The organism is Celeribacter litoreus, from assembly GCF_020165855.1.
GTDB classification, from domain to species: Bacteria; Pseudomonadota; Alphaproteobacteria; order Rhodobacterales; family Rhodobacteraceae; genus Celeribacter; species Celeribacter litoreus.
The window spans coordinates 169,691-282,965 of the sequence record NZ_JAIUFY010000001.1; the positions used below are offsets into that span (position 1 = coordinate 169,691).

The 113,275-nt window shown below is 57.7% G+C and carries 110 protein-coding genes and 1 pseudogene (2 of these 111 cut by a window edge); 50 read left to right on the plus strand and 61 right to left on the minus strand.

Annotated features, from left to right (window positions below; translation table 11 throughout):
* On the plus strand, positions 1–456 hold the 3' portion of the coding sequence (locus LA304_RS00855) for an RNA pyrophosphohydrolase (RefSeq protein WP_224501226.1). 24 nt of this gene lie to the left of the window's left edge; only the last 456 of its 480 coding nucleotides appear in the window; the start codon falls outside the window, past its left edge; it ends in the stop codon at positions 454–456.
* On the opposite strand, the gene LA304_RS00860 is transcribed toward LA304_RS00855, so the two are convergent.
* The 5 genes from LA304_RS00860 to dapE all read right to left on the minus strand — a co-directional run bounded on the left by LA304_RS00860 (position 457) and on the right by dapE (position 6,270).
* Entirely contained in the window at positions 457–1,716 is a 1,260-nt protein-coding gene (locus LA304_RS00860) for a lytic murein transglycosylase (protein WP_224501227.1), read from the minus strand.
* 87 nt (positions 1,717–1,803) lie between these two features.
* Positions 1,804–4,059, minus strand: coding sequence for a ribonuclease R (gene rnr / locus LA304_RS00865; RefSeq protein WP_224501228.1), 2,256 nt, complete (start codon positions 4,057–4,059; stop codon positions 1,804–1,806).
* Between the two features lie 62 nt (positions 4,060–4,121).
* Complete coding sequence (locus LA304_RS00870) at positions 4,122–4,703, minus strand: TIGR04282 family arsenosugar biosynthesis glycosyltransferase (protein WP_224501229.1); 582 nt, start codon at positions 4,701–4,703, stop codon at positions 4,122–4,124.
* Entirely contained in the window at positions 4,700–5,125 is a 426-nt protein-coding gene (locus LA304_RS00875; protein WP_224501230.1) for a GNAT family N-acetyltransferase, read from the minus strand. Before LA304_RS00875 ends, LA304_RS00870 begins: the two co-directional genes overlap by 4 nt.
* A complete protein-coding gene (gene dapE, locus LA304_RS00880; RefSeq protein ID WP_224501231.1) occupies positions 5,122–6,270 on the minus strand; it encodes a succinyl-diaminopimelate desuccinylase in 1,149 nt (382 codons plus the stop codon). The genes LA304_RS00875 and dapE overlap by 4 nt, the downstream gene beginning before the upstream one ends.
* A 174-nt stretch (positions 6,271–6,444) precedes the next feature.
* Between dapE and LA304_RS00885 the strand changes: the two genes are divergently transcribed.
* Positions 6,445–7,497: a transporter substrate-binding domain-containing protein gene (locus LA304_RS00885; protein ID WP_224501232.1), complete on the plus strand. Its 1,053-nt coding sequence runs from the start codon at positions 6,445–6,447 to the stop codon at positions 7,495–7,497.
* Between the two features lie 17 nt (positions 7,498–7,514).
* On the opposite strand, the gene LA304_RS00890 is transcribed toward LA304_RS00885, so the two are convergent.
* On the minus strand, positions 7,515–7,868 hold the full coding sequence (locus LA304_RS00890; protein ID WP_224501233.1) for a hypothetical protein: 354 nt from the start codon (positions 7,866–7,868) through the stop codon (positions 7,515–7,517).
* An 86-nt stretch (positions 7,869–7,954) separates the two neighbouring features.
* The gene (gene dapD, locus LA304_RS00895) at positions 7,955–8,782 is read right to left on the minus strand and encodes a 2,3,4,5-tetrahydropyridine-2,6-dicarboxylate N-succinyltransferase (RefSeq protein WP_224501234.1); all 828 of its coding nucleotides are present in this window, start codon (positions 8,780–8,782) and stop codon (positions 7,955–7,957) included.
* A 125-nt stretch (positions 8,783–8,907) separates the two neighbouring features.
* Here dapD and LA304_RS00900 point away from each other — a divergent pair, with 125 nt between their 5' ends.
* Positions 8,908–9,762, plus strand: coding sequence for a TIGR00730 family Rossman fold protein (locus LA304_RS00900; RefSeq protein ID WP_396022164.1), 855 nt, complete (start codon positions 8,908–8,910; stop codon positions 9,760–9,762).
* A 3-nt stretch (positions 9,763–9,765) separates the two neighbouring features.
* Here LA304_RS00900 and LA304_RS00905 read toward each other — a convergent pair whose 3' ends face one another.
* The 6 genes from LA304_RS00905 to serB all read right to left on the minus strand — a co-directional run bounded on the left by LA304_RS00905 (position 9,766) and on the right by serB (position 14,125).
* Positions 9,766–9,957, minus strand: coding sequence for a hypothetical protein (locus tag LA304_RS00905; protein WP_224501235.1), 192 nt, complete (start codon positions 9,955–9,957; stop codon positions 9,766–9,768).
* A gap of 31 nt (positions 9,958–9,988) precedes the next feature.
* On the minus strand, positions 9,989–10,339 hold the full coding sequence (locus tag LA304_RS00910) for a hypothetical protein (RefSeq protein WP_224501236.1): 351 nt from the start codon (positions 10,337–10,339) through the stop codon (positions 9,989–9,991).
* A gap of 56 nt (positions 10,340–10,395) precedes the next feature.
* Positions 10,396–11,574: a 23S rRNA (adenine(2503)-C(2))-methyltransferase RlmN gene (rlmN, locus tag LA304_RS00915; RefSeq protein WP_224501237.1), complete on the minus strand. Its 1,179-nt coding sequence runs from the start codon at positions 11,572–11,574 to the stop codon at positions 10,396–10,398.
* Between the two features lie 114 nt (positions 11,575–11,688).
* Entirely contained in the window at positions 11,689–12,192 is a 504-nt protein-coding gene (locus LA304_RS00920) for an invasion associated locus B family protein (protein ID WP_224501238.1), read from the minus strand.
* Between the two features lie 303 nt (positions 12,193–12,495).
* Positions 12,496–13,254, minus strand: a complete 759-nt coding sequence (locus LA304_RS00925) for a TSUP family transporter (RefSeq protein ID WP_224501370.1) — start codon at positions 13,252–13,254, stop codon at positions 12,496–12,498.
* Entirely contained in the window at positions 13,247–14,125 is an 879-nt protein-coding gene (gene serB, locus LA304_RS00930) for a phosphoserine phosphatase SerB (protein WP_224501239.1), read from the minus strand. The genes LA304_RS00925 and serB overlap by 8 nt, the downstream gene beginning before the upstream one ends.
* 255 nt (positions 14,126–14,380) lie before the next feature.
* Here serB and LA304_RS00935 point away from each other — a divergent pair, with 255 nt between their 5' ends.
* The 5 genes from LA304_RS00935 (at position 14,381) to LA304_RS00955 (ending at position 21,614) form a co-directional block, all read left to right on the plus strand.
* Positions 14,381–15,523 (plus strand): phosphoserine transaminase, encoded by a 1,143-nt coding sequence (locus LA304_RS00935; protein WP_224501240.1) that lies wholly within the window; start codon positions 14,381–14,383, stop codon positions 15,521–15,523.
* Positions 15,524–15,649: 126 nt separating this feature from the next.
* Positions 15,650–17,242 (plus strand): phosphoglycerate dehydrogenase, encoded by a 1,593-nt coding sequence (gene serA / locus LA304_RS00940; protein ID WP_224501241.1) that lies wholly within the window; start codon positions 15,650–15,652, stop codon positions 17,240–17,242.
* Between the two features lie 88 nt (positions 17,243–17,330).
* Complete coding sequence (locus LA304_RS00945) at positions 17,331–18,074, plus strand: metallophosphoesterase (protein ID WP_224501242.1); 744 nt, start codon at positions 17,331–17,333, stop codon at positions 18,072–18,074.
* A gap of 68 nt (positions 18,075–18,142) precedes the next feature.
* Positions 18,143–19,318 carry an acetyl-CoA C-acyltransferase family protein gene (locus tag LA304_RS00950; RefSeq protein ID WP_224501243.1) on the plus strand — a complete coding sequence of 392 codons (1,176 nt, stop codon included), beginning with the start codon at positions 18,143–18,145 and terminating at the stop codon, positions 19,316–19,318.
* 103 nt (positions 19,319–19,421) lie between these two features.
* A complete protein-coding gene (locus LA304_RS00955) occupies positions 19,422–21,614 on the plus strand; it encodes an ATP-binding protein (RefSeq protein ID WP_224501244.1) in 2,193 nt (730 codons plus the stop codon).
* Between the two features lie 3 nt (positions 21,615–21,617).
* Here LA304_RS00955 and recQ read toward each other — a convergent pair whose 3' ends face one another.
* Both recQ and LA304_RS00965 read right to left on the minus strand, forming a co-directional pair.
* Positions 21,618–23,657 carry a DNA helicase RecQ gene (recQ, locus tag LA304_RS00960; RefSeq protein ID WP_224501245.1) on the minus strand — a complete coding sequence of 680 codons (2,040 nt, stop codon included), beginning with the start codon at positions 23,655–23,657 and terminating at the stop codon, positions 21,618–21,620.
* Between the two features lie 63 nt (positions 23,658–23,720).
* Positions 23,721–24,008 (minus strand): YggT family protein, encoded by a 288-nt coding sequence (locus LA304_RS00965; protein ID WP_224501246.1) that lies wholly within the window; start codon positions 24,006–24,008, stop codon positions 23,721–23,723.
* Positions 24,009–24,140: 132 nt separating this feature from the next.
* Here LA304_RS00965 and LA304_RS00970 point away from each other — a divergent pair, with 132 nt between their 5' ends.
* The 6 genes from LA304_RS00970 to arfB all read left to right on the plus strand — a co-directional run bounded on the left by LA304_RS00970 (position 24,141) and on the right by arfB (position 29,353).
* The gene (locus LA304_RS00970) at positions 24,141–24,677 is read left to right on the plus strand and encodes an acyl-CoA thioesterase (RefSeq protein WP_224501247.1); all 537 of its coding nucleotides are present in this window, start codon (positions 24,141–24,143) and stop codon (positions 24,675–24,677) included.
* Between the two features lie 62 nt (positions 24,678–24,739).
* Positions 24,740–26,122, plus strand: a complete 1,383-nt coding sequence (locus LA304_RS00975) for an MFS transporter (RefSeq protein WP_224501248.1) — start codon at positions 24,740–24,742, stop codon at positions 26,120–26,122.
* Complete coding sequence (gene mepA, locus LA304_RS00980; protein ID WP_224501249.1) at positions 26,109–27,020, plus strand: penicillin-insensitive murein endopeptidase; 912 nt, start codon at positions 26,109–26,111, stop codon at positions 27,018–27,020. Before LA304_RS00975 ends, mepA begins: the two co-directional genes overlap by 14 nt.
* Positions 26,993–27,874 carry an esterase-like activity of phytase family protein gene (locus tag LA304_RS00985; RefSeq protein ID WP_224501250.1) on the plus strand — a complete coding sequence of 294 codons (882 nt, stop codon included), beginning with the start codon at positions 26,993–26,995 and terminating at the stop codon, positions 27,872–27,874. The genes mepA and LA304_RS00985 overlap by 28 nt, the downstream gene beginning before the upstream one ends.
* Positions 27,875–27,966: 92 nt before the next feature.
* Entirely contained in the window at positions 27,967–28,608 is a 642-nt protein-coding gene (locus LA304_RS00990) for a queuosine precursor transporter (protein ID WP_224501251.1), read from the plus strand.
* A gap of 328 nt (positions 28,609–28,936) precedes the next feature.
* The gene (gene arfB / locus LA304_RS00995) at positions 28,937–29,353 is read left to right on the plus strand and encodes an alternative ribosome rescue aminoacyl-tRNA hydrolase ArfB (protein WP_224501252.1); all 417 of its coding nucleotides are present in this window, start codon (positions 28,937–28,939) and stop codon (positions 29,351–29,353) included.
* Here arfB and LA304_RS01000 read toward each other — a convergent pair.
* The 4 genes from LA304_RS01000 to pncA all read right to left on the minus strand — a co-directional run bounded on the left by LA304_RS01000 (position 29,350) and on the right by pncA (position 33,688).
* A complete protein-coding gene (locus LA304_RS01000) occupies positions 29,350–30,366 on the minus strand; it encodes a hypothetical protein (protein WP_224501253.1) in 1,017 nt (338 codons plus the stop codon). The genes arfB and LA304_RS01000 overlap by 4 nt on opposite strands.
* Before the next feature lie 94 nt (positions 30,367–30,460).
* Complete coding sequence (gene pncB / locus LA304_RS01005) at positions 30,461–31,753, minus strand: nicotinate phosphoribosyltransferase (RefSeq protein ID WP_224501254.1); 1,293 nt, start codon at positions 31,751–31,753, stop codon at positions 30,461–30,463.
* Positions 31,754–31,833: 80 nt separating this feature from the next.
* Positions 31,834–33,093 carry a SulP family inorganic anion transporter gene (locus LA304_RS01010; protein WP_224501255.1) on the minus strand — a complete coding sequence of 420 codons (1,260 nt, stop codon included), beginning with the start codon at positions 33,091–33,093 and terminating at the stop codon, positions 31,834–31,836.
* A gap of 4 nt (positions 33,094–33,097) precedes the next feature.
* Positions 33,098–33,688: a bifunctional nicotinamidase/pyrazinamidase gene (pncA, locus tag LA304_RS01015; protein ID WP_224501256.1), complete on the minus strand. Its 591-nt coding sequence runs from the start codon at positions 33,686–33,688 to the stop codon at positions 33,098–33,100.
* A 154-nt stretch (positions 33,689–33,842) separates the two neighbouring features.
* Between pncA and LA304_RS01020 the strand changes: the two genes are divergently transcribed.
* The gene (locus LA304_RS01020) at positions 33,843–35,102 is read left to right on the plus strand and encodes an Hsp70 family protein (protein ID WP_224501257.1); all 1,260 of its coding nucleotides are present in this window, start codon (positions 33,843–33,845) and stop codon (positions 35,100–35,102) included.
* 17 nt (positions 35,103–35,119) lie between these two features.
* Positions 35,120–36,025, plus strand: coding sequence for an oxygen-dependent tRNA uridine(34) hydroxylase TrhO (trhO, locus tag LA304_RS01025; RefSeq protein ID WP_224501258.1), 906 nt, complete (start codon positions 35,120–35,122; stop codon positions 36,023–36,025).
* 2 nt (positions 36,026–36,027) lie between these two features.
* On the opposite strand, the gene LA304_RS17790 is transcribed toward trhO, so the two are convergent.
* Together LA304_RS17790 and LA304_RS17795 are read right to left on the minus strand one after the other, a co-directional pair.
* Positions 36,028–36,627: a calcium-binding protein gene (locus tag LA304_RS17790; protein ID WP_263491160.1), complete on the minus strand. Its 600-nt coding sequence runs from the start codon at positions 36,625–36,627 to the stop codon at positions 36,028–36,030.
* A gap of 50 nt (positions 36,628–36,677) precedes the next feature.
* Positions 36,678–38,282, minus strand: a pseudogene (locus tag LA304_RS17795) (calcium-binding protein); the annotation flags it as partial.
* Positions 38,283–38,913: 631 nt separating this feature from the next.
* Here LA304_RS17795 and LA304_RS01050 point away from each other — a divergent pair.
* Entirely contained in the window at positions 38,914–41,154 is a 2,241-nt protein-coding gene (locus LA304_RS01050) for a S8 family serine peptidase (RefSeq protein ID WP_224501259.1), read from the plus strand.
* Positions 41,155–41,201: 47 nt separating this feature from the next.
* On the opposite strand, the gene LA304_RS01055 is transcribed toward LA304_RS01050, so the two are convergent.
* A complete protein-coding gene (locus tag LA304_RS01055) occupies positions 41,202–42,434 on the minus strand; it encodes a glycosyltransferase (RefSeq protein ID WP_224501260.1) in 1,233 nt (410 codons plus the stop codon).
* Positions 42,431–43,678 carry a glycosyltransferase family protein gene (locus LA304_RS01060; protein WP_224501261.1) on the minus strand — a complete coding sequence of 416 codons (1,248 nt, stop codon included), beginning with the start codon at positions 43,676–43,678 and terminating at the stop codon, positions 42,431–42,433. The genes LA304_RS01055 and LA304_RS01060 overlap by 4 nt, the downstream gene beginning before the upstream one ends.
* Before the next feature lie 199 nt (positions 43,679–43,877).
* Here LA304_RS01060 and LA304_RS01065 point away from each other — a divergent pair, with 199 nt between their 5' ends.
* From LA304_RS01065 to LA304_RS01085, 5 genes are read left to right on the plus strand one after another with little or no spacing between them, the layout of a single operon-like run.
* Positions 43,878–44,798 (plus strand): glycosyltransferase, encoded by a 921-nt coding sequence (locus tag LA304_RS01065; RefSeq protein ID WP_224501262.1) that lies wholly within the window; start codon positions 43,878–43,880, stop codon positions 44,796–44,798.
* Positions 44,791–45,984, plus strand: a complete 1,194-nt coding sequence (locus LA304_RS01070; RefSeq protein WP_224501263.1) for a glycosyltransferase family 4 protein — start codon at positions 44,791–44,793, stop codon at positions 45,982–45,984. The genes LA304_RS01065 and LA304_RS01070 overlap by 8 nt, the downstream gene beginning before the upstream one ends.
* A complete protein-coding gene (locus tag LA304_RS01075) occupies positions 45,981–47,279 on the plus strand; it encodes a hypothetical protein (RefSeq protein ID WP_224501264.1) in 1,299 nt (432 codons plus the stop codon). Before LA304_RS01070 ends, LA304_RS01075 begins: the two co-directional genes overlap by 4 nt.
* A gap of 2 nt (positions 47,280–47,281) precedes the next feature.
* Positions 47,282–47,944, plus strand: a complete 663-nt coding sequence (locus LA304_RS01080) for an ABC transporter ATP-binding protein (RefSeq protein WP_224501265.1) — start codon at positions 47,282–47,284, stop codon at positions 47,942–47,944.
* 35 nt (positions 47,945–47,979) lie between these two features.
* Positions 47,980–48,621, plus strand: a complete 642-nt coding sequence (locus tag LA304_RS01085) for a sulfotransferase (protein ID WP_224501266.1) — start codon at positions 47,980–47,982, stop codon at positions 48,619–48,621.
* A gap of 2 nt (positions 48,622–48,623) precedes the next feature.
* Here LA304_RS01085 and LA304_RS01090 read toward each other — a convergent pair whose 3' ends face one another.
* A complete protein-coding gene (locus tag LA304_RS01090) occupies positions 48,624–49,487 on the minus strand; it encodes a sulfotransferase (protein WP_224501267.1) in 864 nt (287 codons plus the stop codon).
* A gap of 135 nt (positions 49,488–49,622) precedes the next feature.
* Between LA304_RS01090 and LA304_RS01095 the strand changes: the two genes are divergently transcribed.
* The 8 genes from LA304_RS01095 (at position 49,623) to LA304_RS01130 (ending at position 55,281) form a co-directional block, all read left to right on the plus strand.
* A complete protein-coding gene (locus LA304_RS01095) occupies positions 49,623–50,414 on the plus strand; it encodes an ABC transporter permease (protein ID WP_224501268.1) in 792 nt (263 codons plus the stop codon).
* Positions 50,415–50,501: 87 nt separating this feature from the next.
* Positions 50,502–51,113, plus strand: coding sequence for a ribonuclease D (locus tag LA304_RS01100; protein WP_224501269.1), 612 nt, complete (start codon positions 50,502–50,504; stop codon positions 51,111–51,113).
* 10 nt (positions 51,114–51,123) lie between these two features.
* Positions 51,124–52,086: a KpsF/GutQ family sugar-phosphate isomerase gene (locus LA304_RS01105; RefSeq protein WP_224501270.1), complete on the plus strand. Its 963-nt coding sequence runs from the start codon at positions 51,124–51,126 to the stop codon at positions 52,084–52,086.
* A gap of 9 nt (positions 52,087–52,095) precedes the next feature.
* Positions 52,096–52,695 carry an LPS export ABC transporter periplasmic protein LptC gene (gene lptC, locus LA304_RS01110; protein ID WP_224501271.1) on the plus strand — a complete coding sequence of 200 codons (600 nt, stop codon included), beginning with the start codon at positions 52,096–52,098 and terminating at the stop codon, positions 52,693–52,695.
* A 20-nt stretch (positions 52,696–52,715) separates the two neighbouring features.
* Entirely contained in the window at positions 52,716–53,225 is a 510-nt protein-coding gene (lptA, locus tag LA304_RS01115) for a lipopolysaccharide transport periplasmic protein LptA (RefSeq protein WP_224501272.1), read from the plus strand.
* Positions 53,222–53,953: an LPS export ABC transporter ATP-binding protein gene (gene lptB / locus LA304_RS01120; RefSeq protein ID WP_224501273.1), complete on the plus strand. Its 732-nt coding sequence runs from the start codon at positions 53,222–53,224 to the stop codon at positions 53,951–53,953. Before lptA ends, lptB begins: the two co-directional genes overlap by 4 nt.
* A 244-nt stretch (positions 53,954–54,197) precedes the next feature.
* The gene (hpf, locus tag LA304_RS01125) at positions 54,198–54,773 is read left to right on the plus strand and encodes a ribosome hibernation-promoting factor, HPF/YfiA family (protein WP_224501274.1); all 576 of its coding nucleotides are present in this window, start codon (positions 54,198–54,200) and stop codon (positions 54,771–54,773) included.
* Positions 54,774–54,816: 43 nt separating this feature from the next.
* Positions 54,817–55,281 (plus strand): PTS sugar transporter subunit IIA, encoded by a 465-nt coding sequence (locus LA304_RS01130; RefSeq protein WP_224501275.1) that lies wholly within the window; start codon positions 54,817–54,819, stop codon positions 55,279–55,281.
* 24 nt (positions 55,282–55,305) lie between these two features.
* Here LA304_RS01130 and LA304_RS01135 read toward each other — a convergent pair whose 3' ends face one another.
* The 8 genes from LA304_RS01135 to cysQ all read right to left on the minus strand — a co-directional run bounded on the left by LA304_RS01135 (position 55,306) and on the right by cysQ (position 64,354).
* On the minus strand, positions 55,306–56,730 hold the full coding sequence (locus tag LA304_RS01135) for a nodulation protein NodH (protein ID WP_224501276.1): 1,425 nt from the start codon (positions 56,728–56,730) through the stop codon (positions 55,306–55,308).
* A gap of 3 nt (positions 56,731–56,733) precedes the next feature.
* A complete protein-coding gene (locus LA304_RS01140; RefSeq protein WP_224501277.1) occupies positions 56,734–58,431 on the minus strand; it encodes a beta-1,6-N-acetylglucosaminyltransferase in 1,698 nt (565 codons plus the stop codon).
* The gene (locus tag LA304_RS01145) at positions 58,428–59,414 is read right to left on the minus strand and encodes a glycosyltransferase family 2 protein (RefSeq protein ID WP_224501278.1); all 987 of its coding nucleotides are present in this window, start codon (positions 59,412–59,414) and stop codon (positions 58,428–58,430) included. Before LA304_RS01145 ends, LA304_RS01140 begins: the two co-directional genes overlap by 4 nt.
* Positions 59,415–59,601: 187 nt before the next feature.
* Positions 59,602–60,480 (minus strand): glycosyltransferase family 2 protein, encoded by an 879-nt coding sequence (locus LA304_RS01150; protein ID WP_318010671.1) that lies wholly within the window; start codon positions 60,478–60,480, stop codon positions 59,602–59,604.
* A gap of 180 nt (positions 60,481–60,660) precedes the next feature.
* A complete protein-coding gene (gene galE / locus LA304_RS01155) occupies positions 60,661–61,647 on the minus strand; it encodes a UDP-glucose 4-epimerase GalE (protein WP_224501280.1) in 987 nt (328 codons plus the stop codon).
* A gap of 25 nt (positions 61,648–61,672) precedes the next feature.
* On the minus strand, positions 61,673–62,572 hold the full coding sequence (locus LA304_RS01160; protein WP_224501281.1) for a UTP--glucose-1-phosphate uridylyltransferase: 900 nt from the start codon (positions 62,570–62,572) through the stop codon (positions 61,673–61,675).
* Positions 62,573–62,756: 184 nt separating this feature from the next.
* Positions 62,757–63,557 carry a 3-deoxy-manno-octulosonate cytidylyltransferase gene (locus LA304_RS01165; protein WP_224501282.1) on the minus strand — a complete coding sequence of 267 codons (801 nt, stop codon included), beginning with the start codon at positions 63,555–63,557 and terminating at the stop codon, positions 62,757–62,759.
* A complete protein-coding gene (gene cysQ, locus LA304_RS01170; RefSeq protein WP_224501283.1) occupies positions 63,545–64,354 on the minus strand; it encodes a 3'(2'),5'-bisphosphate nucleotidase CysQ in 810 nt (269 codons plus the stop codon). The genes LA304_RS01165 and cysQ overlap by 13 nt, the downstream gene beginning before the upstream one ends.
* 133 nt (positions 64,355–64,487) lie before the next feature.
* On the opposite strand from cysQ, the gene LA304_RS01175 reads away from it, so the two are divergent.
* A complete protein-coding gene (locus tag LA304_RS01175) occupies positions 64,488–65,303 on the plus strand; it encodes an ABC transporter permease (RefSeq protein ID WP_224501284.1) in 816 nt (271 codons plus the stop codon).
* 3 nt (positions 65,304–65,306) lie between these two features.
* Here LA304_RS01175 and LA304_RS01180 read toward each other — a convergent pair whose 3' ends face one another.
* Complete coding sequence (locus LA304_RS01180) at positions 65,307–65,912, minus strand: alpha-ketoglutarate-dependent dioxygenase AlkB family protein (protein WP_224501285.1); 606 nt, start codon at positions 65,910–65,912, stop codon at positions 65,307–65,309.
* A 216-nt stretch (positions 65,913–66,128) separates the two neighbouring features.
* Between LA304_RS01180 and dnaK the strand changes: the two genes are divergently transcribed.
* The 3 genes from dnaK (at position 66,129) to radC (ending at position 70,152) form a co-directional block, all read left to right on the plus strand.
* Complete coding sequence (gene dnaK / locus LA304_RS01185) at positions 66,129–68,054, plus strand: molecular chaperone DnaK (RefSeq protein WP_224501286.1); 1,926 nt, start codon at positions 66,129–66,131, stop codon at positions 68,052–68,054.
* A gap of 72 nt (positions 68,055–68,126) precedes the next feature.
* Positions 68,127–69,287 (plus strand): molecular chaperone DnaJ, encoded by a 1,161-nt coding sequence (gene dnaJ, locus LA304_RS01190; RefSeq protein WP_224501287.1) that lies wholly within the window; start codon positions 68,127–68,129, stop codon positions 69,285–69,287.
* 103 nt (positions 69,288–69,390) lie between these two features.
* Positions 69,391–70,152 (plus strand): RadC family protein, encoded by a 762-nt coding sequence (gene radC / locus LA304_RS01195; RefSeq protein WP_224501372.1) that lies wholly within the window; start codon positions 69,391–69,393, stop codon positions 70,150–70,152.
* Here the strand turns inward: radC and LA304_RS01200 are convergent.
* Together LA304_RS01200 and secA are read right to left on the minus strand one after the other, a co-directional pair.
* Complete coding sequence (locus LA304_RS01200; protein WP_224501288.1) at positions 70,143–71,702, minus strand: phosphate ABC transporter substrate-binding/OmpA family protein; 1,560 nt, start codon at positions 71,700–71,702, stop codon at positions 70,143–70,145. The genes radC and LA304_RS01200 overlap by 10 nt on opposite strands.
* Positions 71,703–71,818: 116 nt before the next feature.
* Entirely contained in the window at positions 71,819–74,521 is a 2,703-nt protein-coding gene (gene secA, locus LA304_RS01205; RefSeq protein ID WP_224501289.1) for a preprotein translocase subunit SecA, read from the minus strand.
* Between the two features lie 179 nt (positions 74,522–74,700).
* Here secA and LA304_RS01210 point away from each other — a divergent pair, with 179 nt between their 5' ends.
* The 4 genes from LA304_RS01210 (at position 74,701) to LA304_RS01225 (ending at position 77,513) form a co-directional block, all read left to right on the plus strand.
* The gene (locus tag LA304_RS01210) at positions 74,701–75,543 is read left to right on the plus strand and encodes a peptidylprolyl isomerase (RefSeq protein ID WP_224501290.1); all 843 of its coding nucleotides are present in this window, start codon (positions 74,701–74,703) and stop codon (positions 75,541–75,543) included.
* A 31-nt stretch (positions 75,544–75,574) separates the two neighbouring features.
* Positions 75,575–76,822 carry a bifunctional glutamate N-acetyltransferase/amino-acid acetyltransferase ArgJ gene (gene argJ, locus LA304_RS01215; protein ID WP_224501291.1) on the plus strand — a complete coding sequence of 416 codons (1,248 nt, stop codon included), beginning with the start codon at positions 75,575–75,577 and terminating at the stop codon, positions 76,820–76,822.
* A complete protein-coding gene (mutT, locus tag LA304_RS01220) occupies positions 76,819–77,217 on the plus strand; it encodes an 8-oxo-dGTP diphosphatase MutT (protein ID WP_318010672.1) in 399 nt (132 codons plus the stop codon). The genes argJ and mutT overlap by 4 nt, the downstream gene beginning before the upstream one ends.
* A gap of 155 nt (positions 77,218–77,372) precedes the next feature.
* Positions 77,373–77,513, plus strand: coding sequence for a hypothetical protein (locus LA304_RS01225; protein WP_224501292.1), 141 nt, complete (start codon positions 77,373–77,375; stop codon positions 77,511–77,513).
* Positions 77,514–77,589: 76 nt separating this feature from the next.
* On the opposite strand, the gene infB is transcribed toward LA304_RS01225, so the two are convergent.
* From infB to pip, 5 genes are all read right to left on the minus strand, one after another.
* Entirely contained in the window at positions 77,590–80,115 is a 2,526-nt protein-coding gene (infB, locus tag LA304_RS01230; RefSeq protein ID WP_224501293.1) for a translation initiation factor IF-2, read from the minus strand.
* Positions 80,112–80,744, minus strand: a complete 633-nt coding sequence (locus LA304_RS01235) for an RNA-binding protein (protein ID WP_224501294.1) — start codon at positions 80,742–80,744, stop codon at positions 80,112–80,114. The genes infB and LA304_RS01235 overlap by 4 nt, the downstream gene beginning before the upstream one ends.
* Before the next feature lie 16 nt (positions 80,745–80,760).
* Positions 80,761–82,368, minus strand: coding sequence for a transcription termination factor NusA (gene nusA, locus LA304_RS01240; RefSeq protein WP_224501295.1), 1,608 nt, complete (start codon positions 82,366–82,368; stop codon positions 80,761–80,763).
* A 14-nt stretch (positions 82,369–82,382) separates the two neighbouring features.
* Positions 82,383–82,970, minus strand: coding sequence for a ribosome maturation factor RimP (gene rimP, locus LA304_RS01245; RefSeq protein WP_224501296.1), 588 nt, complete (start codon positions 82,968–82,970; stop codon positions 82,383–82,385).
* Between the two features lie 182 nt (positions 82,971–83,152).
* Positions 83,153–84,121 carry a prolyl aminopeptidase gene (pip, locus tag LA304_RS01250; RefSeq protein ID WP_224501297.1) on the minus strand — a complete coding sequence of 323 codons (969 nt, stop codon included), beginning with the start codon at positions 84,119–84,121 and terminating at the stop codon, positions 83,153–83,155.
* A 53-nt stretch (positions 84,122–84,174) separates the two neighbouring features.
* Here pip and ubiG point away from each other — a divergent pair, with 53 nt between their 5' ends.
* Positions 84,175–84,927 carry a bifunctional 2-polyprenyl-6-hydroxyphenol methylase/3-demethylubiquinol 3-O-methyltransferase UbiG gene (gene ubiG, locus LA304_RS01255; RefSeq protein ID WP_396022165.1) on the plus strand — a complete coding sequence of 251 codons (753 nt, stop codon included), beginning with the start codon at positions 84,175–84,177 and terminating at the stop codon, positions 84,925–84,927.
* Between the two features lie 3 nt (positions 84,928–84,930).
* On the opposite strand, the gene LA304_RS01260 is transcribed toward ubiG, so the two are convergent.
* Genes LA304_RS01260 through LA304_RS01275 form a run of 4 tightly spaced genes read right to left on the minus strand, consistent with a single transcriptional unit; the run spans position 84,931 to position 87,216 of the window.
* Positions 84,931–85,380, minus strand: a complete 450-nt coding sequence (locus LA304_RS01260; protein ID WP_224501299.1) for a MarR family winged helix-turn-helix transcriptional regulator — start codon at positions 85,378–85,380, stop codon at positions 84,931–84,933.
* Positions 85,377–86,213 carry a carbon-nitrogen hydrolase family protein gene (locus tag LA304_RS01265; RefSeq protein ID WP_224501300.1) on the minus strand — a complete coding sequence of 279 codons (837 nt, stop codon included), beginning with the start codon at positions 86,211–86,213 and terminating at the stop codon, positions 85,377–85,379. The genes LA304_RS01260 and LA304_RS01265 overlap by 4 nt, the downstream gene beginning before the upstream one ends.
* Positions 86,210–86,467 (minus strand): glutaredoxin 3, encoded by a 258-nt coding sequence (grxC, locus tag LA304_RS01270; protein WP_224501301.1) that lies wholly within the window; start codon positions 86,465–86,467, stop codon positions 86,210–86,212. Before grxC ends, LA304_RS01265 begins: the two co-directional genes overlap by 4 nt.
* 35 nt (positions 86,468–86,502) lie before the next feature.
* Complete coding sequence (locus tag LA304_RS01275; RefSeq protein WP_224501302.1) at positions 86,503–87,216, minus strand: ComF family protein; 714 nt, start codon at positions 87,214–87,216, stop codon at positions 86,503–86,505.
* Between the two features lie 65 nt (positions 87,217–87,281).
* On the opposite strand from LA304_RS01275, the gene LA304_RS01280 reads away from it, so the two are divergent.
* Positions 87,282–88,106 carry a methyltransferase domain-containing protein gene (locus tag LA304_RS01280; protein WP_224501303.1) on the plus strand — a complete coding sequence of 275 codons (825 nt, stop codon included), beginning with the start codon at positions 87,282–87,284 and terminating at the stop codon, positions 88,104–88,106.
* Positions 88,107–88,170: 64 nt separating this feature from the next.
* Positions 88,171–89,256, plus strand: a complete 1,086-nt coding sequence (gene hemH, locus LA304_RS01285; RefSeq protein ID WP_224501304.1) for a ferrochelatase — start codon at positions 88,171–88,173, stop codon at positions 89,254–89,256.
* A gap of 84 nt (positions 89,257–89,340) precedes the next feature.
* On the opposite strand, the gene LA304_RS01290 is transcribed toward hemH, so the two are convergent.
* Positions 89,341–89,523, minus strand: a complete 183-nt coding sequence (locus LA304_RS01290) for a hypothetical protein (RefSeq protein WP_224501305.1) — start codon at positions 89,521–89,523, stop codon at positions 89,341–89,343.
* 121 nt (positions 89,524–89,644) lie between these two features.
* Complete coding sequence (locus LA304_RS01295; RefSeq protein WP_224501306.1) at positions 89,645–90,238, minus strand: L,D-transpeptidase; 594 nt, start codon at positions 90,236–90,238, stop codon at positions 89,645–89,647.
* Between the two features lie 163 nt (positions 90,239–90,401).
* On the opposite strand from LA304_RS01295, the gene LA304_RS01300 reads away from it, so the two are divergent.
* Positions 90,402–90,932, plus strand: a complete 531-nt coding sequence (locus LA304_RS01300; protein WP_224501307.1) for a CAP domain-containing protein — start codon at positions 90,402–90,404, stop codon at positions 90,930–90,932.
* Positions 90,933–90,935: 3 nt separating this feature from the next.
* On the opposite strand, the gene LA304_RS01305 is transcribed toward LA304_RS01300, so the two are convergent.
* The 5 genes from LA304_RS01305 to hslO all read right to left on the minus strand — a co-directional run bounded on the left by LA304_RS01305 (position 90,936) and on the right by hslO (position 95,460).
* Complete coding sequence (locus LA304_RS01305; protein WP_396022166.1) at positions 90,936–91,436, minus strand: murein L,D-transpeptidase family protein; 501 nt, start codon at positions 91,434–91,436, stop codon at positions 90,936–90,938.
* Between the two features lie 71 nt (positions 91,437–91,507).
* Positions 91,508–92,719, minus strand: coding sequence for a class I SAM-dependent RNA methyltransferase (locus LA304_RS01310; RefSeq protein WP_224501308.1), 1,212 nt, complete (start codon positions 92,717–92,719; stop codon positions 91,508–91,510).
* Positions 92,719–93,825, minus strand: a complete 1,107-nt coding sequence (locus LA304_RS01315) for a CCA tRNA nucleotidyltransferase (protein WP_224501309.1) — start codon at positions 93,823–93,825, stop codon at positions 92,719–92,721. Before LA304_RS01315 ends, LA304_RS01310 begins: the two co-directional genes overlap by 1 nt.
* A gap of 44 nt (positions 93,826–93,869) precedes the next feature.
* Positions 93,870–94,475: a CoA pyrophosphatase gene (locus LA304_RS01320; protein ID WP_224501310.1), complete on the minus strand. Its 606-nt coding sequence runs from the start codon at positions 94,473–94,475 to the stop codon at positions 93,870–93,872.
* Positions 94,459–95,460 (minus strand): Hsp33 family molecular chaperone HslO, encoded by a 1,002-nt coding sequence (gene hslO, locus LA304_RS01325; protein WP_224501311.1) that lies wholly within the window; start codon positions 95,458–95,460, stop codon positions 94,459–94,461. Before hslO ends, LA304_RS01320 begins: the two co-directional genes overlap by 17 nt.
* Positions 95,461–95,538: 78 nt before the next feature.
* Between hslO and LA304_RS01330 the strand changes: the two genes are divergently transcribed.
* Complete coding sequence (locus LA304_RS01330; RefSeq protein ID WP_224501312.1) at positions 95,539–95,970, plus strand: NUDIX hydrolase; 432 nt, start codon at positions 95,539–95,541, stop codon at positions 95,968–95,970.
* Here LA304_RS01330 and LA304_RS01335 read toward each other — a convergent pair.
* The gene (locus LA304_RS01335; protein ID WP_224501313.1) at positions 95,955–97,238 is read right to left on the minus strand and encodes a PP2C family protein-serine/threonine phosphatase; all 1,284 of its coding nucleotides are present in this window, start codon (positions 97,236–97,238) and stop codon (positions 95,955–95,957) included. The two genes, LA304_RS01330 and LA304_RS01335, sit on opposite strands and share 16 nt — an antisense overlap.
* A gap of 151 nt (positions 97,239–97,389) precedes the next feature.
* Between LA304_RS01335 and LA304_RS01340 the strand changes: the two genes are divergently transcribed.
* Entirely contained in the window at positions 97,390–97,704 is a 315-nt protein-coding gene (locus LA304_RS01340) for an Hpt domain-containing protein (protein WP_224501314.1), read from the plus strand.
* Here the strand turns inward: LA304_RS01340 and ilvA are convergent.
* Both ilvA and LA304_RS01350 read right to left on the minus strand, forming a co-directional pair.
* The gene (gene ilvA / locus LA304_RS01345; protein WP_224501315.1) at positions 97,701–98,945 is read right to left on the minus strand and encodes a threonine ammonia-lyase IlvA; all 1,245 of its coding nucleotides are present in this window, start codon (positions 98,943–98,945) and stop codon (positions 97,701–97,703) included. The two genes, LA304_RS01340 and ilvA, sit on opposite strands and share 4 nt — an antisense overlap.
* A complete protein-coding gene (locus LA304_RS01350; RefSeq protein ID WP_224501316.1) occupies positions 98,938–99,690 on the minus strand; it encodes a hypothetical protein in 753 nt (250 codons plus the stop codon). The genes ilvA and LA304_RS01350 overlap by 8 nt, the downstream gene beginning before the upstream one ends.
* Before the next feature lie 137 nt (positions 99,691–99,827).
* On the opposite strand from LA304_RS01350, the gene LA304_RS01355 reads away from it, so the two are divergent.
* Positions 99,828–101,054, plus strand: a complete 1,227-nt coding sequence (locus LA304_RS01355; protein ID WP_224501317.1) for an argininosuccinate synthase — start codon at positions 99,828–99,830, stop codon at positions 101,052–101,054.
* Positions 101,055–101,154: 100 nt separating this feature from the next.
* On the opposite strand, the gene LA304_RS01360 is transcribed toward LA304_RS01355, so the two are convergent.
* From LA304_RS01360 to LA304_RS01375, 4 genes are all read right to left on the minus strand, one after another.
* Positions 101,155–101,571, minus strand: a complete 417-nt coding sequence (locus tag LA304_RS01360; protein WP_224501318.1) for a DUF7282 domain-containing protein — start codon at positions 101,569–101,571, stop codon at positions 101,155–101,157.
* 166 nt (positions 101,572–101,737) lie between these two features.
* Entirely contained in the window at positions 101,738–102,292 is a 555-nt protein-coding gene (locus tag LA304_RS01365; protein WP_224501319.1) for an ester cyclase, read from the minus strand.
* A gap of 117 nt (positions 102,293–102,409) precedes the next feature.
* On the minus strand, positions 102,410–103,282 hold the full coding sequence (locus LA304_RS01370) for a ribokinase (RefSeq protein ID WP_224501320.1): 873 nt from the start codon (positions 103,280–103,282) through the stop codon (positions 102,410–102,412).
* Positions 103,283–103,303: 21 nt separating this feature from the next.
* A complete protein-coding gene (locus LA304_RS01375) occupies positions 103,304–105,568 on the minus strand; it encodes an NADP-dependent malic enzyme (protein ID WP_224501321.1) in 2,265 nt (754 codons plus the stop codon).
* Positions 105,569–105,738: 170 nt separating this feature from the next.
* Between LA304_RS01375 and mutS the strand changes: the two genes are divergently transcribed.
* A complete protein-coding gene (mutS, locus tag LA304_RS01380; RefSeq protein WP_224501375.1) occupies positions 105,739–108,351 on the plus strand; it encodes a DNA mismatch repair protein MutS in 2,613 nt (870 codons plus the stop codon).
* On the opposite strand, the gene LA304_RS01385 is transcribed toward mutS, so the two are convergent.
* Both LA304_RS01385 and hrcA read right to left on the minus strand, forming a co-directional pair.
* Positions 108,348–108,926, minus strand: coding sequence for a nucleotide exchange factor GrpE (locus tag LA304_RS01385; RefSeq protein ID WP_224501322.1), 579 nt, complete (start codon positions 108,924–108,926; stop codon positions 108,348–108,350). The two genes, mutS and LA304_RS01385, sit on opposite strands and share 4 nt — an antisense overlap.
* Before the next feature lie 11 nt (positions 108,927–108,937).
* Positions 108,938–110,002: a heat-inducible transcriptional repressor HrcA gene (gene hrcA / locus LA304_RS01390; RefSeq protein WP_224501323.1), complete on the minus strand. Its 1,065-nt coding sequence runs from the start codon at positions 110,000–110,002 to the stop codon at positions 108,938–108,940.
* A 122-nt stretch (positions 110,003–110,124) separates the two neighbouring features.
* Between hrcA and rph the strand changes: the two genes are divergently transcribed.
* Genes rph through hemW form a run of 4 tightly spaced genes read left to right on the plus strand, consistent with a single transcriptional unit; the run spans position 110,125 to position 112,998 of the window.
* Complete coding sequence (gene rph, locus LA304_RS01395) at positions 110,125–110,838, plus strand: ribonuclease PH (protein WP_224501324.1); 714 nt, start codon at positions 110,125–110,127, stop codon at positions 110,836–110,838.
* A complete protein-coding gene (gene rdgB, locus LA304_RS01400) occupies positions 110,838–111,452 on the plus strand; it encodes an RdgB/HAM1 family non-canonical purine NTP pyrophosphatase (RefSeq protein WP_224501325.1) in 615 nt (204 codons plus the stop codon). The genes rph and rdgB overlap by 1 nt, the downstream gene beginning before the upstream one ends.
* A 2-nt stretch (positions 111,453–111,454) precedes the next feature.
* Positions 111,455–111,838 carry a RidA family protein gene (locus tag LA304_RS01405; protein WP_224501326.1) on the plus strand — a complete coding sequence of 128 codons (384 nt, stop codon included), beginning with the start codon at positions 111,455–111,457 and terminating at the stop codon, positions 111,836–111,838.
* Between the two features lie 2 nt (positions 111,839–111,840).
* On the plus strand, positions 111,841–112,998 hold the full coding sequence (gene hemW, locus LA304_RS01410) for a radical SAM family heme chaperone HemW (protein WP_224501327.1): 1,158 nt from the start codon (positions 111,841–111,843) through the stop codon (positions 112,996–112,998).
* Here hemW and LA304_RS01415 read toward each other — a convergent pair.
* A protein-coding gene (locus LA304_RS01415) for a ParB/RepB/Spo0J family partition protein (protein ID WP_224501328.1) crosses the window boundary here: on the minus strand, positions 112,995–113,275 show its 3' portion. Its footprint extends 628 nt past the window's final position; 281 of the gene's 909 nt are visible here — the last part of the coding sequence; the start codon falls outside the window, past its right edge; its stop codon occupies positions 112,995–112,997. The two genes, hemW and LA304_RS01415, sit on opposite strands and share 4 nt — an antisense overlap.

The window sequence follows — 113,275 nt, forward strand, 5'->3', positions numbered from 1 at the left end:
CCCTATCGTCCGTGTGTGGGCGTGATGCTGCTTGACCCCGAGGGACGTATCTTCGTCGGAGAGCGGAAAGACACCAACGGCGCGTGGCAAATGCCACAGGGCGGGATTGATCCGGGCGAGGAACCGCAGGAAGCTGCCCTTCGCGAGCTTTGGGAAGAGACCGGCGTGACCGAAGATAAGGTGTCGGTCGTCGGGCAAACCTCCGAGTGGCTGACCTACGATTTGCCAGATCACCTTCTCGGGAAAATCTGGAACGGGAAATATCGCGGCCAAAAGCAACTTTGGATCGTTCTGCGGTTCCAGGGGGCTGACAGCGATGTGAACCTCGAGACAGAGCATCCGGAGTTCGGGCGCTGGAAATGGTCCAACGCAGTGGATCTGGTCGAAGAGATCGTACCGTTCAAGCGCGATATCTACGAACAGTTGGTCTCCGAATTCTCCGACCTTCTGGCCTAATCAGCTTTTGAGGTGTTGCAGGAGCGTCTGCGACGGATACCCGTCCGGCGTTACACCGATTGACGTCTGATAGTCCCGAATAGCGTTGATCGTGTTCGGGCCGACAATGCCGTCCACCTTATCATCGAGGAAGCCTTCACGCTTGAGAATGCGCTGCATCTCTTTCTTCTCTTTGAAGGACAGAGGCGCATATCCGCGCGGCCATGAGGCCTGAATTCCCGGCCCGCCTTTGAGACGGTCGGAGAGATGCCCGACGCCAATCACGTAGGCGTCCGCTTTGTTGTAGCGCTCGAGCACCGCAAAGTTGTCAAAGATCATGAACGCAGCACCCGCCGCACCTGCGGGCAGCAGGATCGACGCGCGTCCGTAGTTGGGCACAGGCTTCCCATCAATCCCGACCACACCGCGCGCGGCCCAATCGCCCGGACTGCGCATGTTGTCACGCCGCGCAGAACTGTAATCGAAACCGGACGGCAAGATCACCTCGACGCCCCACGGCTGGCCAGTGTTCCAGCCGTGCCGCGCGAGATAGGCCGCAGTCGAGGCAAGAGCATCCGTCGGATCGTTGGACCAGATATCGCGCTTGCCGTCACCGTCGCCATCTACTGCGAAGGCTTCGAATGAGGTCGGAATAAACTGGGTGTGCCCCATGGCTCCGGCCCAGCTTCCTTTCATGTTGCGGGGATGCGTATCACCCGCTTGCACAATCTTGAGCGCAGACATGAGCTGTTGCTCGAAAAAACGACCGCGCCGTCCATCATAGGCAAGCGTCGCCATCGCTTCGATCACGTTGATATCGCCCCGCGTCGCGCCATAGGCGCTCTCGACTCCCCAGATGGCAGATACAACGTACTTGTCGACGCCATACTGGCGCTCAATGGCATCAAGCGTGCGGGAATGTTGGCGCATGGCCCGCTGTCCGTTCGAAACACGAGTCGGAGAGGCCGCGCTATCAAGGTAATCCCAGATTTGCTTGGTAAATTCGGATTGGCGGCGGTCCTTTGCAATCACGTCCGAATTGTATTCGATCCCCCGAAACGCGCGGTCGAGCACGGTTTCCGAAATACCTTCGCGCCGCGCGCGGGTTTTAAAATCAGCAACCCAGGCGTCAAATCCAGCTTGCGATGCAGTCTTATGCACCAAATCTTCTCCCGGAATGTGCGGTGCGGGCGGCACCCAATGTTGCGCATTTTGCGAAATCGCCGCTGTCGGGCCAAGCCCCAACGCACCACAAAAAAGACCAATCACTAGGGACCGCATACTGAACTGCTCCATCTGGTTTTGACCTAGCCTAAACCGAAAGCCGCCCCGCCTTGAACTCCCCAAAATATGACGCGCGGATTCTTGCTATTTCCTCCGGCGCTGGACCTTCTTCTTAATCTTGGCGGTTTTCGCTTTGCTTTTGTTATACTTGCGCGAGACCGGTTTGGACTTGGATCGACGCGGTCCGCGCGGAAGGCTCGCCCCGTCGATTGAGAGAAGCTCCAACTCTAGACCACCCGTGACTGGCACGGCCTCTGCAACGCGGACGACAACCTTCTGACCGATGGAGATCACAATCCCAGTGTCAGCGCCCATGAGCGTTTGCTCCGACGGATCGAAATGGAAGAACTCAGCCCCCATAGTCCGCACCGGCACGAGGCCGTCGGCCCCTGTCTCATCGAGTTTGACGAATGCGCCGAATTTCTGAATGCCGGAGATGTGGCCAGTCATCTCGGTCCCAACGCGCTCGCTCAGATAAGACGCGAGATAGCGGTCCGTCGTGTCGCGCTCTGCGAGCATGGAGCGGCGTTCTGTCTCCGAGATGTGCTTGGCCGTTGCTTCCAGACGTTCCATGTCCTCCGCAGACAGGCCGTCATTCCCCCACCCATGCGCCGAAATCAGGCCACGGTGGACAATGAGATCAGCGTAGCGGCGGATCGGCGAGGTGAAGTGCGCGTAAGAGCGCAACGCAAGGCCGAAGTGCCCGTAATTCTCGGGGTGATAATAAGCCTGTGTCATGGAGCGCAGGGTCGAGATGTTGATTAACTCGTCATGATCCGTCCCCTCGGCCTGCGCCAGGAGTTTGTTCAGATGGGAGGTGTGGATCACCTGCCCTTTGGCGAGGTTGAAACCGGAGGCCTGCGCCACTTCACGCAGCGCGTCGAGCTTCTCTGTCGAGGGCTCTTCGTGCACGCGGTAGAGCAGAGGACGGTTGCGATGGAACAGTTCTTCGGCCGCTGCGACATTGGCGAGCACCATGAACTCTTCGATCAGCTTGTGCGCATCAAAGCGCGCCGCGAGGGCAACAGAGGCAACACGCCCGTCATCCCCCAGAACAATCTTGCGCTCCGGCAGGTCGAGTTCGAGCGGTTGACGCGCCTTGCGTGCGCGGGTCAGCGCTTCATACGCCCCATAGAGCGGCGTGATCACCGTCTCCATCAGAGGCTCACATTTCTCATTCACCTGACCATCGCGCGCCGCCTGCACCTCTGCGTAGTTCAGGGACGCCGCGGACCGCATGAGGCCACGCATGAAGCGGTGGGAGGTCTTCTTCCCGTTCGCATCAATAACCATCCGCACGGCGAGACAGGCGCGGGGCACACCCTCGTGCAAAGAACACAGATCACCGGACAGACGGTCCGGCAGCATCGGCACAACCCGATCCGGGAAATAGGTGGAGTTGCCACGCTTCCACGCTTCACGGTCAAGCGCGGAACCAGGCGTCACGTAATGCGCCACATCGGCAATCGCGACCCAGAGGATAAATCCGCCCTCATTCTTCGGATCAGTGTCGAATTCGGCCCAAACCGCATCGTCGTGGTCGCGCGCATCGGCAGGGTCAATCGTCACCAAAGGCAAGTCGCGCAGGTCTTCGCGACCTTTGAGACCGGCGGGTTTGGCGCGGTCCGCCTGTTCGATCACGTCATCGGGAAAGTCGTCCGGAATCCCGTGTTGATGGATCGCGATGAGGGAGACGGCTTTGGGTTCAGACGGATCGCCCAAACGGGTCACAATCCGCGCGAGCGGCAGGCCCATGCGACCACGGGACCCGGCCTGCTCGGCCTCAACCAACTCGCCATCCTTTGCGCCGTAGTCATTGCCTGCGCGGACAATGAAATCTTTATCCTTGCCCTTATCAATCGGGACAACACGGCCACCCTCGGCGTCCTTGCGGTAAATCCCGAGGATCTTGCGCGGGTTGGAACCGATCTTGCGGATCAGGCGCGCGATATATTGGTGATCGTCGGCCTTCACCTCTTGGAGCTTGGCGAGGATGCGTTCGCCTTCGCCCAAGGCAGGATCGCTCTCACGCAGCGAGAGCAACACACGCGGCTCCGGCCCCTCGCCCGCCCATTCGAGCGGCTTGGCAAAGAGGTCCCCATCGTTGTCCGGCGCGAGAACTGACAGCACAGACACAGGCGGCAATTTATCAGGGTCCCGATAGGTCTTTCCGCGTTTCCGCAGATGGCCTTCGTCCTCAAGCTCCTTGAGAACGCGTTTCAGATCAATCCGCGCGGCGCCTTTGATCCCAAAAGCTTTGGCGATGTCACGCTTTGCGGTCTGTGTCGGGTTGTCGGAAATCCATTGGAGGATTTCGTCCTTTGTCGGGATCCTGCTCATAGGATCACGCTACCACGGCGCGAGACCACTCACCACTGGCAAAGCGATCTGGCCTCATGAATTCAGACGGTAAATCCGAGGCGTTCGAGATCGGCCACAGTGTCCACATCAGACAGCGTCTCCAACGTCCCCCAATTGAGTGAGGACGCAGACGCAAGTGTGTCCTCCATCGCGTGTTCAGTTGACCACCGAACGCCACGCATGAAGCCCGCTGGCTGACGAGTGGGGTGTCGCAGACCGACGCCCCAATACCCGCCGTCGGTCGCGGGCCCGATCACAGCGTCATGAGTGCCAAGTTTGGCAAAGGCCGATGCGATGTTGGTCTTACGGATGCCTGGAATGTCGGACCCGATGAGGAAGGCGGACCATGGACCACATTTGCTCAAAACACGAGACATCCGCGCGCCGAGATTGCCATGGCCCTGCGAAACCCGAACGAGATGCGCGGGCCAATTCTTTGTTGCACGGTCCGGCGTCACGGCGAGGACGAGGGACCAACGCGGGTCCTGAAGCCGCCGCAAAGTTTGCGCAGTCTGATGCCGATACCACCATGTCGCGCGGCCCATTCCCCAATCGCGCCCCAATCGGGTCTTCACGCGTCCAAGCCGCGCCTCTTTGACCATGACGATCAGGACAGGCTTCACAGAGGCATCACCATGTCTTTGTGAGGGATGCCCGCGTCGGGATATTCCTCGCCGACGGCCTCAAACCCGACCTTTTCATAGAACCCTATGGCATAGGTCTGGGCACTGAGTTTGGCGGTTGAGAGATGATTCCGACTGCGCAATTCATCGACACAGGCCTGAACCAATTTGGCCCCGAGTCCCGTACCACGCTGTGATTTGGCCACACAGACGCGTCCGATCTTGCCAATCTCGCCTTGCTCGTAGACGCGTGCTGTCCCTACAGGCGCACCCGTCTCATCCGTCGCGAGCAGGTGGGTGGAAACATCATCAAGATCGTCGATTTCCTCTTCCATCGGAATGCCCTGCTCTCCGACGAAAACCTCGATCCGAAGGGCAATGCAGGCATCCACGTCCTCTGTGGGGGCAATCGTCACAGTCATGCGAAATAGTCCTGAATGAGCGCTTGATAGACCTTCTTGAGGGCCTCGACGTGGGCAACTTCGACCTGTTCATCAACCTGATGCATCGTCTTTCCGACAAGGCCGAATTCGACCACGGGGCAGTGGTCCTTGATAAACCGCGCATCAGACGTGCCGCCCGTGGTGGACAGCTCCGGACGCATTCCCGTCACGGCTTCAACAGCCTTAGCGACTTTCTCAACGAACGGCCCCGGAGGCGTCAGAAAGCTCTCTCCAGAGATCTGGAAACGCGTCTCGATGGCGATTCCGGTATCTTCAGCCATCTTGCGGGCCTTAGCCGAAAGCCACTCTGTCAGAGACGCCCCTGAGTGCGCGTCATTGAAGCGGATATTCACAGTCGCAGAGGCCTGATTTGGCACCACATTGGTCGCGGCATTGCCGACATCGAAGGTCGTGACTTCGAGATTGCTCGGGTCGAAATGCTCCGTCCCTTGGTCAAGCTTATGCTCGGAAAGATCGGCCATGAGACGTGCGAGGACCGGCACGGGGTTATTGTTCCGCTCAGGATAGGCCACATGCCCCTGCGTGCCGCGTGCGGTGAAATAGGCGGTGATAGAGCCGCGACGACCGATTTTCATCATTTCGCCCATCGTGGCCGGGCATGTCGGCTCTCCGACGATGCAGTCGCTCATCGCCTCCCCTTCACGGGCCATATACTCGAGCAGAGCCACCGTTCCGTCCGTCGCGTCACCCTCTTCATCGCCGGTGATGGTGATGAGGATCGCTTTGTCGGAACCTGCTTGAGCCTCCGCTGCGTAATCACACGCCGCCGCGACAAATGCCGCTACTCCGGATTTCATGTCGGTCGCGCCGCGCCCCCAAAGGATCCCCTCGGCAATTTCACCACCAAAAGGATCGTGGCTCCACGCCGCCGCATCGCCGACGGGAACAACATCCGTATGTCCGTTAAACCCAAGCGTCCGTGCCGCGCCTTTCTCACCCCAGCGCGCAAGGAGGTTGGGCGTCCCGTTCCGATCCACACGCACACATACGAACCCAGCAGCTGCTAGCGTCCGTTCGAGCAGCACAAGCGCCCCACCCTCGTCAGGCGTCACGCTAGGGCAACGGATCAGGTCTGCGGTCAGGGCTACTGGATCGAGGGGCATTGGCGTCTCCATTTTTGCTACAGACTTACCCACAGCGTCGCATTGGGGCAATGCAGATATCTGCCCAAAAAACGGCAGCCTGCACCGATCGAACAAGTATAGATACATTTCCCGCGAACAATTTATTGAATCGTTTAGGCGGCCCGTGTCATATGCGCCCCGATGAGGGACAAGATGACTATTTTTCAACGTTTAATCGCGCTTTTCTTTCTGCTTCTTGCACCAGTTTCAGGTGCGGCGCAGGAACTAACGATTTCGACCGTGACACGTGTGCCATTTTCTATGGAAAGAGACGGCGAACAGACCGGATTCTCCATGGATCTCTGGAAGGCGTTGGCCGACGATCTCGGGTGGGACTATCGGATCGACCGCGTCGACAACTTTTCCGACATGCTCAACGCAGTCGAAACGAATAGCTCTGATGCCGCAGTTGCCAACATTTCGATTACAGCAAGCCGCGAGTTGGTCATGGATTTCTCGCAGCCGATCTTTGAGGCCGGCCTTCAGATCATGGCACCTGCAGATGGCGGCTCAATCTCAATCTGGTCGGCGATCATGTCGAAGGATCTCCTCATTGCGATCGCAGCGGCATTCGCCATTCTCTTTGGTGGTGGAATGTTGATGTGGCATTTCGAAAGACGGCACCAACCCTATTTCGATTTGTCCGCACGAGAGGCAATGTTCCCGTCCTTCTGGTGGGCACTTAACCTTGTGGTAAACGGGGGCTTCGAGGAACGGCAGCCGAGATCACCGCTCGGGCGTCTGTTCGGCGTATTTCTCGTCATTTCATCGCTGTTCGTAGTCTCTATTTTTGTCGCAAAGATCACAGCAGTGCTCACCGTCGACGCAATTCAGTCCAATGTGACAGGGCTAAACGATCTGTACGGCAAATCAATCGGCACGGTGCAAACCTCAACCGCAGCCGATTTCCTGAGACGCCGCGAATTCGACTTTTCCGGCTATGCAAACCCGACCGAGTTGATTGAGGCTTTCGAGCGCCGCGACATCGACGCCGTGGTTTTTGACGCTCCGATTCTGGCCTACTACGTAAACAACGAAGGCCGTGGCGATGCACGCCTCGTCGGGAAGATCTTTGTGCCAGAAAATTACGGCATCTTGCTGCCGTCAGGCTCCGCGCTCGCAGAGCCGATCAACCAAAGCCTGTTGAAGCTCCGCGAGAACGGGACCTACGACACGATTTACCGTAAATGGTTCGGCGCGCGCTAAGCGCCCCCTGGCGGCGCTTAGTGGCGCGTCCCGTTATCTTCTTCGTAGAACGGAGTCATCTGTGCGACGACGACAGAGTTCTCGTCGAGGGCACGCTGCATGAGCTCTTTCTCCTCATCGGAGATGTCATGACCCATCTCAAGACGCTCCTCCAGCGTCCCGTAGCCCGTCACATCCAATGGCGCGAGATCTGCCTGCTTGAGGATCGCGACGGTTTCCCGCACGGCCTCAGCCTCATCGACACCTGAGGCATAGACCATCAGCGCACCGCCGGTGGCACCCTCTGGCAAGCCATCGCCCTCTTTGCGCCCGACCTCGACCAAAAGGGTGTATGCCTTTTGCCGCGAGACTTTCTTTGGTTTGTCACCCATGGCTCTGCCTCATATTCGATTACAGAATTCGAAAAAGGGCGCCTCGGTAAACACCAAGCCGCCCCTCATCACATATCAGAAATAGATCAGTCGCGAAGCAACTCGTTGATGCCCGTTTTGGAACGGGTTTTCTCGTCAACGCGCTTCACGATCACGGCGCAGTAGAGGTTGATGCCGTTTTTCGACGGCATGGAGCCGGAAACGACAACGGAGTACGGCGGCACTTCACCATACATCACTTCGCCGGTCTCACGGTCGACGATTTTGGTGGACTTGCCGATGAACACACCCATGCCAAGGACAGAGCCTTCGCGGACGATACAACCTTCGACAACCTCGGAGCGCGCGCCGATGAAGCAGTTGTCCTCGATGATGGTCGGGCCGGCCTGCATCGGCTCCAGAACACCACCGATGCCAACGCCGCCAGACAGGTGCACGTTTTTACCGATCTGGGCACAGGAGCCAACGGTCGCCCAGGTGTCTACCATGGTGCCCTCATCGACATATGCACCGAGGTTCACGAAAGACGGCATCAGGACAACGCCCGGCGCGATGAAAGCGGATTTGCGAACGACTGCGTTCGGCACGGCGCGGAAACCGGCTTCTGCGAACTCGCTGTTGCCCCAGCCTTTGAACTTGCTGTCGACCTTGTCCCACCAGCCGGAACCCTGCGGACCACCGTCCTGAAGTTCCATATCCTTGATGCGGAACCCGAGCAGAACAGCTTTCTTTGCCCACTGGTTCACATGCCAGTCACCGTTCTCCAGCTTTTCGGCAACACGCAGCGTGCCTTTATCGAGTGCGTTGAGTGTGTCCTCAATCGCTTCGCGGGTTTCACCGCCGGTGGCAGGCGTGATGGTATCGCGCGCGTCCCACGCGGCTTCGATGGCGGCTTCGAGCTGTGCATTCGACATGATGGTCTCCGGGTCGTCGTGGAAAATCTCTTGGCGGAGGCTATAGTCGGTCCAGCCGCCTCACGCAATGTAGGAGACGAGAGGCGCGACCATTCAACCGCCTCGAACCAAGAAAGGCAGCCCAAATGAGCGATCCGAAACCCTTCCCGCGCCGCCATCCCCTCCGTGACAGCCGTATCGACATGGAGGCAGAACGCCATATTCCGGATACGCCCCAGACACGCTCCCCGTCCTATCGGCTCGCCTTTACCGACAGCGCGTTCATGTGTCGGGACGAGTTGCGTCCGGTCCGCCTTCAGCTTGAATTGCTCAAGCCCGAACTCCTCATGGAGGAGCATGAGATCACGAGCACAATCGTCCTTTTCGGAGGCGCACGCATTCCTTCGCCCGAGGCCAAATCGCAGGCGAAGACTGAAACTCTCGCAGAACTTTCAAAGTATTACGAAGAAGCACGGCGATTTTCCCGGATCATGACGGAGCACTCAAAAGCCAACGGTCATCGTGAGAATGTCATCGTCACGGGAGGTGGTCCGGGTGTGATGGAGGCCGGAAATCGCGGCGCGGCCGAAGCAGGCGGCATCTCAATCGGGCTGAATATTGTCCTGCCGCATGAGCAGGCGCCGAATGAATACGTGACGCCAGAGCTTTGCTTCAACTTCCACTACTTTGCGATCCGAAAAATGCATTTCCTCATGCGCGCGAACGCGATTGCGATCTTCCCGGGTGGTTTCGGCACGCTCGATGAGATGTTCGAAAGCCTGACCCTCATTCAGACGGGCCGCATGAAGCCGGTGCCTTTTCTTCTGTTCGGGCGGGCGTTCTGGGAAAAGATCATCAATTGGGACGCGCTGGCGGACGCAGGCACGATCTCACGTGACGATCTCTCCCTCTTCAAATTTGTCGAAACCGCAGAAGAGGCAGTCACAGCGATCGAGACGTGGCCGGATGAATCGGCACGCACCGAATTGGCAGGGCGCTGAGCCTCACGCCTTTCGATAATCCACGGAAACCGCGGCCTCCGCGTCGCGGTGTTCCCCCGCGGTCATCACACGATGCATATACCGGTCGAGGGCCATTTCCTGAATGACCGCACCGATCGTCTGCCCCTCTTCCCGCGCGAGCAGATGCAACATCTCAACGGTGCTCTTCGGGAGAAAAACCGTAACATTTTCCATGAACTAAACTCCGGAGTCTTCGGTCAAAGCCTTAGTGGTGGGTGACAGGGCACGAAGTTGAACCGCTGCCACCGGATGGAAACGCGCCAAGGCGGGCTCTGAGACGTGCGCCCGACTGATTAATCTGGGAAAGACCACAGAGAATCTCGCCGTCGAGGGTGAGCAAAACGACCTCTGCGCCATCACAGGCGAGCAGATATCCCTTCTCCTTCAGTCGCGAGAAAAGGTCCTGCCAACTCGTCGCCCGAGCAAAGTCGAATTGCGTGTAGGCCTGCAGCGTGTGCGGGCTCCGCGGAGGCGCATAATCGCTGGGCCGACGCTTGAGAAGCGCCGTGACCGCAGCAAGTTCAGCGGGATTGAGTCGTTTGTGTATCCTGTCCATACCGGTTGAATGCCACCGGTTTGGTTAAGGTCAGGTTAGCGACGCATGAGTCCGCGTCAGAGACCTGCCTCAGCCTGGATCTGCGCACGCGATTTGCGGGCACGTTCGGTCGCGGACTTGAGCTGACCACAGGCCGCCATGATGTCCTCACCGCGCGGCGTGCGGATCGGGGAGGCATACCCCGCCTGCATCAGGATCGTCGCAAAGGCGCGGATGCGGTTATTCGACGAACGCTCGTAGGGGGACCCCGGCCATTCGTTGAACGGAATGAGGTTCACCTTGGCTGGAATTCCGTCGAGCAGCTTCACAAGACGATGCGCGTCCTCGTCGGTGTCGTTCACGCCCTTGAGCATCACATATTCGAACGTGATCCGCTCGGAATTGGTTGCCTTGGGATATTCCCGCAATGCTTCGAGCAGTTTCTCGATGTTCCACTTCTTGTTGATAGGCACCAACACATCGCGCGTCTCATCGGTCGTCGCGTGGAAGGACACAGCGAGAAGACACCCGATCTCTTGCGCGGTCCGGTGGATTTCCGGAACAACACCAGAGGTCGAGAGCGTAATCCGGCGACGACCGAGCTGAATTCCTTCGGCATCCATCACGATCTTCATCGCATCGCGAACGTTTTCAAAGTTATAGAGCGGCTCGCCCATCCCCATCAGAACGATGTTGGACAACAGGCGTGTCTCATCCTTCGGCGCGCCGCGCTCTGGCCATTCGTTCAAATCGTCCCGCGCCATCATCACCTGACCGACGATCTCAGCGGCGGTGAGGTTGCGCACGAGCTTTTGCGTGCCGGTGTGGCAGAAGGAACAGGTCAGCGTGCACCCAACCTGAGACGACACACAGAGCGTGCCACGCCCCTCTTCCGGAATATACACGACCTCAACCTCATGCCCGCCGTTGATGCGGACGAGGTATTTGCGCGTGCCATCCTCAGAGACCTGCTTGGACACAACCTCCGGAACGCGCACTTCGAATTTCTCGGCAAGTTCGGCACGGTAGGCTTTCGCGAGGTTCGTCATCTCCTCGAAATCACGCACGCCCCACTGATACATCCACTGCCAGATCTGCCCGGCGCGCATTTTCGCCTGCTTTTCCGGTGTGCCGTTCTCAATGAGAACCTGTCGCAGCGCATCACGTGTCAGCCCGACAAGGTTGATCTTGTCAGACGGCGTTTCCTTGCGCGGAAAAGTCATCACATCCTGCGTAATCGGTGCGCTGGGTTCCATGGCGGATCTCTTCTTTCGGGGTTTAAGGGGGCGGCATACAGGATTCTTTGCCGTATTTCCATACGAAAAGGCCCCGCACATCGGCGGAGCCCTTCTCAAAGCCGTATAATCAGCTTAGCCGGCGCAGCGTTTCTCGGCTTCCTCAACCGACGCTGTAAAGCCGAGCAAGGAGAACGTGTCTTTCGTAATCGTACCGCGCGCGGAGCGCCCCGTTAGGGTCGCACTCGCACCGCGTTTCATCGCCGCAATGATCTTCGCATCTTCTTCTGCAGTCACCGCCCAAGCCGTCTCATCTTCGGACTTGGTGAACAGATTAAAATCCTGACCGCCAATGTTCATCGTAACATCAGAACCTGGCTCGAAGGGGTAGCCGCCGAGGAAAGATACCTGACCTGCTACCGCGCTTCCTGGCGCAAACGTAACAAACAGCAGGATGTCGGAGCGACGCACGGATTTAGGGCGGCCCGAACTGTCTGTATTGACCGTTTCTTTTGGGACGGAAACCGCCCAGCAGGTTTTGGAAGGTGTGTCTTCCTGATACACATACCAGTCGGTGTTTGAACCAACCTGATTGGTGCTCGACTGCGCCATCACAGGCGCAGCGCTGGTCACTGCCATTGCTGCTGCCAGTGCAAATTGAGCAATAAAACGCATTGAATTCTCGCTGCCTCTCGATAAGTGTGACCTTGAGTTGACCTGACGCTCCGCAATCTAAAGCTGCGGTTCCGACGACAGATCAGACCTGATTGTCTCCATTGCCTGCACAGTAACGTAATTCTGCCAGATTGGGAAAGGCCCTTGGCAGAAATTCGCTGAAACGTGAAAGGTCCTTGCGGCATGGCGCGTCAACCCACATGGTCCACCCCTCCGCCGCCTTATCTCAGGCGACGCGACCCCTCTTCTTTTTCGTGATGGAAATACTCAAAACCACTCGGAAAAGAGCTTGAGCGCCAACGCAGTAGACGCGATCACGAGCACCGGTTTGATCAACCTTGCCCCAATCTTCGTGGCGAGTGTCGATCCCATGTAAGCCCCCGCAATCTGCGCCACCCCCATGGCGAGCCCGAGCATCCAGAGCGGCTTCGCCACGAGCACAAATCCCACCAGCCCACCGACATTCGAGGCGAAGTTTAGAAGCTTCGTATGTGCGGTCGCCTTCAGGATGCCGTAGCCCGCGAGGCTCACAAAGCCGAGCATGAAAAACGCGCCTGTTCCCGGCCCCAAGAGCCCATCGTAAAACCCGACAAACGGCACCACCATCGCCGCAAACAACACCGGCGTCATACGCTGCGTCCGGTCCATGTCGTTCAGGCCCGGCTTGAAGGCGAAAAACAGAGCAATCGCGATCAACAGGACGGGCAACCCGAGGCGGATCACATCAGTCGGCAGCGAACCCGCCAGAATTGCGCCGAGCACAGCCCCCGAGAAGGAGAGCAAAGCAGAGCCAATTTGCTTGCGTAGGTCTACATGCCCTGCCCGCGCATAGTTGATCGCCGCCATGCCCGCTCCAAACAGCCCCTGAACTTTATTCGTCGCCAAGGCCTGCACGGGCGGAATGCCCGCCAGCATGAGTGAGGGCACGGTGATCAGACCGCCGCCACCCGCGATACTATCCACAAATCCCGCCGCAAATGCTGCGGCGACCAGAATAAGAAGAAGGTCGAGAGAGACCTCAAACATCCGCGAAATCGGCTTTGGCGTAGCCCTGAACATAGAGCAGAGCAGAGAGATCGCCGTGGTTGATCCGAATCTCGCACTCTGCGGCCACGGACGGTTTCGCGTGCAGGGCGACACCAGCGCCTGCGAGCTTGAGCATCCCGAGATCGTTCGCGCCATCACCGACCGCCATCACATCGTCATGGGCGAGACCGAGACGCGCAGTGATCTCTTCAAGCGCTGCGACCTTCGCCTCGCGCCCGAGAATCGGCAGGCCCGGTTTTCCGACGAGTTCACCGTTTTCCACGAGCAGCGTGTTCGCACGATTCTCGTCGAAACCGAGCGCCTCCGCCACGAAACCGGTAAATGCCGTGAAGCCGCCGGAGACGAGCGCCGCATAGGCGCCATCCCGCTTCATCGTCGCCAAGAGCTCCTTGCCGCCCGGCATGAAGGTGATGCGCTCATCAATCACTTTCTGAATGACGCTTTCCGGCAGCCCCTTCAAAAGGCCGACGCGTTCGGTCAGCGCCCCCTCAAAATCGAGCTCACCGTTCATGGCCTTGGCAGTGATCTCTTTTACCCGCTCACCAACGCCTGCAACGTCCGCAAGTTCGTCAATGCATTCCTGCTGGATCATCGTCGAATCCATGTCGGCCAAGAGCATCTTTTTGCGGCGGGTTTCAGATGGAACCACAATCAGGTCAATGCCTTGCGTCTGTAGGCCGTCCCAAACGTCCCACTGGTTCGACGGCACCTTCTCAACGGAAAATTCGGCGGCCTCACCCAGTGCGAGCCACTTGAGATCGCCCCCGCCCCAGGCCGAGCGCAACGCATCAGCAGTGGTCAGATTCAGCGCGGGCGCAGCGGGATTCGTGAGAAGAATACAGGTGAACATAGGGGCCTCCATTTGCCGCCTGTCTACGCAATGGTTCGCACCAATTCCAGCACTATGAAACCGCCTCAGGTGCGTTTTTCGCGCCCGACGCGCAAATTTCCGATCGGAAACCGTCCAGATGATATGCGACGTATGTCGGAAAAAAATGCGACGAATTTTTGCGAATTCATATTGCTGAGACTCAAGAAAGCCACTAACTCGGTCCGCGGGACACCTCTCCCCAACGAGAGGCATTTATCTGGAAGGATAGCACATATGGCTACCAAGCACCCTCAAGCGCGCCCTGCGAATCCGCGCTTTTCCTCTGGCCCTTGCGCCAAAATCCCCACCTATTCTCTCGATCTGCTGGCTGACGCCCCTCTGGGCCGTTCGCACCGTGCCGCCGTTGGCAAAGCGAAGCTGAAAGCCGCGATTGAAACGACCCGCGACGTGCTCGGCATTCCGGCCGACTACAAGATCGGGATCGTCCCCGCCTCTGATACCGGTGCTGTTGAGATGGCCATGTGGTCCCTTCTCGGCGCACGCAAAGCAACCATGGTTGCCTGGGAATCCTTCGGCTCCGGCTGGGTCACCGACGTTGTGAAACAGCTCAAGATTGACGCCGATGTGAAAACCGCTGACTACGGCCAGATCGTCGATTTCGCTGACGTCGACTTCAACACCGACGTTGTGTTCACCTGGAACGGCACCACCTCTGGTGTGCGCGTCCCGAACGGCGACAAAATCCCGGCTGACCGCGAAGGTCTCACCATCTGTGACGCAACCTCTGCTGCGTTCGCAATGGACCTGCCGTGGGACAAACTCGATGTCACCACCTTCTCCTGGCAGAAGGTTATGGGCGGCGAAGCGGCTCACGGGATGATCATCCTGTCCCCGCGCGCTGTCGAGCGTCTCGAGTCCTACACCCCGGCATGGCCGCTCCCGAAAATCTTCCGTATGACCAAAGGCGGCAAGCTGATCGACGGCATCTTCACCGGTGCAACCATCAACACCCCGTCCATGCTCGCCGTTGAGGATTACCTCGTGGCACTCGAGTGGGCGCAAAAAGTTGGCGGTCTGAAAGGTCTCATCGAGCGCTCCACCGCGAACGCAAAAGTTCTCTGGGACTTCTGTGACCGTCACGACTGGATCGCCAACCTCGCTGAAGACGAGGCCACCCGCTCCAACACCTCCGTGTGTCTGAAGTTCACCGATGATCGTATCAAAGACGGCGCGGCCTTCGCCAAAGCCGTGGCCAAGAAGCTCGAAGACTACAACGCAGCCTACGACATCGGCGCCTACCGCGACGCCCCTGCCGGTCTTCGCGTGTGGTGTGGTGCGACGGTTGAAGCGTCTGACATCGAAGCTCTGACTCTCTGGCTCAAGTGGGCCTTCGAAGAGTGCATCGCTGATCAATAAGCCCAAATTTTGAGGGTCGGCAAAACGTCGGACATGTGTCGGACTTTTGTCGCCCCCCTTGGACCAAAAGACTGGGCGACCCCCGCCCGTCTCCCAATTCCAACATCTTTCTGAGGAGCGCCCAACATGGCCCCTAAAGTTCTCGTATCCGACAAACTCTCGGAAACCGCCGTCCAGATCTTCCGCGATCGCGGCATCGAAGTCGACTTCATGCCGGAGCTCGGCAAAGACAAAGAAAAGCTCGCTGAGGTGATCGGCAAATACGACGGTCTCGCGATCCGTTCTGCGACCAAAGTAACCGCCTCCCTACTCGAGCACGCCGACAACCTCAAAGTCGTTGGCCGCGCCGGTATCGGCACCGACAACGTCGACAAGGAAGCTGCGTCGAAAAAAGGCGTGATCGTCATGAACACGCCGTTCGGCAACATGATCACCACCGCAGAGCATGCCATCGCTATGATGTTCGCTGTTGCGCGCCAGATTCCGGAAGCCTCCGCCTCCACTCACGCTGGCAAGTGGGAAAAATCCAAATTTATGGGTGTCGAACTCACCGCGAAAACGCTCGGCGTGATCGGTGCAGGTAACATCGGTGGCATCGTCTGCAACCGCGCTCTCGGCCTGAAAATGAAAGTCGTCGCATACGACCCGTTCCTGTCCGAAGAACGCGCTGCTGAAATCGGCGTTGAGAAAGTTGAACTCGACGAGCTTCTGAAGCGCGCTGACTTCATCACGCTGCACGTGCCGCTGACCGACTCGACCCGCAACATTCTCTCCAAAGAGAACCTCGAGAAAACCAAGAAAGGCGTGCGCATCATCAACTGTGCCCGCGGTGGTCTTGTAGACGAGCTTGCCCTCGCAGAACTGCTGAAATCCGGTCATGTTGCTGGCGCTGCGTTCGACGTGTTCGCAGAAGAGCCTGCAAAAGAGAACGCTCTCTTCAACCTGCCGAACGTCGTCTGCACCCCGCACCTCGGCGCGTCCACCACGGAAGCTCAGGAAAACGTGGCCCTTCAGGTCGCAGAGCAGATGTCCAACTACCTGCTCGACGGCGCCGTCGAGAACGCTCTCAACATGCCGTCCATGACCGCAGAAGAAGCCAAAGTCATGGGCCCGTGGGTGCAACTCGGCGAGAGCCTCGGCGCCTTCATCGGTCAGGTCACTGAGGAAGCCATCGAAACCATCAACGTCACCTATGATGGCGTTGCCTCCGAGATGAACCTCAAGGCGCTCGAAGCTGCGATCGTCGCCGGCATCATGCAGGCTGTGAACCCGGACGTGAACATGGTGTCCGCTCCGCTCATCGCAAAAGAGCGCGGCATCCAGATCTCCAAAACCACGCAGGACGCATCCGGTGTGTTTGACGGCTTCATCAAACTCGACATCCAGACCGTCGAGAAATACCGCACCATCGCAGGCACCGTGTTCTCCGATGGCAAGCCGCGCTTCATCCAGATCAAAGGCATCACGATCGACTCTGAAGTTGGTGAGCACATGCTCTACACCACCAACAAAGACGTTCCGGGCGTTCTCGGCAAACTCGGCACCCTGCTGGCCGAGCATGGCGAAAACATCGCGAACTTCACTCTGGGCCGCGCGTCCGAAGGTGGCGACGCTATCGCTATGACCTTCCTCGACACGCCGATCAAACCGGAAACGGTCCAAGCGCTCAAAGACACAGGCTTGTTCCAGCGCGTGATCCCGCTGCACTTCAAAGCCTGATCGCAAAACCACATTGCAAAACATTCATGATGGGCCGCTGGAGTTTTCCGGCGGCCTCTCTATTTTGTCCCTCAATAAGGAGACAAAAATGCGCATCTACGCCATTGGCGACATTCACGGTCAGCTTGATATGCTCAAAGCGGCCCACGCACGTATCGAAGCCGACAAAGCCCGCGTCGGAGACCCTGACGCCCGGATTATCCACCTCGGGGACTACACGGACCGCGGACCGGACAGCGCCGGTGTGATTCAATACCTCATGGACGGGATAGCCGAGGGAAAGCCCTGGCGTGCGATCCGCGGCAACCATGACCGGATGTTCACGCGTTTTGTCCGCAATGGCATCGCGCATGATGACCACATCAAGTCCGGCAAGAGCTGGCTCCACCCCGCGCTTGGCGGCACGGATACGCTCGCATCCTACGGGGTTGAGGCCGAAGACGGTGAATTTGAGGTCGCACATATGCGCGCGGCCAAGGCGGTCCCCGTGGAACATCTCGACTTTGTCGAAAACCTGCCACTGACCTACGCATGGGGCGACTACCTTTTTGTCCACGCTGGCATCCGGCCTAAGATCGCGGTCGAGCGTCAGACCGAAGAAGACCTTCTTTGGATTCGCGAAGGCTGGCTGGATTACCACGGCCCGCTACCGTTCACCGTCGTGCATGGTCACACCGCGCTCGATGAGGCAACGCATTTCGGCAACCGGATCGATATTGATACGGGGGCTGGCTATGGCCGCCCGATGACGACGCTGGTGATCGAGAACGGTCATGAAGAGATCGTCACAGAGACAGGTCGCGCACCCCTCACCCATGTAGTGCCTTCCTAAGACGCAGCGTTCCCCTTTGATATCGGGCGCGGATGGTTACTCTCGCGCCCAAGCAAAGGGAGGATTCTATGTCAGACATCGTGATTCTGGGGGGTGCGCGGACTGCAATCGGCACTTTTGGCGGGGCACTTGCGGGTCATCGGCCGGCTGACATCGCGACCCATGTCGCGCAAGAGGCGATGAAGCGTGCAGGCACCGTGCCGGATCAGATCGGGCACGTAGTCTACGGGCACATCATAAACACCGAACCCAAAGACATGTATGTCTCCCGCCTCGCTGCCGTTGGTGCGGGGATTCCGGAGACGACACCCGCGATGAATGTGAACCGTCTATGTGGCTCCGGCGCGCAGGCGGTTGTCTCAGTCGCGCAGTCCCTGATGCTCGGCGATTGTGATTTCGGTCTCGCCGGCGGCGTCGATGTGATGAGCCGCTCTCCGTATATTATCCCGTCCGCCCGTTGGGGTCAGAAAATGGGGGATGCCCCCGCGCAGGACATGATGCTCGGCGCGCTCACCTGTCCATTCGGCACGGGGCATATGGGCGTGACGGCAGAGAACGTCGCGCGCGAACACGGCATTTCGCGCGAAGACCAGGATGCCTTTGCGCTTGAGAGCCAAGAACGCGCGGCGCGGGCCATCGCGGCGGGGTATTTCGCGGATCAGATCGCGCCCGTTGAGGTGAAGTCGCGCCGCGAGACTGTCCTGTTTGACACCGACGAGCACCCGAAGGCGACGACAATTGAAACGCTCGCAAAACTGCGTCCGGCGTTTCAAAAGGACGGGACAGTGACAGCGGGGAACGCCTCCGGCCTCAACGACGGGGCAGCGGCCATTGTCCTCGCTCGGGCGGACGCGGCGGACCGAGTGGGCCTCACTCCGAAGTTCCGCCTTCTCGGCTATGCGCATGCGGGTGTCCGACCGGAGGTGATGGGCCTCGGTCCGATTCCGGCTGTGAAAGATCTCTGCGCGCGGACGGGGCTTTCCATTGACGACTTCGACGTCATCGAGAGCAACGAAGCCTTCGCGGCGCAGGCGATCGCGGTCAATCGGGCACTCGGGCTTGACCCGGCGAAGGTGAACCCGAACGGCGGCGCCATCGCGCTCGGTCATCCGGTCGGGGCGACTGGGGCTATCCTGGTCGTGAAGTGCATGTATGAACTGGAGCGGTCGGGCAGCAAACGCGGTCTGGTCACGATGTGCATCGGCGGCGGGCAAGGGATCGCGCTCGCCATTGAACGGATTTAACGCGCGGCATTTCTGATACCCGTTAAGACTCTTTTCACCCTGATCTGACCATGTTGGGCCGTGCCCCCGTGCGTCTCGTCAGACAGGGTTTAAAGAGGTCCCCATGTCCCTATCCGAAACTCTCGCTCAGGAGCGCCGCGCGCGCTTGGCCGCAGAACGGCTCCTCGAGTTGAAGCAGGAGGAGTTGTTTCAGGCCAACCGCAAGCTGTCCCTTCATGCGCGGAACCTCTCGGACGAGATCATTGAAAAACGCGAAGAGACAGAGGTCCTCCGCGGCGAAAACATCCGGACAAAGGAAGATCTGGAAAAGGCGAATGTGGCCGTCCACATCGCGGAGCGGAGGCTCTGGGACTCGCTCGAAACCATACGCGACGGGTTTGCGGTGTTTAATCCATCGGACACACTCATCGCGGCGAACTCCGCCTACCTCCGGATTTTCGACGGTCTGGAGTGCGTGCGACCCGGCATCACCTACCCCGAAATTGTGCAGATCGCGGTCGAGGAGGGCATTATCGACATCGGAACGCAGAGCCGAAGCGACTTCATCGAAACGGCTTTGCGACGTTGGCACGCGCCGATCCGCGACCCGCAGACCATCCGCCTCTGGAACAACCAGTTCGTCAAACTCGTTGATCAACGGTCGAGCGACGGGGATATGGTTTCGCTCGGCCTGAACATCACGTCAACAATCCGGTATGAACAGCGGCTGAAGAAAGCGCGGAGCAAGGCCGAGGCCGCCAACCGTGCAAAATCCGCGTTTCTCGCGAACATGAGCCACGAAATCCGCACGCCGATGAACGGGATTGTGGGCATGGCGGAGCTTTTAGCCGACACGGAGCTGACCGAAGAGCAGGTGCTCTATATCGACACAATCCGGTCCTCCGGCGCGGCGCTTCTGGGGCTGATCAACGACGTGCTCGACTACTCGAAAATCGAGGCCTCTAAACTCTCGCTCCATCCGGAACCCTTTGATCTCGAACGCTGTATTCAGGATGTGATGGTTCTTTTGCAGCCGTCCGCAGCGCAGAAAAACGTCGATCTTATCATGGACTACGACATGTTCATGCCAACCCGCTTTATCGGTGATCCCGGTCGGGTGCGACAGGTGCTCACCAATCTCGTCGGCAATGCGGTGAAGTTTACGCCAGAGGGGCATGTCATCGTGCGGGTTGTGGGTCTCCCCGAAGACGATGGCACACGGCAACGTATCCATATCTCGGTCGAGGACACGGGGATCGGCATCGCCGAAGACATGATCGAGCATGTCTTTGGAGAGTTCAATCAGGTCGACGACGAGCGCAATCGCAAGTTCGAGGGAACCGGCCTTGGCCTCGCCATCAGTCATGAACTCGTCAAGCTGATGGGCGGTGACATTTGGGTGGATAGCGAGGTTGGGATCGGCTCCTGTTTCGGATTCCGTCTGTCGCTCACCGTTGCGGAAGACCTCAATGACTTCTCGGTGCCGTCATGGATGCACAGGGCCGCCGTTCTCGACAGTATGAGTGCGAACGCTGCGATCCTTGAAAAGCAACTCACGGCACTCGGGTTCGAAGTCACGACCTACACGAGCGCAGAGGACTTGTTGCAATCCCCGCTAGACGCACAGGTGTATCTCATCGACAGCAATCTGCCGGACACAAACATGTGCAGCTTCATCGGCACGTTGCAGTCTCGGGCGCACCCGACGCCGGTGCTCTTGATGACTTCGGGGCCGATGTCCTGTCGGGAGGATCATCCGTCGGACATTCCGACGCTGCAAAAGCCTTTGCTCCGCGCGGATTTGTGCAAGGCGTTGAAAGCGCATGTGCCTCCTGAACCGGAAGTGATCCCTCCGGCGGAACCCTCCCGAAAAATGCGGGTTCTCGCGGCGGAGGATAACAAGACGAACCAACTTGTCTTTAGCAAGATGTTGAAATCTCTCGACATCGACCTGAAATTTGCGGGAAACGGGCGGGAGGCGGTGGCTCTTTACAAGAGCTTTTCTCCGGATCTCGTCTTCATGGATATCTCTATGCCGTTGGTCGACGGAAAAGAGGCGACACGCCAAATCCGCGCGTTGGAGCAAGAGACCGGCGCTCACGTTCCGATTGTCGCGATGACGGCCCACGCGATGGCGGGAGACAAAGAGGACATCCTCGCGGCGGGGCTCGACGAATACATGACGAAACCATTGCGCAAAGCAGCGATCATCAACCGGATTGTCGAGGGTGTGCCAGCGGACTGCTTGCCTGTGCTGCCCGTAGTGCCCGTAGTGCCCGTCGAGCCGCAGATCGAAAGTGCGGTCTCAAGTGCATAGCGCTCAGGCCGCGTGGATGGCGTCGAGGAACGCGGGGCCGAAGCGTTCTGCGGGTTTTTCACCGACGATGCGGACAACGCCGTCCATATCCTGTGGCTTTGCCTTCACCAGACGGGATATTTGGGCGGGGGTCAGGCTCAACGGTTTGAGAGTCCCGCAAGACCCGCGTGAAAGGTCGCGCTGGATATTTTGAAGCTGATCAAAGAGATCGCCGCCACCGGACGTCGCGAGTTTGCGCCGTGACGGGTGCATGTCGGGAACGGGCGCGCCGAGGATGACGGACAGAAAGGCATCGCCGTAGCGTTCAAGCTTTTTCGCACCGACCCCGCCAATCCGCGCCATATCGTCGAGAGAGGTCGGACGGGTTTCGGCCATCTCAATAAGCGTGCGATCGGCGAAGACAACATAGGCAGGGACGCGTTGCTCTTCGGCGAGGGCACGACGCTTTGCCTTGAGCGCAGAGAGCAGAGGCGCGTCCTCTTCCGCGACGAGGGCTTTGGCGACCGGACCTTTGCGCGCCTTTGCGAGCGTGTCTTTTCGGAGCGTGATTTCGGCCTCGCCCCGCAGGATCGGCATGGCGGGTTCGGTCATGTAGAGCGCGCCGTGGCGTTCGGGATCGGGGCGCAAGAGGTCCGCGCCCATCATCTGCCGGAAAATCGCGTTCCACTGGCGTTTGTCGTAGTCCTTGCCGATCCCGTAGACCGAGAGCTGGTCGTGGTTCCACTGGCGGACCTTGTCGGTCATTTTGCCGGTGAGCACGTCAATCAGATGCCCCGCACCGAACCCTTGGTCACAGCGGAGGACAGCGGAGAGCGCCTTGCGCACCGCCGTGGTGCCATCGAACAGCGCCGGAGGGCTATCGCAAAGATCGCAGTTGCCGCAGGGCACCGCCTCTTCGCCGAAGAATTTGAGCAGGGTTTGACGCCGACACACCTGCGCTTCAGCAAGACCCAAGAGCGCATTGAGACGGGCGTGATCGGCGGCGCGGCGCTCCGGCGGGGCGAGGCTCTCGTCGATCTGGCTTCGCCGGAAACGGATATCGTCGGGCCCGAAGAGCGTGAGCGTTTCAGCGGGCGCACCATCGCGGCCCGCACGACCGATTTCCTGATAGTAGCCTTCCACCGATTTCGGCAGGTCAGCGTGAGCCACCCAACGGATGTCCGGTTTGTCGATGCCCATGCCGAACGCGATGGTGGCGGTGACGATCAATTCGTCCTCTTGCTGAAAACGTCGCTCAACCTCGCGGCGCATGTCCGGCTCCATCCCGCCGTGATAGGCGAGCGCGAGGTGGCCGGCGTCGGAGAGTGCTTTGGCGAGGCTTTCTGTCTTCGCCCGCGTGCCACAATAAACGATGCCCGACTGCCCCTTGCGAGCGGCGGCGAAGTCGAGGATTTGACGGCGCGGCTGGTCTTTGACCGCGAACGCAAGGTGGATGTTCGGACGGTCAAAGCCACGCAGGAAACTCTCGGGCGGGACGCCATCGAAAAGGCGCGTGACAATCTCCGCCTGCGTTTCTTCGTCCGCGGTGGCGGTGAAGGCGGCGAGCGGCACGCCGAGCGCACGTTTGAGATCGCCAATGCGGAGATAATCGGGGCGGAAATCATGGCCCCATTGCGAAACACAGTGCGCCTCATCCACGGCAATCAGCGACACGTTCGACCGACGGAGCAAAGGCAGCGTGCCACCGGAGGCGAGCCGTTCGGGGGCCATGTAGAGAAGTTTCAACTCACCGCGCGAGAGGGCGGCGAAAACCGCGTCGTTCTCTTCCTCGGTGTTGCCGGAGGTCAGCGCCCCCGCTGCGACCCCTGCGGCCTGAAGTCCCTGCACCTGATCGCGCATGAGCGCGATGAGCGGCGAAATGACGACAGTGAGACCGTCGCGGACCAGAGCAGGCAGTTGGAAACACAGGGATTTGCCGCCGCCCGTGGGCATGATGGCGAGCACATCGCGACCTGCCACAACGGCCTCCACGATCTCCGCCTGACCGGGCCGGAAATCGTCGAATCCGAATACGGAGGATAAAAGCCCCTGTGTCGTGTCCATCTACGCCTGCTCTTTATGATTGGACCTAGATTCGCACGCAGTGACCTGGGGCTCAAGAGCGGATTAGTAGAAAGCGCCCGCGTTATTAATGAGAATGCGCTCGATTGCGTAGATCGCGATAAAGGCCACCAGCGGCGCAAGATCGAGACCGTTCATCGGCGGCAGGATTTTGCGGATCGGGCGATACATTGGCTCGAGAAGACGCGAGAGACCTTCCCAGATTTGATAAACGAGCGGCTGACGTACGTTGAGAACCTGAAAGCTGATCAGCCAGCTCATGATGATCTGGACGATCATGATGAATTTCACGATCCCGAGGATCATCAGCAAAACTTGCAAAAGCGACAGCATATTTCTCAGCTTCCCTAAATTACGACCGTTTTCTCACCTAAGACCTCTACGCCCTCCGCGCAAGACCGTGAGATTGCGTTGTGCCGCCACGTCCAACTTGACCTTTGCGCCTGCAGCAAGACATTGAGCGGCATGTATCCTTTTGTCCGCATGGTCTATCAGGCGTGGAAAGTCCGAAACGCGCCCAAACTCGGTCTCTTTGAGCCGCATCACTCCCGCCATATCTGTATGCCGTGGGACATTGATCTGTGGATGGAGCTCAACAACGGCCGCACCCTCACGATCTTCGATCTGGGCCGTGTGCCTCTGTCGATCCGCAACGGCACCGCGAAAGCCGCCAAAGACGGCGGGTTCGGGATGGCCGTGGCGGGGGCGTCTGTCCGGTATCGCCGCCGCGTGACGACGTTTCAGACCGTGGACATGGTCACGCGTCCGGTCGGGTTTGATGAGAAGTTCCTCTACATTGAGCAATCCATGTGGGATCAGAAGGGCGAATGCTGCAATCACGTGTTGATCCGTGGCGCTGTGCTCAAAAACCGGCGGATGGTTCCGCCTAGAGAGCTATTCGAACAGATGGAGCCGGGACTGGTCGCGCCGGAGTTGCCCGAGTGGGTGCAAAACTGGATTGAGGCGGATCACAACCGCCCCTGGCCACCCGCACGCGACTAAGTTTACGTTGCGAAACCTTGCGTTTGCCTGTTGTATCCCCCCAACGGGCAAAGGAAACGCACATGACAAATCAGGCTCAGCGCAAGCGCATTTGGGGCTGGATGATGTATGACTGGGCGACGCAGCCTTTTCACACGCTGATCATCACCTTCATCTTCGGACCCTATTTCGCAGAACAGGTCATTGCGTCCCTAACGGCTGGCGGGCTCGATGCGGGCACGGCCAAGGCGGAGGCGCAGGCGCTCTGGGGTTATGGCCTCACAATCACAGGTCTGATCATCGCGTTTTCGGCCCCCCTTCTCGGCTCCATCGCGGATGAAAGCGGCGCGCGGATGCCGTGGATCAAGGCGTTCTCGCTCACCTATATTGTCGGCACGCTCGGGCTATGGGTCGCGGCGCCGGGGGATTTTCCCGCTTATCTCATCCTGATGTTTTTTGGCCTCGGCTTTATCGGGGTCGAATTTACGACGATCTTCACCAATGCGCTTTTGCCGTCGCTCGGATCGCGTGAGGAAGTTGGGAAGATTTCCGGCGATGGCTGGGCGTGGGGCTATGTCGGCGGGATCATTACGCTGATCATCATGCTGCTGCTCTTTGCGGAGAATGCGGCGGGCGTGACGCTCATTGGGATTGCGCCGGTCTTGGGCCTCGATCCGTCCATGCGCGAGGGGACGCGTTTTGTCGGGCCGTTCACAGCCTTCTGGTTCGTGATTTCGATGATCCCGTTCTTCCTCTGGGTGCATGAGCCGAAGGGCAAAAAGATCAAGATCGGCAAAGCAGTCTCCGACGGCGCTGTGGACCTGAAACGAACACTCAAGAGCCTCCCGTCCCGCCCGTCTCTGTTTGCCTATCTCGGCTCTTCGATGCTCTATCGCGATGCGTTGAACGGGGTGTTTGCGTTTGGCGGCATATACGCACTCGGCGCGCTCGAATGGAGCACGGTGCAGATTGGGGTGTTCGGTATCTTGGCGCTCATTACGGGGATGGTGTTCACCTATCTTGGCGGGTTGTCGGATCGTCGGTTTGGACCGAAACCTGTGATCGTGCTGACGGTGGTAATTCTGATCGTGGTGTCCCTCATCATTCTAAGCATTTCCCGCGAAAGCGTGCTGTTTATCCCTGTTGCGGTGGATTCGAGCCTGCCTGACATCGCTTTCTACATTTGCGGTGCGATCCTAGGGGCCGTGGCTGGCGTGATCCAAGCTGCCTCGCGCACCATGATGGTCCGTCAGGCCGATCCTGAACGCATGACGGAGGCCTTCGGTCTCTATGCGCTCTCAGGCAAGGCGACTTCATTTGTTGCCCCTGCATTAATCGCCTTCGTCTCGGACATAAGCGGATCTCAGCGCCTTGGCATCACGCCTCTTATTGTGCTTTTCATTCTCGGATTGGTCCTGCTAGCGTGGGTTAACCCCGAGGGAACGAGCAGAAATGATAACGCGTAACGTATTCGGTTTACTTGTTTGTGTTGTGCTGGCCGCGTGCAATAGCACCGCGCCGCAAGACACACCGCCTGCCAGAGTATCTGTGTCGAGTTCGGATCACCGACCGGCCAAAGAGCTGTTCGGGCCAGTTTTACTGCCATCAAGCCAACCCGCAGAAGCCTTTGGCAGCTATGCAAAAGGCTGTATGGCGGGTGGGGCTGAACTCGCGGAAACCGGCCCGACATGGCAAGCGATGCGTCTGTCCCGCAACCGCAATTGGGGGCAGCCCGTCCTCGTTGATTTCCTCGAAGACCTGTCGCGCAAGGCCGCAGCCCAACCCGGCTGGAACGGCATCTACGTTGGCGACATGAGCCAGCCCCGTGGCGGCCCGATGTCCTCCGGACATGCAAGTCACCAGATCGGCCTCGACGCCGATATCTGGATGCTCCCCGCAACGCGCCTCGACCTCACTGAGGCCGAACGCGAGAGCCTGTCTTCGATCTCCATGCGCCGCTCGGCCGGTGCATTCGTCAATGACAGCTGGACCCCGCAGCATCACGAAATCCTGAAAGCTGCCGCCTCTGATCCGCGCGTTGCCCGTATTTTTGTATTCCCCGGCGCAAAGGTGCAGATGTGTAAGGACGAGACGGGAGACCGTGCGTGGCTCCGCAAAATCCGCCCATGGTGGGGACATCACTACCATTTCCATGTCCGCCTGAGTTGCCCCGCTGGTGATAAAACCTGCGTGGACCAAGCCCCGCCTCCCGCTGGAGACGGCTGTGATGACGCGCAGGAATGGGTGGACAACATCCTGAACCCACCGCCGCCAGACCCGAACGCAAAACCGGCAAAACCGAAACCTCCCATCACTTTGGCGACCCTCCCCGCGCAATGCTCCTCCGTCTTGTCCTCGCGCTAATCGCGAGCTTTCTCCCCGCCTCGCTCACGGCTGCGGAAGCGACGTATGTCGGTTCATACACATGGACCACAGATGACGAGCGTTTTGGCGGTCTGTCCGGACTTGAGCTGTCTGAGGACGGGCTATCGTTCATCGCGGTCTCGGATCGGACTCTCGCATTCGACGGCACCGTAACGCGCGATCAACGCGGGGCCGTAACCTCTGCAACGATTGCGCACGTCAAGACGCTCACAGGACCCGACGGCAGTGCCCTGCGACGCTATACAGGCGATAGCGAGGGCGTCGCCGTCGCCCCTGATGGCAATATTTACCTATCTTTCGAGGGCAAACACCGGATCGCGAACCTCGACCTCGCGACCGGTCGCACCACGGATTTGCCTAGCGCTCCCGGATTCAAATATCTGCAAGGCAACTCGGCGCTCGAAGCCATCGCGGTCGATGCGCAAGGCATCATCTACGCGGCCCCGGAACGGTCCGGCGAGCTTGGCCGCCCCTTCACGCTTTTTCGATATGATCCGGCGCAAGGATGGCTCGACAGCTGGGAAATCTCGCGCGACACGGATACTGATTTCCTCCCCGTCGGTCTCGATTTCGGACCGGATGGGAAGCTCTATCTGCTCGAACGTTGGTTCACGGGTCTCGGGTTTTCGTCCCGTGTGCGTCGCTTTGACATGGGACCAGACGGCATCACCGGCGAAGAGACGCTACTCCGCACCTACACCGGCACACACGACAACCTCGAAGGCATCGCGGTGTGGTCCGACGGAGAGTATATCCGCATCACAATGGTCTCGGACGACAACTACCGGTTCTTCCAACGCACCGAACTCGTGGATTACCGCGTCGACGAATAAGGCTTGATTTGTATCCGAGCCGGAGGTAGACCGCCGCGTCGCTCCATAACGGGGCCGAGTTGCCGTCACCTTCGATAAAAAACGGGTACATCATGAAACAGCTTCTTCCTGGCATTCTTGCCATGGCCGCCATTGTTGTGGCCTCAAACATCCTCGTTCAGTTCCTCATCCTCGATGGGCTGCTGACATGGGGTGCCTTCACCTATCCCTTCGCCTTCCTCGTCACCGACGTCATGAACCGCGTCTATGGTGTTGAATCCGCACGTAAAGTTATCCTCGCCGGTTTCGTCACGGGCATCATCTGCTCCCTCATCGGCACGCAGATCACGCTGCAAGGCGATGGCTTCACCTACCAAGCCGTCGCGCTCCGCGTGGCAGTCGGGTCCGCCACCGCGTTCCTCATCGCTCAACTCACAGATGTGTTTGTTTTCAACCGCTTGCGTGAGGGTAGCTGGTGGAAGGCACCGTTTGCGTCTTCGATCGTGGGCTCCGCGCTCGACACCGCGATCTTCTTCTCCATCGCGTTCGCGCAGAGCATCACGGTCTTCGGCGAAAATGCGGACATGGAAATCTCCTGGGCTTGGGACGCCGTTCCGTTCCTTACCGTCGGCACACCCGTCCCGCTCTGGATTTCGCTCGCTGTGGCCGATTGGGGTGTAAAACTCGCCCTTGCATTGATCGCACTCGCGCCATTTCGCCTAATTGTTGGGCGCCTGACAGCACGGATGGTATAATTTCTCTGGACATATACCAAATCTGTGCCACCATCTACCTATCGGCAATTCATCGAAAGGAGGTGGTCCAGTGTCTAGAGTGATGTTGGAGAAAGAGGTCAAGACAGTCGGGGGGGCCGCCACCTAGAGGAAAAATCTAGTGTGAAACACTCCTGATTGGGTGTCCTAACTGACCCCATCTCCTGAGATCTCGGAGGGCTGCTCTATCTGGCAGCCCTTTTCCGTTTTTGCCCTTCCGACCCCTGTCAGCTATATGTCGGACACGCGTCGGACTTCTGTATGTCATCTCTTTCTGTCAGGTATTCCCCGACCGCGCCGGACCAAACCCATGCCCCTCACCGTCACAGACCAGATCGAGATCGCTGATTGGGAGATCACGGAGCAATTCGTCCGCTCCTCCGGCCCCGGCGGTCAGAACGTGAACAAGGTCTCCACCGCCGTCGAGTTGCGGTTCGAAGCCGCCCGCTCCCCGAACCTCCCCGAGCCAGTCAAAAATCGCCTAAGACGCCTCGCCGGCCGCCGCTGGACCAAAGAGGGCGCGATTATCCTCCAAGTCGAAGAAACCCGCTCCCAAGCCCGCAACCGCGAGATCGCCCGAGAGCGGCTGGCAGACCTGATCCTGAAAGCGACGGAAAAGCCCAAACGCCGGATCAAGACCAAACCGACGCGGGGGTCCGTCGAGCGGAGGATCAAGGCGAAGAAGGAGCGAAGTGAGGTGAAGAAACTTAGGGGGAAGGTGGATTAGTCCTCGTAATCGCGACGCAGGAGTAGCGACATGGCTGAAGGAGGCCTATTTGCCGAACCTTTGATCTTTGCGGCAATGGCTTTTCCCTCCTCGCGGAACTCTTTAAGGCGATCTTGAACACGCCCAATTTGCGTCACGTCCAAATTAATGCGCAGAGCAGTACCTGGGAAGCTCGTTGCATGGTTCCACTTAGATTTTTTTGTAAAGTGTATTGCTGACTCACCACTCGCAATTACGAAATTACCACCGTTTCGTGCCAGCCTGTTTGTCATATACAGCCCATATCCGGAGTTGAACCAAACGTTTGAGCGGCGCGGCAAATGCGTCTTGCCCGAAACGCCGGGAAGTAAGCTATATTCAAGCGCTTCTTTGTCAGTTGAGAAGCGAAAGTTTGGGTTGGTACCCAAGCCATTCCTAATACCAATTCCAAAATCAGCTACGGCAAACTCTACTTTCTGACTTTTTGGCCAGAACTGAGCACAAAAATACAGGCTTTCTGCCTCGGCATGTTCAAACACATTTCGAAATATTTCTCGAATGGAATAGGAGAGGACATCGAACATCTGACCATTTTCATCGTGATCTCTGCAAAGTACGTCGGCACTCCGATCCACAGACCTCTGGATCAGATCTGGTAGTTCTTCATATTGGTCAATTGATTTTTCATAGAAACTTCCCTTCGAAATTTCTGTGAGCGGCAAGTAGTTGATACTCCCTAGGGCCTCACCAAGCTCCTTTCCGTGGTCAAAGCCACACATTGAGAAGAAGCCCATATGCGACAAATATCCATGATGTTCCCACCCATCGAATACTACAGTAAGACGCGGGCATTTCTCACGAAGGTATCGAATTTTTGACGCTATCACCAACATGGAAAAGGGTGCAAAAAACGTATCGGGAGCTAGTTCAAAAATTATTCGGTCGTGTTGAGAATAATAGTCTAATTCTTTGATAAATTTGAGCACTTCGGGAAGTGCTAGGGTTTTGGGAAATGGAATTCTTGCATTCGGCATGATCTACTCACTCACAATCAAATTCTGTTGCTCAAAAGGCATATTTGTTCTTTCTTCATGCGATAGTTGGCAAATGCGTAAACTTATGCCCAACCTAAACCACAACCTCCATCGCTTCCTGCTCACCTACGCCAAACACCCGCTTATAGCGCTCGACTTCGTCTTTCGGGCCCATGGCTTTGTTGGGGTTGTCCGAGAGTTTGACGGTCGGGTTGCCGTTGGCTTCTACGGCTTTACACACCAATGAGAACGGAGCGAGGGCGTCGTCGGGGGTGAGGCCTCGGAAGTCGTTGGTGAGGAGTGTGCCCCAGCCAAAGGACGTGCGGACGCGGCCTTTGAATTGGGTGTGGAGTTCGATGATTTTGTCCGTGTCGAGGCCGTCGGAGAAGATGACAAGCTTTTTCGTCGGGTCTTCGCCACGGGATTTCCACCAATCGATGGCGGTTTCGGCCCCTGTTGCGGGGTCGCCGCTATCAATCCGGATACCGGTCCAACCGGCGAGCCATCCGGGGGCGCGGTCCAGAAAGCCTTTGGTTCCGTAGGTGTCCGGCAGGATGATGCGCAGGTTGCCGTCGTGCTCTTCGTGCCAGTCGCGGAGGACGTCATAAGGGGCCTCTGCCAGCGCGGCGTCATTGCGGGCGAGCGCGGAGTAGACCATGGGCAGTTCGTGGGCGTTGGTGCCGACGGCTTCGAGATCGCGCATCATGGCGATGTGGCAGTTCGAGGTGCCGGAGAATTTGTCGCCGAGGCCCTCCACCATCGCCTGCACGCACCAGTCCTGCCAGAGATAGGAGTGTCGGCGGCGGGTGCCGAAGTCCGCGATCTTGAGGCCATCGAGGGGCTGGAGCTGTTTGATCTTTTCCCAGAGCTTGGTCATGCCGCGGGCGTAGAGGATCTGAAGCTCGAATTTCTTCATCGGGCCGAGGACGGCACGGGAGCGGAGTTCCATGAGGATCGCGAGCGCCGGAATTTCCCAGAGCATGACCTCGGGCCAGGAGCCTTCGAACGTGAGTTCGTATTGGCCGTCGACCTTTTCGAGTTGGTAGGCAGGCAGGCGCAGGTTTTCGAACCATTCCATGAAGTCGGAGCGGAACATCTGGCGTTTGCCGTAGAACATGTTGCCGCGCATCCACGTGCTTTCGCCGCGGGTGAGGGAGAGGGAACGCACGTGGTCAAGCTGTTCGCGCAATTCGCCTTCGTCGATCATCTCGGCGAGGCGGATGTCTTTGGAACGGTTGATGAGGGAGAAGGTGACCTGCGTGTCCGGTTTGTTGCGGAACACGGATTGGCACATCAGCAGTTTGTAGAAGTCCGTGTCGATGAGAGACCGGACGATAGGGTCGATCTTCCATTTGTGATTGTAGACACGGGTGGCGATATCGACCATGGGGTCTCTCCTTACTCAATGGGTTGGTTAAACCAAGAGATTGAGGGGCTTGGCAAGGTGGATGCGCGCGCAGGCACCTCTCATTTATCGCGCGGTGTCCAGTCTGCGTCCTCGACGCCGCGTCGGGAGAGCCGGATGGCGAGGCCCAATGCGATGCCCGTGCCGATGGCGACGGTGAGGTCGGTGAGGACGGTCAGGACGAGGGTGATCAGCAGAAGCGCCACGTCAGAACGCCGCGCCCGCAGGTATGTGCCCCAGTGATGGGGTTCGGACATGTTCCATGCGGTCAGGAGCAAGAGACCGGAAAGCGCGGGGAGCGCGAGGTAACCAGCCAAGGGCGCGGCGAGCATCATGATCGCGAGGAGCACGAGCGCGTGGATGATCCCCGCAACGGGGGTCTTGCCGCCCGCGCGGACGTTGGTGGCGGTGCGGGCGATGGCGCCGGTGGCTGGCAGACCACCGAAAAGTGACGATCCGATATTGGCCCAGCCCTGCGCCATGAGTTCCGCGTTGGAGCGGTGTTTGCCCCCGATCATCCGGTCAGCGACCATGGCAGACAACAGCGATTCAACCCCGGCGAGGAAGGCGATGATTAGGGCGGATGGAAGCAGTTCACGGATCGTATTTAGACCCAAATCCGGCAGAACAGGGGCTGGAAGATTCTGTGGTAAAGCGCCGAAGCGGGACTGGATTGTCTCCACCGGCAGATCGAGCAGAGCCACCGCGCCAGATGTCAGGGCGACGGCGACGATGAGGCCGGGCAGACGCGGAAAGGCACGCCGCAGGAGTGTGATGAGCACCATTGTCGCGAGGCCGATGGCGAGCGCGGCGGGGTTGAAGTCCGGCAGAGCGTGAACCAGCTCTGGCACCTTCTCGAGGAAATCGGCGGGGAACGTTCCGGCGAGGCCGAAGAAATCGGGGAGCTGGCTCGTCCCGATGATGACCGCGATGCCGATGGTGAAGCCGTTGATCACGGCTTCTGGAACGTGGCGCATCAACTGGCCCGCGCGAAACAACCCCGCGATGATGAGGATGATCCCTGCGAGGAAAGTCGCGGCGACGAGGCCGGAGTAGCCGTGTGTCGCGATGACGCCCGCGACAACTACGATGAACGCGCCAGTGGGGCCGCCGATTTGCACGCGGCTGCCGCCCAGCGCAGAGATGAGGAAGCCTGCGACGATCGCGGTGACAAAGCCCGCCGCGGGAGCCGCGCCGGAGGCGATCGCAATGGCGATAGAGAGCGGCAAAGCGACCAGTGCGACCGTGATGCCGGCGAAGAAATCAGACCCGAATTCAGCCCGATTGTATGTTTTTAGCGTGGTGAGGAGCTTGGGCGTCATGGCCCTAAAGCACCTCGACTCCGGCGTCCTTCATCCCTGCAATCGCGGCGGCGAGAGAGCCGTCCATGTCAATTGCGCGGCAGAGATCGGTGCGCACAGTGACCTTGAACCCGAGCTTTGCTGCGTCTACGGCGGAGAAGTTCACGCAGAAGTCGAGCGCCAGCCCGACCATGGTGAGCTTGTCGATCCCACGGGTGCGCAGGTAGCCCTCGAGGCCCGTCGGCGTGGTGTGGTCGTTCTCGAAAAACGCGGAGTAGCTGTCGATGGCGGAGTTGTAGCCCTTGCGAATGATCAGATCGCCGGTGGTGACGAGATCTTTGTGAAAGGCCGCGCCGTCGGTGCCCTGAATGCAGTGATCGGGCCAAAGGACCTGTGTGCCATAGGGCATTTCGGTTGTGGTGAACGGATCCGCACTGTGGGTGGAGGCAAAGGAACTGTGCCCGGCGGGGTGCCAGTCCTGCGTGAGGATCACGGCGGAGAACTCCGGCATGATCGCGTTGATGCCCGACACGATCTCATCGCCGCCCGCAACGGCGAGCGCGCCGCCAGGGCAAAAGTCGTTCTGAACGTCGATGACAACGAGGGCGTGAGACATGGCGGGGTCCTTTAGAGGGGGGTGAGCTTTGCGGTGACGGTATCATTATGCGGTGAGAGGTCAAATTCTACCGCAGTGGAGTGCTTGAATGCCGCAGCGTCGGCTCATAAAAGAGCCTCTTTCCGATTCCACAGACAACATGGACGCCAGCGCAATGACGGTTTTAGGCATCGATTTCGGCACTTCGAACACGGCGGCCGGATGGCTTCGCGACGGGCAGGCAGAACTCATCCCGCTTGAGGATGGATCGGAAACCTTGCCAACGGCGGTGTTTCTGGACTTCGCGAACCGGCGGACGCTCTATGGTCGCGCGGCGGCAGAGGCGATGATGGACGGTCTCGACGGGCGGTTCATGCGGGCGCTCAAGTCAGTCCTCGGCACGCCGCTCGCACGGGAGAAACGGCAGTTCTTGAACGAGCGCCTGACGCTCATCGAGGTGATCGCGCGTTTCCTTACCGAGATCAAAAATAGAGCCGAATCCAGCACAAAGCAGTCTTTTATTCACGCTCTCTCCGGTCGTCCGGTGCGGTTCCATTCGTCCGATGATGCGCGGGATGCGCAGGCGCTCGTTGATCTGACGGATGCCTATCAACTGGCGGGGTTTGAGGGTGTGTCCTTCCTCGCGGAGCCGGAGGCCGCGGCGCTCGCGGTCAATGGCGAGGGGATCAATCTCATCGTCGATATCGGCGGCGGCACGTCCGACTTTACGGTCTGCCGGACGGAGGGGGGCGAGACAGAATTGCTCGGCAGTTACGGTATTCGCCTCGGCGGGACGGATTTCGACCGGATGCTGAGCCTTGGTCATGTGATGCCGCTGTTCGGGCATGGCGCGGAAATCGGGTCGGAGTTCGGGTCGGAGACCCACACCGCGCCGAATGCGCTCTTCAACGATCTGGCGAGTTGGGAAAAGATCGCGTTCCTTTATGGGGACAAGACGCTCCGCGAAGTGCGTCGGTGGGAGAAGCTTGCGCCCGCGCCGCGTCCATTCCATCGGCTTGGCGACGTTTTAGAAATGCACCTAGGGCATGACGTGGCCTATGCGGTGGAGGCCGGAAAAATCGCCGCGAATACGGCGAGTGAAGCGCTCATTGACCTCGGCGTTGTCGAAAAGGGTCTGAACGCGCCCCTGAGCCATGCCGAATTGCAAATGGCGCTTTGGGAGAGCGGTAGTCAGATCGCGGAGGGGGCAAAGATGTGCCTCGCTGGATCAGGAATCGCGCCGGACGCGGTGGATCGGGTCGTATTTGTCGGGGGCTCGTCGCTATTGGGGTTGGTGCAGCAACAACTGCGCGCCGTTTGCCCGCAGGCGGAGATGGAAGTGTCCGAAGTGTTCACCGCCGTCGTGCATGGTCTGGCGATTGCCGCAGGTGAGACAAATGGGCACGATTCCGGGTCTTGCCAGAAATCGTCGTGAGGCGTATCGAGCACAGCATGTTTACAGTTTGCGCCCTCTATCACTTCTCCCGCTTCGAAGATCCGGCTGCCCTGCGCCAGCCATTGCTCGACCTGTGTCTCTCTGAGGGGATCACGGGCACGTTGCTCTTGGCGAACGAAGGCATCAACGGCACCGTTGCGGCCCCTACGAAAGCATCCATCGACAAGCTCATCGCGCATATCCGCACCCTGCCCGGCTGCGCGGATTTCGAATACAAGCTGTCGACCGCGCAGGAAGAGCCGTTCATTCGGATGAAAGTCCGGCTGAAGCGCGAGATTGTGACGATGGGCCAGCCGGACGTCGATCCGAAAGCGCGCGTGGGTCACTACTGCACGCCGGAAGAGTGGAACGAACTGATTTCCGCCGACGATGTGGCGATTATCGACACGCGCAACGACTATGAGGTGGCGATTGGCACCTTCCGCAATGCGATTGATCCGGAAACGAAGTCCTTCCGCGAATTCCCGCAGTGGTGGGAAGAGAACAAGGACCGGTTCCACAACAAACGGATCGCGATGTTCTGCACGGGCGGTATCCGCTGTGAGAAATCGACGAACTTCCTGATCGGTCAAGGCGTGGACGAGGTCTATCACCTCAAGGGGGGTATCCTGAAGTATCTCGAAGAAATGCCGAAAGAGCAGAGCCTTTGGGACGGGGAATGCTTTGTGTTCGACTCGCGTGTCTCGATTGGGCACGGGCTGACCGAGGGTCCGCATGAACTCTGCCATGCCTGCCGCCGTCCGATCCTGCCGGAGGACAAGGAACGCCCCGAGTTCGAACAGGGTGTGTCCTGCCACCAGTGCTATGACGAGATCGACGAAGCGCGCCGTGAGCGGTTCCGCGAGCGTCAAAAGCAGATTGCCCTCTCCGCAGCGCGCGGCGAACGTCACATCGGCGGCTAAGCTCAGAACAGGAAATCGCTGGCATCGAGATCCTCGAAGGCAACCCCTTGGAGAAAGATCGACTGTCCGTCATCAATGAAGATCTCGACCGTGCCTGCATGGTCGATGAGGTGGTTCTCTGCGAGGTCATCCCAGTTCTCAATCGCGGAAACGGCCGAGATATCAATCTGTTCGAGAGGATCGAGCGCGTCGAAATCGCCGATGGTGTCGATGCCGTCCCCGTCTGCGAATAGGAAAATGTCACTCCCCGTGCCGCCATAGAGCAGGTCGTTTCCGGTCCCTCCGTCGAGCAGGTCGTCATCCCCCTGCCCTCTGAGCGTGTCGTTCCCTGCATCGCCATAGAGCGCGTCGTTGCCCACGTCTCCGATGATCCGGTCCTCATCGTTGCCGCCGACCAGGGTGTCGTCGCCTGTGTTTCCAAAGAGCTTGTCTTTACCGTCACCACCTTCGATCAGGTCGTTTCCGGCGTCTCCATAGAGCTTGTCCGCCTGATCATCGCCGCGCAGATAGTCGTCGCCGTCGCCGCCGTGGAGGAAATCATAGCCTCCGCCACCGTAAAGCGCATCGTTTCCGGCATCGCCATAAATCGTGTCGCGCCCCATCCCACCGCGCAGGGTGTCTTCGTCGTCACCACCGTAGAGAAGTCATTCTCGGTGCCGCCACGGATCGAATCCTCACCGGCATCTCCATAGAGCGTGTCACCTGCATCCTCGCCCTCAATCGTATCGTCGCCGTCGCCGCCGTAGATCGTGTCGCGATAGGTGCCACCATAGAGCGTGTCATTGCCAAGACCGCCCTCGATATGATCGTGACCCGCCTCGCCATAGATCACATCATCGCCTGCCTCACCGTAGAGCGAGTCACTATGAATGCCGCCGTAAATCGTGTCCGCACCTTCGCCACCGTGGATTTCGTCGTAGCCCTCCTCACCACGGAGCAGGTCCGCGCCGTCGCCGCCGAGAAGGGTGTCATCCCCCTCTCCGCCGAACATCTGATCATCGCCGTCGCCGCCGTCGATCTGGTCGTCGCCCTCTCCGCCATTGAAGGTCTCTGGCGCCGCCGTGCCGGTGATCAGATCGTCCGCGATGGTGCCGTCATAGATGACCTCGTCGTCGATAATCACGCTCGTCCCCGTGCGCTCGACATCCACATGGGTTACGGTGGTGAGCATCGTGTCGGGCAGCATGTCGTAGGTGATCATCATCCCGTCGCTTGAGATGAGGTCGATATATTCATCGCCGAGGTAGATGCGCCCTCCGGTGGCCATCGGCATATAGATTAGCTGCGACACATCCGTGATGCCGAAGGCGGTGAGGTCGAACCGGTCTTCGCGATAGTTGAAATCGCTGATGGTGTCAGTCTCTCCATCCATCTCGAAGATGAAGAGGTCACGACCCGCCCCGCCGGTGAGGCTATCGCTCCCTGTCCCATCGACGAGAATGTCCTCTCCAGCCCCGCCGAGAATGTGGTCCTGTCCATCGCTGCCGACGAGAATGTCATCCTGTGCGCTCCCGGACAGGGTTCCGCCGGTGTCATAGGCGAGCAGGCTCACACCGACGTCGGACACATCAATCGTGAAACTGGAAATCCCCTCCGCCGTTTCACCGGCCGCGTAAACGTGGATTTCCGTGCCGACGACAACGGCATCAATGGCCGTGACATTCGTGAGCGTGCTATCCGGCCCGTCCGCCACCGCGCCAAGGAAAACGAGCCCGCCATCGGGCCGAACGGTGAAGAGCGTGAGCCCATCATCACCGCCGCCGACAATGAGGAAGGGACGGCCCTCTACCTCCACGATGCTCATCGCGGCGACAGAGGCAAAGCGGGTGTCGAGGTTGTCATTCACCTGATCCACCGGCTCCATCATTCCGTCCGCCCCGACACGAAGGATCGAGAGAGAGGAACTCTCTGAAGAGGCCACCGCGAGGTAGCTCTCTCCGTTCATGGCGAAGCTTTCAAGGAGCGTCGGGTTGTCGATCCAGAGACCATTTGTCTCTCCGAGCAAATCGACGAAATCGAGCGTGCCGTCAGGTGCGACGGAAAAGGTCGAAATAGAGTCTAATCCAGCAAAAGAAGCTGCTAGGTAGACCTGTTCACCCATCTCGATTTGCGCCATGTCCGTGATTGGCGTAGCGGCCAAAGCTGCGGGCAAAATGACCTCTGACGCGCCCGCACTGAACGACGAGAGATAGGTGAGCCCCCCGCCCGCGTGCGCCACAAAATACCCCACGCCATCTATCTGGAGGAGAGACGTCATATCGGCCTGCGAGAACCCTGCGACAGAAGTCTCGGACCAGCCCGTGATGGGCGCGGCGTCACCCAAGGAAACCGACTGAAACTTGTCGCCGCCATAGCCGACGACGAAGAGATGCGTTTCCCCGTCGATGTCGACCTCTGCAAATGTCGGCTGCACGGGGCGCGCATCTTCCGGATTTGTGTCCCAAAGGTTCAGGAGGTCCCCGCTGCCTCCCTCTAGAGAAAAGATCGCACCCCCCCCCACCGGCGCGCGACACCATCGCGAGCGCAAGCGCACCGTTATAGTCGATCACCTCAAGATCACCGATCCCCGCGAGGTACTCGACCCCGAGATCACTGCCGATGACTCCCTCAAACCCGAATTGATAGGACCCCATTGTTTCACCCTACACATTCGCGGGCGAAACCCCTTTCGCACCGCGCACCCGTGACCATGGTGCGCGAGACTGGCAAAGACGGGCTTAACGAACCGGGGCTGCGGTCACATTTCTTGCAGAGAATTTGAGAAAATTCCGACGCATATTTCAGATGCTTGCCGGTGAAAATTATTCAAAATTCCCCTCACCATGGAAGGTGACAGAGCGCGTACAAAATCGTATGCATGATTCGATATTTGAGAGAACGCAGAACACATGCCCAACAATTCTTATAATTCCAATCCGCTTTACCAAGATCAGTGGCACTTCGCGTTGATCGGCGACATCGAAACAGTCTGGGAAGATTACAACGGCACGGGCGTTAAGATCGGGATTTATGACGACGGTGTTCAGGAAGATCAGCACGATCTCGCGGGCAACTACGACGCCTCTCTCGAGTACAACGATCTCTACTACAACGACGGCGATCCGAACGACTTGAGCGCGGGCGGCGACACCCACGGCACACAAGTCGCGGGCCTGATCGCGGCGGAAAACAATGATCAAGGTGGGATTGGCGTTGCTTGGGGATCGACCATCACAGGCGTCGACTTTCTCAATGACGCCTACAGCTCCGGCTATTACTACGAAACGATCGAGTACATGGCCGCGTTCGACATCACGAACAACAGCTGGGGCTACCTGAATCCGGCAAGCCCGAACTCCGACTTCCTCGACTTCGGAACACAGGCCTACTGGGAATATCGATCCTTCCAGACCGTTGCAGAAACGGGCCGTGACGGGCTCGGGACCGTGATCATGAAAGCTGCGGGCAATTATGCCGATGGCTATGAATACTACGGGATCACCGGCAACTCTGCCGTTCATGACACGTTGAACAACATTCACGAAATGGTGGTCGTTGCGGCGACGGATGCCTACGGGGATGTGACCTACTATTCCAGCTATGGCTCCAACATTCTCATCTCCGCGCCGGCGGGGAGCGTGACCACCGACCTGAACGGTGTGGACGGCGACTATATCGGTGACGATTCCAACGGTTTCGGCGGCACCTCTGCGGCCACACCTGTTTCCACGGGTGTCGTGGCATTGATCCTCGAGGCGAACCCCAATCTCGGTTGGCGCGATGTGCAGAGCATTCTGGCCATTTCGGCCGCCCAGACCGGCTCTGACTTCGGTTCCGCCGCAAGCGGCCATGAGGTTGAGGACTGGTATGCGAACGGCGCGTCCAACTGGAACGGCGGCGGTATGACTTTTAACGCGAGCTACGGCTACGGCATGATTGACGCGCTGGCCGCCGTCCGTCTCGCCGAAGTGTGGTCCTTCTTCAACGACGACGCCGCGACCTCCCTAAATATGGTTGAGGCAACGGGGAGCTGGATGGGCGTCAAATCGATCACCGACACCAACACCACTGCGGTGACGATCGACGTGACCGACGACATCATGATCGAGCACATCTATGTGACGATCGACTTCGAGCACACCCACCTGTCCGAGCTTTCCGTCTATCTTGTTGCGCCCGATGGCACCCGCATTCTCCTTATGGAAGGCGAGGGTCGTGGCTCCAACTGGGACGGCGATTACACCTTCGGTGTTTCCAGCCAGATGGGTGTGACCTCTGCAGGCGAATGGACCGTCGAGGTGTATGATGACGGCACGAGAGTGGACACTGGTTCGCTTTACTCCGTTGATCTCGAATTCGAAGGCGCCTCGATCACCGACAATACGGTGTATCATTACACCAACGACTTCCTCGACCTTCGGAGCGTCGAGACCGCGCGCAACATATTGTTCGACGCCGCAGGTGAAGACGATTGGGTCAACTTCGCCATGATCACCGGCGATGCCACAGTCGATTTGTCGGGCAATGCCTCTGTTGATGGGACGAAGTGGTTCACCATCACGGGCGGAATCGAAAATCTCACGCTCGGTGACGGCGATGATACGGCCGGCGGGACCGCAGACAACAACCTGATCTACGGCGGACGCGGGAACGACACGCTTTACGGCCTGACCGGCGACGACGAACTCATTGGCGGTGAAGGCAATGACCGCCTCGTCGGCGGCGGTGGCGGAGATGAGCTCGCGGGCAATGAAGGCTCTGATCGCATTTTCGGTGGCGGTGGCAGTGATACCCTCGCGGGTGGCGACGCATTCGATATTCTGGTCGGCGGGAACGGCAACGATGAACTCTACGGCGGTGAGGGTGACGATATCATCTTCGGCGGCAACGGCGACGACATCATGTCCGGTGGCACAGGCGTCGATACGTTTATCTTCACCAACGGGTTCGGAAACGATGACATCATTCAATTCGACGATGATGTGATTGACCTCTCCGGCGTGAGTGAGATCACCAACGCCGGGGATCTCGCGAACAACCACGCGAGCCAGGTCGGCAATGACGTTGTGATCTATATCGATGCTGACAATTCTATCAGCCTCCTCGGCACAAATCTCAACGACCTCGGCGCGGATAACTTTATCTTCTGAGTAACCGAGAAAACTTAGATAAGAGCCCGCAGACCTCTGCGGGCTTTTTACGTTCTGGAAGCCTCCAAAAACGACATCAGGTTATCGGCCTGCTGATCGTAGGAGATCACCGTCGCAGGCTCCGGATGCTTCGCAAGATGGTCCAAAACGTGTTGAATCTCTTGCATGAGCAGTTCCGGCCCCGCACCGATCGGGATGAGGTGCGACGGCTGCACCAGCGGATGCTCCGTCGTGCCGCCACTGTCAGTCTGAATGACCCGAATCCCGCGTGCAATTGCCTCTCGTACGGTTAACCCGTAGGTCTCCTTCCACTGCGACATAAACAGGAGCACGTCGATCTCGGCGTAAAATGCGTCGAGTGCGTCTTGTTCGAAGCGGGGGACAATCTCCCAATCACCACGCATCTGCGCGACCTGCCGCCGGAAGTGATCCGTCCACCAACTGCCATCGATAGACCCATCGACCAACACCCCGCGCAGGTCGTCGGTATCGATGTGTGAAAAGGCTTTGTGGATGAGCGGCCATCCCTTCATATGCGACGGCCCGCCAACAAAGCCGAAACTGATACGCGGATCGCGGGCACGCCGCGCGGCCTGCGCTTCAAAGAACCCTGAACCGGGCAAAGTAACGCCGTTTTCCCAGACAGCGGCCCGTTTCGCATTTGCCGGAATACCCGACCGCACAGCAAGATCACGGGCGAAGGCGGAGGGAAACGTGACGATATCGGCGCTTTCGATGACACTGCGCAGGCGCTTGTCGCGCGTCCGCACCGCCTCAAGATCAACGACACATCCTGCACACCCGTCGACACGGACCGGATCAATTGTGCAATAGGTCTGGTCGGGGCGGATCATAAATTGCCGCTCGCACATCCACCAGAAATCATGCGTAGACAAAACCGTCGGAAGACCGGCTGCCTTGGCCGTCTCGATCAGCCCCCCGCCGAGCTCTTGCACCGAGTGGAAGTGCGCAACATCGGGTTTCAACGTCTCGATCAAATTTGCAAAAACGGCCTGAACCTGCGGATTGTCATAGAGGTCGCGCGTTGCGCGCCCGTGCGGCAAATTCACCGTGAAATTGTCGATCCCGTCAGACTGCGTGCGAAACACAGCATAAGGCGCGAGATCGGTGCGGGACATGGCGGAGAATGCAGTCACTCGCGCCCTTTTCCGACGCACGAGCGACTTTGCCACCTCGCCCGCCACAATCGTCGCCCCGCCATAGCGCCATGGGGCAAAGAACACGTTCGCAACGAGGATGTGAAGGAGATCATCACTCATCGAAAGAACTCCAAAAATTCCGCGTCCGTGATCGGCATGTCAGCGCGCGCAGACCAGTCCCGCTCCAAGATCTTGCGGGCACTCTGCCCCATCTCTCGTGTCCGTCTCCGGTTCACAAAACCGTCCTCTAGCACCTCTTTCCAGGACGATCCTTTCGAGAGGGCATATCCCGTCTCCTCATTCCGAACGATATTCCCGAGATCGCCAACATGCCCAACGACCGAAGGGACACCAACAGAAGCGGCATCCATAACACGCACGGCGCTCTTGCAGGCGTTAAACCGGTCATCGGTCAGCGGCATGAGCGCGAGATCACATTCGGCGAGTTTTTTGAGATATTCGGAGTAGTCGAGAAAGGCGAAGCGTTCGATCTGCGCCGAGAGATCCTGCGGCAAGCGGGTCGGATCAAAGCGCCCGAGGATGCGCAGTCGGCGACGAGGGTCCCCTTCGAGAAAGTCGATGACATCAGCGCGAATAAGCTCGAAATCCTCTTCATGCCCGTCCGACCCCGACGCGAAGACGAGCCGGAATGACGCATCACCTCCCGATTCCACCGACGCCATCGCCCGCGCACCGTCGCGCAGGGTCACTTGATCCGCGAAGTTGCGGCGGCGCACCGTCGGCCGCCCCGTATGGCGCGCCGCTTCCTCCGCCAATGCCGGCGTGGAAAGGGAAACCATATCGGCCATATTCATCGCGGCGGCATAGAGCGGCGCCTCGTTCAGAAAGTGCTGCGCGAGGGAGGCATCGGCACCCTTCATATTCCCGTAGGTCGCATAGGCGGCGACGGAAAACAGGGGATCATCAATGTCATAGAGGATCGGAAGGGAGAGCCGCCGCGCCTCATACAGATGCGCGGCGGTCTTGTCGTCCATCCGCGACCTGTAGAGCATCAGGTGTGTCGCATTCTGCAGAATCGCAGCCGAGCGAGGGAGGTCCTCGTAATGGGAATATTCATAAGACATCCCCATCTGCTCAAAGAGCTCAGACAGCTGTTCGACCCGATATTTCCGGCACTGCGGCAGGTTCAAATCCCCGATGAGCGCAACCTTGCGCCGCTTGCTTAGGGTGGCGGGGCTCTGAAGCGTGTGAAACCCCTCACGAGAGGCGAGATCTACCCAAAACCCGCTCAGGTAATGCGCGCCAGAGGACGCCCCCTTCAACGACATCTCGGACGGGTGCCCGTCACGGCGTCCGGTTATGAGGTAACGCACCCACCATTTGGCTTTTCGGAGCGCGGACATGACTCCTTCCTCATGCACTGCGGTCCAAAATCGTTTGATGTACTGAAGTTTTAATAGTCTCGCCAAGGCCGACCCCACGTTCTGTGCTCGGCCCTCAAATTATTCGCCAGACATTATCAAATATTTAAGCTTCCTCCTGAAATCTGAGGGCAGTTCAACAGAACAGATTTGGTCTCATTTGACCGGGAAAAGAGTTGAAATGACCCTCGCCATCCTCCTCGCGCTTCATGCTGGACGCCGCCATATCGGCGCGCAACTGAACAGCCTTGCGGACCAGACCTTTCGGGATTGGAGCCTCACAGTGGTAGATGACGGGCCTGATGATGGTGGACGCGGACTCGTGGCGCGGTTTTCCGACTATTCGCCGCAATCGGTCTCCTATCATCGACAGACGACACGAGGATTCGCGGAGAACTTCCTCTCCGGCCTGTCCAAACTTCCTCAGGACGCGAGCGGGCTGGCATTCTGCGATCAGGATGACATCTGGTTGCCGGAAAAGCTTGGGAGGGCGACGGAAGCGCTTGCAAAAGTGCCGGAGGCGGTTCCGGCCCTCTATTGCAGCACGCGGATCGTCTGGGCCCCTGAGATTGATCTGCAAGTCACGTCACCGCCGCCACAACATGAGCCGTCCTTTCGCAATGCATTGGTCGAGAATATCGCGACGGGAAACACGATTGTCCTGAACCGCGCCGCACTTCGCCTCGCGAAGGACGTTGCACCGCTCGCGATGGATGTCTTCGCGCATGACTGGTGGCTTTATCAACTCATCACAGGTGTCGGCGGGCGAGTGATGTTCGACCAGCGCCCCTCCCTGCTTTATCGGCAACATAGAGGCGCCGTTCTTGGCGAAGGACGCGGCATGAGAGCCGCTCTGCGCAATAAACGCAACGCTGTTCGCGGACTGTATCGGTCGCGGATTGATCACCAACTCGACGCTTTGACGCGCATCCAGACCCTCCTCACCGGAAAAAACCGCGCCTGCCTCCAAAGATTTCAAACGGCACGGCACGATACGCGTCCGATCCAAAGGATGTTGGCGCTCGCACGCTCCGGCGTGCATCGCCAGTCAACTGCGTCACAGGTGAGTTTTCTGGGTGGAGGCCTGATCGGCTGTGTTTGAAGCACAAAAACCCCACCGGCTCCTCTTGCTTGGCGGCGCGGGAGAGGCCTCCGGCGTTCCGCGGCACATCGTGGATCTCTGCGGGGCTCTAAAGGACGATGTCCTAATCACTGTCCTTTCCGACCGAAATCGCGGTGGCTATGACGCGATTGATGCCATGGGGATCGAACGGCGCGAGATTGAGGGCCTGTCGACGTCCTATCATATCGGTAGATGCACGAAGGTGGTCTCCGCATTGCACACCGAAATAAAAGCGGGCGGCTATGATCTTGTTTGGGCGCATGCCCGTATGCCCGTTCTCCTCCTTCGCCTGATGGGGCCCTGGCTTCCTGCGAGCATGCGGCGCACGATTACATTCCACGGTCTGCCGTTTTCGACTGGCCACCCTCGCGCCCATCGCATGGGCTCCCTCCTTCTGGAGCGGGCGCTCGCACGCATTGGGACGGTCGACGCAGTGTTCTTGAGCCGAGCTCAGAGGGATCATTACATCTCGCGTGTGGGCACGACGTCTAACATCCGGCCTCATGTTCTGGGAAATTCTTCATTCATTGGCGCACCCGGCATATCTCCAAGGCCAAAGGGCGAAATCCGTCTCATCATGACGGCGCGGCATAGCTATCAGAAAAACCTACCTGCCGCCGCGCGGCTGTTCGCGCACCTTCCGCACGAGTTCCGGCTCGATATTTATGGGCACGGAACGCAGGATGACGACCTCCGCGCTGCCTTCCGACGCGAGCTCAGTGAGACCGCGTTCCAAAGGGTTCGTTTTCTAGGCCAAACATCAGACGTCCGCGCCGCCCTGGAGACTGCGGATGGCTACCTTTTGACGAGCCGCTACGAAGGTCTTCCGATTGGCGCGATTGAGGCGATGGAGGCCGGTCTCCCCTGCGCGCTGCCAGCAATCGAAAGCACGCGCGATTTGTGCCGACATAACCCGTATTCCGCCGCCTTGCCGTTGCAGTCGCCGAAACCGGCGGCAGACCGGATCGTCGCGATGATGCAGCGCTTCAAAGCAGACGAACTCACGGCGCGGCATGAGATTCGTGCGGCGTGGCGTCACCATTACGCGCCGGAGCAATGGCGGACTGACGCCCGAGCACTCTTCGGCCGCCTGATCGACGCGCCACCGTCACAGCAGTCGCTGTTTATGCACAAAGCATCGGCGACGGAGGCGCACCCGATATGACGCTGGATGCGCACCCATCGCCCTCGCGCGCCGGGCAACGAGAAGCAAATCAGGCGAAGCGACGCAAACGTGCGGAGCGGGCAAAGCAGCGCGCACTGCGTGAGGAGAAAGAAGAGCGTCGCGAGACAGGTCGCATGCAGGCGGAGGCCCTGCTTCATACTGCGTTCACGCCGGAACTTGACGCGACCGTCGCAAAAGCGAGTCTCAAACCGCGTCACAAGGGACTCTTGTGGAGTTTCCTGCTCACCGTTGTCACTCCCATCCTCTGCGCCGCGCTCTACCTCTATACCGCAGCGGCAGATCAATACGCATCCCGCACGGCCTTCTCCGTCAGGAAGCAAGAGATGAACTCCGCTGTCGAAATCCTCGGCGGGTTCACGCAGCTGTCGGGGTCCAGCACGAACGACGCGGACGTCATCAACAGCTACATCACGTCGCAGGAACTGGTTGAAACCCTCGCGACGACCGTAGATTTAAGGGACCGCTTCGCCACGACGCACGCGACGGACCCCGTTTTCTCCCTGTCCCCCACGGCGACAATTGAAGACCTCGTCCGCTACTGGAATCGGGCGCTCCACGTCTCCTATTCGAACTCCGAAGGGATTATCGCGCTCGAACTCACAGCCTTCACGCCGGAGGACGCGCAGATCATTCTGGAGCAGGTGATCGTGCAGAGCACCGACCTAATCAACGAAATCAACCGCAGCGCCCGCGAGGACCAAATCCGGTTCGCGCGTGAGGAACTCGACAAGTCCGTCGCGCGCCTTCGCGAAGCCCGGATCGCGATGTCAGAATTTCGGAGCACAAACCGCCTGATCGATCCGTCGGCCGATATTCAGGGACAAATGGGGGTGATCAATTCACTCGAACAGGAACTCGCCAGTACGATGATCGAGCTGGACCTCATCTCGGTCAAAGACGGCTCCACAAGCCCTCGAACAGAGCAGTTCCGTCGTAAAATCAAAGCTATAGAAGCCCGCATCGCGGATGAGCGCACCAACATGGCGTCACCCGATCAGGCGGGACTTGCGCGCGTGGTCGGCATGTATGAGGGGCTGCTGATCGACACCGAATTTGCGACAGAGGCCTATAAATCATCCCTCGCAGCCTATGACGCCGCGCTGGCGGAGGCCCAGCGGCAAAACCGATACCTCGCGATCCACGTGCATCCGACACGTGCGGAATCGGCAGAATATCCCCGTCGCGTTCTCATTCTAAGCTTGGCCGGGGCATTTCTGCTTTTGCTCTGGGTCTTGGGCGTTCTCGTCGCCTATGCGGTGCGGGATCGGGGGTGAAGATGGTTCGCTTTGATCACGTCTCAAAGGGCTATCGGACCACGCAGGGTCAAGAAAAGGTAATCTTGGCGAACTGCGCCTTTTCGTTCCCAAGCGGCAAGAAAACTGGCCTCCTCGGGCGAAACGGCGCGGGCAAATCGACGGTTTTGAAAATCATTGCGGGAACTCAAACGCCCGATGACGGGCGCGTTGTTCGGGATGGCAGCGTCTCTTGGCCGATCGGTTACGCCGGTAGCTTTCACCGCGATCTGACTGGCGCGCAAAACACCCGCTTTATTGCCCGCGTCTATGGTGTGGATACAGATGCGCTTTGCGATTTCGTGCGCGAGTTCTCCGAATTGGGGGCCTATTTCGACCACCCTTTGCGCAACTACTCATCCGGAATGCGGGCACGGCTCGCCTTCGGGGTCTCCATGGGGATTCAGTTTGATACCTATCTCGTCGACGAAGTGACCTCGGTCGGGGACGCACGATTTCGCCAGAAATGCGCGGATGTGTTTGAAACGCGCCTGAAAGACGCCGCCGCAATTATCGTCTCGCATTCCCTGAAAATGATCGCCGAGACCTGCGACATGATCGCAGTCCTCGATCAGGGCCGGTTGCTGCGCTTCGACGACGTCGAAGAAGGCATCGGATTTCACGAGCGCAGCATGCAAGTCGGATGACGCAACACATCCCCATTCCCTCAAAGGAGCCATTCATGTTCACCACCTCCCTCAGCCTCTTTGACCACGCCCCGAAAGGGAAACGCTCTATCGTCTGCCTCGGGACACCGCGCGGCGGGACGAGCATGGTGGCCGGTGCGATTGCCGGACTTGGGGTGCATATGGGGACGAATTTGCCGGTGAACGTGGAGGATGATCTCTTCAACCCGGATGTGTTCGGGAGTGACGGGCCGGAATTTATCGAACAGGTCTCGACAGAAATCGCGCACCGATCTGCGATACATGATGTCTGGGGTTGGAAATATCCACGTGCCTCGCGGTATCTGCCCAAGGTCGCGCACCTTCTCCCGTCCCCACGTCTCGTCGTGGTTTTCCGCGATCCGGTGCCCGCCGCAATCCGCACAGCACGGCGGAATTCTCAGGCAAACGCGATCCGGGCGACCGTCGCTGGGAAGCTTCGATCCGAATTGCAGAACCTGAACATGTGTTTTGAACTCGGCTATCCGACGCTGCTCGTGTCTTTCGAAAAGGCCCAAGCGCATCCGGAGGCTTTCCTCGAAGATCTGTCCGCTTTTACAGGCATGCCAGTCCCGGACAACGTGTCTCCCATTCTCGATTTCATGACCCCTGGCAGCTATAAGGACGTCTCAACCCTATTTACCCAGCCTGTGATGTGACGTCAGGAGTGCCAGCTGTCAGGCACGGCAAGGCCTGTCTTCTCGACTTCGGAGATGATGCGCTTGATGTCCTTGGCAAAGAGGTCGGGGAAGAATGCGGGCATCTTGCGGGAGACGCCCTCATTTACCCGCCGGTCCAAAAGCGCCTGCGGGTAGTCGAAATGATCGACGTTCAGGAAGTCCTCAATCCGGCGCAACGTGCCACGCTGATCGGCGTGCAGGTCTTCGAAGAACAAGAACATGCGCGTTTCGGCCGCCAGTCCGCCCTCCATCGCACGTAGCGCCGCGCCGTATTCGGCGTTTTTCCAGATAAAGGGCTGTTTCGCGAAATTCCGAAACTCAGTTGGAGACCACTGATCGAGCTTTTCGAGCTCGTTTGTCACCTGAAGATGGAATTTGACGTGACTCCAGAGCCGTTTGACCGGATGCCGCATGGTGTAGAGCACGCGCAGATGCCGCGCGGACCGCGAGACTTTTCGCCACGCCGCCTCGTCGAGCAGCGCGTTCAGATTTGAGAACTCACAGCAGTATTTCTGACGCCCGCGAAAGGCGAAGAGATTCTTGAACCAGAGATCATCCACCGGACCATCGAGATAGTTCGCCGCCCAGCGCACCCGCTGCCGCAAACTCGGTGCGTGGGCCAGTTTCGGGTCGAATCTCAGATACTTTTTGTGCGCATTCTCCAATCTTCGCCGGTCATCAAGAACGCGATCCCCGCTATAAGCGTGGTAGAAATAGTGGATCTCCTTCTCAAAGCTGAAATAGAGATCGGGATGTTGGCTCATCACCTGAAACAACCACGTTGTTCCCGCCTTCATCGCGCCGGCCGCAACGAACAGATGCTCGAATTGTGGTGTCTCATTCATATCGGTCCGCTCACTTTCCGCGAAGTTGTTAACGGTTTGAAAAGGCGGAATTGCTATTCCGTCCCCATCATCGTCGTGAATGGTTGACGAACCGTTGCGGCGCATCCGAGAAGCGGCAAAAAGGATTAAAACCGGATGATGCGAGACAGGTGCGCCCCAAGTTCATGGGTCACTTTCCGCGTGATTTTCGCGTTGATCCTGCGCGAGATCAGTACGACCTATGGGCGATCGCCGGGCGGATATATATGGGCCATTCTCGAACCTGTGCTCGGGATTGCCCTACTGACGATCATCTTCTCGCTGTTTCTACGGGCGCCGCCGCTCGGGGAGAGTTTTCCACTCTTCTATGCGACCGGAATTCTGCCCTTCACCCTCTACAGTGACGTCTCAAACAAAATCTCGCGGTCGATTTCCTTTTCGCGCCCCCTGCTCTTTTACCCGCGGGTCACGTTTCTTGATGCGATCCTCGCGCGGGCGATACTCGCGACCCTGACTTCGGTGACTGTCATGGGGATTATCCTTTGCGCCATCGTGATGTTGGAAGGGATCGACCTAAGACTCGACCCGATGCTTCTCGGTCTCGGAATAGCGATGCCAATCGCGTTGGGGTTTGGGATCGGATCCCTGAACGCACTGCTCTTCGCAATCGCACCCGCATGGGAACGCGTTTGGGCCATTCTCAACCGGCCAATGTTCCTAATTTCCGGAATCTTCTACCTGTTTACGAGCCTACCGGAAGCCATTCAGAAACTCCTCTGGTTCAACCCGCTGATCCACATCACAGGGGCCCTGCGTGGCGCGCTATATGACCGATATCAGCCGGACTATGTCTCGCCGAGCTACGTGTTTCTCTTGAGCCTCATCTTCGCGGTGCTCGGCATTCTTTTTCTGAAACGTTTCAATAAGCTCATTCTCAACGATCTCTAGAGCGGCGTTCCGCCTGTGTCACTTGCTCCGCACGCGCAGAGGGCTTATGTCCCTTTTTAAAAGCGAGCTGAGCGTAAAGGGTGCCCGATGGCAAATTTTCTCTACAAAAACGACCTGCCGGACGATCTCGACCTCGGGCCGATTGTTGCAATCGACTGTGAGACCATGGGCCTCAACCCGCATCGGGACCGTTTGTGCCTCGTGCAGATGTCCGGTGGCGATGGCAACGCCCATCTCGTACAGATCGAACGCGGTCAAACCGAGGCCCCGAACCTGTGCAAGATGCTCGCGGATCCGAATGTCCTCAAGCTCTTCCATTTTGGCCGCTTCGACATCGCCGCAATGTATCACACCTTTGGCACGCTCGCCGCGCCAGTGTATTGCACCAAAATCGCGTCGAAACTCGTGCGGACCTTTACCGACCGTCACGGTCTCAAGAACCTGCTCGATCAATTGCTGAAGGTCGATATCTCGAAATATCAGCAAATGAGTGATTGGGGCGCAGAGGAGCTGACGACCGCGCAGCTCGATTATGCCGCGTCCGACGTGCTCTATCTTCATCAGCTTCGCGAGAAACTCGACGTGATGCTCGAACGCGAAGGCCGCACCGAGATCGCACAGGCCTGTTTCGACTTCCTGCCCACACGGGCGAAGCTCGATCTCGCTGGCTGGCCCGAAACTGATATTTTCTCTCACTGACGAGGCCACCATGAGCGAACAAGCTACGTTCATCGAAACCGCCCGCCGTGTGATCGGCCAAGAGGCGGAAGCGCTCGGGTTTCTCTCGGAAAGCCTTGGTGCCGAATTCAACGCGGCGGTCGAGATGATCCTCGCCGCCCGCGGCCGGACCATTGTCACCGGAATGGGGAAATCGGGCCACATTGCGCGCAAGATTGCCGCGACGCTCGCCTCGACAGGCACGCCCGCGCACTTCGTCCATCCGGCCGAAGCCAGCCACGGCGACCTCGGTATGATCGGGAGCGATGATGTATGTCTGGTCCTGTCGAACTCGGGTGAGACCCCGGAACTCGCAGACCTGATCGCCTATACCCGCCGCTTCAACATCCCGATGATCGGCGTCGCATCGAACCCCGATAGCTCGCTCATCCGCGCCTGCGATGTGGCTCTCATCCTGCCGAAAGCCGCCGAAGCCTGCGGTCACGGGATTGTTCCGACGACCTCGACGACGATGACCCTTGCGCTCGGGGATGCCATTGCTGTCGCGCTCATGGAGCACCGCTCCTTTACTGCGGACAATTTCCGCGTTCTGCATCCGGGCGGCAAACTCGGGTCCCGCCTGACAAAAGTCAGCGATCTCATGCACCGCGATATGCCTTTGGTGACGACGGAGACGCCGATGCGTGCGACGCTCGACGTGATATCCGCGAAGGGTTACGGCGTCGTTGGTGTCACGGACAGCGATGGCAAGCTGATCGGGATCATCACCGACGGCGATTTGCGGCGCCATATCGACGGGCTTTTGGAAAAGAGCGCGGGCGATATCATGACGCAGAATCCGATGACCGTTTCCGCCGATGCACTCGCTGAAAGGGCCCTGTCGCGCATGGATGAACGGGCCATCACCTGCTTGTTCGTGAGAGACGCAGACCATCCGGATCGTCCCTGCGGCATTCTGAAGATTCAGGACTGTCTGCGAGCCGGAGTGATGTAAAATCGGATCATGACTCGCTACGACAACAGCTACTCACGTTTTGTCGCCTTCGCAAAAGTTGTCTTGCCACTCGCAAGCCTCGCCATTTTGGCGACTCTGTTTCTCTTTGCGCGTGGCCGTGATTTAGGTCTGTCGATTCCCTACGCTGAAGTTGATCTCGAAACGCTCGCGCGGGAACAGCGGCTCGAAGGGCCAGCGTTCTCGACAGTGACCGCGGACGGTGCCGAACTCACATTGTCCGCTGCTGTCGTGCGCCCCGACCTGTCGGCAGTCAATGTCGTGAATTCCTCTGATATCAGAGGGAGCCTCCGGTTTCCTGAGAGCGGTGCGGTCACGCTCGCCGCGGATGCAGGTGTGATTGATGGTCCGAGCCAGATTGCAGAGCTGTCGGGTCATGTGAATGTGGTCACAACAACCGGATACGACATCAATACCGAACGCGTTGCTGCACAGCTTGATGTCTCAAAGATCGAGAGCCCCGGAGAGGTGAACGCCATCGGCCCCGTCGGAAGTCTCACGGCCGGTTCGATGGAACTCTCGCAAGATACCGAGAGCGGTAATTACCTTCTTGTTTTCAAGAAGGGCGTGAAGCTGGTATATCAGCCCTGATGGTTTTAAGGAGTGCGCCCGTGGCCCTAATTCGCAAGCATTTTTCGACTTTGGCGCTCGCGCTCGCGTTCAGTTTTTCCACGGCCCCGGCTCTCTATGCGCAAAGCTCCGAAATCGCGTTTGGCGGCGTCACGCATGACAGTTCTCAACCGATCGAAATCGCGTCCGACGAATTGAGCGTCGACCAGGCAACCGGCGAGGCCACGTTCTCCGGAGATGTTGAAATTCTTCAGGGCACGCTGACCCTGACGTCCCAACTCGTTCAGGTCGTCTACGCAGAGGACAGTCAAGCGATTGCACGACTCATTGCATCTGGTGGCGTGACCGTTTCCGACTCGGGAGACTTTGTTGAGGCCTCCAACGCGGAATATGACCTCGAATCAGGCAACATCACACTCACTGGGAATGTGCTCCTCACACAGCGCGGCAGCGCGATGTCCGGTCAGAAACTCGTTCTGAACCTCGAGACGGGCACAGGCCGCATGGACGGGCGCGTGAAGACAATCCTGCAGACCGGAACGAACCAATGAACGACGAGACCGGCCTCCACGTCCGCAATCTTCGCAAGGGCTATCGCAAGCGGACCGTGATCCGGGATGTGAGTCTCGACCTACAACGCGGAGAGGTCGTCGCGCTGCTTGGTCCGAACGGATCAGGCAAAACAACGTGCTTTTATTCCATCGCGGGATTGGTGATGCCCGAGGCCGGCGAAGTCATCGTTGACGGCCGCAACATCACCCTTTTGCCGATGTATCGCCGCGCCAAAGTCGGCATTGGATATCTTCCACAAGAAGCCTCTGTTTTCCGTGGCCTCTGCGTCGAGGACAACATTCTCGCCATCCTCGAAGTGTCTGAGCCAGACCCGCTCCTTCGGCGTGAAAAGCTTGAGGATCTACTCTCTGAATTTTCCATTGCTCACCTGCGTCGCGCACCCGCACTCGCCCTGTCCGGCGGGGAGCGCAGGCGAGTCGAAATTGCCCGCTGTCTCGCCTCTGATCCGGCCTATGTCCTCCTCGACGAGCCCTTTGCAGGCGTCGATCCTATTGCAGTTGCAGAAATTCGCGGACTCGTCTCCGACCTGACCAACCGTGGTATCGGTGTTCTGATCACGGACCATAACGTGCAGGAAACATTGGGAATTATCGACCGCGCCTATATTTTGCATGACGGTCAGGTCCTGATGTCCGGCACCAAAGAAGAAATCGTGGCCGACGAAACCGTGCGCCGCGTTTATCTCGGTGACAATTTCAGGATCTGAGAGCGGGTTTCGATTGACAATCCCCCGCATTTTGCCGCCAAATACAGGTGATGCATGACGTGCCACATAGAGTCTGCACTGGAACGAAACAGCGTTCTGTAGTGCCGGAAAGAAGCCCCGAAACAAGGATCGGGTCCAGTGAAAAACGCATGCATTCAACTCCCGCTTATGACAAAAACCACGGCCCGTCGCGTTCACCGGAGGAGGTCGAGCGCTCCGGGTCAAACTAAAGAAGGAGGTATCTATGCGGTACCAAATCAGCGGAAAACAAATCGACATCGGTTCGGCACTTCAAACGCATGTGAAAACCGAGCTTGGTTCCGTTCTTGAGAAATACTCTCAACGACCAACCGATGCGAACATCGTGTTTTCGAAAAGTGGGGCTGAGTATAATTGTGAGGCCGTCGTCCACCTCTCCACAGGTTTGACCGCGCAGGCCAGCGCACATTCGCATGAGATCTACGCAGCGTTCGACGCCTGCGCAGAGAAGATGGACAAACAGCTGCGCCGTTACAAACGCCGTCTGAAAGATCACCACAAGGAACGTTCGGAGCCGGTTGAACTTCTCGGAGCTTCCCAGTATATCCTCGCCGCGTCTGAACACGAAGAGGACCAGGAGCCCGAGTCTCTGCAGCCAATGATCGTCGCCGAAATGGAGACTTCCATTCCGACACTTTCGGTCGGTGAAGCTGTGATGCAGATGGAGCTTGCCGGCGCGCCGGTTCTCGTGTTCCAGAAAGAAGGCAAGAACGGTGTGAACGTGGTCTATCGCCGCCAAGATGGAAACATCGGCTGGATTGATCCGAGCATCGCCACTTAAAGGAACAGACCCGCTTCGACGGGTCGAAGCGGGTAGGTCTTTTATGGATATCTCTCAGATTTTGGCCCCACAGGCCGTTAAGGTTGTGGGAAAAATGACGAGCAAAAAACGTCTGTTCCAGGATCTGAGCGAGATCGCTGGAAGCGCGTATGGTCTGTCGGTCAACGACACCTTTGACGCGCTTCAGGAACGTGAAAGCCTCGGGCCCACCGGTGTGGGCCGGGGCATCGCCTTGCCGCATGCGCGCATCGAAGGGCTTGATCGCGTTGTGGGTACCTTCATCCGCCTCGAAACCCCGATGGATTTCGACGCAGTGGATCGTCAGCCTGTTGATCTGGTCTTTGCGCTGTTTGCCCCCGCCGAGTCCGGCGTGGAGCATCTCAAAGCGCTCGCCCTCGTGTCGCGCACGATGCGGGATAACGATGTCTGCGCCAAACTGCGCGCAAACAACGAGATCGCAACCCTGCACGCCATTCTGACGGAAGGCCCCGCAACGAAAGCGGCCTGATCTTTCATGATCGTCAGAGGCGTTTTAGCGCCACGGTTTAAATCCGAGCATCATGTAATCGCGTTGATACGCCGCGCGCACTGCACTCTCGACCTCTGAGTCATAGATGTCTTGCAATGCGAATGGCGTGTCGCCTGCCATTGTCCCGATGCGGGCCGATGGCCTCGCGATACTGTCGGAGAGCCGCGACAGATCATCGGCAAGCGTCTCCTCTCGCAGAATCATGTCAGGGAGCGCGAAGTCGGCAAAGCCCTTGATCACCTCGGACTGGGATGCCCAGTTGGCATCTGTGCGCACCGACGTCTGGCCGTTGAGATTGCCCTCCACGAATGCCGCGAATTTGAGGAACGCTTCTCGATGTTGTTCGAGAGAATAGGATTCGTCGATCGGTCCGACTGGAAGAGGCAACTTGTAGGTCACACGCAGCAGCTCGCGTATTTCTCCGAACGCTTGCGGGCCCGTCGGCAGGATGTGGGCACAGAAAGCGCGATGCAGGCGGACGACAGGGTGACTGATCACGGTGAAACACCGGTGCCCCTTGTTCTTCCTCTTCCACTGCCGCAGCGTTTTCTGCGTAAACTCTCGGGTCAGGTCCTTTGTCGCTGCCCCGTCCATCGCAGCCATCCATGCCTCAATCGCAGCATGTGGTCCACTTTGGACCGGCATGAAGAGCAAAGGAGATTTAGCGCAGGCGACATAGCTCGGCACAGCCGGACCGCGCCGCGGCTCGAAATTGGGCGTGTTCGAGAGATTGAAGAAGTCGATGTTCGCAAGATCAGCGACCATCTCATCGTAGTTCAAAACCTTGTCGCGCAACCGCTTCGGGTTCTGAACCTTGGTCTTTTTCGTCGTCTTCGCGTGCTCTTCGGTCACGCCGAGATAGCGGGCGAGACCGTTGATCACCTCAACGTCCTGTATGTCATCGTAGTTGATGTAGAACGCTGTCTGACCAGAGCGTTGCAACGCGCGCTGGAGATCAAGTTGGAACGCTTTTGTCTCATCCAGCATGGATTGAAACTCTGAGCGATCAAAGGTGACTTGTGCCGACCGCGCGTCTTTGAGGTCACTAAGGCGCCATTGGCCGGTCTCCGCGGCGATCTTGCGCGACACATAACTTTCGAGCGGGTTCCGCGTCAGGATAATTTTCGCGCAGCGGCGATCATCAAGAACAGTCTTCAGGACACGCGGGTCATGATTATGAAAAAACCTGAAACCGGAGAGGCCTTCTGTCTCCTCCTTCATCCGCGCCAAGAGTTGCAAAGGGTTTTCTTCACGCATGGCCATCGTGACCCCAAGCATCTCCTGTTTCTTGGATTTACCGACGAAGGCAGGATTAAATGCCTCACCCCAGCACGTCAGCCCTGGATAGGAGTTCACGTTTTCCTCGAGGAAATTGGACCCCGTGCGCATTTCTGCAAAAATCACGAAAGAATCGAACGGTCTTTGCATGGCTTACCTTACCAAATAAGGGCGTTTGCGCTCCGTTGAGCGGGTCGTTGGTTCATCGCTCATCGGGAAATCGCCCATGAGATGTGGCTTCATGCCGTGGTTTTTGAGGTTCTGCAGGAACTGGGCAAACCCACTCAAATCCCTCATACGCGGCAATTCAGAGAGACGGCGGAAATTGCGCGGGCCAATTTCATCTACAATGGCCTGAAGGGGCTCCGCAGGGCTTTCGATAAAATCGGACATCGCCCAAATCCGGATGCGCGCCTTCACAGTGGGCGAGCGCAGGATCTCGAGATGCGCACCTTCAATTTTCTGAAGTCGTGCCGCTTCGCGCCTCAAGTCATTGAATTGCATATTTGATTTAAATAAAGAGAGCGCCCAAGCCCCGGAGATGACAGAAATCTGAGCGTTCTGATCCATCGCCATGAGCATTGTAACATCCTGAGTGTCACGCGGTCCGAACATGAAACATTGGCGCTCACCCCGCGTATTCCAAAGAAGTGAGGTCAGGAATCCGCAGGCGTTGTAATCCCGCAGCTTCGGGTTCGAAGAGAGCGCGCCAGAGAATGCGGGCTGACCATTCGCGAATTGCGCACCCTCCGGTGCATAAAGATGGCCGTGAACACGCGCATCGACCGTTCGGGACAGCCACTCGGGAAACTCCTCGAAAAGATCTGTGAACCCCTCGAATACCGAATATGGCGCGGCTGTTTTCCCGGTATCCTGCCCATAACCCGGCATTCGGCTCTGCATATAGAGGCCGGCGCGCCCCCGCACGCGTCGCTCGACGGCTTTCGAGAAGATACGGTCGATCTTTCCCGGGTTTGGCTCTGTGCCCGTCATCGGATTGACGGACGCATTTAGAAACGTGTCGTAGAGACGATCTGCCTTGGGCCAGATTTTGCGTGCAACAAAGCAGTCCGAGCGTTTCAGGAGCTGAAGGTGATCATCGTGGAAGACGTGCGGCTTTCCCTCAAAGTCGAACTTAGAAAGGGTCAATGACCGGCTTTCGACGGTTTGTGAATGCCGGCGGACGAGGGTCTGGTAATAGCTCTCGTCAGGAATCCAGACCCGTTTGAAATAGCGATCGTAGGACTTTCGATTTGTATCCTGAAGAATGGCACTAAGCGTCTCTCGCGTCAGACACCACCACTGGCTACCGAGATGCGGCGTTATGCCTTCCGGCACATGACGTTTGAACCCGATCTTGCGCTGAAGCCTGACGTAGCGGTCAAAGAGCCGCCTTTGACGTTTCCACGAAAAGGGAAAGCGGAGTGTAAAGCGCTCTTCGTCGAGCCCACCAACTGTCCACGGCACGTCTTCAGTCGTCACACTCTCAATGAAATTCGTATTCGGCCGCGCGGCGAGATACTGTTTCAAATCCTGCACGGGGCGTAGGGGCAGACAGGACCCGGACGCGAGATAGACATGTCTAGCCTCGGGAAAACGACTGAGCATGAGTTCCGAGGCGTCCTGTGAGGCGCGAACCAATGACCACGTCCCCCAGTCGCATGAATAGCGCTTTGAAAAAACCACGTTATCGAGATCGGACAGGCTCTCGACGAATGGCACATATTTTTCGCTTGGGACACGCTGATCCACGTGGATCACAACAGGGCAATCATTGCTCGCCCAAAGACGCGCCACTTGTTCGGCACGATGCAGCGCGGTGTGGACGAGCATGACAAAGCCGACCGTCATGCCCAATTCCCTTTCGAGATTAGACCGAGAATTTCAAGTTGCCGCCAGTTGATGTATTTCTCGGACCACTTGCACCAGAGGTCGCGGTCCTTCTCCATCTGCTTGTGATACGCGACAAATTCACGGGAATCGGCGTAATGCTCTCGACGCTCCAGCTCTTCCTCGGTCTTTTCGAGGAATGTATGGAGAAACTTTGCATGCAGAAGGGCGCCCGATGCCTTTTCTCCACCCTTGGTCTCATAAACGAGATTGAGCCCGCGCGGCAAAAGCATGTGTGTCGATTGCATATAGGCATAATCCCGTCGCCACTTAACGAGCGGGATTTTATTCATTGAGGGGGCATTATAGGGATCTTCCGGAAAGAAGACCCGCGCCCTCGGTCCACCTTGAATCCAGAGATTATAATACTCCGGATTCATCGAAATCATGTAGTTGCCGCTATCGAACCACTCCGCAATCTCGAACGGGTTTTGCCCCTCTTGATAGACCTGAGCATCAATTGGCCCCTTCGGATACATATCGATCAGCATCGCGGAGAAGCTTCGGCGCCCAGAACTATCAAGCCAGTTCGTGAGCGCATCAATCGGTCGTGTATCGCTAAACGGAAATACGAGAAATTCGTCGACATCGACCGTCAAAGTCCAATGGCCGTGGCAGTATTTCCGTGACAACCAGTTCATCCAATGAACGCCGAACGCCGCCTTTTTATAACTGGCCTTCGTATGCCACAGTGATACGTCTTCCTGCTGCATAAGATAGCTGCGCGAAGCGTCGTTGCTATCATTGTCGATGAACAGAAAATGCGAGATCCCCATCTCGCGATAATATTTGAGGAAATACGGGAGGCGAATTCTCTCATTCCGGAGCGTGCACACAAGGAGCACGTCATCCGCGCCGATTTTAGCAGTGTTGTCTTGGAGGAGCGACAGATCATGCCGTGCGCGAAACGCCTGCCAAAGGGCCCGTTTGCGCCTCAGCCGCATTCTATAATGCAATACCCTGCTCACCGATCTGCCTACTATCTGCTGAATGAGGAGAGCCCTCTTGGGGGCCCGATCCCTCATGATCATAATCTACGGGCTTACTCGGAGAACGTAAACAACCCAAAAATTCAAACAAATCCTTTGATTTACACCATCTTCTGAGACTGTCTTGTGCGGAAACCGGGTATTAGGCGCCCCTCTCGCCACTCATGAGACCGAGCGCAATGAGTTGATCCGCGCCTTCGTATCGGATGGAGCCCTCCGAACAAAGGGTCGGAGACGCCGCGACGTGATCATAATAGTCGGCGTAAGCTTCAGGTTGGTGGAAATGCTGCTTTCGCTGCTTTTCCTCACAAGACCGCCCGATCACATCCGCAAGGAACTTTGTGTGCAGGAGAACGCCGCACGGGCGTGTGTCGCCAGGACCGTCGTAAAATCTGTTCAGGTTTCGCGGGAGAATGGCGTGGGTCGAGTTCACGTAGGCATATCGCCAATTCCATTTGACCAAAGGAAGCTTGTTGAGCGTCGGTCCGCGCTCCGGCGCATCGGGAAAGAAAACGCGCTCACGAACACCGCCGAGCACCCATAGATTTTCTTTCGGCATCTGTCGCGTCGCCCTATAAGGCCCTGCGTCGAAATGGGTGAGAACCTCTAGCGGGTTCTGGCCTGCGACATAAGAAATGCCGCCGACTGGCCCCTCCGAATAGAGATCGAGCATCAGCGCACCAAATGCGATCTGCCCCTCTGCTTCCAACGCTTCGGTGAGGTGAGAAAGCGTCCGATCTGCATCCCCACTGAAAACCAAAAGTTCGTCGGCATCGACGGTCAAACACCATTTTCCAGACGCATAGCGCATCTGAAGCCATGTCACCCAATCGAGCCCAAAGCGAGCGGCCTTATACCCCGCATCCGTAGACCAAAGTGAGACATCGGGCTGATCCGAGAGCAATGCAAGCGTGCCGTCGTCGCTCCCGTTGTCTACGAAAAGGAAGTCCGTGACGCCCAGCGCTCTGTAATATTGCAGAAAAAAGGGTAGGCGCAGTGACTCGTTTCGAACGCAAGCCACGCACAGAATTGATTCCGGCCGAATGCGATCCGTGCGATCAGATACTTGTTTGAGCGCATGTCGCGCGCGGAATGCACGCCACAAAAGATGACGTCGCAAAACGCGCAACTTGTATGCTTGCCAAACGCGCTTCAACATTCACTCCGAAATCAACTTGGCACAGAGATTAGGAAATCCCGGTCATTTCTCATAGTGGCCAATTTGATGCCAAGCCCACGCATCCGCGATCATTTGCTTGAGGTTGGAACGATGCGGCTCCCACCCAAGCTCATTCATCGCGCGCTCCGAGCCGGAGACCAGTTTTGTGCAATCGCCCGGTCGACGATCTCCCTCGACATAGGGCACTTCTTTGTTGGTCACGGCACGGGACTGATCAACCACTTCACGCACAGAGAACCCTTTGCCCGTGCCGAGATTGAAGACGCGGCTGCCCTTACCTTCTTCAAGCCATTTGAGGCCCAAAACATGAGCGTCGACCAGATCGCAGACATGAACATAGTCACGAATGCAAGTTCCGTCGGGTGTGTCGTAATCAGTGCCGAAAATCGTCAACGCGTCCCGCTTTCCAGCGATTGCGTCGAGCATGAGAGGGATGAGATGCGTCTCTGGTTGATGGAACTCCCCGACCTCAGTTTCCGGATCAGAACCTGCGACGTTGAAGTAGCGGAAGATCACGTGATTGAGGCCGAAGGCATCGCCGAAATTGTCGAGAATGTCTTCGATCGCGCGCTTCGAGGCACCGTAAGAGTTGATCGGAAGCTGGACGGAGTCTTCATTCAGAACGACGTTGTCCTGATCGCCATAGGTGGCGCAAGTCGATGAGAACACGAAGTTTTTGCACCCTGCTGCAACCGTCGCCTCGATCAAAGTCAGCGACCCGATTACATTGTTCCGCCAATACTTCGCCGGATCTTGCATGCTCTCGCCGACCTGCGAGTAGGCCGCGAAATGCATGACTGCAACGGGTTTGTGTTTCGCAAAAATCTCGTCGAGCCGCGCACGGTCAAGCAAGTCACCCTTCTCAAAGGGGCCGAACTTCACGGCATCTTCCCAACCCGTGGAAAGGTTATCGAAGGTTACTGGCGTATAGCCTGCGGCCCGCAGCGCCTTACACGCATGCGAGCCAATGTAACCGGCACCGCCGGTTACGAGAACAGTTTGGGACATCGTACTCTACTTACCGGAACCGAGTTTACTGGGCCGCTGCGCGCACTGCAGAAAGCTCATCAAGATATTCCTGAAGCTCGTCACGCAGGTCATCGCGGGACAGGCCGAAAGAAATCGTCGCCTGAAGGAAGCCCGCCTTGGAGCCACAGTCAAAGCGCTGACCGGAGAAACGGTGGCCGTAGACCTTACGACCAGCAGTGATTTCATCGGCAATTGCATCGGTGAGCTGAACTTCACCGCCCGCGCCTTGCTTCATCTGATTGAGGTTCTGCATCACGTCCGGAGACAGGATGTAGCGACCGATGACAGCGAGATTAGATGGCTCGGTGCCAGGCGCAGGTTTTTCGACCATGCCGCGGGCGACGACGGAGTGACCAAGGTCCTCTTCAACATCGAGCACACCATAGGCAGACACCTTGTCCGCCGGCACTTCCATCGCAGCAACCATAGAGCCGCCACCGAGTTCTTCGTAGGCCTCAACCATCTGTTGCAAACACGGTTTGTCAGCCGCAATCACATCGTCCGGAAGAATTACGGCAAACGGTTCATTCGGGTCCAGAAGGCGGCGGGCACACCAGACAGCGTGGCCAAGGCCGAGGGCCTTGTGCTGGCGGATATAAGCGATCGCACCGCTTTCCATGTTTGTATTTTCGAGAACATCGAGAAGTTTGTCCTTCCCTTTTCTCTTCAGTTCTTGCTCAAGAACTGGCGAGTTATCGAAATAGTCCTCAAGCGCACCTTTGCCGCGCGAGGTTACAAAGATGAATTCCTTGATCCCTGCGGCGCGCGCTTCATCAATGGCGTATTGAATCAGCGGACGGTCGACGAGGGTCATGATTTCCTTCGGAATGGATTTGGTCGCAGGTAAAAAGCGTGTCCCAAGGCCAGCCACCGGAAAAATCGCTTTGGTTACTTTACGGGTCATCTCTACTCCTTCAGGCCCGCACACATGGGCCAGTTAATGTCCTGTCTTGGCATGAACCTAGGGCGCACTGCTTAAAAGGTCAGCCTCAGCCATAAATTTTCGCATATAAACGGCACAGTTTTGCGACTCTGCTCATATATGCTCAGAATGCTGCTTAAAAATTAATCAATTGAAAAAGATTGCATCAATCGACATTCATTTCCTGCAGCATCAATTCAATACGCGGCACATCTTCCGGGTTGTTCAACTCCCAAAACTGCCGACCGCGCGCCTCGACCTCGACGCAGAGAACGGGACGTTCCTGCTCTAGAAATCTAAGTTGCTCCAGCCCCTCCAAAGTTTCAAGAGGACCGGTCGGCCATTTCGGATAGGCCCCGAGCGCAGAAGGACGGTATGCATATACCCCTACGTGATGGAAAACCGGCGTTTCTTCGGTATCGGCATAGGTTTTCGAAGTGTATGGAATGACTTCTTTGGAAAAATAGAGGCCTTTGTGATCCGAACCGAACACTGCGGTCGTCCCGCCGACGCGACCGGCGCGCCGGTCCTCCAGAAACCCGTTCAGCGCGCGACCGTCACACCTCAGAACAGGCGTCGCGACCTCAGCCGTCGGATGCGCACGGAGCCCTGCCACAAGATCCTCAACGAACCACGCAGGCGTTAGTGGCGCGTCACCCTGCAGATTCACGACGATATCGAAGCCGCCCCCAAGATTTTCGAGCGCTTCGGCACAGCGTTCAGTGCCATTCGCACAATTTTCGGACGTCATGACAACCTCGGCCCCAAAAGCCTCCGCAGCATCACGAATCCGGTCATCATCGGTGGCCACAACTACGCGATCGACACCCTCGACCGCGCAGGCTGCTTCCCAGCTCCGCTGGATCAAAGATTTCTTCACCCCTGAAGCGCCCGTCAGCTCAACAAGAGGCTTCCCGGGATAGCGGGTCGACGCGAAACGAGCGGGGATCGCAATCAGGACTGACATAAGGCAGACTTCAGATCGACGCCCGGTGCGTACGCGATGAAGAACGGGTTCGCATAGTCGTCTTTGCCGTAGGTCAGCGGTTCGTGGTTATCGAAACGCACAACATCCCCACCTGCACCGAGCAGGACGGCATGACCGGCAGCGGTATCCCACTCCATCGTGCGACCCACGCGCGGGTAGAGATCGGCCTCGCCTGTCGCAACCAAGCAGAACTTGAGCGAAGAGCCAGCCGATTTGCTGTCTTTCACGCTGTATTTGTTGATGTAATCTTCGGTTGCCTGGTCGCGGTGAGATTTGGACGCAACGATCATCAGCGCATCATTGTCCGGCGTGGAGACGGAGATTTTCTTCCATTCGCCTTTCTCATCGGCTTTGAACGGACCGATTTCTTCAAATGTTTGGCCATCGGCATCAGTGATGAAGAGGCGATCTTTTGCGGGAGCATAGACGACACCGCGGAGCGGCACGCCCTTTTCGACATAGGCGATGTTCACGGTGAAGTCGCCGCGGCGCTTAACGAATTCTTTCGTGCCATCAAGCGGATCTACGATCAGGAACGTGTCGGCCTTTAGGTCATGAGAGGCAGCCTGTTCCTCCGTGATAAGGGTCACGTCCGGAAATTCGGCGCGCAAACCGGCGGAGATCAAAGCGTCGGCGGCCTCGTCTGCCTCCGTTACAGGGCTTTCATCAGACTTGGTCTTCACCTCGAAGTCGTCAGAGTTGTAGATTTCGAGAATCTTCTCCCCAGCTTCAATTGCAAGTTTCCGCATAACCGGGACGAGTTTTTCAAAATCCATAACGTATCTCCAAGTGACCTAGACCGTGCGTTTTCGTTGAAAGAAAACGTCAATGACCTTATGCTACGTGGAAAATGGAACGGCAAGGAATCCGTTCGATCAGGGCAATATTCCTATCGCGGGACCTTAAAGAATGTTTCATTATTCCAAGAGTCAGAGCGGTTTTGCGGCCGCATTTTCGACCTTGCGCCTCATCTTCGTGACAACAGCGCGCCACATCAGGAAATCGAACAAGAGCCCTATTATTGGCCTGTTAATGAACATCCTGAAAACGCTTATGCTCGTCGCTATTTTTGCGATGATTATGTCGATTCTCGGGATGCGAAGCACAGCGATTCGCGGAGATTTTATTCTCTATGTGATGACTGGAGTTTTTCTCTTCCGCACCCATATTGGCGCACTTAGCGACGTCTCCGCTGCGCCCAACGGACTATCTGCGATGACGTTGCATGCGCCGATGAACACAACCATTGCAGTCACCTCTGCCGCACTGAGCAATCTTTTTACTCAGATCCTTTCATTTGTCGTGGTGCTGAGCGTGTATTCGCTGGGTTGGGGCGCTGTGCATTTTCAGAATCTGAAAGGTGCATTCGGGATGCTATTGCTGGCATGGGCCTCGGGGGCCTCGATCGGCATGGTGTTTCTCGCAGCCAAGCCTTGGGCGCCGTCATTCATTTCTATTTTTCAAGTCATGTATATGCGCGCCAACATGTTCACCTCGGGGAAAATGTTCGTCGCCAACGCGATGCCCGGCTATATGCTAGCACTGTTCTCTTGGAACCCGCTCTTCCACACAATTGATCAGGCCCGCGGCTTCACATTTGTGAACTATAATCCGCACCACAGTAACTACATCTATCCAATCTATTTTACGCTCGTGTTCATCACAATCGGACTGCTCGGGGAATTTTTCACCCGGAAGCGGATCTCTCTAAGCTGGATGAAATAAGGCTCATGTGACCACCCTCAAGGTGAGATTGATGCGCCCACCCTTAGGCAGGAGAGTAGAGCTGTTCGGCTTTACGCGGTCGATGCCGTGATAAAGTCTGCGCGCCTCACCCCCCATCACGAGCACATCGCCCGAACGCAGCCAGACGCTCTCGGTCTTGCCTCCACGGGTCAGGTTTCCGACACGAAACAGCGCATCATCGCCTAACGAGATAGACAGAACGGGTTGGGAAAAGTCCTGTTCGTCGCGGTCTTGATGCATCCCCATTTTTGCTGTCTCGTCATAAAAATTTACCAGACAGCATTCTGGCGATCGGGATGCGCCAGATACTTTTTCCCAAACATTTAGAACAGACTGCGGAATCGCGGGCCAAGGGCCGCCATCGGGGTGCGTTTCGCTGTAGCGATACCCTTTGCGATCGGAGACCCAGCCATAGCGTCCCGCAGATGTCATCCTGACCGACATTGCCTTGCCAGACGGCGTAATTGGCGAAAAAAGCGGTGCAGCGCGCACCACCTCTCGCAAATCTTTAACCATCTGCTCTTGAGCCTCCAGAGACAGAAACCCGTCATACAAACTCATCCCTCTGAGGTTGATCGGTTCGGCCATCCTAAAAAATCCCTCTATCTCCGCTTCGTTAAGGAAATGACTCGATTTTTCCACGCTTCAATGCCTCCACACAACTTGCAGGGGCCAAAACCGACCCTTATATACCCTCCGAAAGCTGATCGGGCTGCACTGCAGAACGGTTAAAATCACTGGGATCGACGGCGGACGCCGAAATGGGTCCAACGTCACAACATCGCCTAAGAGAGGATTTTGAGCATGGCCAAAGTCATCGGTATCGACCTCGGGACCACCAACTCCTGCGTCGCAATCATGGACGGCTCGCAGCCGCGAGTCATCGAAAACGCGGAAGGTGCGCGCACCACTCCGTCTATCGTCGGCTTTACCGACAACGAGCGCCTCGTTGGCCAAGCGGCCAAACGCCAGGCCGTCACCAACCCGGAAAACACCGTTTTCGCGGTGAAACGTCTTATCGGCCGCCGTATGGGCGACGCCGAAGTCGAAAAAGATAAGAAACTCGTGCCCTACTCCATTGTCGATGGCGGCAATGGCGACGCATGGGTTGAAGTGCGCGGCGACAAATACTCTCCGTCGCAAATCTCTGCCTTCATTCTCGGCAAGATGAAAGAAACCGCTGAGTCCTATCTCGGTGAAGAAGTCACGCAGGCAGTTATCACGGTTCCGGCGTACTTTAACGACGCTCAGCGTCAGGCAACGAAAGACGCCGGCAAAATCGCTGGCCTCGAAGTGCTCCGCATCATCAACGAGCCGACTGCAGCCGCTCTGGCCTACGGTCTCGACAAAGACGACACCAAAACCATCGCGGTGTATGACCTCGGCGGCGGTACGTTCGACGTAACCATCCTCGAGCTTGGCGATGGCGTCTTTGAAGTTCAGTCCACCAACGGCGACACGTTCCTCGGCGGTGAGGACTTCGACATGCGCATCGTGAACTACCTCGCGGACGAGTTCAAAAAAGAGCACAGCGTCGACCTGACCAAAGACAAGATGGCTCTTCAGCGTCTGAAAGAAGCTGCTGAAAAAGCGAAGATCGAGCTGTCCTCTTCGTCCCAGACGGAAATCAACCAGCCGTTCATCTCCATGGACCCGAGCACTGGCACCCCGCTTCACCTCGTGGTCAAACTGACCCGTGCGAAGCTTGAGAGCCTCGTGTCTGACCTGATCAAGAACTCGATCAAACCGTGTCAGGCTGCTCTGAAAGACGCAGGTCTCTCCACCTCCGACATCGACGAAGTCGTTCTCGTTGGCGGCATGACCCGTATGCCGAAAGTCATCGAAGAGGTGACCAAGTTCTTCGGCAAAGAGCCGCACAAAGGCGTGAACCCGGACGAAGTGGTCGCCATGGGCGCTGCTATTCAGGCCGGCGTTCTCCAAGGTGACGTGACCGACGTTCTCCTGCTCGACGTGACCCCGCTGTCCCTCGGCATCGAGACCCTCGGTGGTGTGTTCACCCGCCTGATCGACCGCAACACGACGATCCCGACCAAGAAGTCGCAGATCTTCTCCACCGCCGAAGACAACCAGTCCGCTGTGACCCTGCGCGTCTTCCAAGGTGAGCGTGAGATGGCCGCAGACAACAAAATGCTCGGTCAGTTCAACCTCGAAGGTATCCCGCCGGCACCGCGCGGCATGCCGCAGATCGAAGTGACCTTTGACATCAACGCCGACGGTATCGTTGAAGTTGGCGCGAAGGACAAAGGCACCGGCAAAGAACAGAAGATCACGATCCAAGCCTCTGGTGGCCTCTCCGACGAGGACATCGAACAAATGGTCAAGGACGCCGAAGCGAACGCCGAGGCCGACAAAGAGCGCAAGGAACTCGTCGAAGCCAAAAACCAGGCCGAGAGCCTCATCCACTCCACGGAGAAATCCATGGAAGAGCACGGCGACAAGGTTGACCCGACCACCATCGAGGCAATCGAACTCGCAATCGCAGCGCTCAAGGATCAGCTCGAAACCGAAGATGCGGGCAAAATCCGCTCTGGCGTCCAGAACGTGACCGAAGCTGCCATGAAGCTCGGCGAGGCCATCTACAAGGCCGAGCAGGAGAAAGCTGGCGGTGAAGGCGCAGGTATGGATGACGTCGACAACGGCCCGTCCTCTGTGGACGACGACATTGTCGACGCCGACTTCGAGGATCTCGACAACGACAAACGTTCGTAACGCGAAGCAATAGGGATTATCACAGCCGGCTCACGATGGGTCGGCTGTGAACCTTCCCGAGGAGAGATTCCAATGGCAAAACGCGATTACTACGAGGTTCTCGGTGTCTCCAAAGGCGCAGATGCGGGGGAACTGAAGAAAGCCTATCGCAAGAAAGCGATGGAATTTCACCCCGACCGCAACAAAGACAACCCCGAAGCAGAAGCCAAGTTCAAAGAAGTGAACGAGGCCTACGACGCGCTCAAAGACCCCGACAAGAAAGCAGCCTATGACCGGTTTGGTCATGCAGCCTTTGAACAGGGTGGCATGGGCGGTCGCCCGGGTGGCGGCTTCGGCGGACAAGGTCAGGGCGATTTCGCCTCTGCGTTCTCCGACGTGTTCGACGACCTATTTGGCGACTTCATGGGTGGCCAACGCGGTGGTGGTGGCCGGTCTCGTGCGCAGCGCGGTTCCGATCTTCGCTACGATCTGCGGGTAACGCTCGAAGAGGCCTTCACTGGTGTCCAGAAGACCATCAACGTGCCGACGTCTGTCGCGTGTGGGTCATGTAGCGGAACCGGTGCTGCAAACGGCGCAGAGCCGCAAACCTGTCCGTCCTGCTCCGGCATGGGCAAAGTGCGCGCACAACAGGGCTTCTTCACCGTTGAACGGACCTGTCCGGCCTGTGGTGGCCTTGGTCAGACGATCAAGGATCCATGCCCGGATTGTCGCGGCGCAGGTCGTGTCGAAAAGGACCGCTCCCTGTCGGTGAACATTCCGGCTGGCGTTGAAACTGGCACGCGCATTCGCCTCGCTGGCGAAGGCGAAGCCGGTCTGCGCGGTGGTCCGACGGGCGATCTGTACATCTTTATTGATGTCCGTCCGCACCAGATCTTTGAACGCGACGGGGTGCATTTGCATTGCAGTGTTCCGGTATCTATGACGTCGGCGGCTCTCGGTGGTGACATCGAGGTTCCGACAATCGACGGCGGTCGCTCGCGGGTGAAAATTCCTGCCGGTAGCCAGTCTGGTCGCCAAATGCGTCTGCGTGGCAAGGGTATGCCTGCGCTCCGTGGCGGCGGTCAGGGTGACATGTTCATCGAGCTTTCGGTTGAGACACCGGTCAACCTCACAGCGAAGCAGAAAGAGCTTCTCGAAGAGTTCGAAAAGCTGGGCGAAGACCACAACAACCCGGAAAGTTCGTCTTTCTTCAAGAAAGTCAAAAATTTCTGGGACGGCATGAAGAATGCTTAAGATTTAATAAGGGCGCTTCGGGCGCCCTTTTTCATGCCCGCAGAGTGCTAACAGCGGTTAACCACTTATTTAAGGGAATCGCGGCATGGATTGAGGCATGAGTATGCCAATCGACCCTCCCGCGTTCCGTGAAATGCCGTCCTGGATCTTCGATCTGGACGAGGCCCGCCCTATTGCGCTACCGACACGGCCGCCGAGTTACCTGCGCCACCATCGGAAAGACCTGCAAGAGCGCTTTTTCCAAGGCGGCGCGCAGGCGATGCCCGACTATGAGCTTCTCGAATTGGTGCTCTACCGCTCGCTCCCGCGCGCGGATGTCAAACCGATTGCGGCAGCTCTCCTTGAGGCCTTCGGAGACTTCAACCGGATTATCTCCGCACCCCTCCCTCGGCTGCTGGAGATCGACGGCATAGACACCGCAGCGGCAGAGGATCTGAAGATCGTCGAAGCCGCTGCACACAGGCTCGCCCGCGCCCGTGTGATGCAGCGCCCAGTGATTTCGAGCTGGGATGCAGTGGTCGATTACTGCCACACCACCATGGCCCACAGGGAGACCGAACAGTTCCGTGTGCTTTATCTCGACCGCAAAAACATTCTTATTGCTGATGAGGAGCAGGCCAGAGGCACCGTGGACCATGTGCCTGTCTATCCGCGAGAGGTTGCCAAACGGGCGCTCGAACTGAACGCCTCCGCGCTCATTCTCGTGCACAATCACCCGTCCGGCGATCCCACGCCCTCCGACGCCGATATCGCGATGACCCAACGCATTCGGGACGCGGCGGCGGCGCTCGATATCCAACTTCACGACCATCTGATCGTCGGAAAGGCGAAAGAGCTGAGCTTCCGCAGTTCGGGTTATCTCTGATCCGTCACCCAAACTTCGACACGGCGGTTCAGTGAGCGTCCCCAATCGACATCATCACAGGCCAGAGGCATAGCTTCACCGTAGCCCTCCGCCGTGAAGGTCACACGCCCCGCGACAAACTCTGCGTCGAGCACACGCGTCAGCGAAGAGAGAACCGAATTTGCCCGACGCTTGGACAAGCTTCGGTTCACAGACGCCGATCCCTGCCCGTCCGAAAACCCTGCGAAAACGAGAGCTTTTCCGTCGAACACGCCTGCCTCAACGAGTTCCGCCAACAGGTGGACGTTCGAACGCGACTGCGCATCGAGCTTTGTCGACCCATCCTCAAACCGAAAGCCGAGCGTCAGACGCTCCGCACCCTGAAAGCGCGACGTGATCTCCTGCAGGTCCTCAAGACTGATTTCCTCACCCGCTCGTGCAATGGCATTTGCAAATCGACGGCCCTGATCGCGGAACGATAGGCTTTCGATGTCCTGATCTACAAAATCCGTGCGCGCCACTATGAGTTGTGCGGACGGCGATACGACGAAGGCGAGAAACTCGCGAGCGAGTTTCGGCAAACGACGTGCAGGCGTGTAGAGAAACACCGGACGGGTAAACGGGAAATCTTCGGTCTTGATGTCGGCGGGAGTTGCCTCCGCCGCAAATCCGCAGCTTCCGGTGAGCCCTACCTTTTGCACAGCTCCCCCCACTGACAAACGACCCAAGCCAACCGCATATGGGTCGGCCTCGACCGCAGTGACCACCGCTTCGTGCGTTTTGTGCGAAACCACAACGCTATCGGAGATGGGGGTGTCAGCGATCATATGGCGGAACTGGGAGCCCTCTCGCACATCGTCCTGGGTCAAATGCGCAATGATTGGTGCATCGGCGCCACCAAGCTCAGCCCAGTTGCTGACCTCACCGGAGTAGATCTTTGCTAAATCTTCAAGGGAGAGCGTCTCAATCAGATTGGAACGGGATACTACGGGTAGTAGCGCATCCAATGCCACCACACGCGCGCGCAGAGGGTCCGTGAGGTCACCAAGACCAGCATCCCGCGCCATGCTCCGCTCTTCCGCACTCACGGCTCTGGACGCGATGACGACATCAGCGTTCTCGGAGATCAGCTCCGCGAAACCTTCGGCGTTCGAGGTTGCGGAGAGGAGGAACTCACCAACCACCAAGTCCTGCTCTGCATCTACGAGAACATAGCGCGTCAGATCAAAGTCGAGCGCGGACACCTCCACTGCATAGCCATTTCGAGACGCGAAGCCCGTGATGAGGGCCGGAAGCAAGACCTCCGTCGCCTTGGGATCGCCCGAAATGCGGACCTGAGCGAAATAGTCGTCGAGGCTCGGACAGCCTGGTCCCTCACAACGGACACCGGAGGCGTCAACGGTCAGAACCCCAAGATCGGTGGCCACGCGATAGAATTCACCATCGAAACTCAGAAAGTTGCCGCTGATCTCGATGTTCCCGTCGCGGGACATCAGGCTCACGTCTTGAGCAGAAAGTGATACGGGAATGAGTGCGCCCCACAGGCCCAAAAGAAGAGATCGAAAAAACATCTGGTCTTGCCCGACAAAGTCAAAGGTTCACGCAAGTGTCCGGGCTTGCGTAGGTATTTTCAAGGACAGCGAATTGAAAAACCCGCCCGGTTTCGGGCGGGTTGTATTCAATGCGATCAGACAGCGCCGTGGCAGTGTTTGAACTTGTTGCCCGAGCCACATGGGCAGAGGTCATTGCGGCCTGGATTGCCCCATGTCGACGGGTCGTTTTCGTCAAACCCGGGCACTGCGTTCGGGTGCCCTTCTTCCGGCTCGCCAACGGGCTGCGGCTGACGCGCGGCGGCTGCAGCGGCTTGCTGTTCAACCAACTGCTGCAGCATGGCATTTCGCTCTTCCTCAGTCATCGGACGCACACGGCCGAGCTTTTGCGTCACTTCGGTGCGCAGGCTGTCGAGCATCGACTCGAACAGTTGGAAGCTCTCGTTCTTGTATTCGTTGAGCGGGTCCCGCTGCGCGTAACCGCGGAAGCCCACGACGGAGCGGAGATGTTCGAGCGTCAGAAGGTGTTCACGCCATTTCGTGTCGATCGTGTTGAGCAGGAACTGTTTCTCGATCTGGCGCATCTGCTCGGCGCCGAAGGCCTCTTCCTTCTCCGCCATCATTTTGTCGGAGGCATCAGCAATGCGTTCGATGATGTCTTCATCGTCGACACCCTCTTCATCTGCCCATTCTGCAATCGGGAGATCCATGTTGATCGTCTCGGCGACAGATTTGTGAAGCAGATCGATGTCCCACTGATCGGGGTAGGATTTCGGCGGGATCGCCTCTGCGACGAGATCTTCGATTACCTCGTGACGCATGTCGGTGACGATCTCGTTCACGTTCTCCGACTCCATGATGTCGCGGCGCTGTGAGAAGACGACTTTACGCTGGTCGTTCATCACATCGTCGAACTTCAAAAGCTGTTTACGGATGTCAAAGTTGCGACCTTCAACCTTCGCCTGAGCCTTTTCGAGCGACTTGTTGACCCACGGGTGGACGATGGCCTCACCCTCTTTCATGCCCATTTTGGAGAGCATGGCATCGAGGCGTTCGGACCCGAAGATGCGCATGAGATCGTCTTCGAGTGAGAGGAAGAACAAGGAGCGACCCGGATCACCCTGACGACCGGAACGGCCGCGCAGCTGGTTGTCGATGCGACGAGATTCATGACGCTCGGTCGCGAGCACGTAGAGGCCGCCAGCTTCGAGCACCTTTTTCTCGTCTTCGGCATGTTCCGCTTCGACCTTCGCGCGGACCTCTTTCGGGTCGGCCTCCGGATTGGCGGCGAGCGCTTCCATCACCTTCATCTCGACATTGCCGCCGAGTTTGATGTCGGTCCCGCGGCCGGCCATGTTGGTCGCAATGGTCACGGCGCCGAGTTTACCGGCATCCCCGACAATTTCCGCCTCTTGCTCGTGATGACGGGCGTTCAACACGTTGTGCGGGATGCCCTCTTTGGTCAGAAGCTGCGAAAGCTCTTCGGACTTCTCGATGGACGTGGTGCCCACGAGGACAGGCTGACCCTTTTCGTTCGCTTTGCGAATGGACTGAACCACAGCAGCGAGTTTTTCGGTCTCTGTCCGATACACGCGGTCGTGCTCGTCGCGGCGCTGAATCGGACGGTTGGTCGGAACTTCGACAACGCCCAGTTTGTAGATTTCCATGAATTCTTCGGCCTCGGTCGCCGCCGTACCGGTCATACCGGACAGCTTTTCGTAGAGGCGGAAATAGTTCTGGAAGGTCACCGACGCGTGGGTGATGTTCTCCGGCTTAATGTCGAGACCTTCTTTGGCCTCAATCGCCTGATGCAGACCGTCTGCAAGACGGCGACCGGACATCATACGGCCCGTGAATTCGTCGATCAGCATCGCTTCGCCATTCCGGACGATGTAGTGCACACCGTTCTGGAACAGTTTGTGCGCGCGCAAACCTTGGTTCACGTGGTGAACGATGGTGGTGCTCTCAGGATCGTAAAGGGACTGACCCTCCTGAAGGAGGCCATTCTGCTGAAGCACCTGTTCGAGGTACTCATTGCCTTCTTCGGTGAATGTCACCTGACGGGTCTTTTCATCGATCTCGTAGTGCTCTTCCGACAGAAGCGGGATGAGCTTGTCGATGGTAAGATAAAGTTCGGAGCGGTCATCGGACGGGCCAGAAATGATGAGCGGCGTCCGCGCCTCATCGATCAGGATCGAGTCGACCTCGTCCACGATCGCGAAATGATGCCCGCGCTGAACCATGTCCTTGAGTTCAGACTTCATGTTGTCGCGGAGATAGTCGAAGCCAAGCTCGTTGTTCGTGGCATAGGTCACGTCGCAAGCGTAGGCCGCGCGTTTCTCGTCTTCAGGCTGCTGGCTGTAGATCGAGGAACAGGTCATGCCGAGGGCCTCAAACACGTTTGCCATCCACTCGGCGTCGCGTTTCGCGAGGTATTCGTTGACCGTGACCACATGGACGCCCTTGCCGGTCAGGGCATTGAGGTAGGAGGGGAAGGTCGCGACGAGCGTTTTACCTTCACCGGTCTTCATCTCTGCGATGTTGCCCTGGTGGAGGAAGATGCCACCCATCAGCTGAGTTTCGAACGCACGCAGACCGAGTGCGCGGCGTGCCGCTTCGCGACAGTTCGCGAAGGCCTCCGGCAGAAGGTCGTCCAAACTCTCGCCGTCCGCGACACGTTTTTTGAATTCTTCGGTTTTGGCGATCAAGCCCGCATCGTCGAGTTTCTCGAACTCCGGTTCCAACGCGTTAATCTTGGCCACAAGAGGTCGGGTTGCTTTGATCTTGCGATCATTTGGAGTCCCGAAAACCTTTTTCGCGAGTGTACCAATGCCCAGCATATTTTCTCCGCTCGATGCGTCCTGACAGGATCGTGTGAGAGGAGGGATTGCCCCGCTGCCAATCACCCCATAGAAACGGGCGTGACGGCTCCTCTTCAGTGACCTAAGCGATGTAAGGGGCCATACCTTGAGTGTCAACGTCGCGCCCCTCATTGGCGCCGACAGGAAGGATTTTCTCCATGAAATACCGCTTTTCCGCCGCCGCAGTACTCGTTTCCCTGTCATTTCTGGCATCTAGCCCCGCAGTTGCAGAAGATATGACCGCGAGCACCGTCGTCGCGACCGTCAATGGAGCTGAAATCACTCTCGGTCATGTGATCGCTGCGCGTCAGGCTCTGCCGCCTGAATATCAGGGTCTGGATGACGCACGCTTGTTCGAAGGCATCCTGAACCAAATCGTCCAACAGGAGCTGCTCAAACAAGCCGCCGGAGACGTTTCCGAACGGCTGCGTCTCCAACTCGAGAATGAAGAACGCGTTCTGATCGCGGGAGACAAACTCGAAAGCATCGCGGAACAGGCTGTGACCGATGAAGCTCTGCAAGCCGCCTACGAGGCTCGCATGGAAAGCTTCGAGCCCGCGCCGGAATTCCACGCCGCACACATTCTCGTTGAAACCGAAGAAGAAGCGCTCGAATTGATCGCAGAACTCGAAGGCGGCGCGGACTTTGCCGAGCTTGCAAAAGAGAAATCCACCGGCCCGTCCGGCCCGAACGGCGGTGACCTCGGCTGGTTCGGTGTTGGCATGATGGTGCAGCCGTTCGAGGCAGCAGTTGTCACGATGGAAACGGGCGACATTTCCGAGCCGGTCCAAACACAGTTCGGCTGGCACGTCATCAAGATGATCGAAACCCGGATGGCCGAACAGCCGACTCTCGCAGAAATGAGTGAAGAACTGGCGGCTGAAGTTCAGGATCAGGCGATCCGCGATACCCTGACAGAGCTGTCGGAAACAGGTGAGGTGATTATTACTGAGGGAGTTGATCCAACAGCATTGCGCATGGATCAACTTTTGGATCAGTAATAGGTAATCCGGTATTATAGGGACATCCCAGATGGCCAAAATCACTCACGTTTCGCCTCTCGCCCCGAAAGCGGGCTTTCCGCAATTGCCCGCCATTGACGGTGTCCGGTTTTCGGCGCTGTCCGCCGGCGTAAAATACAAAGGCCGCACAGACGTCATGATGGTCGAACTCGCCGAGGGAACGACCATGGCGGGTGTCTTTACGCGGTCAACTACGCGCTCCGCAGCGGTGATCGATTGTCAGGAAAAGATCGGCCTGCCGGGCGAAGGCAAAGCGGCGATTCTTGTCAACTCCGGGAACTCTAACGCATTTACCGGGAAGAATGGCTTTGATGCTGTCGCGAAGATCACACAGGCGGTTGCCGATGAACTGGGCATCGACCAAAACCGCGTTTTTACATCCTCGACCGGCGTCATCGGCGAACCGCTCAAGTGGGAACGGATCACCGCGAAGATCGCTGATCTGAAAAACGCGCTCGACGAAAACGGAATTGAGGCCGCCGCGAAGGCGATCATGACCACAGACACCTTCCCGAAAGGGTCGACGGAGACGGTCGATCTCGACGGAACGGAGATCAAAATCGCAGGGATCGCCAAAGGCTCCGGCATGATCGCGCCAGATATGGCGACCATGCTGTGCTACATCTTCACCGACGCGAACATTTCGCTTGAGGTGCTTCAGCACTGCCTTTGGCTCGAGAACGCCAAGACGTTCAACTGTGTCACGGTGGATAGCGATACCTCGACCTCTGACACGGTTCTCGTGGGCGCGACCGGCAAAGCGAATATGGACCCGATCACGGATTTCACAGACCCTCGAGTCCGCCCGTTCCGCGAGGCGCTTCATGCTGTGATGAAAGACCTCGCGATCCAATTGGCCCGTGACGGTGAGGGCGCAACGAAGTTCCTCGAAGTGCAGGTCACTGGCGCGAACGCTGATGGCCCTGCGCATCGCGTTGCCAAAGCGATCGCCAATTCTCCACTCGTGAAAACCGCCATTGCCGGCGAGGACCCGAACTGGGGCCGTGTCGTCATGGCTGTTGGCAAAGCCGGAGAGCGCGCAGAAAGGGACCGTCTCACCATCTGGTTTGGCGATCTTTTGGTTGCGGAAAATGGCTGGGTGTCTCCGACCTATACCGAAGAGGCAGGTGCCGCCTACATGAAGAATGACGAGATCGTGATCCGTGTCGATCTCGGCCTCGATAACGGAACCGCAACGGTTTGGTCCTGCGACCTGACCCACGGCTACATCACCATCAACGCGGATTATCGCTCGTGAAGTCCGTTCTCGTTTCTGCCGTCGCCTTGATTGATGTGGAAGGGCGCGTGCTTTTGGCGCAGCGCCCTGAGGGCAAATCAATGGCCGGGCTCTGGGAGTTTCCGGGTGGGAAGATTGAAGCCGGTGAGACACCCGAGGCCGCTCTCGTGCGCGAACTGCATGAGGAACTCGGGATTGAGACCTGGGATTCCTGCCTGTCGCCTCTGACCTTTGCTTCGCACAGTTATGATGATTTCCACCTGCTGATGCCTCTGTTTGCCTGCCGCAAGTGGTCCGGCATTCCAACGCCGCGGGAAGGTCAAACCCTGAAATGGGCGAGGGCAAATGAGCTTCGCGACTATCCGATGCCGCCTGCAGATATCCCTTTGATTCCAATTTTGCGGGACCTTCTCTGAAGCAAAAAGCCGTCTGATCAAATTTTATTTGCGAAAATACGGGTATTTGCACAACATTTGTGCGCCCGTGATCGAAATGTGTAAAATTTGTGAATTCAGTTTTCCTGAATTTCGGGTATATGAATTACGAAAGTCATTATGCTTGGGGAAGACAAATGATCCGCTCTATCACTCTCGGGAAGTACATCTCCGTTCAGGGCCAGTTCGTTTCTGAAATGGCTAACGGAAACATTCAGGTTCGCGTTGGCGACAAGACCTTCGTTGGCAAGCCGATCGTAGCGTCTAAAGCCGCCTGATCTAATTCACGCACAGTATCAAAAAAGGCGAGCCATCTGGCTCGCCTTTTTTGATACTGGCTTAGGGGAAGGAAGCTCAGTCGAGCTTCCGTTCCACTTCCTCGCGTTCGAAGATCTCGATGACATCGCCCGGGCGGATATCGTCGTAGTTCTCGAAGGCCATACCGCATTCCTGACCGGACTGGACTTCTTTTACTTCATCTTTGAAGCGCTTGAGCGTTTTCAGCGTGCCTTCGTGGATCACAACATCGTCGCGCAGCAGACGCACACCGGCGGAACGGCGCGCAACGCCTTCGGTGACGAGACAGCCGGCAACCTTGCCAACGCCAGACACTTTGAAGACTTCGCGAATTTCGGCGTAACCGATGAAGTTCTCGCGGATTTCTGCGGACAGGAGACCGGAAGCCGCTGCCTTCACGTCATCCACGAGGTCGTAGATCACGGAGTAGTAGCGGATTTCGACGCCTTTCTGGTTCGCAGAGTTACGCGCAGGCGCGTTTGCACGAACGTTGAAGCCAATCACAGGCGCACCCGACGCTTCGGCGAGGCCGATGTCGGATTCGGTAATGGCACCCACACCATAGTGGAGCACACGCACGCGGACTTCGTCGTTGCCGATTTTTTCCATCGCCTGAATGATTGCCTCGGCAGAACCCTGCACGTCGGCTTTGACGAGGATCGGAAGCTCTGCGACGTTCTCGTCTGCTTTCGCTTTCGCGAGAAGCTGATCGAGGGTCGTTGCAGCACCGGCAGCAGCGCGTTTGTCTTTCGCAGCCTGCTCACGATACTCAGCGATCTCACGGGCCTGCGCCTCTGTGTCGACCACGTTGAGCACGTCACCAGCTTCCGGCGTGCCGTTGAGACCAAGGACCTCAACCGGAACCGACGGGCCAGCCTCATCGACGCGATCGCCTTTGTCGTTGACGAGCGCGCGGACTTTACCCCACTGCTCACCCACAACGAAGATATCGCCGCGCTTGAGCGTACCTTTCTGAACCAGAACAGTCGCGACCGGGCCGCGGCCTACGTCGAGCTGAGCTTCAATCACAGCACCTTCAGCGGCACGATCCGGGTTCGCCTTCAGTTCGAGAAGTTCGGCCTGAAGCGCGATGGCTTCGAGCAAATCATCAAGACCTTTGCCGGTTTTCGCGGACACTTCGACGTCCTGAACCTCACCGGACATCTCCTCCACGATCACTTCGTGCTGGAGCAACTCGGTGCGAACCTTCATCGCGTCAGCTTCCGGTTTATCACACTTGTTGATCGCGACGATCATCGGAACTTCGGCCGCTTTGGCGTGGTTAATTGCTTCGATCGTCTGCGGCATGACAGAGTCATCGGCCGCAACCACGAGAACAACAATATCTGTCACCTGAGCACCACGGGCACGCATCGACGTAAACGCCGCGTGGCCAGGAGTATCGAGGAACGACAGAACAGCGCCGCTTTCGGTTGTCACCTGATATGCACCGATGTGCTGCGTGATGCCGCCAGCTTCGCCGGAGGTCACGTTCGCATTACGGATCGCATCGAGGAGCGATGTTTTACCGTGGTCAACGTGGCCCATGATCGTGATGACCGGCGGACGCGGCTTCAGATCTTCGGCTTTGTCGTCAACCTGCTGGATCACGTCCTCAACGTCAGCATCAGACACGCGCTGAATGCGGTGGCCGAATTCCTCGACGATGAGTTCTGCAGTATCGGCATCGATCGATTGGTTCTGCGTGACCATCATGCCCATTTTCATGAGGGCTTTGACGACATCAGCAACGCGCTCGGCCATACGGTTGGCGAGTTCGGAGACCACAATCGTCTCTGGAACCTGAACGTCGCGCACGATCTTTTCGCGCTGCTCGTTGCCGCCCATTGCCTTTTGACGCATGCGCTCTTGCTTGCGCTTCATCGATGCCATGGAGCGTTGACGGCCGCCTTCACCACCGGTGAGCGCCTGGTTCACAGTCAGCTTACCGGAGCGACGGTTGTCACCGCCTTTGTTGCGGTTGTTGCGATCATCTGCTTCACGCTCGCGACCACGCGGGGTCGCCTGCGGGGCACGTCCACCGCGTTCCTGCTGTTTTTGCAGGGCGGCTTGTGCAGCGGCCGGATCGTCCTGCTTCGGTTGCGCAGCAGCAGCCGGTTTTTTCTTGGCAGCCGCCTCACGTTTTTTGGCCTCTTCGGCCTCACGTTTCTGGCGTGCTTCCTCTTCTTCTTTCGCTTTCAGAGCGGCTTCGCGCTCAGCTTCTTCGCGTGCCTTCTCTTCGATCTCGCGACGGCGACGCTCGCGCTCTTCTTCGCGTGCTTTCTCTTCCTCGGCGCGCTTCTTCGCTTCTTCGGCTTCAGCAGCTTTTGCAGCCGCGAGCGCCTTCATCCGGCGTTCCATCTCCGCATCGGAAATGCCTGCCGGACGTTTCGAAGGATCACCAAGCTTTGCCTTGCCGGCCCCAGACGCACCCGATTTCGCGGCTCCCGGTTTGGGCACCACGACACGCTTGCGTTTGGTCTCCACCACGACATTCTTCGTACGACCGTGGGAGAAGCTCTGCTTCACCGAACCGGAACCACCACGAAGGCCGAGGGTTTTTTTGCCGTCTGTATCGCTCATTTCGTCGTCTTACCCTTCCCGGTGGAGCCCTCTCCACCGATTGTCTCGCGCACGCCCATCAGGCGGTTGGCATCCTCTACAACACGTTTGCTGAGTCCGCCACCTGCGAGCGCGCCATGTATCACACTTTCGCGACCAAAAGCCAAACCCAATTCAGAACTCGTCAGATGACCGAACCAACGGCCCCCCTCGGGTGTCCAGAGTTTGCCTTTTCCGCGTTCCGACCCGTCTGACGCCTGCAAAAGAATCTTTGCATGCCCGTCCGCGAGCCAGTTTTTGACCTTCTCGAAACCGCAGACTGCTTGTCCGGCCTTCCGGGCAAGAGAAATCAGGTGAACAACCCGATCCGCCATGCCGGCTTCGATAAGATCCACAAAATTGTCGGGAACGATCACTTTGGTTCGCGCGGCTTTCGAGAAGAGGTTCTTTTTTACCGCTTCATCGAGAGCTGCACGATCCGCAGCAACCCAGATCCCGCGACCCGGCAGTTTTTCCGCCAGATCCGGCACAACAAGCCCATCAGGCGCAATGACGAAACGGATGAGGCCGCGCTTTGGCTGCGCCTCACGCGACACAATACAGCGCCGCTCTGCCTCATCTTTCGTTTTCACCATGCCACCTCGGCTCATGCGTTCCGGCGAGGACTCAGTCCTCGCTCTCCTCTTCGATTTCAACTTCTTCTTCAGCTTCAAGATCAGCCGGATCGACCCAGCCAAGCTGGATACGTGCCGTCATCACAAGGTTCTGTGCTTCTTCAAGAGACATGTCGAACTTTTCGAGGATGCCTTCATCCTTAATCCGTTCGCCATTCACCGTGGTCCAACCACCGGCAAGCTCCCAGTCGGCGCAGGTTGCGAAATCTTCGAGAGACTTCACGCCATCCTCGGCCAGGGCCTCAATCATTTGGGGCGTCAGGCCATCAAAGTCAATGAGGCCTTCCTCAACACCCAGTTCACGGGCGTGCTCAAGTGCCTTGCGCTGAGCTTCTTCGATGACGTCGCGAGCGCGTGCCTGAAGCTCTTCGGCGGTGCCCTCATCAACACCGTCGATCACCAGAAGCTCATCGACGTCGACATAAGCGACTTCTTCGAGGTTGGTGAAGCCTTCGGACACGAGAAGCTGTGCGAAGAATTCGTCGAGATCGAGGCTATCCATGAAGAGTTGCGTGCGGGCCGCGAATTCTTTCTGGCGACGCTCGGACTCTTCGGCCTCGGTCAGGATATCGATGTCGAGGTTGGTCAACTGGGATGCAAGACGCACGTTCTGACCGCGGCGACCGATGGCGAGCGACAGCTGCTCGTCCGGCACAACCACTTCGATTTTGCCTGCATCTTCGTCGAGAACCACTTTCGTGACTTCGGCCGGTTGCAGAGCGTTCACGAGGAAAGTCGGCTGATCATCGTTCCACGGAATGATGTCGATTTTCTCGCCCTGAAGCTCGTTCACAACAGCCTGAACACGGGAGCCACGCATACCAACGCAGGCACCGACAGGATCGATGGAGCCATCATAAGAGATAACAGCGATCTTCGCACGGGAACCGGGATCGCGGGCCACGGCTTTGATCTCGATGATACCGTCGTAGATTTCCGGCACTTCCATTTTGAACAGCTCGGCCATGAATTCCGGAGCGGTACGGGACAGGAAGACCTGCGGACCGCGGGCTTCGCGGCGCACGTCTTTGATGTAGCAGCGGATACGGTCGTTCGGGCGATAGGCTTCGCGGCCGATTTTCTCGTTGCGGCGCAGGATGCCTTCACCACGACCGATATCGACGATTACGTTGCCGTACTCTTCGCGCTTCACAACACCGTTGATGATGGTGCCAACGCGGTCTTTGAATTCGTCGAACTGGCGATCACGCTCGGCTTCGCGCACTTTCTGCAGGATCACCTGTTTTGCGGACTGCGCAGCAATACGGCCGAGTTCCACTGGCGGAACCTCGTCCTTGATCTCGTCGCCGACCTTCGGATCGGCAAGATACTGTTTTGCCTGTTCAACGGTCAGCTCAGCCTGATAGTTCTCAAGCTCTTCATCCTCGACCACGGTGCGCACACGGGTGAAGGTCGCGCGACCGGTTTTGCGGTCGATGGAGACGCGGATGTCCATCTCGGCGCCATACCGCGACTTGGCGGCACGGGCGAGCGACTCTTCCATCGCTTCAACGACCAGCTCAGGGTCGATCATTTTCTCGCGGGCCACGGCCTCGGCGGTTTGCAACAGCTCAAGCTGGTTTGCAGAGGTGATTGCCATTACTCAGTCCTCTCTCAATCCTCTGAAGACCCGTCGTCGGTCTGGATTTCGTCAAATTGTTTCTCGTCAATTGCGCCTTCGGCTTTGCGTTGGCGCAGCATTTCGCGGATCAGGTCGTCGGTCAGCACGAGTTTGGCGTCCGACAACCAATCAAAGTTCAGACCGATGGTCACGTCTTCACCGCCGCTTTCGATGGTGATGAGGACTTCGTCGCCCTCCACACCGGCAAGCTGACCTTTGAAGCGACGCTGACCGTCGATCATTTCGGTGGTTTCGATCTTTGCCTCATGGCCCTCAAAGGTTTCAAAGTCTTTGAGACGCGTCAGAGGGCGGTCGATACCGGGGCTGGACACTTCCAGCGTGTATTCATCTTCGATCGGGTCTTCGACGTCGAGAATAGCAGAAACGGCCGTAGAAATCTCGGCACATTCGTCGACTTCGATACCACCATCAGGGCGTTCTGCCATGATCTGAAGCGTCTTCGATTTCGTCGAGGACATCAGACGCACGCGCACGAGTTCGAACCCCATCCCTTCGATGATGGGGCCAACGATTTCGGCCATACGACGGTCGATCGCAGTCTTGGCAATCAAATCGGACATTACCGGGCTGCCTTTCGGATCTGTTGAGGCCCCCTGAAATGAGGGCACAAAAAAACGGGCGCGCGGCCCGTCGAATTTTCCGGTGGAGCCTCGGGAACTCCCGACAGCGCCGCTGTTGGAGAGGCATATACGCCTCAGAACCCTATTCTGCAAGCCCTATCATAGATGGGCCTCCCCAACCCTCAGGGCGCGATCCGGTCCATTGTCATCACGAGCGCCTGCGTGATCCCCGGCTCGGAGAGCGCATGACCCGCCTGCCCGACCATCAAAAGCCGCGATTTCGGCCATGCTTTGTGGAGCTTATGCGCCGTGAGCGGCGGGCAGATCATATCAAACCGCCCCTGCACGATGGTTCCCGGCACATCCTGCATCTGATCAAGACGGCTGAGAAGCTGACCATCGAACTCCAGGAAGGCCTTGTTGGTGAAGTAGTGATTCTCAATCCGCGCAAAGGTCCGCGCATAATCCGGACTCGGCTCTCCGGTCACACCATTGGAGGCATGTGAGGCCAAAGCATTTTCCCAGCGCGACCAAATCCGCCCGAAAACGCTCTCTTCGCGGTAGTCACCGCTGAACAATCTTTTGTGATAGGCCACAATCAGGTCGTCCCGCTCCGATGTCGGGATTGCCTCGACAAACTCTGCCCAGAGTTCCGGCCAGAACTGCCCAGCGCCGCCGCCATAGAACCAATCAAGTTCATATTGCTGTGCGAGGAATACACCGCGCAGCACGAGATGCATCACGCGATCAGGGTGCGCCTGCGTATACGCGAGGCCGAGCGTAGCACCCCAACTCCCGCCAAAAACCATCCACCGGTCAATCTCGAGTTCTTCTCTGATTTTCTCAATGTCTGAAACCAGATGCCATGTTGTATTCGCCTCAACGGACGAGAAAGGCCGAGATTTTCCGCATCCGCGCTGGTCAAACAGGATGATCCGATAGACCTCTGGATTGAAATACCGCCGCATATAGGGGCTCGATCCACCCCCCGGACCGCCGTGAAACACTACGACGGGAATCCCGTCGGGATTTCCGCTTTGTTCCACATAAAGCGTGTGCCCATCGCCCACATCAAGCATGCGGTGGTCAAAGACCGCAATTTGGGGATAGAGATAGCTATATGCGCTCTTTTGGTCCGAGACCTTGTCCATAAACTTCCTATATAGAGCGAATACTCAGATTGGCGTGACCAACAGACTTGAACATGAAGGAGCAGATCATGCAAACCACCATTGACCCGCAGGAGGTCGCAAAATTCGAAGCGATGGCCGCAGAATGGTGGGATCCGACCGGTAAATTCAAGCCGTTGCACATGATGAATCCTGTGCGTCTCGACTATATCACATCACAGATTGCTGCAGAGTTCGGACGGGATTTGACTTCTGATCGTCCATTCGAAGGTCTACGCCTGCTCGATATCGGGTGCGGTGGCGGACTTTTGTCCGAACCGATGGCGCGCCTTGGTGCAACTGTGGTCGGGGCGGACGCTGCCGAACGGAACCTCCCCGTCGCACGTCTCCATGCGGAACAATCTGGCCTAGACATCGACTACCGCCACACGACCGCCGAAGACATGGCGGCAGCAGGTGAACAGTTTGACGTCGTGCTGAATATGGAAGTCGTCGAACACGTCGCCGATCCCCTCGCCTATCTGACCGCGTGCCAGCAACTTCTGAAACCCGGCGGGCTCATGATTGCCTCCACAATCAACCGCAATCCGAAGAGCTATGCGGTCGCCATTTTCGGCGCGGAAGTCGTTATGCGCTGGCTCCCCCGTGGCACCCACGAATGGAACAAGTTCATTACACCAGACGAATTGTTTGAACTGATCTCTCAGGCAGGGCTTGAGCCTGTGGATCGTAAAGGCTTCGTGTTCAATCCGGTGCTTTGGAAATGGTCGATTTCCGCGCGCGATCTGTCGGTCAACTACGTGACCGCGTCTATCAAGCCTGAATAGAGCCTAGTTTTTCTCTTCGAGTCGAATGCGCATTTCCCGCAGTACGGGGAGTGCGCTCTTCACTTTGTCCGTCCCGATGGCCTCAACGATGTCCGAGAGGATCGGCGCAATCGCGGCGAGCGCCGCATCCCGTGCCGCGCGGCCGGCGGGAGAGATCGCGACGAATTTCCGACGCGCGTCGTCCCAGTCTGGACGGATGTGGATATAGCCCGCCCATTCGAGCTTGTTGAGCGTGTTGGTCATCGCACCGCGTGTCACGTGAAACGCACGGGCCAGCTGGGCCGGCGATTTTTCATCTCCAGACCGCGCCAAATGGTTCAACACAGAAAAGTGGCTGATCTCCATGCCTTTTGGCATCGCCTTCGTCAGACGGTTCCGTGCCAACTGGTCCGCCATAAAAATTTCGGAAAAAAGCGCGACGGAGAGCGAGTCGGTGTTCGAGTTCTCGCTCATGTCACCACCTCGAAGTCGCGATCATGCGTGAGGGATGGAATGCGTTTGCGCGCTTTTGCCACATCAGACAGGTCGATATCGACGAGCCCAACGCCCGGCTCGTCACCGCCATCGAACAACACCTCACCCCACGGCGAGATTGCAAGCGAATGGCCATAGGTCCGGCGGTTCACGTCAATTTTTTCGACATGATGCCCCGTTTGCGCAGCGGCAAGGACGAAACACCCCGTCTCAATGGCCCGCGCCCGCAGAAGGCTGTGCCAATGGGCTTCACCCGTCACTTTGGTGAAGGCCGCAGGACCCGCTAGGATTTCCGCACCCGCCTGCGCAAGCGCACGGTGCAGCCGCGGAAAGCGTAGGTCATAACAGATCGTCATGCCGACCTTACCGAAGGGCGTCTGTGCCACGACCGCTCTCTCTCCCGGACGATATCCATCGGACTCGCGGTATTTCTCTGTCTCGCTCACGTCCACATCGAACATGTGGATTTTATCATAGCGCGCGGCGATCTCCCCATCCGGAGAAATGAGAAATGCACGGTTGGCAAAACGGCCATCCGGATCATTTGTCTTCAGCCCAATAGACCCGATATAGACCCAAATCCGGCGCAATTTTGCAATATTCCGCAATGATGCAAGCGTCGGATCATCCTCCTCATGGAACAGAACTTCTTCCTGATGCGTCCGCGAAGAGGACACACAATTCGTCACCTCGGGCGTCATCACGAGCTCCGCCCCGCCGTCCGCTGCCTCATTTACATAGGCTTCCGTAATCGGCAGGTTTGCGATCGGATCATCGCTAGAATTGAGTGTGATCAGGCCAATTCGGGTCATGCGTCTGCCAGAAGGGGGTCCAATTTGCCAGCCCGCTCAAGTGCGTGCAGTTCATCGCAGCCACCGACATGGGTTTCACCAACCCAAATCTGCGGAACAGTGTGACGGCCAGCGCGCTGCATCATTTCCTGACGCTTCGACGGATCGGCCATGACATCAATATCAGTGTAGGAGATGCCCTTGCTGTCCAGCAGTCGCTTTGCCGCGATGCAATACGGACAGATCGGAGTTGTATAGAGAGTGACGGGTTGCATGTTTAATCCTTAGAACTTGGGGGGACTATACGGATTTAGTGCTGACTGTCCACGCGTGCTAGGGTCGCGACATCAACTCCTGATGCGCCTGCCTCCTGACAGGCAATCGCACATTGTTCAAGCGTTGCCCCCGTCGTCATCACATCGTCGATCAGGAGGACGCGCCGGCCTGCAATCATATGCGCCCGCTTTTTGTGAGCCTGTATCGACCCCGCGACCGTATCCCGCCGCTGCTCCGCATTCATGCCATCGAGGCTCTGGGTTGCGCTCGGCCGCACGAGGAGATCAGGCGCGTAGGTTAGCCCCGAAAGTTTTGAGACACGCGCCGCCAAAAGCGCAGCCTGATTATAGCGGCGGCGGATCAACCGGACCCAATGGAGCGGAACCGGCGCGACAACCATATCCGGGACAAAGAGTGGCTCCGCCGCCTTTGCAATCCATTGCCCCGCCGTATGCGCGAGATCTGTCCGATCACCATGCTTCAGCCGCAAGATCAGTGTACGTCCGTTGCCCTCATAGAGCAGAGCAGACCGCCCCCGTGACCAAGCACGCGGCGTGGTCCGGCAATCATCACACAGATCGCCTGTCTCGACCTCCCCGATCAAAGGCCGACCGCAGGCCTCACACGGTGGATCAATGATAAAGCCGGTGTGCGCCCAACAAGTCGGGCACAGGCCACGCCGCTCCTCGATCATTTCGTCGCAGGTCAGGCATTGTGTGGGGTAGATCAGCCGAGCCAGCCTTTGCATTTCCCGTGTGACTTCCTACATTGCGCCGAACCGGACCGTTCCGGCCGAAACTCAGGATTATTTCTATGCCGAACACGCCCCAACTGGTTGATCGGGACCAACTCACCCGAAACCGTCAACGCGCTCTGCGCAGCGGGGGTGACTTCTTCCTGCATGAAGAGGCGCGGTTCGAGATCGAGGATCGGCTAGAGTTGGTAAATAAATCGTTTACCTCCCCCGCAATTGTCACAGGATTTCCCGATCTTTGGAAAAGCTGGTTTCCGGACGCCAAAGTCGTTTCCGACGACGACTTTCTCGACCTCGAAGAACAGGCGCATGACCTGATTATCCACGCGATGAGCCTCCATTGGGCAAACGATCCGGTCGGGCAACTCATCCAATGCAATCGCGCGCTGAAGCCGGACGGTCTCATGCTTGCGGTCTTTTTCGGGGACCAAACGCTCCACGAACTGCGGGCGAGCATTGCACAGGCGGAAAGCACCCTGACAGGCGGCCTATCACCGCGCGTCCTCCCCTTGGGTGAACTGCGGGACCTCGGCGCCCTCTTGCAACGTGCTTCATTTGCGCTTCCGGTCGCGGACAAATCGGTGCGCAATGTGACCTATCGTGATCTCGGACGCCTGATCGGCGACCTGCGCGCAATGGGAGAGAACAACGCGCTGAGCCAGCGGAACAAATCTCCCGCGAGCAAATCGCTCTACGCGCTGACAGAACATCTCTATCGTACACATTTCAGCGATGGCGATCGCCTCAAGGCGACGTTTGATCTCGTGGTCCTCACCGGCTGGGCGCCGGACGAAAGCCAGCCCAAACCGCTGATGCCCGGCTCCGCAAAAATGCGACTGTCCGAAGCACTGGGCACCGAGGAAATCAAGCTACCTGAAAGCTGATCCGTTACTTGACCTCGCACGTAACAACCCTAAGCCTAAAACAAACAAAAATCGGGATGAAATTATGGGACTTATGAAACCCTCGCGGCTCAACTTCGATGCTCCGGACGCTGTCTGTCCGATGCACGCACAAAAGGATCACCCAAAGATCCCGAAGGAGAAAGTCGGGGTTTTGCTCGCGAACCTCGGAACACCCGATAACACCGACTACCGCTCGATGCGCCGGTATCTGAATGAGTTCCTATCCGACAAACGCGTGATCGACTATCCGTCGTGGAAATGGCAGCCGATCCTACAGGGCATTGTTCTGTCGATCCGCCCGTTCAAATCGGGCGCGGCCTATCGGTCGATCTGGAACAACGAGGCGGATGAAAGCCCGCTTATGACCATTACCAAGGATCAGGTCGCAGCGATCAAAACCGCGTTGGCGGCGGAATACGGCGACTCCGTCATGGTGGATTTCTGTATGCGTTACGGGAACCCGTCGACGAAATCGAAAGTCGAAAAGCTTGTCGCCGCAGGCTGCACAAAAATCCTGTTCTTCCCGCTCTACCCGCAATACGCGGGCGCGACGACTGCGACCGCGAATGACGAATTCTTTCGCGCCTTGATGGCAGAGAACTGGCAGCCGGCGGCCCGCACGGTGCCCCCCTATTTCGATGAACCCGCCTACATTGAGGCTTTGGCGGACTCTGTTGAACGCGCCTATGCGTCGGCAGAGCGTAAACCGGACATCCTCATCTGTTCCTACCACGGTCTGCCGGAACGCTACCTCAAAGAAGGTGGCGATCCGTATCATTGCCAATGTCGGAAAACGACGCGCCTCCTAAAAGAACGCCTCGGATGGGATGACACGCAGATCATGACGACCTTCCAATCCAAGTTCGGGCCGGAAGAGTGGCTACAGCCATACACCGTTGAGGAAGTCGCCCGTCAGGCCGAATCAGGGAACAAAAGCATCGCAGTTTGCGCGCCGGCATTTTCTGCCGATTGCATCGAGACGCTCGAGGAGATCAATGAGGAGATTAAAGAGAGCTTTGAGCACGCGGGCGGAGAAGAATTTCTCTACATTCCGTGCCTCAACGCCGATCCGCTCCACATCGACGCGCTCGTCGGTCAGATCCGCAAGAACCTGTCAGGCTGGGTTTAACCCGCCTGACATCCAAATATCTGAACAAATGAAAAGGGCGGCTCAAAAGAGCCGCCCTTTCAAATTCTAAACTGTGAGTGACTATTAGTCAGCAGCAACAGCAGCAGCGACGAGTGCCAGGATGAGAAGCGGCACAACGTAACCGGTGGAAGAAGAAGAAGTTTCTTCGATCACAACCGGAGCTTCCATAACCGGCTCAGAGTAGCCGCCTGCGAATGCAGCGGTGCCAGCGAGAGCGAAAACGGTAGCAGCAGCGAGTTTTTTCATTGGTAATCCTCCTAAGACCCCAGAATGAGGGCAGGTTTGCTTCACATGAGATTCATATGAGACATTATATCCAAAAATCAAATCTCTTGTAGAGAATTCAGCGTTTTGGGCATCTGTGTCGTCAAATTAGCAACACTTGAGTGCCGACTTTTGCCAGACTGAAAAGCTCCGCAATGTGTTCATTATAAAGGCCAATGCAGCCGTTTGAGGATCGACGCCCGATCTTGCGCGTGTCGTGTGTCCCGTGAATCCGGTAATATTGCCAAGACAGATACAATGCGTGGGTTCCGAGCGGATTATCTGGCCCAGGACCAACAAAATCCGGCCACTCTGGATTTCGAATCTTCATCGCAGGCGTCGGAGCCCAGCTCGGCCCCTCCACTTTACGGATGATCGATGTCCGGCCGAGACGCGTGAGATCTTCGGTCAGCGGCACGGAGGTCGGATAAAGTTTGTAGATCGACTCATCCTCGCTCCAGTAGTGAAGCGCGCGAGACGTCGTATCGACGAGAATCGCTCCATTTTTCAGGCTGCTGAAGTACGGCTGCCAAGCCAGCGAACGGAAACTCGAGATATTTCGGCGCGACACCGTTGTGATGTCTTGCTCGATTTCCGTTGTATCCGCAGTCTGCGCCAACGCAGGTTGAGAAAGCGCGGCAGCAGAACAGGCGAGAAACCCTCTCCGTGAAAGTTTCGAAAACGCGTTGTCAGACATGAGCTTGGCCCGTTCCTAAATTCAGTGTTCGATCAAATATATATATGGCGCGCTTACCTCAGTCGCAAATCAAACTATCGCCAAAGGCAAAAAGCTGCGAACAGGATTTGATCCTGCTGACTAAAGAAGCTAGTTCATTTCGCAACTTCAGGGAGTGCCCGCAATGATCCGGACTTTTGTCTTTGCCTTAATCGCCGCAATCGGCCTGACCGCGTGCGCCACGCCCGCTCAACAGTATGGTGCGGACGGAAAACCGCTTCCGAAGGTCTACCGCATCACGGCGCGCGATGAGGCAAAGATCCAATATGGCATGCTCGACTCGATCAACGCTTTGCGTGCTGTCTCAGGCGCCCCCGCCGTGGAACTGAACGCGAATCTGAACGCTGCGGCGGCAACGCATTCCCGCGACATGCATGTTCAAAACCGCCCATGGCACTTCGGATCTGACGGCTCTTCGCCGCTCGACCGCGTCGCCCGCTCCGGTTACTCGGGCATGATGCACGGTGAAAATATCTCCGAGACCTATGAGACGGAGCTCGAAACCTTGTCGGCGTGGATGGCGCAAGCTGACACGCGCGACATCATCCTAGACCCGCGCGCGACCGATATCGGGTTTGCATGGTTTCAGGAGCCGACAGGAAAGCTCTGGTGGACACTCCTCATCGGCGCTCGGACAGAGCTCGCTTCGAGCTAAGATTTAAGGGAAAATATCTACCTGAGTGCCGTTCTGCACCATCATGTAGATTTTCTCGATGTGGCGATCTTTCACAGCAATGCACCCAGCGGTCCAATCGCGGCCTTTGCCACGATTCTCTCCTGCGCGCCCATGAATGAAGATATCGCCACCGGGCCGACGGCCCTGCGCCTCCGCAAAGGCAACATCTGCTTCGTTCGGATAAGAAATGCCCAATGACAGGTGGTAGGCCGAATTCGGATTGCGGCGGTCGATGAAATAGCTGCCCTCGGGCGTCTTTCCGTCACCTTCGAATTGCTTCGGCCCGTCAGGGTTCCCACCAAGACCAATCTTGAATTCCTCAACCACATCCGCACCGCTGACGAGATACATCCGACGCCGCTCTTTGTAGATCACGACGCGGGTAATCTCTGGACCCGTGTAAGGCTCAAGTTCAAGTGCGCTCGCACCGCTGCCTGCCGCCAATGTCGCAACCGACATCAGCATGAATTTACGTCTCTGCATGATCACTGCCCGCATGCCATGTTTTTTCGGTGTCATACACCGAAACCGGTGTGTCCGCCAAGGATTTCACATCACCTTTTGAAGCAGGCAGCAATCTCGACATGCGTGGACCAGCGGAACTGATCTACTGGCACAACCCATTCGAGTAAAAATCCGGCGTCCAACAATACCTTTGCATCACGCGCGAACGTAATTGGATTGCAGGACACGAATCCGACGGTCTTGAGATCGCTTTTTGCGATTTCCTCACATTGAGCAAGCGCGCCGGGTCTCGGCGGGTCAATGATCGCCGCGTCATAGCGGTTCAGCTCATCGACGCGGATCGGTTGGCGATAGAGATCGCGTGTCTCAACCGTGACCTTCTTGAGCCCCTCGGACAGGCGCCAGCCCTTTTCGAGTGCGTCGAGCATCTCTGTCACGCTTTCGACGGCATGAACCTCCGCAAACTCGGCAATCGGAAGAGAGAAGGTTCCACAGCCTGAGAACAGGTCGATCACACGTCCCGATCCCTCGACCGCGCGCTTCATCATATCCACGAGAAAGCGCTCTCCTGCCTCCGTTGCCTGAAGAAATGAGCCCGGCGTCGGAACCACTTTTGCGTGGCCAAACCTCAGGTAAGGAGACGTGATCTGCGCAACACTTTCGCTGTTCCAAGACAGTCGAATTAGACCCGATTCCTGCATAAATGCGCCGAGTTTGAACTGAAGGTCGAGATCAAGCTCTTTGCCGTTCGTGACCGCCACATCGAGCCCGAGTTCCGTCGAAATGACCGCGATATCCATCTCTCCGCGGCGCGATCCGCCGAGTTCAACAAGGCGTTCAAGTTGCGGCAGGGCAGCGACGATTTCGGGCACCATCAGCTGACACTCTGGAATGGAAACAAGCGTATCCGCCGCCCGCGCGTGAAGTCCCAAAAGAACGCCTTTTTTCGTCCGCCGACCGTGAAGAACCGCGCGACGGCGGCTCTGAGTTGGCGAGGTGGAGATCGGCTCCATCGGCGCACCGATGCCGTGGTGTTCAAGCGCCTTAGCGACAAACTCCGTCTTCCACTGCGCAACAAAATCATCGGACGCGTGCTGGAGCGCACAGCCACCGCAGGCTTTTGCATGACGGCACGGTGGTTTCACACGATCCGCCGACGGACTGACGATTTTCACGTCTTGGAGGCGATCTCCGTCCCGCGTGCCTTCAACGGTCTCACCCGGGAGCGCGCCCTGCACATAGATCCCATCCTCGGAAATCCCGTCGCCTTTGTGGCCCAGCCGCTTGATCTCAACTTGCATCAGTCACCCTGCCCCGCTTGATCCAAAAGGGCCTCTTTTCCGAGAGTAAACCCGCTCTCAATCCAAATCTTTTCCAACTTTCGCAATATCTCACCCAAGGCCGCGCCGGAATACTCCGGCATCAGGTCGCGCGCTGAGAGCGGGAAAACCGCACTTACTCCGTTCTCAATCGCGCTATCTGTATCGGGCGCCAGGGGTTGTTCGAAAAACGCCGCGCGCAACTCCGCAACCGAACGCGCGACATCGGCGTTTTCGCGGAAAGCGACCTCAGCAATCGACGCCTCGCCCTCAGCATATTGCCGAAGCGCCTCATAGGCCCGCGTCTGCACCTTGGAAAGGCGCAGTTGATCACCAACATCGAACACGCCGAGCGCAGCAAGCCGTTGGAGCGGGTCCGGTTTTCTGGCGACCGAGCTCAAAACAAAGAACGCCTTCGTTTGCGCCCCCGGCAGAAGAGCCTGAAGAACACCCGACTGATCCATCGCGCCCAGCGCGACGCTCGGATCGGGCGCAGACAAAAGCTTGATCAACTCAGCGCCAACGCGTTCCCGCGACAAACCATGCAATCCATCGAGATTTTCCGCACAGGCTGCGAGGCCCTCGGCATCCAAACCCTGTTCGTCGTCGCCATACCACGCATGAAACCGGAAAAAACGGAGAATGCGGAGATAGTCCTCGCGAATGCGCTGCGCCGGATCGTCAATGAACCGAACACGCCGCGCATCTAGATCCCTCAAGCCACCCAAAGGATCAATGATCTCCCCGTCAGCGGCCGCATAGAGCGCATTCATCGTAAAATCACGGCGATGCGCATCATCTTCGAGATTCTTGGAGAACGCGACGACAGCACGGCGACCATCGGTATCAACGTCTTTGCGGAAGGTCGTAATCTCAAACGGTTCACCGTCGACAACAACAGTGATCGTCCCATGCTCGATCCCTGTTGGCACGGCCTGCAGTCCCACCGCTTCAGCGAGGCGGACAGTCTCTTCTGGAGGGGCGGATGTGGACACATCGAGGTCGCTGACAGCAACCCCCAACAGGCTGTTGCGTACGCAGCCACCGACAAAATATGCCTGCTCACCGGCCTCTGCAAACATTCTCATGACACGTTGCGCAGAAGGCGAGTCGAGCCAAGGTGCTGAAAGCTTCATGCTCCCGACACCCGATCAGCCAGCGATCTCAGAATACGCGCCGTCGCGCCCCAGATGTAATACGGCCCGTAGGGAACCGTGTAGAAGTAGCGATCCTGACCACGCCAGCGCCGCGACTGGATTTTGTATCGTGCGGTCTCGAGCACATGACACAGCGGAACTTCGAAGAGTTCGGAGACCTCTCCGGCCTCTAATACGGGATCAAATTCGTCTCTAATCCAGCCCAAAACGGGGTGCATTTGAAAGGATGTGATCGTCTCATGCGGCGGAAGGTCTCCAATCACATCAACGATCTCACGCGGCAAACCGATCTCTTCTTCTGCCTCGCGAAGAGCAGCGTCCACATGGTCCACGTCCGTCGGATCAACACGACCGCCCGGAAAAGCAATCTGCCCAGGGTGATGTTTAAGCGCAGAGGAGCGTTTCGTCAGGATGAGGCTGAGGCCCGCCGATGTTTCGCGGATCGGGACGAGAACGCCAGCCGGGCGAAGTTTGACCTTCGCCCGATCTTCAGCAGATTTGTTCAGATCAAAGTCTGAGGACGGACTCGCAGGTCTCGCGAGCAGAGCCTCAAACGTTGCTCGATCAATCGCCTTCTCCATCCCGCTTTTCCTCCGCTTCGAACCCGACCGTCGCAGGGTCGAGCACATAGTGAGCGCCGCAGAACTGACAGTCGGCGGTCACATCGCCATTCTCGGTGGTCATCTTTGAGATGTCTTTCGCAGAATAGATCGACAGGCTTTGACGGACCTTTTCCTCGGAACACTGACATCCAAACGCCACAGATTGCGGGTCGAACACGCGCGGGCGGTCCTCATGGAACAGGCGAACCAAGAGATCCGTCGGCTGCACGCTCGGACCGACGAGTTCCAACTCCTCCACCGTATCGAGGAGAATGTTTGCGCGGTTCCAATCCTCAAGATCGTCATCATCCAACATATCCGACGCCCGAAGGAGCCCGTCATCAGCCGCATCATCCTGAGAGATTGCATGCGGGGAGGCCTTCGGCATCTTCTGAATCATCACGCCGCCTGCCCGCCAGGATTCTTCACCGCCGGCGAGACGCGATTTGCCGAAAGACGTGCTGAAACGGCTCGGGAGCTGTTCGGACTGCGCAAAGTAAGTGCCCGCGCAGGCAGACAGCGACCCGCCAGCGATGGGTGTGATCCCCTGATACGGAACGGTCCCTGCGCCCTGATCAATCAGGATCGCAAAGTAACCTTTGCCGATTTGTGAGAACGGATCGACACGCGGCACAAGGCGGTTTGCATCATAGGACGCATATGCGCGTACGCGGGCCGGATCGCCTTCCTTTTCAGGGGCATAATAGTCGGTCGCAATGAGGCGCGCCGGTCCATCCCCACGCACTTGCAGTGAAAGCTTCCAACGCAATTTCAGCGTCTGCCCGATCATCGCAGTCAGGAGCGTCATCTCCGCGACGAGCGCTTCAATCTCTGCCGGATAATCGTGCTGTGACAGGATTTGATCCAACACCCCATCGAGCCGCACGACGCGGCCGCGGATGTCGGAGGCATCCAATTGAAATGGCAGGATGGTGTCATCCCAAGCAATCTGTGATCCAAGCATTTTGGCTTTCCCTGACGTTCGCGGGTGGCATATCCTGTTCATATAGGCAGGACAACCACCACAGGAAAGGCGGGCAGGATGCGCAGATATGGAGATCCGAAGATTTCCGGACAAACATATAAGGCGCGACCGGGGGCCTATGCGGTGCTCCCGCGCGACGGTCGGTTATTGGTGACCTACCAGGGCGGCCTGCACGAGGAGTATCAATTGCCCGGCGGTGGAATTGATCCCGGAGAGTCGCCTCTTGCCGCGCTTCACCGAGAGGTGTTCGAGGAAACCGGCTGGCGCATCGCAGCGCCACGGAGGCTCGGCGCGTTCCGTCGGTTTGTGTTCATGCCTGAATACGACATGTGGGCGGAAAAGATTTGTCACATTTATCAGGCAAGGCCCATCCGACCGCTCGGAGCGCCGTCCGAACCGGAGCATTCAGCCGCATGGTTGCATCCGGAACAAGCCCTGATTTCCCTTGCAAATGAAGGGGATCGCGCTCTTCTTCACTCAATTTTCTGATCATGCATTTCCAATAGAATTGCCGAGATATCGTCCGGAAAATCGCGCTCTCCAGTTGCGTCCGCGAGATCCCATATAAACGTATCGAAAAAGGCCTTTCCGGTCTGATCTGTCGAATTTTGCAAGAGCTGGATGAGCCCCTTGTCCCCAAGGATATCGCCGCGTCCATCAGGACATTCAGTCACGCCATCAGAGAACACAAATACCCGCTCTCCGGGTTCGAGCTTGTACCGCACCTCTTCGAAATGCGCGTCTGGCAGGAGGCCAATCGGCAAGCCCCCGTCACCAAGAAACTCGAACTCCCCTGCGTTGTTCTGGAGGATCGGATTGGGGTGGCCACATTGGGACATCACAAATTCGCCAGTCACCATGTCGAAATGTGCAAGGACCATCGTGAAGTAGAGGTCCGTGTCCATCTCGGTCAGCATGATCGTGTTCAGGATCGCGGCGACCTCAGACGGCGGAACGGGTTCATGGGCCTTTCCATCCGCAGAAAAACGTAGGGCGACGTTCTGATCCGGCGTTGATCCCGTCAAATTCGCTGCAAGGCGTGCGGTCATGAGGGCCGAGGCGACGCCATGACCCGACACATCAATCGAGAAGATACCAAACTGATGCATGTTGATTGGGAAAAATCCAACCAAATCCCCGCCCACATGACCACTCGGACGCAAGAGGAGCGCGACTTGCGCGGCTCCAAAGTCCCGAAATCGGTCCCGCACGAGAGACTGCTGCAGCTTCCGCGCCTCGAGGAGATCGCGATCCAGCGAGTCATAGAGTTCCGAGATTTCGGCCAGCGTGGTGTTCACCAGACGGTTCTTCGCGGTGAGTTCCCGCTCCATCCGTAAAATACGTTCGCCCGCGCGGATGCGAGCCAGTAACTCGTTCGCTGCCACGGGCTTTGTCAGGAAATCATCCGCGCCAATATCAAGCCCCTGCGCCACAGCGGCTTTGTCTGATTTCGATGTGAGCAGAATGAAATAGCTATATTGCGTGCGCTCCAGCGCGCGAAATGCCGCGCAGAATTCGAGGCCATTCATGCCCGGCATCATCCAGTCGGAAACGATGAGGTCGATCGACTCATGCTTGCATATGTCGAGCGCCTCTTCACCAGAACCGGCCTCGAACACGTGATATCCCCAGCGTTTCAGGTAGGACGAAAGAATCCGCCTCTGCGATCGGGAATCATCCGCGACGAGTACCGTGTCGATGACACCGCGCTCAGGCGAAGGCTCTAAATAGCCGTATGTCTCTCTGGCAACAGCCAAAACCGGATTCCTTTTCACTCACATCACAGGAGCAGAAAATGAACGGGACCCTTTAATGCGGGCTTAAACGTAAAATTGTTTTCAATTCAGTGAGATCACTTACTCACGAGTAACTTTCATCTGCGATGTTGGAGGCGAAAAGGAGCGTACCATGATCGACTGGAGCCGAGTGGAAGAGTTACGAGAAGAGGTCGGGTTGGACGACTTTGCGGAAGTCGTCGATTTGTTCCTCGAGGAGGTCGACGAGACGATAAAGGAGTTTGAGGCACAGCCCGCTGGAACGCGTCTTGAGGAAATTCTCCATTTCCTCAAGGGGAGCTCTCTCAATCTCGGGTTCGCGCGGTTCTCACAGATGTGTCTGGAAGGTGAAGAGGCTTTGAAACGCGGCGATACCTCTGCAATCAACGCAGCGGAAATAGTCGCGACCTACTCGCAGTCGCGGACCGCTTTCCTCGCGCGCCTCTAGAGAACGAACTCGGCCAAAGCCTGATCCTCGGTGATGTCCCGATAGGTAAGGCCCGCATTTTCCATCTTTTCGAAGAGTTTATCGAAGTTTTCCGGATCGTCAGTTTCAATCCCGATCAGGACAGAACCGAAGTTCCGCGCTGACTTCTTGAGATATTCGAAGCGCGCGATATCGTCGTTCGGCCCAAGCATGTCGAGAAAATCCCGAAGTGCACCCGGGCGTTGGGGCATGCGAAGGATGAAATACTTCTTCAGGTTCCGGTATCTCTGCGCGCGTTCTTTGACTTCGGGAAGGCGTTCAAAGTCAAAATTGCCACCCGAGGTTACACAAACAACGCGCTTTCCGCGAATGACGTCGCGCAGATCCTGTAGCACATCAATAGAGAGAGCGCCGGCAGGTTCGAGGACAATGCCTTCCACATTCAGCATTTCGAGCATGGTCGAGCAAATCCGATCCTCCGGCGATGCGAGGACATGATCTGCGTCGATGTCTTTAAGCTGAGCAAAGGGAATCTCGCCGATCCGCGCGACGGCTGCGCCATCCACAAAGCTATCGACCCCTTCGAGTGTGACGGGATGACCTGCTGCGACTGCGGCTCTGAGGGACTGCCCGCCCTTCGGCTCAACAAAGTAGACCTCGGTCTTGGGAGACACTTCGTTCAGATACCGGACAATCCCCGCAGAAAGCCCGCCGCCACCGACAGGAAGGATCACCACATCCGGCACCATCTGATGCATGAACTCGACAGCGACGGTCGCTTGGCCTTCGATCACATCCATATCGTCAAATGGCGCAAGAAACTGTCCGCCTTGCTCGGCGCAATAGGTTTGAGCCGCGTGGAGCGTGTCGTCGAAATAGTCGCCGACCAGACGAATTTCGACCATTTCGCCGCCAAAGACCTTCGTCTTGTCGATCTTTTGCTGAGGCGTTGTAACGGGCATGAAAATCACACCCTTCACACCAAACTGACGACAGGCAAATGCGACGCCTTGCGCGTGGTTGCCCGCAGAGGCGCAAACAAACATTGAAATGTCAGGGTTCTTTTCGCGCGCCTTAATCATCGCGTTCCAAGCGCCGCGGAGTTTGTAGGATCGGACCGGCGTCAGATCTTCGCGCTTGAGCCAGACATCGCAATCATAGGCCTGCGACAGGTGATCATTCCGCAGACAAGGTGTCGGCGGGAACAAGCGGCGGACGCGGGTTTCTGCGATCTTGGCGGCTTCCGAGAAGAGTTCACTCACTGAATTGCCTCCTCACGCTGATTTCATAGATCGACGACAGCAGGCTGACATTGACCATCAAAACCGCCCACCCAGCAACGAGTTCGTAGAGCAGGCCCAAGATGCCGGCACCGAAGATCGGTGCGATCATCTGGATGACCATCAGTGCGCCGATCGAAAGGATCGTCGCCTGAAAGATAACAACGCTATGAGGTTTCGTCGCCTGCCATGCCTTCGCAAAAGACATCTGATTTTGCATCGCAATGCTCGGAAGGACGGGCGAAAGCCGGAAGAAAATGAAAAGTGCCGGAAGAAGGAGGAGGATCAGCACAAAGAGCCCGCCGCCGCTCGTCGCAACCGACGCACCGAAAAGCGCGAGGATCAAACCGACGCAGAAACCAATAAACAGAGCGATCAAAAGCCCCATCAAAATCGACGCAAAGAAGTAAGACCACACGCGACCCCCACTCCATTGCGGAAATGCGGAGCGTGGGCGACGTCCTTCCAAAACAAAGCGATGCCACTCCACCGCAATCCAACAGGAGCCGACAGCAGTCGCAACATTCAGCAAAAGGATCGGCAAAACCGGAATTTGCGCGGCAGCCTCCGGATCACCGGAGGAAATGGCCTCCATGTCCATGGATCCGAACACGAGGATCTGTCCGATCAGAATCGCGATCCAGATTAGTCCGGAGACGGCCAAAGCCTCGTCCAAATGGTGAAGAACGCGCAAAATGGCGTTTTTGAACAGATTGAACCCGGTCATGATGTCCCTTTTCGGCTATCTCACCACGTGGTTTAGAACTTTTACACGCAGACCTAAAGCAATCTTCGGTCGCAAACCTTGCTCTTATCCCCAAAACCCGATAATCGCGCCTGCGTGTCCTAAACAAGGAAAGTCCAATGTCTGCGCCCAAAAAAGTCGTTCTCGCCTACTCTGGTGGTCTTGATACCTCGATTATTTTGAAATGGCTCCAGACCGAATATGGCTGTGAGGTCGTTACCTTCACCGCCGATCTTGGTCAGGGCGAAGAGCTTGAGCCGGCGCGCGCGAAGGCCGAGATGCTCGGCATCAAGCCTGAGAACATCTACATCGAAGACGTTCGCGAAGAGTTCGTCCGCGATTTCGTGTTCCCGATGTTCCGTGCAAACGCGGTTTACGAAGGTCTGTATCTCCTCGGCACCTCCATCGCACGTCCGCTGATCTCCAAGCGTCTTGTCGAGATTGCGGAAGAAACCGGTGCTGACGCCGTCGCTCACGGCGCGACCGGCAAAGGCAACGATCAGGTTCGTTTCGAACTGTCCGCCTACGCGCTGAACCCAGACATCAAAGTGATCGCTCCGTGGCGTGAGTGGGATCTGTCGTCCCGCACGAAACTACTTGATTTTGCAGAGAAAAACCAAATTCCGATCGCGAAAGACAAACGCGGCGAAGCGCCGTTCTCCGTCGACGCAAACCTCCTGCACACCTCTTCCGAGGGCAAGGTTCTCGAAAACCCGGCAGATCAGGCACCGGACTACGTTCTTCAGCGCACCGTGCCGGTTGAGCAAGCTCCGAACGAGCCGGAATACATTGAAATCACGTTCGAAAAAGGTGACGCGGTTGCCATCAATGGCGAGGCGATGTCCCCTGCAACGATCCTCACCAAACTCAACGAACTGGGCGGCAAGCACGGTATCGGCGTTCTCGATCTCGTTGAGAACCGCTTCGTCGGCATGAAGTCTCGCGGCATCTACGAAACGCCGGGCGGCACCATCCTGCTTGAGGCGCACCGTGGGATCGAACAGATAACCCTCGATTCCGGCGCAGGTCACCTCAAAGACAGCCTGATGCCGCGCTACGCAGAGCTGATCTACAACGGGTTCTGGTTCTCGCCGGAGCGTGAAATGCTTCAGGCCGCCATCGACAAATCCCAAGAAAACGTGTCCGGCACCGTTCGTCTGAAACTCTACAAAGGTTCCGCGTTTACCGTGGGTCGTTGGTCCGAAGCGTCGCTCTATTCCGAAGCTCACGTGACGTTCGAGGACGATGCAGGTGCCTACGATCAGAAAGACGCAGCGGGCTTTATTCAGCTCAACGCTCTGCGCCTCAAACTGCTCGCGGCACGCAACCGTCGCCTCAAAAAATAAGCGTCGGCAAAACGTCGGACATGTGTCGGACTTTTGTCGGGCACATCCTCAAATAAAAAGGGCGCCACGCGGGCGCCCTTTCTTGTACCGGGGTTTGGCTTCACATCGCGGACACAATCGCCATGACGAGATTTCCGTCCGGCTTGATCGGTCCGTCCTCTTTCGCACCGAGCGTGTATTCGAACACACCAGTCGCCATCCCGCCGTCTTCGGAATGGATCATCAGCATGAACATGTCGCCGGCGGCGACTTCTTCCTGCAAGATCGCGGCGACATCCGTGTTTTCGCCTGCGCGCAACGGCGCGTAGCCAACAACCGGACCCGGCTTCATCATCTCATCGGTGCGGTGCACCACCATCCAACCGTTTTCTTCTGCGTAAATCATTGAGGCGGAGATGATGCCGTTTGACACGTCCTGATCCATGGCTTCAACCATGGGCGCCATCGCGTGATCATCCGCAAACGCCGCCCCCGCCATAAGTGCAAAACCAAAAGATGCTGTGAGAATACGTTTCATAATCTTTACTCCTGTTGAACACTGATTTCAGTCATCAGTGCATTGGTTACGCCCAGTGGTCTGTCTTGGATGACGTGGGAGCGATCACGTCTCATCACGGCCGCGTCAGGCACGAAAAAGGGCGCCACGCGGGCGCCCTGATCCGATCTGGCGTTGCTAGGGGGGATTAGCGCAGGCCGATCTGTTTGTAGAAAGCGTCGTTGTCCCAGAAGAGGTATTCTTCGTCCATCACGCCCTCATCGGTCCAGTGACCCACGGTCGCCATGGTCAGTTTATAGGCTTGGCCGGTCGGCTCGATGAATTGACCACCGCCGATTGCCATCGGCTCGGAGAAGGTGCCTTCGATGACGCCGACAACGCCGGTCCATTCGCCCTGACCGATACGGATCGGGTGGGTTTCGATGCGTGTGTCGGGCGCGAAGGAGAAGAAGAATTTCAGATCGTCGATGTGAACGTCGACGCCCGTAGTGGTGTGTCCGTCCGGCCAGTGAACGAGGATGTCTTCTGCGTGGCTTTCATGCAGGCGATCCCACTGTTGGTTGGTGAACACTTCGAAGTCGAGCGTGTCGAAGGTTTCGAGGTTCTGGGCGATGCGGGCTTCTTCGGCTTGGTACTGAGCGAGCTCGGACAGAGCGGCGGTGACTGCGGAAGAGTCTTCTGCGAAAGCGGCTCCGGAAACTGCGGTGAAAGCAGCAGCGGCGAGAGTGATGTAACGGTTCATTGTGTGTCTCCTATGTGTGTGTCGGGCAGTGCCCGTTTCCTTGAGGAGACATTAGCCAACGGTTATTATTACCAATATGGCGAATTTATAGTATCATCTTCCTTAATTTGTTCTCAATCATATCTGAAAGCCCGCGACCTCATCCGCAGTCGGAATCGCATCGGCGGTGCCTGCGCGTGTAACCTTGAGAGCGGCGGCTTTTGCGGCCCACTCCATCGCGTCCTTGATCTTCATCCCGAGATCTAGACCGGCGGCGACGTATCCGATGAAGGTATCGCCCGCGGCGGTGGTGTCGACCGGCGTGACTTTCGTAGAGGTGACTTCGATCACTTCACCCGTCTCGTTCGACCGCCACATTGCGCCTTTGCTGCCCTGAGTTACGATGATCTGCGGCGCCGGAATTTGTTCGAGTGTCACGCTCAGCGCCTCACACAATTGCGCCGCTTCCACTTCGTTCATGACAAGCATGGACACATCCGGCAGCAACTCCTTCACCGCCATCGCCGAAAACGGTGCGGCGGAATAGATGACCCGCATCCCTTTCACGAGTGCAAAAGACGCTGCATGCGCCTGAAGGTTCGTTTCATTCTGAAGAAGCAGGGTGTCGGACGGCTTTGCGTTATCAATCGCCGCAACGACAAATTCGCCGTCTTGCCGCACGTTCGCACCAGGCTCTAGCACGATCATGTTTTCCGCGCTGGCATCAAGGTAGATGATCGCGTGACCCGTCGTGCCATCGACATCGCGGAGGAACTGACAGTTCACACCATGGGTTTCGATCCGCTCGCGCACCCATGTGTCCGACTGGCCGATGGCGCCAATGTGAAACACCTCTGCGCCCGCCTTCGCCGCCGCAACGGATTGGTTCATCCCTTTGCCGCCAAGACCGATGCTATGCGACACTGCGCTTAGCGTTTCGCCGGGCTCGGGAAAGTGAGGGAGCGTGTAGAAGTGGTCAATATTGACCGATCCAAGGTTGTAGATCGCCATTTACACTGCTCCCTCTTTTTCTCAGGTGGTTTGCCCCACCTTACATGCCGCAATGATCGCCATGTTCAGAATATCGTTTACTGTAGAAACAGTTGAGCAAATCTGAATGGGCTTATCAACGCCTGTCAAAATCGGACCGATGATCGTCGCACCGGCCATTTCCTGCATGAGTTTCACGGAAATCGAGGCGGAGTGACGTGCCGGAACGACGAGAATGTTCGCGGGACCAGACAGGCGGCAGAACGGATAGGACGCCATCGCATCCGGATTGAGCGCCACGTCTACGGTCATTTCGCCGTCGTATTCGAAGTCGACGCCACGACCGTCGAGAACGCGGGACGCCACGTGCATCTTGTTGGCGCGCTCGGACACAGGATAGCCGAAGGTTGAGAAGGAAACGAAGGCAACGCGCGGCTCAAGACCCATCGCGCGCGCAACTTGTGCGGCGGCTTCGGCGATATCTGCGAGATCTTCTTCCTCCGGCCATTCGTGGACGAGCGTATCAGCGATGAAGATGATCCGGCCTTTGTGCAATAGCGCGGTCACACCAACAGCACCGTCTTTGGCCGTCGCGTCGAACACAGAATTGATCCGGTCCAAAACGTGCGCGGATTTGCGTGTCGCGCCAGTCACGAGACCATCCGCGTGCCCATGAGCCAGCATCAGCGCGGAGAAGGCGTGACGATCCCGCGCGGCGAGGCGGTGAATGTCTTTCTGGTCATGACCGGAGCGCTGAAGGCGGTTGTAAAGGAAGTTCTTATAATCCGCGAGGTGCGGCGTGTTCGCTGCGTTGATGATTTCGAGGTCGGCAATCGCTTCGCCGAGACCTTCTTCCTGCAGCTTCTGACGGACATCTTCGGTCCGACCGACAACGAGCGCACGACCGAAACCACCACGACGATAGGCGACAGCGGCACGGAGCACGCGGGAATCGTCGCCTTCTGCGAAGACCATCGTGGCTTGGGCCTGACGGGCGCGGGCGTAGAGACCCTGAAGGATTTGCTGGGTCGGGTCCATGCGGGCCTGAAGATCGCTCGCGTAGCCTTCCATGTCGATGATCGGACGACGCGCGACGCCGGTGTCCATACCGGCCTGCGCAACGGCGGGCGGAATGGTGTAGATCAGACGCGGATCGAACGGCGTCGGGATGATGTAGTCGCGACCGAAGGTCAGCTTTTTGCCGTAAGCCAGCGCCACTTCGTCCGGCACGTCTTCACGAGCGAGGGCCGCGAGGGCCTCTGCACAGGCGATTTTCATCTCATCGTTGATGGCGCGGGCGTGAATGTCGAGCGCACCACGGAAGAGATAGGGGAAACCGAGGACGTTGTTGACCTGGTTCGGATAGTCGGAACGACCGGTGGCGACGATCACGTCATCACGGACTTCGTGCGCATCTTCGGGCGTAATTTCCGGATCAGGGTTCGCCATCGCAAAGATCACGGCGTTCGGCGCCATGGATTTCACCATATCCTGCGTCACCGCGCCTTTTGCGGACACACCGAGGAACACATCCGCGCCTTCCATCGCTTCGGCGAGCGTACGAGCGTCGGTGACAGCGGCGTGGGCCGATTTCCACTGGTTCATACCTTCGGTACGGCCCTGATAAATCACGCCTTTGGTGTCGCACATGATGCAGTTGTCGTGCTTCGCGCCCATCGCTTTGACGAGTTCGAGACAGGCGATCCCAGCAGCACCCGCACCGTTGAGAACGATCTTACACTCTTCGATCTTCTTGCCGGAGATGTGCAGAGCGTTGATCAGACCAGCGGCGCAAATCACGGCGGTGCCGTGTTGGTCGTCGTGGAAGACCGGAATGTCCATTTCTTCCTTGAGACGCTGCTCAATGATGAAACATTCGGGCGCTTTAATGTCCTCAAGGTTGATGCCGCCAAAGGTCGGCCCCATCAGGCGAACGGCGCGAATGATCTCTTCCGGATCTTCAGTGTCGAGCTCGATGTCGATGGAATTCACGTCCGCGAAACGTTTGAAGAGAACGGATTTCCCTTCCATCACCGGCTTGGATGCGAGCGCGCCGAGGTTCCCGAGACCCAAAACCGCCGTCCCGTTGGAGATCACAGCGACGAGGTTCCCTTTGTTCGTGTAGTCGTAAGCGGTTTCAGGAGTGGCCGCGATGGCCTCACAGGGAACGGCAACACCCGGAGAATACGCGAGCGACAGGTCGCGCTGAGTTGTCATCGGCACGCTCGGCGTAATGTCGAACTTGCCGGGGCGTGGTTCCATGTGAAACGTCAGTGCTTCTTCGCGAGTCTGTTTGATTTTGGACATTCGGGTGGGCCTCCTCGTCGTCAGTCGCGTCTACTTACCGATACGTAAGCCGCGCCTCAACAAAAAGAACGCGATCTTGCCCTTTACGCCGCAATTAGGGCCAGTAAGTTGGTGCGAAATTCCAACCCGGGGAGCAAACCTTGGCATCTCAGACGCCCGCCGCCACGCCGATGATGGCGCAATATCTCGAAATTAAATCCCGTCACCGCGACGCTCTGCTGTTTTATCGCATGGGGGATTTCTATGAGATGTTCTTTGACGACGCGGTTGCGGCGTCGGAGGCCTTGGATATTGCACTCACAAAGCGCGGCAAACATGCGGGCGACGATATCCCCATGTGCGGCGTGCCGGTGCATTCGGCGGAGACCTATCTCCTGAACCTCATTCGCAAGGGGTTTAAGGTCGCCGTTTGTGAACAGCTCGAAGATCCAAGCGAGGCGAAGAAGCGCGGGTCCAAATCCGTCGTGAAGCGCGATGTTGTGCGTCTCGTCACTCCCGGCACGTTGACCGAAGACAGCCTCCTCGATGCCCGCCGGCACAACTACCTCGTGGCCTATTCGGAAATCCGTGGTGAGGGTGCATTGGCGTGGGTCGATATCTCCACCGGTAGCTTTCATGTGATGCCCTGCCCGCTCGTCGGTCTCGGGCCGGAACTCGCGCGCCTCAATCCGTCCGAGGTGATCGTGTCAGAGTCCGATGAGGCGAATTGGGCTGGATTAGTGTCTGATTTTGCGGATCGGATGACTCCTCTGTCGCGTGCATCTTTCGATAGCACCTCCGCCCAGACGCGCCTGACGGCGCTCTTTAACGTCTCGTCGATGGACGCCTTCGGGCAATTCACCCTGCCCGAGATTTCGGCCATGGGCGCGATCATCGACTATCTGGACATCACCCAGAAAGGCAAACTGCCGCTGGTCCGTCGACCCGTTCGAGAGACCATGCGCGGCGCGATGCAGATCGACGCTTCGACGCGTCGGAACCTCGAAATTTCACAGGCGCTCTCTGGCGGTCGCGACGGGTCGCTCATCGCGACGATGGACCGAACCGTAACCGCCGCCGGTGGCCGTCTTTTGGAACGGAGGCTGTCGAGCCCGTCGCGTAATGTGGAGGTCATCACCGATCGCCTCGACGCAATCACCTTTGCCATTGAACACCGCACCACCGCGCAAACGCTCCGCGATCTTTTGCGCAAAGTCCCAGATATGGAACGCTCCCTCTCCCGCCTCGGGCTGGAGCGCGGTGGCCCCCGTGATCTCGCCGCCATTCGCAATGGCCTGACCCAAGCCGAAGACATCTATGAAGCGCTCTCAGCAAAGCCAGTTTCGACCCTAATCCAGCAGAAAATGGCCTTCTTGACGGAGCATGCAGAGCTTATTGACCTGCTCGACGCGGCGCTGGTTGCGGAGCCGCCATTGCTCGCCCGTGACGGCGGATATATCGCGCCGAACTATGACGAAGAGCTGGATGAGTGCCGGACGCTGCGTGATGAGGGGCGCGGTGTGATTGCGTCGCTCCAGTCGAAGTATTCCGAGATCGCGGGCGTTTCCTCCCTCAAAATCAAGCACAACAACGTCCTCGGCTACTTCATCGAAACGACAGCGACACATGCTGAGAAAATGCTGTCGCTCTCCGAGACGTTCATCCACCGCCAAACCACCGCGAACCAAGTGCGCTTTACGACGCTGGAGTTGTCGGAACTTGAGACCAAAATCCACAATGCGGGTGGCCGTGCGCTTGAGATTGAGAAGCGTCTGTTTGAAACGCTGCGTATGGCGATCCTCGAACGCGCACCTGCGATCAACGACGCATCGGAGGCGCTTGCGGAGCTGGACCTGATCACCTCGCTGGCCGATCTCGCGCAGAGCGAGGGCTGGACCCGCCCGCAGGTCGATATGGGCCGCGAATTCATCGTTAAAGGCGGGCGTCACCCCGTCGTGGAGCGCGCGCTGCGCAAACAGGGCGGTGAAAAGTTCGTAGCGAATGACTGTGATCTATCTGACGGGCGCGACGGTGCTGCGATTTGGCTGCTGACCGGTCCGAACATGGCCGGTAAATCCACTTTCCTCCGTCAAAACGCGCTTATCGCGCTCATTGCGCAGGCTGGCTCCTATGTTCCGGCGGCTGAGGCGCACATCGGCGTGGTGTCGCAGCTCTTTTCCCGAGTTGGCGCGTCGGATGATCTCGCGCGTGGACGATCAACGTTCATGGTTGAGATGGTTGAAACGGCTGCGATCCTTAATCAGGCGGACGACCGCGCGCTTGTCATCCTCGATGAGATCGGTCGCGGCACGGCGACTTATGACGGGCTTTCGATTGCCTGGGCGACGCTAGAGCACCTGCATGATGTGAACAGCTGCCGCGCGCTCTTTGCGACGCACTACCATGAGATGACCAGCCTGTCGGAAAAGCTCTCCGGCACCGAAAACGCCACCGTTTCTGTCAAGGAATGGGATGGCGAGGTGATTTTCCTACACGAGGTGATCAAAGGGAAAGCGGATCGCTCCTACGGGGTGCAGGTCGCGCGGCTTGCGGGGCTTCCCGATGCCGTTGTGGAACGGGCGAAAACCGTCCTTGAGGCGCTCGAAAAGGGTCAGGCGGAGAATGCGACCAATCCGAAGGCGATCATCGACGATCTCCCGCTGTTCGCCGCGATGCCTGCGCCAGTTCAGGCTGCGCCCGCAAAGGAAAGCGAGGTCGAAAAAAAGCTCGCCGAGATTCTTCCCGACGAGCTATCTCCGAGAGAAGCATTGCAACTTCTCTATGATTTGAAGGGCTTGCTTTAAGCCGGGGTCGAAGACACACCGACCTGCGCCGGACGGAGCAGGCGGTCGTGGATCATGAAGCCCACGTTCATCACCTGAATGATGTCGCCCGCTTTGGTGTTCGGCACGGGAGCTTCAAACATGGCTTCGTGCTGGTTCGGGTCGAATTTCTCGCCCACCTCCGGTGCGATGATCTGAATGCCGTGCTTGGAGAACACGTTCAGAAGCTCACGCATGGTCAATTCGATGCCTTCGATCAAAGCGGCCTGCGCCTCACGCTGATCTTCAGCAATCGCATCAATCGCACGCTTCATGTTGTCGAACACGGGGAGCATGTCACGGGCAAGCTTGGAGCCACCATAGTTTTCGGCCTCGCGACGATCCCGATCGGCCCGCTTGCGCGAGTTTTCGGCATCGGCCACCGCGCGCATGAAGCGGTCACGGAATTCATCGCGCTCGGCACGGAGCGCTTCGAGCTCCTCGGAGCTACCGACTTCTTCGGGGTCTTCGAGAGCTTCCTCAGATGTGATGTCGATGATCTCTTCTTCGACCGGGGATTTCATCTTTTCTGACATATCTTGCTTCGGATCCGTCATTTTTCACCTTTTCATGCCTTGCTGGACAGGATGCGTCCGACAAGTTGCGCCGTGTAGTCGACAATTGGAACGATCCGTCCGTAGTTCAGACGAGTCGGTCCGATGACACCCACAGCACCGATTATCTTACGATCAGCGTTCATATATGGAGAAACCACCAAAGAGGAACCCGAAAGAGAGAAAAGTTTGTTCTCTGAGCCAATGAAAATTCGAACGCCGTCGCCATCCTCAGCCAATTCAAGGAATTCGGCGATGTCGCGCTTTTTCTCGAGATCGTCAAAGAGGCTGCGAATGCGGTCAAGCTCTTCGGCCTCAGAGCTTTCGCCGAGCAGATTCGCCCTGCCCCGCACGATCAGCCGCTCATAGCTCGTCCCGTCGCCTTCCCAGAACGCAGACCCGTTTTCGATCAGGTCGGCAGCGAGGTTATCAAGCTCCTGACGGCGCGTTTTGATTTCCCGTTCGACGGTGGTCCGCAATTCGCCGAGGGTTTTGCCCTCTACGAGAGAATTGAGGAAATTCGCGGCCTCGCGCAGGGACGACGGGGTTTGTCCTGCCGGCGGCACGAACACACGGTTCTCGACCTGCCCGTCCGCAAACACGAGGATCACAAGCGCCCGATCCGGTGCAAGGCTCACAAACTCCACATGTTTTACAGCGGCTTCATGCTTGGGCGCCAAAACGAGGCTCGCTCCCTGCGTCAGACCGGAGAGCGCAGAGCCAACGCGATCGAGCATCCCGCCCACATCGGTTTGTTCATCGCGGATGGTCATTTCCATCTTTTCGCGCACGTCATCAGTGACGGTGCCGACCTCAAGCAAACCATCCACAAAGAGCCGGAGGCCCATTTGCGTCGGCACACGACCCGCAGAAACGTGCGGACTGTCCAGGAGGCCGAGATACTCAAGGTCCTGCATCACGTTCCGGATCGTCGCAGCGGAGATTTTCTCTTCCATCATGCGCGTCAGGGTGCGTGATCCAACCGGACCACCACTTTCAAGATACCCTTCGACCACCCGCCGGAAGACCTCACGGGAGCGATCGTTCATGTCAGAGATCAGATTTGCTCGATCAGTCATCTTTCTCGCGTCTTAAAAGGACCTCATGCAGTTAAAAGACATCTCACCCCACGGTCAATGAGGCTTGCGCCCGCGCGCGTCCCTTCGCTATGTCTGCGGCAACAAATATAGAAGGATCAGACATGCGACCCTCAGGTAGAAATTTAGACGAGATGCGGCCGATTTCAATTGAAGTCGGCGTTACGAAACATGCTGAAGGCTCCTGCATGATCCGCTGCGGTGACACTCATGTGCTTTGCACGGCGACCATTGAAGAGCGTGTTCCGCCGTTCATGCGCAATTCCGGTCAGGGTTGGGTCACAGCAGAATACGGCATGCTCCCGCGCTCTACGTCGTCGCGCATGCGTCGCGAAGCCTCTCAGGGCAAGCAAGGCGGAAGAACCGTTGAAATTCAAAGACTTATTGGTAGAAGCCTGCGCGCAGGTGTGGACCGCGTTGCACTCGGTGAACGTCAGATCACGGTTGACTGTGATGTCATTCAGGCCGACGGCGGCACCCGCTGCGCGTCGATCACCGGTGGCTGGGTTGCTCTGCGCCTCGCGGTGAACAAACTCATCAAAGCCGGTAACCTGACGTCCGATCCGCTGATCTCCAACGTGGCTGCCGTGTCCTGCGGGATCTACGCGGGTCAGCCGGTGCTCGACCTCGATTATCCGGAAGATTCTGAAGCAGGCGTTGATGGAAACTTCATCATGCTCGCCAACGGCCAGATGATTGAGACGCAAATGAGTGCAGAGGGCGCGACTTATTCCCGCGCTCAGATGAACGAATTGCTCGATCTCGCGGACAAAGGCGTCGCGGAACTCGTCGCCGCCCAGAACGCTGCGGTGGCCTGATGCGTAAATTCGACGGCAAAAAGCTCGTTCTTGCCTCCCACAACAAGGGAAAGCTCCGCGAAATCGCGGAGCTTTTGGCGCCTTTCGGGATTGAAGTGATCTCTGCGGGAGAACTCGGGTTCGAGGAACCGGAAGAAACAGAGGACACCTTTGCCGGAAACGCCCGCATCAAAGCGCACTTCGCCGCAAAGGAAAGCGGCCTCCCCGCCCTGTCCGATGACAGCGGCATGTCGGTCGATGGTCTGGACGGCGCGCCGGGCGTGTATTCCGCCGATTGGGCTGAAACACCCAACGGCCGCGATTTCCCGATGGCCATGCAAAAGGTCTGGGACGCTCTCGAAACGAAGAACGCACCGGAGCCGCGCACCGCGAAGTTCTGTTGCACGCTCTGCCTCGCCTGGCCCGATAGCCACGACGAGCTTTTCGAAGGCATCGTTACTGGTCGCATCGTTTGGCCTGCGCGCGGCGAGAAGGGATTTGGATATGATCCGATGTTCCTCCCCGATGGCGAAACAGAGACCTTCGGCGAAATGGAACACGAGCGCAAACAGGCCATGAGCCACCGCGCAGACGCTTTTCGTAAACTGGTCTCCGGACCATTCAAGGATCTCTGAAAATGAGTGAACGCAAACTGATCTCTTCCGGCTCTGATTTTGAAAAGGTGATGGGCTATTCCCGCGCCGTGGTTCAGGGCGATTGGTGCTTTGTTTCCGGCACGACCGGCTACGACTACGCCACGATGACCATGCCGGAGAGCATCGCTGATCAGGCCCGCAACTGTTTCAAAACCATTTCGGGTGTGCTCGAAGGTGCTGGTTTCTCCCTCGCGGACACCGTGCGCATTCAATACACGATCACAGACGCGTCTCTGGTGGACGAAGTTGTGCCGGCCCTCGGTGAATTCCTCGCCGATATTCGTCCGGCCGCAACGATGGTGGTCGCCGATCTCATCAAACCGGAAATGAAGATCGAAATCGAAATCACGGCGTTCAAAGGCTAATGATGGAAGATTGGCAACAGGGCGGCTTTGGCCTCTATTTCCATTGGCCCTTTTGTCAGGCGAAATGCCCCTATTGCGACTTTAATTCCCATGTCGCGGCCACGATTGACCAGTCGGCATGGGAACGCGCCTATCTCTCTGAAATTGATCGTGTTGCGGCCCTCACGGGGGGTCGCATCGTCAACACCGTCTTCTTTGGCGGTGGCACCCCCTCTTTGATGGAACCAGAGCTCGTAGACGCCATTTTGGGCCGGGTTAGAGACAGATTCCGACTTTCCAACAACGTTGAAATCACGCTCGAAGCGAACCCGACATCCGTCGAAGCAGGTCGTTTTCAGGGCTATCGCGACGCGGGCGTCAATCGGGTGTCGATGGGTATCCAGTCGCTCCAAGATGAGGACTTGAAGCGTCTCGGACGGCTTCATTCCGTGGCTGAGGCGCGCAAGGCGTTTGATATCGCGCGCTCGACCTTTGATCGCGTGAGTTTCGACCTCATTTACGCGCGCCAAGGCCAGTCGCCGGATGCATGGCGCGCGGAGTTGCGCGAAGCGCTCTCAATGGCAATCGACCATCTGTCGCTCTATCAGCTCACGATCGAAGAAGGCACCGCCTTCGGCGACCGCTACGAGCGCGGAACTTTGCGCAATCTCCCGACGGACGACAGCGCCGCAGACATGTATTTCGTGACGCAGGAAGAGTGCGAAGCGGCCGGTATGCCCGCCTACGAGATTTCCAATCACGCGCGACCGGGCGCAGAGAGCCGTCATAACCTCATTTATTGGAATTACGGCGACTATGCGGGGATCGGGCCGGGTGCGCATGCGCGCCTCACGCTGAACGGCCAGAAATTCGCGATTGATACGCCCCTGGCGCCGACGGCGTGGCTCAAGTCCGTCGAGAGCAAAGGTCACGGCGAGAACGAGCGCACGGCCCTCAGCGGCTATGATCAGGCCACAGAGTATCTGATGATGGGCCTGCGGATCACGGAGGGTATCGATCTGGCACGGATTTCAGCCCTTCTCGGGCGCGAATTCGAGATCGAAAGCGCATATTTGGAAGACGATGGCTTCATCCAAATCGAAAACGGGCGCCTCTCGGTCACACCGAAAGGACGCCCGCTCCTAAATGCCATCATCAGAGAACTGATTCCCGAAGATTAAACGCCTCTGGAGAGCACGCCGCAGAGCGTATCGAGTTCATCCAACGTGTCGTAGGAGATAGTCATACTGCCCTTCTCAGAGCCATCAACATGGTTGATCGTCACGCGCATACCGAGCGAGGCGGAAAGATCACCCTCAAGTGCACGCGTATCGGCGTCTTTGTCGTCCGGTTTGTAGGGCTTCGGCGCCTTCGCTTTCGTCGGAGCCTTTTCACCCTTCACGAGCTTTTCGGTCTCACGAACCGACAAACCGCCCTCAATGATCTTTTGCGCCAGTT

What these genes read in the sequence shown, in the direction of transcription:
- LA304_RS01095 (WP_224501268.1), top strand. Translation starts at nt 49,623, where the DNA reads ATGATGCGAGACAGGTGCGCCCCAAGTTCATGGGTCACTTTCCGCGTG.
- LA304_RS01135 (WP_224501276.1), bottom strand. Translation starts at nt 56,730, where the DNA reads ATGCAAAGACCGTTCGATTCTTTCGTGATTTTTGCAGAAATGCGCACG.
- LA304_RS00905 (WP_224501235.1), bottom strand. Translation starts at nt 9,957, where the DNA reads ATGGAAAATGTTACGGTTTTTCTCCCGAAGAGCACCGTTGAGATGTTG.
- LA304_RS01060 (WP_224501261.1), bottom strand. Translation starts at nt 43,678, where the DNA reads ATGTCCGCGCTCCGAAAAGCCAAATGGTGGGTGCGTTACCTCATAACC.
- LA304_RS01165 (WP_224501282.1), bottom strand. Translation starts at nt 63,557, where the DNA reads ATGTCAGTCCTGATTGCGATCCCCGCTCGTTTCGCGTCGACCCGCTAT.
- LA304_RS00950 (WP_224501243.1), top strand. Translation starts at nt 18,143, where the DNA reads ATGTCAGACATCGTGATTCTGGGGGGTGCGCGGACTGCAATCGGCACT.
- nusA (WP_224501295.1), bottom strand. Translation starts at nt 82,368, where the DNA reads ATGGCAATCACCTCTGCAAACCAGCTTGAGCTGTTGCAAACCGCCGAG.
- LA304_RS01265 (WP_224501300.1), bottom strand. Translation starts at nt 86,213, where the DNA reads ATGACCCGAATTGGCCTGATCACACTCAATTCTAGCGATGATCCGATC.
- lptC (WP_224501271.1), top strand. Translation starts at nt 52,096, where the DNA reads ATGACTCGCTACGACAACAGCTACTCACGTTTTGTCGCCTTCGCAAAA.
- LA304_RS00900 (WP_396022164.1), top strand. Translation starts at nt 8,908, where the DNA reads ATGAGCGATCCGAAACCCTTCCCGCGCCGCCATCCCCTCCGTGACAGC.
- LA304_RS17790 (WP_263491160.1), bottom strand. Translation starts at nt 36,627, where the DNA reads ATGGGGCGCGACACGATTTATGGCGATGCCGGAAACGATGCGCTTTAC.
- LA304_RS01075 (WP_224501264.1), top strand. Translation starts at nt 45,981, where the DNA reads ATGACGCTGGATGCGCACCCATCGCCCTCGCGCGCCGGGCAACGAGAA.
- LA304_RS01385 (WP_224501322.1), bottom strand. Translation starts at nt 108,926, where the DNA reads ATGACGGATCCGAAGCAAGATATGTCAGAAAAGATGAAATCCCCGGTC.
- LA304_RS01100 (WP_224501269.1), top strand. Translation starts at nt 50,502, where the DNA reads ATGGCAAATTTTCTCTACAAAAACGACCTGCCGGACGATCTCGACCTC.
- LA304_RS00975 (WP_224501248.1), top strand. Translation starts at nt 24,740, where the DNA reads ATGACAAATCAGGCTCAGCGCAAGCGCATTTGGGGCTGGATGATGTAT.
- LA304_RS01210 (WP_224501290.1), top strand. Translation starts at nt 74,701, where the DNA reads ATGAAATACCGCTTTTCCGCCGCCGCAGTACTCGTTTCCCTGTCATTT.
- LA304_RS01085 (WP_224501266.1), top strand. Translation starts at nt 47,980, where the DNA reads ATGTTCACCACCTCCCTCAGCCTCTTTGACCACGCCCCGAAAGGGAAA.
- cysQ (WP_224501283.1), bottom strand. Translation starts at nt 64,354, where the DNA reads ATGGATTTTGAAAAACTCGTCCCGGTTATGCGGAAACTTGCAATTGAA.
- LA304_RS00885 (WP_224501232.1), top strand. Translation starts at nt 6,445, where the DNA reads ATGACTATTTTTCAACGTTTAATCGCGCTTTTCTTTCTGCTTCTTGCA.
- LA304_RS01300 (WP_224501307.1), top strand. Translation starts at nt 90,402, where the DNA reads ATGATCCGGACTTTTGTCTTTGCCTTAATCGCCGCAATCGGCCTGACC.
- dnaK (WP_224501286.1), top strand. Translation starts at nt 66,129, where the DNA reads ATGGCCAAAGTCATCGGTATCGACCTCGGGACCACCAACTCCTGCGTC.
- LA304_RS01225 (WP_224501292.1), top strand. Translation starts at nt 77,373, where the DNA reads ATGATCCGCTCTATCACTCTCGGGAAGTACATCTCCGTTCAGGGCCAG.
- LA304_RS01290 (WP_224501305.1), bottom strand. Translation starts at nt 89,523, where the DNA reads ATGAAAAAACTCGCTGCTGCTACCGTTTTCGCTCTCGCTGGCACCGCT.
- rdgB (WP_224501325.1), top strand. Translation starts at nt 110,838, where the DNA reads ATGCGTAAATTCGACGGCAAAAAGCTCGTTCTTGCCTCCCACAACAAG.
- ubiG (WP_396022165.1), top strand. Translation starts at nt 84,175, where the DNA reads ATGAAGGAGCAGATCATGCAAACCACCATTGACCCGCAGGAGGTCGCA.
- LA304_RS01105 (WP_224501270.1), top strand. Translation starts at nt 51,124, where the DNA reads ATGAGCGAACAAGCTACGTTCATCGAAACCGCCCGCCGTGTGATCGGC.
- LA304_RS01145 (WP_224501278.1), bottom strand. Translation starts at nt 59,414, where the DNA reads ATGCGGCTGAGGCGCAAACGGGCCCTTTGGCAGGCGTTTCGCGCACGG.
- rnr (WP_224501228.1), bottom strand. Translation starts at nt 4,059, where the DNA reads ATGAGCAGGATCCCGACAAAGGACGAAATCCTCCAATGGATTTCCGAC.
- LA304_RS01080 (WP_224501265.1), top strand. Translation starts at nt 47,282, where the DNA reads ATGGTTCGCTTTGATCACGTCTCAAAGGGCTATCGGACCACGCAGGGT.
- LA304_RS01090 (WP_224501267.1), bottom strand. Translation starts at nt 49,487, where the DNA reads ATGAATGAGACACCACAATTCGAGCATCTGTTCGTTGCGGCCGGCGCG.
- hslO (WP_224501311.1), bottom strand. Translation starts at nt 95,460, where the DNA reads ATGCTTGGATCACAGATTGCTTGGGATGACACCATCCTGCCATTTCAA.
- LA304_RS00925 (WP_224501370.1), bottom strand. Translation starts at nt 13,254, where the DNA reads ATGTTTGAGGTCTCTCTCGACCTTCTTCTTATTCTGGTCGCCGCAGCA.
- LA304_RS01305 (WP_396022166.1), bottom strand. Translation starts at nt 91,436, where the DNA reads ATGCAGAGACGTAAATTCATGCTGATGTCGGTTGCGACATTGGCGGCA.
- LA304_RS01055 (WP_224501260.1), bottom strand. Translation starts at nt 42,434, where the DNA reads ATGAGTGATGATCTCCTTCACATCCTCGTTGCGAACGTGTTCTTTGCC.
- LA304_RS01175 (WP_224501284.1), top strand. Translation starts at nt 64,488, where the DNA reads ATGTTTCATTATTCCAAGAGTCAGAGCGGTTTTGCGGCCGCATTTTCG.
- LA304_RS00955 (WP_224501244.1), top strand. Translation starts at nt 19,422, where the DNA reads ATGTCCCTATCCGAAACTCTCGCTCAGGAGCGCCGCGCGCGCTTGGCC.
- LA304_RS01355 (WP_224501317.1), top strand. Translation starts at nt 99,828, where the DNA reads ATGTCTGCGCCCAAAAAAGTCGTTCTCGCCTACTCTGGTGGTCTTGAT.
- LA304_RS01375 (WP_224501321.1), bottom strand. Translation starts at nt 105,568, where the DNA reads ATGTCCAAAATCAAACAGACTCGCGAAGAAGCACTGACGTTTCACATG.
- LA304_RS01260 (WP_224501299.1), bottom strand. Translation starts at nt 85,380, where the DNA reads ATGAGCGAGAACTCGAACACCGACTCGCTCTCCGTCGCGCTTTTTTCC.
- LA304_RS01340 (WP_224501314.1), top strand. Translation starts at nt 97,390, where the DNA reads ATGATCGACTGGAGCCGAGTGGAAGAGTTACGAGAAGAGGTCGGGTTG.
- pncB (WP_224501254.1), bottom strand. Translation starts at nt 31,753, where the DNA reads ATGGTCGATATCGCCACCCGTGTCTACAATCACAAATGGAAGATCGAC.
- infB (WP_224501293.1), bottom strand. Translation starts at nt 80,115, where the DNA reads ATGAGCGATACAGACGGCAAAAAAACCCTCGGCCTTCGTGGTGGTTCC.
- rimP (WP_224501296.1), bottom strand. Translation starts at nt 82,970, where the DNA reads ATGTCCGATTTGATTGCCAAGACTGCGATCGACCGTCGTATGGCCGAA.
- LA304_RS01350 (WP_224501316.1), bottom strand. Translation starts at nt 99,690, where the DNA reads ATGACCGGGTTCAATCTGTTCAAAAACGCCATTTTGCGCGTTCTTCAC.
- rlmN (WP_224501237.1), bottom strand. Translation starts at nt 11,574, where the DNA reads ATGGAACCCAGCGCACCGATTACGCAGGATGTGATGACTTTTCCGCGC.
- LA304_RS00945 (WP_224501242.1), top strand. Translation starts at nt 17,331, where the DNA reads ATGCGCATCTACGCCATTGGCGACATTCACGGTCAGCTTGATATGCTC.
- secA (WP_224501289.1), bottom strand. Translation starts at nt 74,521, where the DNA reads ATGCTGGGCATTGGTACACTCGCGAAAAAGGTTTTCGGGACTCCAAAT.
- LA304_RS01235 (WP_224501294.1), bottom strand. Translation starts at nt 80,744, where the DNA reads ATGAGCCGAGGTGGCATGGTGAAAACGAAAGATGAGGCAGAGCGGCGC.
- trhO (WP_224501258.1), top strand. Translation starts at nt 35,120, where the DNA reads ATGTTTACAGTTTGCGCCCTCTATCACTTCTCCCGCTTCGAAGATCCG.
- LA304_RS00890 (WP_224501233.1), bottom strand. Translation starts at nt 7,868, where the DNA reads ATGGGTGACAAACCAAAGAAAGTCTCGCGGCAAAAGGCATACACCCTT.
- LA304_RS00985 (WP_224501250.1), top strand. Translation starts at nt 26,993, where the DNA reads ATGCTCCTCCGTCTTGTCCTCGCGCTAATCGCGAGCTTTCTCCCCGCC.
- LA304_RS01280 (WP_224501303.1), top strand. Translation starts at nt 87,282, where the DNA reads ATGCCGAACACGCCCCAACTGGTTGATCGGGACCAACTCACCCGAAAC.
- LA304_RS01160 (WP_224501281.1), bottom strand. Translation starts at nt 62,572, where the DNA reads ATGACCCGTAAAGTAACCAAAGCGATTTTTCCGGTGGCTGGCCTTGGG.
- argJ (WP_224501291.1), top strand. Translation starts at nt 75,575, where the DNA reads ATGGCCAAAATCACTCACGTTTCGCCTCTCGCCCCGAAAGCGGGCTTT.
- LA304_RS01320 (WP_224501310.1), bottom strand. Translation starts at nt 94,475, where the DNA reads ATGGAGAAGGCGATTGATCGAGCAACGTTTGAGGCTCTGCTCGCGAGA.
- dnaJ (WP_224501287.1), top strand. Translation starts at nt 68,127, where the DNA reads ATGGCAAAACGCGATTACTACGAGGTTCTCGGTGTCTCCAAAGGCGCA.
- LA304_RS00860 (WP_224501227.1), bottom strand. Translation starts at nt 1,716, where the DNA reads ATGCGGTCCCTAGTGATTGGTCTTTTTTGTGGTGCGTTGGGGCTTGGC.
- arfB (WP_224501252.1), top strand. Translation starts at nt 28,937, where the DNA reads ATGCCCCTCACCGTCACAGACCAGATCGAGATCGCTGATTGGGAGATC.
- LA304_RS00935 (WP_224501240.1), top strand. Translation starts at nt 14,381, where the DNA reads ATGGCTACCAAGCACCCTCAAGCGCGCCCTGCGAATCCGCGCTTTTCC.
- radC (WP_224501372.1), top strand. Translation starts at nt 69,391, where the DNA reads ATGCCAATCGACCCTCCCGCGTTCCGTGAAATGCCGTCCTGGATCTTC.
- hpf (WP_224501274.1), top strand. Translation starts at nt 54,198, where the DNA reads ATGCGGTACCAAATCAGCGGAAAACAAATCGACATCGGTTCGGCACTT.
- LA304_RS01065 (WP_224501262.1), top strand. Translation starts at nt 43,878, where the DNA reads ATGACCCTCGCCATCCTCCTCGCGCTTCATGCTGGACGCCGCCATATC.
- LA304_RS01365 (WP_224501319.1), bottom strand. Translation starts at nt 102,292, where the DNA reads ATGAACCGTTACATCACTCTCGCCGCTGCTGCTTTCACCGCAGTTTCC.
- LA304_RS01295 (WP_224501306.1), bottom strand. Translation starts at nt 90,238, where the DNA reads ATGTCTGACAACGCGTTTTCGAAACTTTCACGGAGAGGGTTTCTCGCC.
- grxC (WP_224501301.1), bottom strand. Translation starts at nt 86,467, where the DNA reads ATGCAACCCGTCACTCTCTATACAACTCCGATCTGTCCGTATTGCATC.
- hrcA (WP_224501323.1), bottom strand. Translation starts at nt 110,002, where the DNA reads ATGACTGATCGAGCAAATCTGATCTCTGACATGAACGATCGCTCCCGT.
- dapD (WP_224501234.1), bottom strand. Translation starts at nt 8,782, where the DNA reads ATGTCGAATGCACAGCTCGAAGCCGCCATCGAAGCCGCGTGGGACGCG.
- LA304_RS00875 (WP_224501230.1), bottom strand. Translation starts at nt 5,125, where the DNA reads ATGACTGTGACGATTGCCCCCACAGAGGACGTGGATGCCTGCATTGCC.
- mepA (WP_224501249.1), top strand. Translation starts at nt 26,109, where the DNA reads ATGATAACGCGTAACGTATTCGGTTTACTTGTTTGTGTTGTGCTGGCC.
- lptB (WP_224501273.1), top strand. Translation starts at nt 53,222, where the DNA reads ATGAACGACGAGACCGGCCTCCACGTCCGCAATCTTCGCAAGGGCTAT.
- LA304_RS01370 (WP_224501320.1), bottom strand. Translation starts at nt 103,282, where the DNA reads ATGGCGATCTACAACCTTGGATCGGTCAATATTGACCACTTCTACACG.
- LA304_RS01180 (WP_224501285.1), bottom strand. Translation starts at nt 65,912, where the DNA reads ATGGCCGAACCGATCAACCTCAGAGGGATGAGTTTGTATGACGGGTTT.
- hemW (WP_224501327.1), top strand. Translation starts at nt 111,841, where the DNA reads ATGGAAGATTGGCAACAGGGCGGCTTTGGCCTCTATTTCCATTGGCCC.
- pip (WP_224501297.1), bottom strand. Translation starts at nt 84,121, where the DNA reads ATGGACAAGGTCTCGGACCAAAAGAGCGCATATAGCTATCTCTATCCC.
- LA304_RS01130 (WP_224501275.1), top strand. Translation starts at nt 54,817, where the DNA reads ATGGATATCTCTCAGATTTTGGCCCCACAGGCCGTTAAGGTTGTGGGA.
- LA304_RS01360 (WP_224501318.1), bottom strand. Translation starts at nt 101,571, where the DNA reads ATGAAACGTATTCTCACAGCATCTTTTGGTTTTGCACTTATGGCGGGG.
- serB (WP_224501239.1), bottom strand. Translation starts at nt 14,125, where the DNA reads ATGTTCACCTGTATTCTTCTCACGAATCCCGCTGCGCCCGCGCTGAAT.
- LA304_RS01000 (WP_224501253.1), bottom strand. Translation starts at nt 30,366, where the DNA reads ATGCCGAATGCAAGAATTCCATTTCCCAAAACCCTAGCACTTCCCGAA.
- rph (WP_224501324.1), top strand. Translation starts at nt 110,125, where the DNA reads ATGCGACCCTCAGGTAGAAATTTAGACGAGATGCGGCCGATTTCAATT.
- galE (WP_224501280.1), bottom strand. Translation starts at nt 61,647, where the DNA reads ATGTCCCAAACTGTTCTCGTAACCGGCGGTGCCGGTTACATTGGCTCG.
- dapE (WP_224501231.1), bottom strand. Translation starts at nt 6,270, where the DNA reads ATGCCCCTCGATCCAGTAGCCCTGACCGCAGACCTGATCCGTTGCCCT.
- LA304_RS01310 (WP_224501308.1), bottom strand. Translation starts at nt 92,719, where the DNA reads ATGCAAGTTGAGATCAAGCGGCTGGGCCACAAAGGCGACGGGATTTCC.
- LA304_RS00990 (WP_224501251.1), top strand. Translation starts at nt 27,967, where the DNA reads ATGAAACAGCTTCTTCCTGGCATTCTTGCCATGGCCGCCATTGTTGTG.
- LA304_RS00965 (WP_224501246.1), bottom strand. Translation starts at nt 24,008, where the DNA reads ATGCTGTCGCTTTTGCAAGTTTTGCTGATGATCCTCGGGATCGTGAAA.
- LA304_RS01200 (WP_224501288.1), bottom strand. Translation starts at nt 71,702, where the DNA reads ATGTTTTTTCGATCTCTTCTTTTGGGCCTGTGGGGCGCACTCATTCCC.
- LA304_RS01315 (WP_224501309.1), bottom strand. Translation starts at nt 93,825, where the DNA reads ATGAGAATGTTTGCAGAGGCCGGTGAGCAGGCATATTTTGTCGGTGGC.
- LA304_RS00970 (WP_224501247.1), top strand. Translation starts at nt 24,141, where the DNA reads ATGTATCCTTTTGTCCGCATGGTCTATCAGGCGTGGAAAGTCCGAAAC.
- LA304_RS00920 (WP_224501238.1), bottom strand. Translation starts at nt 12,192, where the DNA reads ATGGCAGTGACCAGCGCTGCGCCTGTGATGGCGCAGTCGAGCACCAAT.
- LA304_RS01050 (WP_224501259.1), top strand. Translation starts at nt 38,914, where the DNA reads ATGCCCAACAATTCTTATAATTCCAATCCGCTTTACCAAGATCAGTGG.
- LA304_RS01010 (WP_224501255.1), bottom strand. Translation starts at nt 33,093, where the DNA reads ATGACGCCCAAGCTCCTCACCACGCTAAAAACATACAATCGGGCTGAA.
- recQ (WP_224501245.1), bottom strand. Translation starts at nt 23,657, where the DNA reads ATGGACACGACACAGGGGCTTTTATCCTCCGTATTCGGATTCGACGAT.
- LA304_RS01330 (WP_224501312.1), top strand. Translation starts at nt 95,539, where the DNA reads ATGCGCAGATATGGAGATCCGAAGATTTCCGGACAAACATATAAGGCG.
- LA304_RS01140 (WP_224501277.1), bottom strand. Translation starts at nt 58,431, where the DNA reads ATGACGGTCGGCTTTGTCATGCTCGTCCACACCGCGCTGCATCGTGCC.
- pncA (WP_224501256.1), bottom strand. Translation starts at nt 33,688, where the DNA reads ATGTCTCACGCCCTCGTTGTCATCGACGTTCAGAACGACTTTTGCCCT.
- mutS (WP_224501375.1), top strand. Translation starts at nt 105,739, where the DNA reads ATGATGGCGCAATATCTCGAAATTAAATCCCGTCACCGCGACGCTCTG.
- LA304_RS01275 (WP_224501302.1), bottom strand. Translation starts at nt 87,216, where the DNA reads ATGCAAAGGCTGGCTCGGCTGATCTACCCCACACAATGCCTGACCTGC.
- serA (WP_224501241.1), top strand. Translation starts at nt 15,650, where the DNA reads ATGGCCCCTAAAGTTCTCGTATCCGACAAACTCTCGGAAACCGCCGTC.
- LA304_RS01020 (WP_224501257.1), top strand. Translation starts at nt 33,843, where the DNA reads ATGACGGTTTTAGGCATCGATTTCGGCACTTCGAACACGGCGGCCGGA.
- LA304_RS00910 (WP_224501236.1), bottom strand. Translation starts at nt 10,339, where the DNA reads ATGGACAGGATACACAAACGACTCAATCCCGCTGAACTTGCTGCGGTC.
- hemH (WP_224501304.1), top strand. Translation starts at nt 88,171, where the DNA reads ATGGGACTTATGAAACCCTCGCGGCTCAACTTCGATGCTCCGGACGCT.
- LA304_RS01405 (WP_224501326.1), top strand. Translation starts at nt 111,455, where the DNA reads ATGAGTGAACGCAAACTGATCTCTTCCGGCTCTGATTTTGAAAAGGTG.